Source organism: Variovorax sp. Soil_C_17, assembly GCF_057657265.1.
Window position 1 is genome coordinate 1 of record NZ_JBDGIT010000005.1, and the last position, 111,226, is coordinate 111,226.

Below are 111,226 nucleotides of genomic sequence, written 5' to 3' on the forward strand. Positions count from 1 at the left end.
TCGCTGGTGTCGCTCGGCGAGTTCAGCACCGTGGGCAACATGATGGGCGGGCTGATCGGCGGCAGCCTGATGATCGAAGGGCTGTTCGCCCGGCTCATGTACATGTCGCTCTACAAGATGCACGAGCTGGCGCTGCACGGGGTCGTCAAGGTCTCGCTCGACACGCTCGCCCGCCTGATCACGCGGCGCACCGAACCCCATGTCAAGCTGCATTGAGGCGTGCATGAGAGAGCCGAAGGCGCAGCGCGCCACTCGGTGGCCGGTTCGTGCGGCTGCGTGAACGGGTGGGGCAGGGCATCGCAGAAGAGACCCGCATGAAGATCCTCGTCGCGCAGGACGACCAGCTGCTGGCCGACGCGATCCTGTGCAGCCTGCGCGCGTCGCACGCCGTGGTCGATCACGTGGCCAACGGCTCGAAGGCCGATACGAGGCTCATCGCACATGGCGAGTTCGACCTGCTGATCCTCGATCTCGATCTGCCCGCCATGCACGGCCTCGAGATCCTCGAGCGCCTGCGTGCCCGCGGGTCACACCTGCCGGTGCTTGTACTCACCGGGGCCGACAGCGTGGAGGAGCGCGTGAAGAGCCTGGACCACGGCGCCGACGACTGCATGGCCAAGCCCTTCAGCCTGGAGGAGCTCCAGGCGCGCGTGCGCGCGCTCTCGCGGCGCGGCATGGGCAGCTCCGGCCATGCGATCCGGCTTGGCCCGCTGGTCTACGATCGGGCGAGCCGATCGACCACGCTCGACGGCAAGATGGTGGAGCTGTCGCCTCGGGAGCTCAGCCTGCTGGAGATGCTGCTGCAGCGCGCCGGTCGGCCGGTCAGCAAGTACCAGCTGGTGGAGCGCCTGCGCGAATGGGGCGAGGAGGTGAGCCTCAATGCGATCGAGGTGTACATCCACCGCCTGCGCAAGAAGATCGAAAAGGGACCGGTGCGCGTGGCGACGGTTCGCGGGCTCGGCAGCTATTGCCTGGAGAAGATCTCGGCCTGAGCTCGAAGTGCGCGCTCGGGGCCGACGAGGGTGCGAGGCCGAACTTGGCAGGAAAAGCGCCATGCCCCAAGTCCGCAGTGACCAGCGGCATGGCGGCCAGGGTGTCAGGCCGAGTCCCGCACCCGGGCGACCACCTCCTGCACCATCAGCTCCGGGCTCGCGAACACCGGCAGCCCCAGTTGGCCGGCGAGCGGTTCCGCCAGGTGCGCCAACGAGGCTTGCGCCAGCACGATGCGATCGACGCCTGGCGCCAACTTTGCCGCAGCCTCGCACACGAGGCGATCGTGCAAGTCACGCCGGCCACTGGCCAGGGCATCGAATGCCGCCGCACACAAGACGCTCTCTGCCGGGACATCCTGGCCGGCGCTCTGCGCGTGTGCCGCCAGCAGGGCCCGGCTGGGCGCGACCGTCGACCGGGTCGTGCAGATCAGACCGACGCGGCCCGGCGTGCTTGCCACGCGGGCGTAGAGGGGGTCGTCGATCTTGAGGATCGGCACACTCACCGTCTGGCGCGCGATATCGATGGCCGGCGATGTCGACGAGCAGGTGAAAACGATCAGCTCGGCACCCGCATCGGCCGCCATTTGTGACAGGGTGACGATGCGGCGCGTGATCCCGCTCGAAGGACCTTGCCGGATCAGGTCCTGCAGGACACTTTCGTCCAGCATGTGAAAGCAGTCTGCGTCCGGCAGTTCCGACTGGAAGCGCGGGCGGAAGCGTTCGACCAGCATCGCAACCGTATGGACGAAGGCAATGCGCCGGATCATGGAAACCTCTCGCGTGGTCAAGGGTTCAGACCGCGGCGGTGACCAGAATTTCCACCAGCAAGTCGGGGTGGGCCAGCTTGGATTCGCCGGTGGCGCGTGCCGGGCCGGCGTACTTGGGCACCCACGCGTCCCACACCTCGTTCATGCCCGCGAGGTCGCGTTCGATGCCGGCCTTGGCAAGGTGGCCGTCGACCAGACGGCTGAGGCGATGAGTGGATTCGATGCGGGTGATGTCGTTCATGGGTGCCGTCTCCAGGCGTTGAAAGGTGGAATCAAAGTTCGGCCAGCTCTGCGAGCGTGATCGGCTTGATGGGAGGGCGGATGCGGTAGTGGCCGACCTCGGCCGGAGAGACACCGCGTTCGTGCGCGATGACCTCGGTGACCGTGAGGCCGCAAAGGCGGCCCTGGCAGGGGCCCATGCCGCAGCGCGTGAAGGCCTTGCCCTGGCTCGGCCCCTGGCAGCCGAGGGCCACCGATCGGCGCAGTTCGCCGGCCGAGACTTCCTCGCAGCGACAGGCGATCACGTCGTCGGCCGGCACGCGATGCTGGATCTTCGGACGGTAGAGCGTGTCGAGGAAAGGCCGGATGTGCAGCTGGCGACGCAGCGCCGAGCGCAGCGGCGCCGCCTGGCGGTCGAATTCGCGTCGGGACACGCGCCCGGCATCGTGCGCCGCGGCCAGGCCGGCAAGCTGCCCTTGCAGGGCCGCTGCCGATCCGCCGGCGATGCCCCGCCCATCCCCGGCGATCAGGAAGCCTTCCAGCGCCAGGCGGCCCCAGGCATCGGCCGCCGGCACCCAGCACAGCTGCCGGTCGTCCCAACGGTGCGCCAGGCGCAGCGACGCCGTGATCTGGTTGTTCGGCACCACGCCCTGGTGCAGCAGCACGAGATCGGTCTGCACGCGGTGCGAGGTGGCGCCCACGCGAAAGCGCAGGCCCGTGGCCCGTTCGCCGCCTTCCACGGCGAGCTCGGTGGCGCCGCGGTAATGGGGAATGCCGGCGCTGCGGATGCTGCGGATCAGGCGCAGGCCTTTGCTCAGGTCGCGCCATCCGGCCAGTGCGCCGCCGAGATGGCGCAGGGCCTGCAGGTAGTCGCCGCGCTGCGTGGTGTCGACGATGGCGCCGATGCGCACACCGGCCCGCACGTACTGCCAGGCCAGCAGGTACAGCAACGGTCCGCAGCCGGCCAGCGCGACCGGCTGCGATGGCGCCACGCCGGCGCTCTTGAGAAGGATTTGCGCCGCCCCGGCCGTCATCACGCCGGGCAGCGTCCAGCCCGGAATCGGAAACGGCCGCTCCATGGCACCGGTGCACAGGATGACCTGGCCGGCCGTCATGGACCGGGATCGCCCATCCTTCAAGTAGTGAACGATGCGGTCGCGGGTGATGTTCCAGACGGCCGCGCCGCCCACGTGCCGCGCCGGCGATTGCACGAAGCGCTCCACCAGCGCCCGGCCCGCGGCGTAGTCGCCCCCGAGCACCTGCAGCCGATCGGTCCCGGCCTGCGTGACGTCACGGTAGATCTGGCCGCCCGGATGCGCCTGCTCGTCGAGCAACGCGACCGTCAGCCCCAACCCGGCCGCGGCGGCCGCCGCTGCGAGACCCGCCGGGCCCGCCCCCACGACGGCGACATCGACCGCGCCGTCCACCGCGTCAAGCTGCATGGCGGTCCTCAATGCTGTGCTCTGTAAAGTTCTCGCTGGTGTTCTCGTTGCTGCCGCCGCCGACCGTGCGGAGGACTTGCCAGCTGCGGGCACCTTCCTGCGAGCGGATCTTCATGCCCGGCTGGACCGCCACGAGACAGGCCTGGCGATTGGCCACGCCATCGATTTCCAGCAGGCATTCGAAGCAGACGCCCATCATGCAGTAGGGCGCGCGCGGCGCACCCGACACGGGCGTGGAGCGAAAGCGCGACACACCGGCCGCCAGCAAGGCGGCAGCCACCGAGCGCCGGCCGAGCACCGCAAGGCGGCGACCATCGAACTCGACGTCGATGAAGGGCTCGGTGGCGCCCGAGATCGGGCGAAAGAGCGGTTCAGTGGGCATGGTGGTGATCCAGGGGCTGGGTCGGATGGTCTGCGGCTGAAAAGCGGTCGCCCTGAAAGGCGTCCAGCTCCTCGGGTGCGGCGCCGCCATCGATCCACGGGGCGATGCGAAAGGCGTGGGCCGCGGCCAGGGTCACGCCGCTGTGGCACGTGACGACGTAGGCGCCTGGGCAGGAGCTCGATTCCTGGTAGATCGGATAGCCGTCGGGCGTCATCACCCGCAACGCCGCCCACACCCGAACCACATGGAGCTGGCCGAGCACGGGAAAACTGGCGACGGCGCGGCGCGCGAGCTCGGCCAGGGTGCTGCTCGTCGTGCTGTCGTCGAAGCCCGCATCTTCCATGGACTCCCCGATCTGGATGCCGCCCTCGTCGGTCTGGCGGATATGGCCGGTGGGATGGTCGAAGAGCTTTTCGGTGCGCTCGGTGACGATCACTTGCCCGCGATTCGGCCGCACCGGCGCATGAAGGCCGACCTGGCCGGCCAGGCGCGTGTTGCCCAGGCCCGCCGCCAAGACGAGCTTGGGCGCGCGAAACTGCTGGCCGCGCACGTGCGCCGTGAACAGGCCGTCCGCGTGCGTGATGCGCTCCACCCCGTGGCCTGTCTTCAGCATCACGCCTCGCTGCAGGCATGCGGTGTGCAGCGCGCGCAGCAGCTTGAGCGGATTGACATGTCCGTCCATCGGCGAGTAGCTGGCGCCGATCACGCTCGGTCCGATGTGGGGCAATCGCTGCAGCAGGGCCGCGCGGTCCAGGATTTCGAACGGGTAGTCGCCACCCACCTCATCGCGCACCGCGGCAAGCCGCTCGCTGCGGGCCTCGAGCTCGGCCTCGGAAAAGCACAGGTTGAAGGCGCCGTTCTGCCGGGCCTGGACGTCGATGCCGGTTTCGACTCGAAGTCGCGCCGCCAGCGTGGGCCACTGCCGGGCGGACTCCCGAGTCCAGCGGGCATAGTGGGGAACGCCGCGGCCCTTGCCGTGGACCCAGATCAAGCCGAAGTTTCCGCGCGAGGCGCGAAACGCATCGTCGCCCTCGTCCAGAACCGTGACCTTCTTGCCGAGCTGGCTCAGCCCATAGGCCACTGCCGTGCCGACCAGGCCGCCGCCAACCACGATCACATCGCTGGAAAACATGGATGCCTTTGGTGCCTGGCAGCGCGATGCTGCAGATGCAAGGTGCTCACCTAAAAATCAGCGACCTTGCCCCATGCCGAGCCGCTGAATCGCTCCGGCCGATAAGGGACCGGGTCGACGATGGGTTCGGCGCCGGTGACCAGGTCCGCAATGAGGTGGCCGGCGCCCGGGCCGATGCCGAAGCCGTGTCCGGAAAAGCCCGCGGCCAGGATGAAGCCCGGGATGGACGGCACTTCGCCGATGCCGGGAACGCCGTCCGGCGTGCTGTCGACGAAGCCGGCCCAGGCGTGCGTGATCCTGGCGTCGCGAAGCTGGGGCAGCAGTGCGACGGCGCGGCGCTGGGTCTCTTTGACCGTGGACAAGCAGGGCTTCGGGTCGAGGATGCGCACCCGCTCCATCGGCGTCGGCGCATCGAGCCGCCACCGCTTCAGCGTCTCGTGGCCACCATGAAGGCCTTGCAGGCCGCCCGGCAAGAGGTTGCGCCAGCGCTTGGCGAACATCGGCAGGAATTGCGGGGCGAAGCGCATGAACTGCGGCGTCACGTCCACGCGTGCGCGGCCGCTGATGGCCAGTGCATAGCGCCCGTCGTTGCGGCGCGTGGCGGACACGCCCGAGGTGAACAGCGCATCCGGCAGGCGATCGTCCACAGGCGCCACGCTCAGGATGGATTGGCGGATCGAGGCCTGGGGAAAGCGGATGCCGAGCTGGCGGCAGAACGAGGAGGCCCAGGCGCCGCCTGCGAGCACGGCCGTCCGGGTCTTGATGACCCCGGCTTCCGTGACGACGCCGCTGACCCGTCCGCCTTCCGTCTCGATGCCGCGGGCCGCGCAATTCTGGTGGACGCTGCCCCCGAGCTTGATGAGCGCAGCGGCCACGGCCGGCGCCGCCTTGCCGGGATCGGCGGTGCCATCGCTGGGCGAGAAGACGCCGCCTTTCCAGGCGCGGCCGGTCGCCTGCCCACGCTGCGCGGCTTCCCGGCTGCTCAGCACGTGGGTCGTCACGCCCGCGGTCCTGGCAAAGTCGCGCCAGCTAGCCCAGCGGGACAGTTCGGCGTCGTCGTTGCTGAGGTACAGCAGCCCGCAGCGGTGAAAACCGGTGTCTTCACCGCTGTCGGCGCCAAACTGCTCCCAGAGATCGAGGCTCTTGGTCGCCAAGGGCAGTTCGCGGGCGTCGCGGTTCTGCTGGCGGCACCAGCCCCAGTTGCGGCTGGACTGCTCGGCGCCGATCCTGCCCTTCTCGACCAAGGCGACCGAAAGGCCGCGCCGGGCCAGGTAGTAGGCGCTGAAGACACCGATGATGCCGCCGCCGATCACGACGACGTCGGCCGAGGCCGGTGGCTTGGGCGAAGTTTCGATAGGGTGCAGCGGAGGGGACATGATGAATCTCCCTCGTCGTCTCACGGCTGAACGCTTTGGACCACGTAGAACTTCGCCACGCGCTCGCTGCTTTCCCATCCGACCGGCGCGCCCTGTGGCACGAACAGCGCATCGCCGGTGCCTGCCGACAGCACGCTGCCATCAGGCGATGCGAATCGCACGTCGCCGGCCAGGAGATGCATGAACTCGTTCACGCGATGCGGACGGACGATCCGGTGGTAGGGCGTCGAGTCCCAGGTGCCGGCGCTGTACTGCGCGCCGTCGTCGATGAAGACCTTGTCGCTGCGGCACTCCGGCGAGGGGCCCAGCAGCACGTCCGCGGGCAGCGTGGCCGAGGGCTTGAAGTTGGCATCGGCGTGCAGGGGAAAGAGGCCGCGCTTCGTCGGCTTGTCGCAAGCGGCCGCGCAGAACACGAAACTGACGCGCGATCCGGCCTGGATGCGAAGCGAGGTACCGCATCCGATGACGGCACCTGCCTGGGGACCGACCACCAGCGGGGCCGCTCCGGCCGCGGTCAGGGTCAGCGCTCCCTCGAGCACGACGATGGTTTCGATGTGGGGGTAGCTTGCGACTTCGAGCTCGCCGATGAAGCTGATCCGACCCGCGCTCATCGAGCCCGGCCCTTCCCATGCGATCTCGCGCTGCCGTGCAAAAGGATCGCCCTTGCCGAACGCCGCCCTGCGGAAGGAAGTTGAAACGGGTGCGCCATCGGCGCGATGCAGCACGAGGGCCACGGTCATGATTGCTCCTGCGCGTTTGCGCGATGTCTTGGTGAAAAGCTGTCAGTCGTTGGTGGGTGCCGAGGCATCCTGGAAGCCGAGAATGGCCTTGGTTTCCAGATACTCCTCGAGACCCTCCATGCCGTATTCGCGGCCATTCCCCGAGCGCTTGTAGCCACCGAAGGGCGCTTGGGGATTCCACGCCGGATAGTTGATGTGCACCTGTCCGGCGCGGATGCGCGCCGCGACGGCGCGCGCCGCCCCGAGGTCCTGGCCTTGCACGTGAGCGCCCAGGCCGTAGACGGTGTCGTTGGCGATCTCCACGGCCTCGTCCACGCTGTCATAGGGAATGATCGCGAGCACCGGGCCGAAGATCTCCTCCTGTGCGATCTGCATGCGCGGATGGACCGCGCTGAAGATGGTCGGGCGGCAGTAGAAGCCGCGGCTCAAGCCTTCCGGCCGGCCGGGGCCGCCGCAAACGAGCCGCGCGCCTTCGGTGATGCCGATGCCGATCATTTCCTGCACCCGATTGAACTGCGCGCGATTCGCCACCGGGCCGTGCGTGGTCTGCGCCGAACGCGGGTCGCCCACGACGAGGCCGGCTGCCGCTTCGAGCGCAAGCCGTTCGACCTCCTGCAGGCGCGCGCGGGGCACGATCATGCGGGTCGGAGCGCTGCAGGACTGGCCGACATTGCGGAAGCCGCTCGCCACGCCCGGCGGTACGGCACGCGCCAGGTCCGCGTCCGGCAAGATCACGTTGGGCGACTTCCCGCCGAGTTCCTGGGCCACGCGCTTCACCGTCGGCGCCGCCGCTTGGGCCACCAGGACGCCGGCGCGGGTGGAACCGGTGATCGAGATCATGTCCACTTCCGGATGCGCCGACAGCGCGGCGCCGACCTCCGGCCCGCTGCCGTTCACCAGGTTGAACACGCCCGGCGGGATGCCGGCGTCCTGCACCACCTCGGCGAAAAGCAAGGCGCTCAGGGGCGACAGCTCGCTGGGCTTCAGGACCACCGTGCATCCCACCGCCAGGGCAGGTCCGACCTTGGCGGTGATCTGGTAGAGCGGCCAGTTCCAGGGCGTGATCAGGCCGCACACGCCGATGGCCTCGCGCATGATGGCCATGTTCCCGCGCTGCGTGACGAACGGGTAGTTGACCGCGTTGTCGCGGGCCACGCGGATGTGCTCGGCCGCAGAAGGCACCTGCGTGCTGCGTGCCATGCCGATGGCAGCGCCCATCTCCAGCGAGATCGCCTGGGCGAACAGTTCCGCGCGCTCCAGGACCAGGCGGTAAACGCGGTCGAGAAGCAGGGCCCTGCTCTGGACGGAGCTCACGGACCAGGTGGGGAAGACGCGGCGCGCCGCGGCCACCGCCGCATCGACGTCTTGCGCAGTTCCCAGCGCGATTTCCGCGACCGGCTCCTCGGTCGACGGGTCGATGACGGCGGCGCGCGCTTGCCCCTGCGGCACGACCCACTCGCCGTCGATGAACACGCGATCGAGGCGGCCGGCGCGCCTGAGGTGCTCGATGATGGAGGAGTTCATGGCGTCGGCCTTTCCGAAATGACTTGAAGGTTGTTCATGCCATCCGGACATGCATGGCCACGCAGGCTGGGCCATGCGGTGGGTGCGTCATGATGGGCAGAGCAGGGCTTTTGGATGTCCAAAAGTTTAGGCTGCACGCCGCACGCGACGATGCTTCAATGAGGGCCTTGCACAAAGCAGGCTGCGGTTGTGCGAGCCGCTACAGCAGATCCTGCCGTCGTGCATATGCCGGGTGCCGAGGTGCACCTGCCGGACCCCGGCCCCGGCATGCCGAGCCGTGCGGGGCGGGGCCTCGGCGGTCAGGCGCGAGGCAGCGTCGCGCTTCTGTCCAAGGCCCAGAGCTGCGCCAGCAGCGCCCGAGAGCGCTCGGCTCCAATCACGGGCGACGCCAACTCCAGATACTTTCCTTCGAGCTCGTCGTCGGTCAAAGCCTGCTCGGGGTCTCCCTTGCGGTTGGGCTGCAGGTGCTCGAGATGGCGCCCGTCGCGGGTCTCGATGACGATGCGTGCGGCGCGTTGCCCGGGAAAGGCCGCATCCAGTGCCGGATCGACCGCGACTTCGATGCGCTCCATCAGCGCGCGCGTGACCTGATCCTCCAGCCGCGCCGGCTCGTAGGCCGCCAGGTGTACGCTGCCGTGCGCCAATGCCGTTGCCACCACGTAAGTCAGGCTGAAGCGCGCTTCGTTGGCCGTGGTCGGATGCGTGTAGCAGGCGATGTCGAGCGCGGGCCGGTATGTCGCCACGTGAACGCGCTCGATGTTGCCGGCCTCGAGGCCGTGGCGCTGCTTCAGCTCGAGCGCACCGTCGATGGCGGCGAAGGTGTGACCGCAGCCGATGTGATTCTTGAAGGTCAGCCGGGTGATGTGGAAGTCCTGCCCCAGTGTCGCACCTGCCTGCGACCAGTCCGGGCCGTCGCTCATCGCCCGGCCCAGACCGATCTCGCCATCCAGCACGTCGAGCGAGCCGGTGACGCCGCGCCCCGCCAGCTGGGCCGCGAGGATGCCTGCTTCCGCGGCGCGGCCTGCATGCAGCGGCTTGGACATCGAGTCCATGCGAAACGCCTGCTGCAGCCCGGCCGTGAACGTGGCAGCGGTCGCCAAGGCATGGGCGAAGGCCGGCTCGTCCAGCGACATCAGGCAGGCAGCCGCGCTTGCGGCGCCGAAACTGCCGACCGTTCCCGTGCTGTGCCAGTACTTGTAGTGCGCTCGGCCCATGACGACGCCGATGCGCGTCGACACTTCGTACCCCAGAACGACACCCCGCAGGAACGCCGGCCCGTTGGCGCCGACGTCCTGGCCGGCGGCCAGCGCCGCGGCCACGGTCGCGGCACCGGGGTGGTACATGGCGTCCCGGAAACTGTCGTCCACTTCCGCGGCATGGGCCGCCGTGCCGTTGACGAGCGCTGCCGCGCGCGCCGTGGCCGCGCGGCCCCCTGCCAGAGAGGCTCGACCTCGGTCGAGGTCCTCGGCCAGGGCTTCTTCGAGCTGCCGCACGGGCGCGGCACCCAGGCCGGGAAACAGCGAGGCATACCAATCGATCACGGCGCGCTTGGCATGGTGAATGACCTCGGGCGGCAGCGGCTGCCGATGAAACTCGGCAGCGTAGCGGGCGAAGACTTCCGTTGCGTGCATGTCGACCTCCCGCTCAGGCCAGCACCACCACGCCGTCGGCAGCGCGCACGCCCTGGCCCTGCGGCAGCACGAAGACCGGGTTGATCTCGGCCTCGAGCAGGCGCTCGCCGAGCTGGGCCGCCATCGTCGAGAAGGCGACGATGGCATCGACCAGCGCCTCGACGTCGGCCTTGGGGCGGCCGCGGAAGCCGTCCAGCAAGGGCCAGGTCTTCAGCTCGCGCGCCATGGAGCGTGCGTCCTCGCGGCTCAGACCCCCCTGGGAGGGCAGCAGCCGCATCGTGGTGTCCTTGAACAGCTCGGCGGTGATGCCGCCCATGCCCAGAAGGATGGCCGTGCCCAGCACGTCGCGGTGCATGCCCAGGATCAGCTCGGTGCCGCCGCCCACCATCTCCTGCACCAGGAAGCGCTGGGGCCGAACGCCTGCCTTGCGCTCGACCTCGGCGGCCATCGCCTGCAGGCGCGCCCCCACGGTGTCTGCCGTCAGGTTCACGGCGACGCCGCCGACATCGCTCTTGTGCGTGATCTCGGCCGAGAGGATCTTGAGCACGATTCGACCGCCCAGCTCGCGCGCTGCAGCTTCGGCCTGGGCCGGGGTCGTCACGACCCTCTCACGCGCGCAGGGCACGCCGAAGCGGGTGAACAGCTGCTTGGCCTCGGCTTCATCCAGGGAGCCCCTGGGCAGCTCGTCGATGGCCACATCGGCCACCGGCGCGCCGGATGGCTGCGGCTCCTGCCAGCTGCCGACGTTAAGCATCGCGCTCAGCGCGGAGGTACAGCTTTCGGCCGCAGCAAAGGCAGGCACGCCGCGCTGCGTGAGCAAGGCCGCGACTTCGGGCGCGTGCGGGCTCACGTAGGCGATCACCGGCTTGTCCGAGCGGGGCAGGCAATCCTGGATGGCGCCTGCCATCAGCTCCGGCATGGCCAGGCTGGACGAGCCGACGATGATCGCCAGCGCATCGTAGCTGGGGCTCTCGAGGAGGATGTCGATGGCGCCGCGCAGCAGGTCCGGCTGCAGGCCGGCCAAGGTCACGTCGATGGGATTGCGGTCCAGCACCGCGTGATCGCCGCTCTGCAGCGCGCGCAAGGCCTCGGCCGTTGCAGGGTCCGGCGCCGGTGTCTCGAACCCTTGCATGCCCAGGTCGTCCGAAACCAAGGTTCCGGCGCCGCCCGTCGAGGTCAGGATGGCCACGCGCTTGCCGCGCAGCTTGCGGCCCGTGGCCAGCGCGACCGGGATGTCGAGGAGGTCCCCGAAGGTCTGGGCCCGGATCACGCCGACCTGCTTGAACAGCGCGTCGTACATGCTGTCGGCGCCCGCCAAGGCACCGGTGTGCGACACGGCGGCCTTGGCGCCGGCTTCGGAGCGTCCGATCTTGAAGGCGACCACCGGCTTGCCCGCGCGAGCCGCCTTCAGGGCAGCGGCGCGAAACTTCTCGGGATGGCGGACGCTCTCCACGTACAAGGCGATGACCTTGGTCGCGGCGTCGTCGGCCAGGTGATCGACAAAATCCGCCAGGTCCAGATCCACCTCGTTGCTGGTCGAGATCAATTTCGACAGGCCGATGCCGCGCGCCGCGGCACGCGACAGCAGCGCCCCGAGGATGCCGCCGCTTTGCGAGACCACGCCGATCCCGCCGGCGGGGAAGTGCTCCATCTCGAGCGCGCCACTGGCGGAGAGCACGATGTTGTCGGTCAGGTTGACCAGCCCGATCGTGTTGGGGCCGAGGATGCGCATGCTGCCGGCCGCCTCGATGAGCTGCTGCTGGCGACGCGCGCCTTCCTCGCCGGTCTCGGTGTAGCCGCTGGCGAGAACGATCGCGGCCGCGGTTCCCTTTGCCGCGAGTTCGCGGACGGCCTGGTGCGCGCGCTCCGCACCCAGCAGCACGATGCCGACGTCCGGTGTTCCGGGGATCGACGCGATGTCTGCGTAGCAAGTGAGGCCATCGATCGCATCGACACGCGGATTGACCGGGTAGATCTCGCCGGTGAAGCCGTGCTTGCGCAGGTAGGCCACCGGGCGGCCGGCGGTCTTGGCGGCGTCCGCCGAAGCGCCGATCACGGCGACGCTGCGCGGCGCGAGGAGCCTGGCGATGGCGTTCGCTTCGTTCATGGGTTCGTCTCCTTTTTTGCGCTGCTCTTCGCCAGGAAAGCCATCACCGATTCGCGGTGCTCGGTACTCGTGTAGCAGATCCCCTGCGCCTGGCTGCCCTGGGCGAACACCTGGTGCGCGGACATCTCGAAGCTCTGGTTGAGGATCGTCTTGCCCAGGGCCAGGGCGGTGGCCGACCCCTTGCTCATCTCTGCTGCCCAGCGCTGCGCATCGGGCACGAGGGTTTCGGCCTCCGACCGGCGATCCGCGATGCCGAGCCGCAAGGCTTCGTCGAGCTCGACCTTCCGGCCGCTGAAGATCAATTCCTTGGCCTTCGAGAGGCCGACCCGGCGCGGCAGGAAGTACATGCCCCCGCCATCGGGAACGATGCCGCGATGGATGTAGGACCAGGTGAAGCTCGCCGCATCCGAGGCGATGATGAAGTCGCATGCCAGCGCGGTGTCGGCACCGAGGCCGGAAGCAGCCCCGTTGACGGCTGCGATCGTCGGCTTGGGCATGGTGTGCAGCAGCGACTGGGCGTGGTGCACGCGTTGCTGGCGGCTCCACCCGTTGAAGCCGACCTCGCCCGCGGGCGCCTGCATCCGCCGCTCCATGCCGGCGACATCCCCGCCGGCGCAGAAGCCCTTGCCGCGCCCGGTGAGCACCAAGGCACGGATCGCCTTGTCGTGGCTCACTTGCTCCAGCGCCGCGATGAATTGCGTGCGCATGTCGTCGCTCATGGCGTTGCGCTTGTCGGGACGGTTCAACCACAGGGTGGCGACGCCGTCTGCAACTTCCAGCTCGATCATTCGTTCGGTCATCTCAGCGTCTCCGTCATTCGTTGGTGATGTTGTTTTCCTTGACGACCTTGCGCCAACGCGCTTCCTCGCCCTTGGCGTACTTGTCGAACTCCGCAGGCGCTCCGCCATGGATCACGAGGCCTTCCGCTTCGACGCGCTTGCGAAAGGCGTCCGTCTGGACGGCCTTCCTGGCGGCGGCGTTCAAGCGGGCGATGACGTCTGCCGGCGTGCCTGCAGGCACATACAGGCCATACCAGCTGTCGGCCACATAGCCGGGCACACCGCTTTCCGCGATCGTGGGAACCTTGGCCAATGCGTGGGAGGAGGATCGCGTGGCCGTGGTCACTGCCAGTGCACGCAGCTTGCCGCTTTCGACGAAGCTGCCCACTGCAGCCGCGGTCGCGAACATGACATCGACCTGGCCGCCCAGCAGATCGGTGATGGCCGGACCCGCGCCCCGGTAGGGGATGTGGGTGATGTTCGTCTTGGTCAGGTTCTTGAAGAGCTCACCCGCGAGGTGCGCCGACGTGCCCGCGCCCTGCGAGGCGAACGACAGCTTGCCCGGATTCGCCTTGGCTGCGTCGATGAGGTCCTTGACCGACTTGAGAGGGCTCTCGGCGCGCACCACCAGCACGTTCGGAGAAACGCCGATCAGCATGACCGGCGCGAAGGCCTTCTCGTGGTTGTAGGGGAGCTTGCTCTGGATGCTGGGGTTGACCACGTGGGCCACGGTGGCCATCACCATCGTGTAGCCGTCGGGTGCGGACTTCGCCACCGCGTCCGTCCCGATGATGGTGCCCGCACCGGGCTTGTTGTCGATGATGACCGGCTGGCCCAACTCCTGGCCCATGGCGATGCCCATGGTTCGGGCGACCAGGTCGGTGCCGCCGCCCGGTGCAAACGGCACGACGATCTTGACGGGCTTGTCGGGGAAGGCGGCAAGCGCCGGCGGCGTGAGGGCGGCGGTCGCCGCGGCGATCGAAAAAAGTACCGAGGCGATCCTGCGGCGTGCCGTGGGTAAGCGTTGTTGCAAGGTTTGTCTCCAAGTGGAAGAAGAAGGGGCGAAGGCGGAATCGATGGCGGCTGGGTCTTCTCATCGAGTGCCGCCAGCTTAGGTCTGCGGAGTGCCTTGCGCACCCCCCTATTTCCAAGCAGTGGAATTACACTGGGGCATTCTTCGGCCGCGAAACCCCTGCCCATGCCAGCCCGACGCCAACATTTCGAAGAGCCCACGCTCAACCGGTCGCTCGAGCGTGGCATCGAGATCCTGCGGGCGTTCAGGCCGGGCGCTGACTTGCTGGGAAACGGCGAGATCTCGGAGCGCACCGGGCTGTCGCGCGCTACCGTCAGTCGCCTGACCCAGACGCTGGTCGAAGTCGGAATGCTCGAGCACGATCGGAGCCTTCGGGCCTACCGGCTTGCCGCGCCCGTGCTGAGCTTTGCCCACGCGATGCGGGCCGGCTCCCCGGTGTTGAACGCGGTTGCGCCGCTGATGCAGAGCTTGGCGGAAAAGCTTCGCATCAATGTGGGCTTGGCAGTGCCGGACCGGGACGAAATGGTCTACCTGGAATCAGTCCGCTACAACCGCAGGGTTTCGCTGCGCAACGTCGTTGCGGGGCAGCGAATACCGATGGAGCTCACGTCCCTGGGCCGGGCCTACCTGGCGGTCGCCGACGAGCCCAGGCGGCGCGCTCTCATGGCGCAGTTTCGCGAACGACGCGGGAGCGGCTGGAACCCGATTCGCGACGAGATCAAGAGCGCGGCCCGGAGCGTGGCCGAGCGCGGCTTCTGTTCGGCCTCGTGGCAACCGGAGGTGGTTGCCCTCGCGACGCCAATGGTGCTGGAAGGCCGGCCGGTCTATGTGCTCAACGTGAGCGTCACGACGAAGGGCAGCGTTGCGCAAGCCGAGTCGATGCTTGCAGGCCCGCTGCTCGAACTCGCGGAGAAGGTGAAATCCACCCTCGCCGCGCTGGAGCTCAATCGATCTTGATGTTGGCTTCCTTGACCGCCTGGCCGATCTTCGTCAGGTCCTCGCGGATCAACTTCTTGAACTGTTCGGGCGTCGACTTCGAGGGAACGAAGGACAGCTCGGCAAACTTGGCCTTGAGCGCCGGCGTGTCGACCGCCTTGGCGATCTCGGCATTGAGCCGGTTCGTCACCGCCAGGGGCATGTCTGCCGGTCCCCAGATGCCATACCAGGAGAGAAGCTCAAAACCTGGAATGCCGCTTTCGGCGACCGTCGGCACGTCCGGCATATTGGCCACGCGGGTCTTGCTCGTGACGGCAAGTGCGCGCAACCGTCCTGCCTGGACGAAGGAGCGAACGCCGGGCATGGGCGAAACCGCGGCTGACACGTGGCCGCCGACGACATCCGTCAGTTGCGGCACCGCACCCTTGTACGCAATGATTTCCATGTCGAGCTTCAGTGCCCGATTGATCATTTCCTCGCTCAGGTGGCTGGTCGTGCCCAGGCCGGACGTCGCCCAGGTGTACTTGCCGGGATTCGCCCGGGCCAAGGTGGCGAATTCGCGCAGGCTTTTTGCCGGCACATCGTTGTTCACCGCGACCACCAGCGGCACGTAGCCGATCTGCCCGACAGGCGTGAAGTCCTGCTCTGCGTCGTAGGTCTTCTTCGCGACGACCAGCGGCATATAGACCTGGCTCGAGGCATTGAACAGCAAGGTGTAGCCGTCGGCCTTCGCCTTCTTGACGTTCAGCGATCCCAGCACGCCCGAAGCACCGGGCAGGTTCTCGATGACGATGGGCTGGCCCAACTGCCTCTGCAACTGGTCGGCGACCATGCGCCCGACCGTGTCGATCGATCCGCCCGGGGTGTACGGGATGATCATCTTGATGGGCTTGTCCGGATACTCGCTCGCCATGCATGCCTGGGCGCTTGCAAGGCTGATGCCCAGCAGGGCGAATCTCGCCAGCGAAATGGTTTTCTTCAACACGCGATGTCTCCTTGGGTAGTTGGAAAAGGCAGGGGCTGGAGAAGGCCTGGCCGGCGGCCAACAGCCACCTGGCACCAGCCGGATAGGGGGAAGTGGGAAGCGGGAAGCGGGAAGCGCTACTTGGGGTACACCGCGCGCGCAAAGTCGGCGATGGCATCGCTCATCGCCTGCGGTTGCTCGGGCGCCATCGCGTGGCCTGCGTCACGAATCACCCGGACGGTGACCCGATCGCCCAGGTACGGCTTCATGACGTCGGGAATGACGACTGCGTCGTGCTCAGCCTGCAGGTCGAGAATGGGCACGCTGTCGCCGCCGGAGAAGTAGTCATCGACGGGCGTCATCTCGCGCGCCCGACCTTGCGCCTCGTGTGCCGCCGGGAACCAGCCGTCGAGCCAGACGCTCGGGTCATGACCTGGTGCGAAGAAGGCCTTGCGGAGGCATTCCAGTCGTCGGCTGGTCGGAAGGGTCAGGTCGCCGGCGCCGTCGATCGCATCGCGCAGCCGGCTGTAGGGCTTCTCGGTCGACCCCGGAGGAAGCTTTCCTGCAGAAGCCGCGGCCATGACGATGCCGCACACCAGGTCGGGTCGATCCGCAGCCAGCGTAGGCGCCGGCTGACTGCCCCATGCATGCCCGACGACCACGATCGGACCCGTCGCCTCATGGTCGAGCACTGCGGCCACATCGCGAGCAAAGTCGTGCAGATCCAGATTCTCCATGGGGCCGCGGCTCAAGCCCACGCCCCGCGGCTCGGGGCGCAGGACCCGAAATCCGGCGGCTGTCAGCTTGGCAGCGACTTCGTCGTAGTCACGTCCCGAGCGAGCCAGCGACGGCAAGATGCAAATGACGGGACCTGTCCCTTGATCGTTGAACTCGATGCTGATGGCTTCGACCGAGTGCTCGGGACGGTATGAAATGAGCTTGCTCGACGCGTGCAGCTGCCGAGCGGGGTTTGTGTGGGCTTCGGTACGCATGGCCGCAAGTTTCGTCAGCACTGCGGTCGGCGGTAAGGACACGCGCCTTATATCAGCTATGCCTGTCGGCTATGTCGCCGGCGTCCCTCCCGATCAGCTAGCGACCTCGAAAGTCCAGTTCTTGCAGCAACTGCGCCGTCCCTCGCGTGAGACGGGTTCCCGGGCGCGCCTTCGGGGTCGCCAGGACCAACGCGTTCCAGATGCTCGGTGGCCCGATCGGTGCGCGAGGCAGCAATTCATCGCCGCTGGCGCCCAAGGCGCTCTCCGGAAGCACCGTGCAGCCCACGCCGGTCTGCACGAGCGCAACCGCCGTTCGGACCGCGCCCACCTCGGCGAGCACCCTCAACTGAATGCCGCGCGATTCGAGCACGGAATCGAGCAGATGCCGAATGGCATTGGGCGCGCTCGGCAGCACCATCGGATAGTTGGCCAGCGCGGCCAGGCCGACGCGCGGCGGTAGCTTGCTTTTCGGAGGCGCGACCAACAGGAGCTTCTCGCGCATCAGCGGCTGGAACGCAAGCTGCGGGGAGGCTGCGGGATCGAAGAGAAGCGCCAGGTCGAGCTTGCCCGCGATAAGCGACTCCCGCAGCGCGACGCTCAAGCCCTCCAGAACGGTGATCACCGCACGCGGAAACCGCTCCCGAAACCTCTGGACAAGTGGCGTGCTCAAGCCCAGCGCCACGCGCGGGGGCATCCCCACCACGATTCGACCCCCAGGGCTTTCATCCATCTCCCCGAGCTCGTCCCGTGCGCGGCGTGAGATGTCCAGCATGGTGCGCGCATGGACAAGCAAGGCATCGCCCGCTTCAGTAGGAGCCACGCCGCGTCCCGTTCTCACAAGCAGGCGCTGCCCGAGATCGGCCTCCAGCAGGGCGATCTGCCTGCTCAGGCTGGGCTGCGCCAGATTCAGCACCGCCGCCCCGCGACTGAAACTGCCTGCGTCGACCACCGTCACGAAATACTGCAACTGACGAAGCTCCATAGCTGACGAGCATAGCTGAAATAGCAGGAATGTCCTTACGCACACCCGCGTGCATCGCGACACTGACGCCATGACTTCTGCTCTTCCTGCCGGCGCCTGCAATGCCCACTGCCATGTCTTCGGACCCGGCGCGCGCTTTCCCTACGCTGCCGATGCCAGCTTCCTCCCGAAGGAGGATGCGCCGAAAGAGGCGCTGTACGCGCTGAACGACGGACTCGGCTTCGAGCGCTGCGTGGTCGTGCAGTCGGCCTGCCACGGGTTCGACAACCGCGCCACCGAGGATGCTGTGGCCTCGCGTCCATCGAGTTACCGCGGCATCGCGCTGCTGCCGACCGATGTCGAGGACACCGAATTGAAGAGGCTCGACACGGCAGGTTTTCGCGGCGTGCGATTCAACTTCATGGGGCATCTCGGCCGGCCCACCCCGATCGACGAGGTGCTTTCGCTGGCAGCTCGCTTTGCGCCGCTCGGATGGCATCTGCAGATTCACGGTGACCCGGCCTTGCTGACCGAACTCGCGCCGGCGTTGCGGCACTGCCCGACGCCCGTGGTCATCGACCACATCGGCCGTATCGATGCGGCGCTCGGGACGAATCAGCAGGACTTCCAGGCCCTGCTGAAGCTGATGACCGATGAGCGCTTCTGGGTCAAGGTCAGCGGCATGGACCGGATCACGCGGCTCGGCCCTCCCTACGAGGATGCGCAGCCGTTCGCCAGGATGCTGGTCGCGGAGTTCGGCGATCGCGTGGTGTGGGGCAACGACTGGCCGCATCCCAATCACGCGGGGCCGATGCCCGACGAACAACAGCTGGTCGATCTGATCGCCGAGATCGCACCGACGGAGTCTGCGCGCCAGGCGCTGCTGGTGCGCAATCCGGAACGCCTTTATCAATTTGGAGACAACACATGAGGCTTCGCTTCGAGAACAAGGTCGCGATCGTCACCGGCGCCGGGTGCGTCGGTGCCGGCTGGGGAAACGGCCGGGCCATCGCGGTCCGCCTGGCAGAGGAAGGTGCCAAGGTCCTGGCCGTCGACCGCGACCGCGCCCGGCTCGACGAGACCCTCGACCTGGCCGGCGACGCGCGCGCGTCGATCACGCCCTGGGTCTGCGACGTCACGAGCAGCGAGAGCGTCGCCGCCATGGCCGCCGCGTGCGTGCAGACCCATGGCAGGGTCGACATCCTGGTCAACAACGTCGGTGGTTCCGCCGCCGGCGGTCCGGTCGAGTTGTCCGAAGAGGTGTGGAACTCGCAGATCGACATCAACCTCAAAAGCGTCTTCCTGACCTGCAAGCACGTGCTGCCCACCCTGCTCGCGCAGGGCACCGGTTCGATCGTCAACATCGCATCCACCTCGGGTCTGCGGTGGACCGGCAGCGCGCAGGTCGCCTACGCCGCCACCAAGGCCGGCGTGATTCATCTCTCCCGCGTGGTGGCCGTGCAGCATGCCGCCCAGGGCGTGCGCGTCAATTGCGTCGTTCCCGGCCAATTGCACACGCCGATGGTTGAAACCCGCCTGGCCAAGCAGCGCGCCGGCGGTGATGTCGACGCTCTCCTGGCCCAGCGCCAGAAGCGCATTCCGATCGGCTTCATGGGCGACGGACGCGACACCGCCAGCGCGGTGCTGTTCCTTGCCAGCGACGAGGCCAGATTCATCACGGGCACCGAGCTGGTGGTGGACGGCGGCATGACCGCACGCTGCGACTGAACGTTCACGCCACGCAATCGAAGAGAGACATTCATGATCAAACGCTATCTGCTCACGATGGCCGTCGCCGCAAGCATGGCGGCCGCCGCCCAGGCTCAGCCGAAGACGACCCGGATCGTGGTTTCGTTCACCTCCGGCGGTCCGGTCGACGCGGTTGCGCGCGCCCTCTCCGAGCAATTGGGCAAGGAGCTGGGACGCCCGGTCATCATCGACAACAAGCCGGGCGCCAATGGCGCCATCGGTGCCGTCGACGTCATGAAGTCGGCACCCGACGGCGGCACTCTCTGGTTCACCAGCGTGGGCGCGGCGGCGATCAACGCTTCGCTCTATGAGAAGCTTCCGTACGACATGCAGCGCGACTTTGCGCCGGTGTCGCTGGTGGTGAACAATGTCGAGCTCTTGGTGACTCAGCAGAGCAACCCGGTCAAGGACGCGGCCGAATTCGTCGCCGCGACGAAGAAGAAGGAGGAGCCGACACCGATGGGCTCCTCGGGCACCGGCAGCATTCCCCATCTGGCCATCGAGCAGCTGGCCGACTCGACCGGCGCCAAGCTGCTTCACATTCCCTACAAGGGCGCTGCGCCCGCGATCACGGACCTCATGGGTGGCCAGATCAGCGGCTTTTTCGGCGACGTGCCGGGCCTGCTCGGACATCTTCAGGGCGGGCGGCTCAAGGCCCTCGGCGTCGCCTCGAGCAAGCGCCACCCCTCTTTGCCCGATGTCAAGACACTGGAGGAGCAAGGCATCCCGGGCGTCGACACGAACAACTGGTACGCCCTTTTCGCGCCGGCCAAGACGCCGCCGGAAGTCATTGCGGTGCTCAACAAGGCGGTGCGCAGCACCTTGGCCAACCCGGCCGTGCGGGAGAAATTGCTCAAGACAGGCACCGAGCCTGCCGGATCGACGCCACAGGAGCTGGCGGCGATCCAGAAGCAGGACTCCGCCAAATGGGCGAAGCTGGTTCGCGCCAAGAACATCAAGGCCGAGTGATGACGAACACCCACATTCGCGTCCCTCTCGTCGAGCCGGGCACTCGGCCCGAGCTGGCTGAGGTCGAGGCCCGCATCATGGCCGAGCGTGGCCGCGTGTCCCTGCTCTACCAGGTGCTTCTCAACAGCGGGCCGATCGCGTCGGGCTGGGAACGCATGCTCACCGCCGTGCGCAACCAGACCGGTGTGCCCGCGGCTCTGCGCGAGCTCATGATCCTTCGCGTCGCGGTACTCAATGGCGCCAGCTTCGAGTTCGACGCCCATGTGCCGCATGCGCAAAAGGCGGGGCTCGGCATGGAGAAGATCGATGCGGTGCGCGACACCTCGATTGCCGACGTATTCAAACCCCTCGAGCGCCTCGTCCTCGAACTGACCGATGCCATGACCCGCGATGTCAAGGTGCCGGACGCGCTCATGGCCAGGATTGCGCAGCACTTCGATCCGAAGGGCGTGGTCGAGATCGTGGCGACGGTCGCGGCGTACAACATGGTGTCTCGCCTGCTCGTGGCGCTCAATGTCGTTCACTGAAGAGGGCGGAACATGAAGGATTTGTGGCTTCTCAAGCACGACCGATCGGTCGCGCCCGACGCAGTTCCTGAAGCCCTGCGCGGTGCCGCAGGCATCCAATCGATGCGCGCCATGGAAGGGCCCTGGACCTACATCTATGCGCCGGGCGAGCTGGCCTTTGCAGCGCATGGCACGGGGCCGGGAATTTCCTGGCATCGATTGAAGTGCCTTCAGAGGCTCGATGGTGCGTCCGCCGGCGAGCTCGCTTGCTGCCACTACGTCGTCGAAACCGACGTATTGGCCGAGCACGAAGACGATCTCAACGCCTGGTACGAACAGGAGCACCTGCCCGGCCTGGCTTGCGTTCCCGGCACGGTGCGCGCAGCGCGTTACCTGGATGCAGGGGGCGCCCCGCGCTACTACGCCTGCTACGACCTCGCGAGTCCTGACGTCCTGGGGAATCCCGCCTGGCTGGCGGTTCGAGGCACGGCCTGGAGCGCACGTGTCCGCCCGGCCTTCCGGAACACGCGTCGGACGATGTTCCGTCGAGAGTAGCGGCAAGGATGCGCTGCGTGCCAGCCGTTCGCGCGCAATTTCACTCGAACACCCGGCCAAGCTTGCCGCAAGTATTTCCGCTCGGCCTGACCGAGCGGAGTCACCTCGGATGTCGCCTTCAGGTCACGCAGCGCGATTGCCTGCGCCGCCCCCGTCCCCTGCATCACCGTCGTGCAGCAGCAGCGTCACCAGAACGGCCGAATCGACTCGCGCGGAAAGAGAATGGCGCTGCGCGGCTGGAAGCACCACCAGTTGCCCCGGCGCAAGCCGGCGGATACCTCCCGGCGTTCTCACCTCCACATCGCCTTCGAGGCAATGAATGGTGCACTCGTCGGCCACGTGATGCTCCGGCTGATCCCGGCGTGCCGGCAGGATGAGGTGCAGCAATTGCAGGCGCTTGGTCTTGAGCAGGCTGGTGCTGACGGCGTCGTGCACGGCTGCGCCGAGCGGGCCTGTGTCGATGACGTCGAGCAGGTGGGCGTGGGGCAGGGCCATGGTCGTCTCGCGGAAGAACGAGAACGATATTCGAAGGGTCGGAATTTTTCCAGGACATGAACGCCGAGGTGCGAAAACGCACAGACGCGAGGCGCCTGGCGGCGCAGACTTCATCCCACACCACCCACCCGACTTGAAGGAGTCCGACGATGAACACCGCTTCCAAGTTCCTCTCCGGCCTTGCGTTCGCGATCCTCGCTGCCGCAGGCGTCCAGGCAGAAACCTATCACGGCGTGGCCAAGATCACATCGACCCAGAGCCGCGCCGCCGTCCGTGCTGAAGGCGTCGTGGCGGCACGCAGCGGCGACCGCTTCAGCGAGGTGGCCGGGCAGGGCGTCACTCGTATCGCCAGCTCGGTCGAGCGCGCTTCGGTTCGTTCGCAAGGAATTCTGGCCGCTCGCAGTGCGAACCCCTATGCCGAAGGCTACGGCCAGGGCGTGATGCGGGTCGAATCGCATGTCGACCGCGCCGGCATGCGCATCCAGGCCCGCGCAGCGGCGCGCGGCGATCGCCTCGCGATCTGAAGCGCAGCGCCCTGCCGTCAGGGCGCGTTCGAACTGTGTACCGCGAACGGCCTGAACGGCAGGCTCAGGCTCCCGGCGTACTCGCCATTCGGCGTCAGCGTCGGGCAGCCGGGACCGTCCGACGGGCAGAAGTCGGTCTGGCTGGACGGCAGGGAGTAGCGCACGATCCCGCAGCGGTACTGCTTGATCGAGGCGCCCGAATAATCCGCCACGGCCACCATGCAACCGCTGGTCGAATACTGGTCGAGCTCGACCACGGCGACAGGGTCGACACGCGAATCGGCCATCCGGCGGATCACGCTGCCCGTGCCGTCGTTGCGAAAGCCGACCCAGCCCCATTGGCGCTCGGCGCGCCGGTAGAACAGCACCGCGGTATTCAAGGCATCCGGGCGCTGATCCAGGCCCTTCGACTCCGACAGCCCGGTAACGCCGGCGCCCAGGCCGGTGACGCGGCCCACTTCGGCGATGTCCGCGGGATCAGGCGTCGTCGGCTTGGGCCCGGCCGCATAGCGCCCGAGCGAGTAGATGCGCAGCGTGCCGTCCTGCGTGGCGATCCACGCGCTGGGTTGGCGGGGCGTGGCTCGCCAGTAGGGCGTGCCGGGAACGCGCTCGCGATCATCCTTGTTCCAGTACGAGCGCACGGTCGTCGCAACCCCCGTGGGCTTGGCGTCGAGGTGGACGATCTTCACCAGCACGGGCGCCGATTGCGGGTGCGCCGCAATCGGGTAGGGCCACTGGTCGGGCCCCATGCCGATGTTCCGGGTCTTGGCGTTGCTCTCGTCGCTGTTCAGGAACATGCCGTTCGTGAACCGGAGGTAGGGGCCGAGATCGATGAAGGCGGCCTTCTTCTCCGAGTTCGAAATGACCACGGCCACCCCGCCCTTGGCATAGGTGGCATGGAACTCGCCGCCGGGCAGGAACTTCGAGCGGTTCTGCGCGAGCGGCGAGGCGAGCAGGCCGATGCTCGAGACTTCTTTTCCCGCCGGATGCACGACCGCGTCGAAGGGCGTCATGCCCGTGGTGACCTTGATGCCGGTCGGCGCCTTCATGGTGTCGGGCAAGTCGACATAGCCGACGATCTTCATGAAGATGAAGTTGCCTTGGTCCCAGAAGCCGACGTGCACGGAATCGATGAACCCGTGCCACCAGTCGTAGCGGGGACCTTTCAGGGTGCAGCCCTCGCAGGTGGCGCCCAGCGAGACGATGGCGACCTTCCCTTTCACGTTGACCGTGTCCCACAGGGACACCACGGCCAGTTCGCCGCCGGCCGTCGAGCTGATGCCGGTCGGCACGAGGCCGATCGGAAACTGCACCGACGCGCGGTTCGAGGCCGTCGTGTTGCCGATCGTGAAGAGCGTGGCTCCTTTCGTCGCGCTGCCCTGCGTGCCGATGATCGAGACCCGGCAGGAGCTGTCCGCCGCGTTGGCGCAGCGGTCGGCGACGATCGGGAGATCGGCCGCCTCGTTCGGCGACAGCACGCCGTCGCGGTAGTAGCCGTCCATCGCGGACGGCAGCAACTTGCCCGCTTGCCACAAGATCTGCGGGCGCTGCATCCACGTGTTGCGATCCACGGCAGAGGCCTGGAACCACGCCACCGAATCGGAGACCGACGAGCCGGCGAGCGGCACGCCGATCGCAGCGCCGTGCGTGCTGACATAGTTGTTCGACATGGCCGTCGATTCCTTGCCGAGCTGGTACGCGATCTTGCAGCTGCCGCCGCAATGGCTGATCTGCCCGATATCGGCGCGCAGCGGAAATGTCTGCACATCCGTGCGGGTCGGCGGCTCGCCGAATCGGTAGGTGATCGCGGCCGGCGAGCTGTAGGCGTTGCCGATGGCTTTGTAGGCCGCAGGGTTCACCACGCCGGACGCGTTCACGATGTCGTGGGGCAGCGCGCCGGCGAAAGGCTCTCCGCCGCTGCCGGCGACCTTGGCCCGTGTCGTCTTGTCGACCGTCTGCGCATGCGCTGCGCCGGCGAGGAACAGAAGGATGAGGAAGAGGTGTTTCACCGCTCGGCAATGTAGTGCTGTGTCGTGACCGCTTCGCCCTCGCGCAGGAACATCCTTACACGCGCCTCCGTCTCCTGGTCCGCCAGCGTGGCCCGGGCACGCTGGTGCAGGTAGTCGGCCCAGGAGGCGACGATGAATCGCTCGACGTAGCGCGACGGATCGCCGAGGTCGCGATAGACGCGCCACAGCGTGGCGCCGTCGCGCCGCCGCGAGGCGCGCAGCCGGGTCACGGCGTTCAGGAACTCCTCGGCTTCGCCGGCGCGGATGCGGTAGCCGATCTCCACGGACACCGGTCCATCGTCCGGAAGCGGCTGGTCCTTGATGAAAAGATCTTCCCACAGCGCGACGGGCGTGACCTCGGGCGAAGCACCCATGCGCAGCGGCAGCCAGCGGGCGAGAAAGATGCCTCCCGTCATCGCGAGGGCCGCGATGCTGAGCGCAACGGCCAGCCCGGTGAGGCCGGAAACGGCGCCCCAGAATGCCGAGCCGATGGCGAAGGAGCCCAGCGCGCTGACCGTGTGCAGCGCCACGGCGCGCGAACGGACCCATGGCGGCGCGCTGGACTGCGTGGCGGTGTTGAAGGTGGCCATCACGGCCATCCAGGCGGCGCCGCCGATGGCAAGTGCCAGGAAGACCACCGTGGGAATGCGCACGAACGCAGCGATGAGCATCACGGCAGCGAAGACCAGGCACCCCAGCGCGACGAGGCGCTCGAGCCCCAAGCGCGCGCGCAACTTGCCCAGCACCAGGCCCGCAGCGACTGCACCTGTGCCCAGGCATCCCATGAGAAAGCCGAATCCCGCGGCGCCCAGGTCGAGTCGTTGCGCCGCGATCGCCGGCAACAGTGCCCAGAGCGCCGCGCCCGTGCCGCTGTAGGCCACCGTGCGCAGCAGCTGGGCCAGGATCATCGGCGAGTGCCGTGCATAGCGCAGGCCCGCGACAGTGCCGCTCCAGAGGCGCTCCGCCGGCAGGGGCGACTGCGCATGCGGGGCAGGGGGCCAGCGTCGCACCGCTTGCATCATCACCAGTGCGCTCGCCACCGCGAGCAGGAATACCCAGCCTGCACCCAGCCATGCGAACACGAAGCCCGCGACGGAGGGACCCAATGCCCGCGCACTGTTCCAGGCGATCGACATTGCCGTGATGGCCTGTGGCATGTCCTCGCGCGGCACCGTGTCGGCCACGCTGGTGTTCCAGGCCGGCGACAGCAGCGCCGTGCAGCAGCCGGCGGCGAAGGTGAACAGCAGCAAGGTTGCCGGCCCCGCCCAGCCGCCCAGTGCGAGCAGGGACAGGACGACGACGATGCCGACCTGAACGGCCAGCGCATTCAGGATCAGCCGCCGCCGGTCGGTGGTGTCGGCCAGCACGCCGGCCGGCAGTGCCAAAAGGAACATCGGCAGGAACACGGCGGTCTGCACCAGGGCCGCCAGGAAAGAGGAGCCCGTGAGCTCCACCATGAGCCACGAGGCCGCCATGACCTGCATGGCATTGCCGGTGAAGTAGATGGCGCTGCCGGTCCACAGCCCACGGAACGCGGGCAGGCGCAAAGGCGACCAGAGGGAATGGGATGCGGAGGACATCGACCGGCGCAGCGTCCCTTGCTCCTTCGCTACTCTGCCACGCACTCGAGCGAGAACAGCGGCACATCCGATTGCCGGCTGAGCCACACGCCGCCGCCAATCTCCTTGAACTGCCGCGACAGGCCGCGGCGGTACAGCTCGGCGCGGTGGCGAAAGAGCTGCGGGTCGGTCAGGTTTTCGTCGACGATGTCGCGCTCGTAGTCTTCGCGCACCACGGCCTCCACGTAGAGCGCGCCCTGGGTCAGGGTGCCGAGGTTGCTCAGCGCGCGTTTCAGATCGGGCGGGCTCAGATAAGCGAGCACGCCCTGGCAAATGAGAAGGTCGAACGGCTCGCGGGCGCTGTAGTCCACGACCGAACCACGCTCCCACCCGTAGCGCTCGCAAAGATATTCGCTGAACTCCACGCCGTGATAGCTGGCCCGCGGGAAATGCTGCGCCACGATGTCGCGCCAGAGGCCGACGCCGCAGCCGATGTCCAGCACCCGGTGCACGGGCACGCGCAGGTATTTCAGATAGGCGCAGACAAAGGCGCCCAGGCGCTCGATGTGCTGCGGGTCCGCCACCTTGGTCTTCTTGTCGAAGTAATAGCGCTGATAGTAGGACTCGTCGAAGGCGGCGGCACGGACTGATTCCATGTGGAGATCCCTTTTTCAACTCCGCATTCTGGCTCAGCGCGTCGGCATGCGCCCCGGCCTATCACACCTAAGGCTTCGTTCGCCGGCGCGGGTCAGAAAAAAAAACTCGAGTCGCGCACGGGCTGCTCGTTCGATGAGCACCGCAATGGAGGCCAAGCAGGATGCGGCTCCGGCGAGATGCTCAGGTAGTTATCCACAGAGTCATGCACCGCCCGAGGGGAAAACAAGGGCTTGACTTCTGCGTTTTGGTGCACTGCAGCATGCCATTTCCTCATTGGCGGCCGCACGTTCGATGTGCGCGGAGGCGATGCATTGGAGCACGCCACCTTGGTGCGCATGCCCGCCATCTTTTCCACAGCAGGGTGCGGCTCACTTGCCGTGACGTCGGCCAGCGGCGCCTGCTTCTAGGCGATCAGGGCATGCAGGGCGGCGAGCCCGATGGCGATGGCAAAGCAGAGAAAGCCGAACGCCGCGGGCGTTCGCGAGGCAGGCTGGAAGGCCAGCGCGACGACGCATGCCACGAAGAGGAAGGGGAGGGGGACGAGAACGGGAAGCGCCAGCAGCAGGGCGTCTTCGATGGCGTGCCAACTGGCCATGCCCTCCCCGATGGTCCAGCGCGTGCCGATCAGCGGCAATGCGGCCACCGCCATGCACAAGAAGAAGCTCGAAAAGAGCCAGTCTCCGGGTGTCGGCTGAGCGCTCTTCCCGGGCTGCCTCACGGGCCAGTCAGGTTCGTCGCCTTGGTCGCCGTGCCGATGGGCCGGGTGCGTGGAGGTGTGCGTTGGCATGCGGCGCAATGTACGAGCGGCCGCCTTGAAGTCCATCGACGCATCGGGGCAGTATCGGGTCGTGCTACCCGCCGTGGCAGTTCATGCATCCGGGGCCTTCAAAAATAAACGACGCCGGCACATGTCGTGATCGGCCCACGGATGTCGAAGTTCCTGGGAAAGCCGGAAGCTTTTCGCGCCCCTGCAGGCGGTGAGGCCGGCAGAATCGTCCGGATGACGAAGCCAGGCGACCTTCCCGATGACCAGCTGATGGAGCGCGCGCGCCTGTGGCGCCTCCTGGCGCTGCGCGGAGAGAGGCACGCCCACCTTCCCGCGCACGAGCACGAGACCGAGCTGCGTCGGCGCCAGCGTGCGGCGAACCCTGCGCCCTCGCAGGCGCACCCCGAGCCGCAGCCTGAGCGGCGGCTCTGGCGGTTCTGGTAGCGACTCGTCTCCTGTGCCCCTGACTGGCTGCCCGCTCGACTTCAGAATGCGTGACGCAGCCCGAAGTCGTAGCCCGTGGCGCTGCGCGGTGCCAAACCCGCCACCCCGGAACCCGTGGACAAGAAGGCCGGGCCTCCGAGCGCGACGCCCATGATGGCGGGATTGTTCTGCCCGTTCTTGATCCGGGCGCGAGCCACCGTTGCGTACAGCGCGGTCCGCTTCGAGAGGTTGTGCACGTAGCCGAGCGCGAGCTTGTTCACCGACGCGTCGCGATCCAGGCCCAGCAAGGCCGGCGTGGTGAAACCCAGATCGTTCTTGAACTTGACGCGAGCGTATGAGGCCTTGAATACGCCAACGCCGACCGGGACCGTCATGCCGATCATGGCGCCGTTGTACTCGTCGTTGTCCGTCAAGGTGCGTCTGCCGGCGGTCGCGGGAGCGGTGGTGGTCTCTGCCTTGTCCTTGACCTGCGACAACTCGCCCATCAGCTTGAGCACACCGAAATCGTAGGACGCTCCAAGGTTGACGGTGCGAATCTTTTCGGAAAGCCGGGTCCCGGCCACGACGCCGGCCTCGCTGATCACCAAGGTGTCCGCGGCTGTACTCTGTCCATAGGCGAGCGCTACATCGAGCGGACCGTTGGCATAGCCGAACCGGCCGCCGTAGTAGCGTCCGCGCTGGGAACTGTCGGACAGGTAACTGTGCTTCACGTTCTCAGGCAGGGCGTACATGACCTGACCGTAGAAGCCGCCCAGATTGCGGGGCAGAAAGTAACCCACGCTGTTGGATGCCCGGATCGCGTTGTCGTTGGCGGCAATGGCGGAGCCGGGGCCGCGCGCCGTGGCAATGTTGCCGCTGATGCTCTTGATGAGGTTTTCCCCGACGCCCACGGCACCCATCGGGTCGAACACGCTCTCGTTCCAGTAGCTCGGAACATAGTCTCGGCCGAGTCGGATTTCGCCGAATCCGCCCGACAGGCTCACCGTCGAGCGGCGGCTGAAGGAGGTCAAAGCGGTTGCGCCGCTGTCCTGGGTAAAGCCCGACTCGAGCCAGAAGCCGGCTGCCAGACCGCCGCCCAGATCTTCGGTGCCGCGGAAGCCGACCCGGCTCGACGAGTTGGCGCCGCTCGACAGGGCAGTCTGCGAGCGCGTGACCTCCTGGAAGGCCAGCGTCGACGCCGGCGGGAGCGCCAGCGTGTTGTTGTAGAAGGCGCTTTTGACGCTGTAGTGACTCACGGCGGTATCCGCGACGCCGAAGAGCGTCACGGACGACTGCGCCGAAGCAGCGCCCGTCGCGGCCAGCGCCGCAAAGGTGATCAAGGACTTACGCATAGCAAATGTCTCCGAGGGTCGAGCGAGGAGGACCGGCGCCTTGCGACGCCGGCAGTGAAGGCGGCAACATGCCGCCAGAGGGTTCGGCAACGCGCGCCGGTCTGGATGATTCGGCGGCTCAATCTGCCGCAAGCAGGCGGATGTCTTGCGGCGCCAGGCCGCCCTCGGCGACCACGTCCTGCCAACGATCGAACTCGTGCCGAACGCGATCCCGCAGCGCAGCGGGAGGACCGGCCTCGACGCTCGCACCTTGGCGTTCGAATCGAGCGACCACTTGCGGAAGGGCAAGAACCTCGTTCAGGGCGCGGTTGATCTGTGCGATCACTGCGGGCGAGGTGCGTGCCGGGGCAAACAGGCCGTACCACTGCGAGACATCGACCCCTTCGATGCCTGCTTCCGACAGCGTGGGCACGGAAGGCAGTGCTTCGAGGCGCGCCGGGGCCGCGACCGCGAGGGCACGCAGCCGGCCGTCGAGGATGAAGGGGTGTGCAGTGAACAGGCTCGGAAACATGACTTGCGCGCGACCGTGGAGCGTGTCCACGATGGCAGGCGCCGCACCCTCGTAGCTTCTGCCTTCCATCTTCGTGCCGGTGTTGAGTTGAAACAACTCCGCCGCGAAGTGTGGCGGCGTACCGTCGCCGGCCGACGCGTAGGTGACGGTGCCCGGCCCGTTGCGCAGGCGCTGCAGGAGGTCGGGAACGTCGTCGAAGCCGGCGTGCCGGTTGGCCACCATCAGGGTCGGCGACGATCCGACCAAGCCGACCGGCTCGAAGTCCTTGACGGGGTGGTAGCCCAGCTTCTGGAGTGCGGGGTTCATGGCATGGGTACCCACGTAGCCGAACATGAGGGTGTGGCCGTCCGGTTCCGCCCTGGCCACGAACTCGCTCGCGATGGCACCATTTGCGCCGGCCCGGTTGTCCACGAGGACTTCCTGGCCGAGCAAGGGCTTCAGTTCGGCCGCGATGATCCTGGCCATCGTGTCGTTGCCGCCGCCCGCACGCGTCGGCACGATGATCGTGATGGGTTTGCGCGGGAACGTGGCCGATGGACGTGCAACGGCTTCGGGCCGCGTGAAGACATAGTCGGGCAACTCCATCTCGCCCTGCATGATCTTTCTGGCGGTACGCACCAGCGCCGCCGCCTTGACCGTCGCTTCCTCAGCTCGGCCTTCAAGCTCGACCTCCACGTCGATCTGGCCTGCCGGGTGCAGGAGAACCAGGTTGTGACGACCCGGCTCGCGGGCAGCGGTGCTTGCGACCGTGCCAGGCAGCGCGAAGGCGCTGAGAACGCCGATGGCACCCGTGACCGCATGCGAAGCATGGCAGCGCAGCGGGGTGAAGTAGCGCGAGGTGATGCTGTCCGGCGAGTCTCCCGCGCTGACCAGCACCGGCTTGGGAATGACGCTGCCCGACACATCCCCGAGCCCCATAAGCTGGCCGGCCTGAAGACGAAGGTTTTCCAGCCGCTCCAGCAATGCCGCATTCGAATCGAGCGCTGCTGGCTTTTCGCCGCCGCTGACGCCCAGGTCACGCGCGCGCACGATCATGAGCGGCATCGCCGCATCGATGCACGTCACCTCGATGCCGTCGATCGTGTCGATGCGCCGACCGGTCGGGAAGACCTTGCCCGTCACCGCGCCCCACGCGTCCAGGAAGTTGAGGAGGATCGGTGCAGCCGTACCGGCCACGCCGTCGATTCGCGCGTCTCCCTCGTAAGTGACGCGCTTTCCCGGCGTTCTGACGGTGACGTCGATGCGCGATCGTGTGTTGACGTTGAAGACGCGCACCTGCGTGATTCCGTCCTGCGCCTCGATCAGCCCCTGCTCGATCGCGAAGGGCGCGACGCCCGACAGCATGTTGCCGCAGTTCGGCCGGGTGTCGACGGAACGGTGTCCGACCCCCACCTGCGCGAACAGGTAGTCCAGATCGCAGCCCGGTTCTTTCGAACGGGAAACGATGGCGACCTTGCTGTTGAGGGTGCTGCCGCCGCCCACGCCGTCGAGCTGCAGCGGATCGGAGGCACCAATGGCGCCGATCAGTGCCTGGTCGCGCTCCTCGTCGCCTTCAGGCAGCCACTCCCGCAGGAAGAAGGGGCCGCGCGAGGTACCCGCACGCATCAGCACGCAGGGAATGGTCCTGCTCATCTCAGTCGGCCGAAAGCTTTGCAGCCTGGACCACCTTCTTCCACTTGACCTGCTCCTGCTGCACATAGGTGCGCATCTGCTCGGATGTCATCGCTTCCACCTCGGCGCCGTGGTCCTCCAGCTTCTTGACCACCGCCTTGTCGGCCAATGCCGCATTGAGCACCTTGTTGAGTTGCTCGATCACCGCCTTCGGGGTCTTGGCCGGCGCGAAAATGCCGTACCACTGCGAGACATCCACGTTGTCGACGCCCTGCTCCTTGAGCGTCGGCACGTCCGGCATCTGCGGCGAACGCTTGGTGCCTGCCACGCCGATCGCCTTCAGCTTGCCGGCCTTCACGTAGGGCATGGCGGTGAAGAGGCTGGGGAACATCACCTGCGTCTGACCGCCGATGGTGTCGGTGATCGCAGGCGCCGACCCCTTGTACGGCACGTGGAGCATGCTGGTGCCGGTCGAGAGCTTGAACATCTCGGCGGCGAAATGCGGTGCGGTCCCGTTGCCGGCAGACGCGTAGCTCGTCTTGTCGGGTGCGGCCTTCAGCTCGGCGACCAGTTCCTTTGCGTTGTTCGCCTTGACGGCGGGAGTCACGACCATCAGCGTCGCGGACGTGCCCACCATGCCCACGGGTTCGAAGTCCTTCACCGGGTCGTAGCGCAGCTTCTGCAATGCGGGATTCATCGCATGCGTGGCGACATAGCCGAGCATCAGCGTGTAGCCGTCCGGCGCGGCACGCATCACGAACTCGCTGGCGATCGCGCCATTGGCGCCCGCCTTGTTGTCGACGACGACCGGCTGCTTGAGCGCAGCCGACATGGCTTGGCCGATGACCCGTGCCATGGCGTCGTTGGCACCGCCGGCAGCGGTCGGAACGACGATGGTGATCGATTTTTCGGGATAGGCGGCGAGCGCGCTGCTGCACAAGAGCGCCGCAGCCGAGGCCAGGGCGCACAGGACGGGTGCGTTACGAAATTGCATTCATGTCTCCGATGGTTGAAAGTGGCTCAAGGTCGCTTCCTTGACCGTGGCGCTATGGTCTTCGCTTCGATGGTTGCTGTGAATTGCATAGTTAGGATCGATTGATGCACACTGTCGATCAGTCAAGCAGTTCGCGGGAGCCAGACCGATGGCGATCAACTTCAACCTCAACGACCTCCAGGCTTTCCGTGCCGTCGCGGAGCTGAGCAGCTTCCGCAAGGCCGCCGATGCGCTGCACGTTTCGCAGCCCGCGTTCAGCAGGCGCATCGAGAAGCTGGAAGAAGCGCTCGGCGTACGGCTGCTGGAGCGGACCACGCGGCGGGTGAGCCTGACGGCGGTCGGGCGAGACTTCGACCGGAAGGTGCAGCAGTTGCTGGACGACCTGGATCTCACGCTGCTGGGCATCCGCGGCGTGGCGGCAACGCGCATGGGCGAGGTCACCATCGCCTGCGTGCCGTCGACGGTCTACTACTTCGTGTCGCAGGTGATCTCGCGCTATCACGAGCGCTATCCGAAGGTCCGGGTCAAGGTCTTCGATGCGAGCGCCAACGAGGTGCTGGCCGCCGTGTCGCGCGGCGAGGCGGATTTCGGGTTGAACTTCATCGGAGGCCAGGAACCCGACATCGAGTTCAGGCCGCTGCTGGAGGAGCGCTTCGTCGCCGCTTGCCGGCGCGACCATGCGCTCGCAGGCAAGCGCAGGGTGAGCTGGACGGAACTGGCGCAGTACGACTACATCTCGGTGAGCAAGGCGTCCGGAAACCGCCTGCTGCTGGACCAGGCGCTCTCGGGTTTGCCGGGGCGCCCGCAAGCCATCTACGAGGCGCAGCACGTCACGACGATGCTGGGGTTGGTCGAAGCCGGGCTCGGCGTCGCGGCAGTTCCGTCGATCGCCATGCCGGGCGCCGATCACCCGCTTCTGGTCAGCGTGCCGTTGGTCGAGCCCGTCGTCAGTCGCAAGGTCGGGCTGATCCGGCGAAAGGGCCGCACCCTTTCTCCGGCCGCCCTGCAGTTCTTCGAATTCTTCGCCGACATGAAGGGCCGGCGCATCCAGCCCGGGAGAAAGCGCGCTTCGGCTTGAAGGCTCAGCGGCGTGCCGCCAGGACCCGATCGACCATCGCGCCGGCCTGGCCGAGGTTGTTGACCGGGTCGCACATGGCTTCGAGTTGGGCGCGCGTGACGTGCTTGCCGATCTCCGGGTGCTCGGACAGGATTTCGATCAGCGGACGATTCTTGCCGATCGCTTCGCGGCAGAGGTCATAGACGAGGTCGTGCGCGTACTCGCGGCCGATGTAGGGGCCCAGTCCCATCATCACCGCTTCGGACATCACCAGGCCGTTCGTGAGATCGATGTTGGCGCGCATGCGTGCGGCATCGACCTCCAAACCCTCGAGGATGAACCTGGTCTGCTTCAGCGCCCCGGACATCAGGCAGAAGATCTCCGGCAGGGACACCCATTCGATCTCCCAAGGGCCGGTCGAGCGCTCGTGGTCGGCCACCATCGCGTCCATCAGCGCTGCGACATGCTGGCGTGCCACGGAAATGTTGGCATGGATGTACAGGCAGGAGATCGGGTTGCGCTTCTGCGGCATGGTCGAGGACGAACCGCGGCCGGGTGCAAAAGGCTCGAACACCTCGGCCACTTCGGTCTGCATCATCAGCTTGACGTCCATGGCGATCTTGCCGAGCGAGCCGCCCACCAGCCCAAGGAAGGCGCCCACCTCCGCGATGGTGTCGCGCACCGTGTGCCAGGAGATCAGCGGCTGGGCCAGGCCGAGTTCCTTCATCAGGCCGGCCTGGGTTTCCATCGCACCCTTCTCCAGCGACGAGAGCGTGCCGGACGCGCCCCCGAACTCTCCCATCAGCACCCGCGGCTTGAGCTGCTGCAGGCGCTCGCGGTGGCGGTCGATGCCGGCCAGGATGCTCGCCATCTTGTAGCCGAAGGTGATCGGTGTGGCCTGCTGCAGATTGGAGCGGCCGATCACCGGCGTGTCGCGGTACTTCTTTGCCAGCCTGGCCAGTGCGCCGCCGATCTCGTCCAGATCCTGCTCGACCAGGGCGAGGCCTTCGCGCATCTGCAGCACCGCGGCCGTGTCGGTGATGTCCTGGGTGGTGGCGCCCCAATGGCAATACTCGCCCAGCTTGTCGCGGCAGTTGGCGTTGATCTGGTTGACGACCGCGATGATCGGGTAGCCGATCTGCTCGGTCTTGGCCTTGAGCTTCGCCCAGTCGATCTGGGACAGCTCGCAGTTGCGGACGATCTCGTCCGCTGCCTCCTTGGGGATGATGCCGAGCTCGCCCTGGACCTTGGCCAGCGCGCGTTCGATGTCGAGGTACTTGGCGGTCCGGTTCTCGTCGGACCACACGTCGCGCATGCGCGCGTCGCTGAACATGTCGCCGAAGATGCGCGAGTCGATGATGGTGGAGGCCATGGTGTGGGTCTTTCCGGGCAGGTTATTAGGGTAGGTTTCAGTCGCGGGCCATGGCCAGCGTGCGTTGTGCCTGCAGCACCACAGGGCGGTCGACCATGCGGCCATCGAGGCGCGCAGCGCCCGGGGACGCGGCATCGGCTGCCAGCACTCGCTGCGCCCACGCCAATGCTTCTGCCGTGGGCCTCAGCGCGCTGTGAATGGGCTCCACCTGGCTCGGATGGATGCACAGCTTGGCGCCGAAGCCAAGAGCTCGCGCAGAGGCCAGGTCGGCCAGGAGGCGCTTGCGATCCTCCAGCTGGGGCGTGACTCCGGCGACCGGCGCGGGCAGGCCGGCCGCGCGCGAGGCAAGCGCGATGCGGCTGGCCGCGTAGGCGAGACCCGTGGCGTCGCTTTCGATCTCGATGCCCAGGTCCAATGCAAAGTCCAAGGTGCCGAACACCAGGCGCGACACGCCCGCGGCGGCGACCGTGCCGACGCCGGCCACTCCGCGCGCACTTTCGATCAGTGCGAGAACGCTGGCCCCGGGCAGCGCGGCCAGCGTGGCCTCGACCTGCTGTGCAGACTCGGCCTTGGGCAGCAGAAGTCTGCCGGCCCCGACCTTGCGCAGCGCCGCCAGGTCGTCGTCGAACCACGGCGACGCGGCATCGTTGATGCGCACCACTGTGCGCGACCGATCGTCCGCGGAGGCGGTGCGCAACCAGTCTGCGATCGCGTGGCGAGCGAGCGCCTTGTCGTCCGCTGCGACCGCGTCTTCAAGGTCCAGGATGACGGCATCCGCGCCGCTCGCCAGCGCCTTGCCGAAGCGTTCCGGCCGGGTGCCGGGAACGAAGAGGTACGTGCGAGGGATGTCGGAAGGAAGGGACATGTCGCTCACCTCAGACGGCCCTGGAAGCGCGCAACGCATCGATCTCGGCTGCACCGTAGCCCAGCTCGGCCAGGATCGCGTCGGTATGCTGGCCGAGCGCCGGCACGGGGTCCATGCGCGGGCCCACATCCCAGGTGCCGGGCGGCAGCATGGCGGGCAGCGGGCCATTCGGCGAGCCGACTTCGGTCCAACGCCCGCGCGCCTTCAATTGCGGGTGGGCCCAGACGTCGTTCATGGTGTTGACCTGGGCATTGGCGATTTGCGCGAGCTCGAGCCGCTCCACCACCTGCGCTCTGCTCAGGGACGAGAAGGCGTCCACGATGATCCCGCGCAGCGCCTCGCGCTCGGCCACCCGCTTGAAGTTCGCGGTGAAGCGAGGGTCGGTCGTCAGCGCCGGTTGCTGCAGCACCTTCTCGCAGAAGCTGGCCCACTCGCGTTCATTCTGGAGGCCCAGCATCACCATGTTGCCGTCGCCCGTGGGAAATGGCCCGTAGGGATAGATCGTTGCATGACTGGCGCCGGTTCGCGGAGGAGGCGCCGCACCTTCGAAGGCGTAGTAGAGCGGATAGCTGGTCCATTCAACGAGCGACTCCAGCATCGAGATGTCGATGCGCTGGCCCTTGCCGGTCTGGCCGCGCTGCAGCAGCGCCGCGAGGATGCTGCTGTACGCGTACATGCCTGCGGCGATGTCGGCGATCGACGGACCGGCCTTGCACGGTTCGTCGGGCGTGCCCGTGACCGAGACGAACCCCGCCTCGCTCTGAATGAGAAGGTCGTAGGCCTTCTTGTCGCGGTACGGCCCGGGGTTGATCGGGTCGTCGCCATAGCCCGAGATGTCGCACACGATCAACCCCGGCTTTGCGGCGGACAGCTTTTCATAACCGAGGCCAAGGCGCGCAGCGGCGCCGGGCGCGAGATTCTGTACGACGACATCTGCCTTCTCCATCACCAGGCGTTCCAGAATCGTGGCCGCCTCGGGATGCTTGACGTCGAGCGTCAGGCTTTCCTTGGAGCGGTTGGTCCAGACAAAATGGGACGCCAATCCGTGCACGCGCTCGTCATAGCCTCGGGCGAAATCGCCCGAACCTGGTCGTTCGATCTTGATGACGCGTGCGCCGAGGTCAGCGAGCTGGCGCGTGGCGAAAGGCGCCGCGATCGCGTGCTCGAGCGTGACGACCGTCAGGCCTTTGAGTGGCTGCATGTGTTGCTCTGTCCGAGTGTGGGTGGTTCGATGGAGATCAGCGCAGGACCGCAGTGGCGTCCATCGTGAGCCAGCCTTCGTGGTCGGAGGCCCAGAGCCGGATGGTCTTGCCGTCGGCCTGAGGCTGCCCCTGGAGCTGGAAAGGATGAAGGTCGAAGGTCGGACGCACCGCCTTGAATCGAAAGCTGGCCACATCGGCTTGCGGCATATGGCGCCGAAGGAGATCCATCAGCAGCGTTGCGATCAACGGTCCATGCACGATCAGGCCCGGATAGCCCTCGACCTTGGTGACGTACTGCCTGTCGTAGTGGATGCGGTGGCCATTGAAGGTTAGCGCCGAGTAGCGAAACAGCAGCACGTCGTCCGGCACGATGGAGCGCTTCCATGGGGCTTCCGCGGGCGCGGCTTGTGGCGGCGGGGCGACATCGTTCGGCCCCTGCGCCTCGCGGTAGACGATGTCGTGGAATTCGACGAGCGCCGGGTCGCTGCTGGCGTTGCAGCGCACCTCGTGCCTCACCTTCACGAAAACCAGCGTGCCGGTGCGGCCCTCCTTGACGGTCACGTCGTCGATGGTCGAGGTTCGCGCAACCCGGTCACCGACTCGTATCGGCGAGCGGAACTCGAACTGGCTGCCCGCCCACATGCGGCGAGGCAACGGCACCGGAGGAAGAAAGCCGCCGCGCTTGGCGTGCCCGTCGGCGCCGATTTCGGACTGTCGATGCATCGGCAGGAAATACAGCCAGTGCCAAAGGTACGGCAAGGTGGTGCCGGTCTCGACGGGCGTCGAAGGGTGGTCCAGCGTGGCGGTCAACGCGACTACCGGCGTCGGGTTGATGACGTCCTGGATGGTCTCGCTGCGCCCGATCCAGGCGCGAAGTTCTTCAGCTTGCAAGGTCACTCACTTGTCTCCGGTTGGGCTCCTGCTTCTGAGGACCCCTTGCGAACGAGTCTCGCGCGCAGGCCGGACAAAGTGAATTGCAAGATTCAGAACAATTGATGCATCGCACGTATCAATGGCATCGGAGCCCGCGGTAGGGGGCCGGATCGGTTCAGGATGCGTCGATCTCGATGGTCTGGCGCAACAACCCGGCTTGCTCGGCACTCGGTCCGACGAAGATGTCGACCTCGCCCGCTTCGAACAAGGGCTGCAGGTCCGGCCCGAGGTAGCCCAGCTCGGCCGCCGGCAGCTCCAGCGTCACCGAGCCGGCTTCGCCAGGCCTCAATCGCAGTTTGGCGTAGCCTTTGAGCTCCAGCAGCGGCCGGGTGACCCGGTTCCGCTTGCCGCGGATGAACAGGAAGACCGTCTCTTCGGCCTCGCGTGCGCCAAGGTTTCGCAGGCTGACGCTGACCGTCAGCAGGTCCTGCTCGCGCACGCGCGGCGGCTCGACCCGGAGCGCGTCATAGCTGAACCGGCCGTAGGTCAAGCCGTGGCCGAAGGCATACAGCGGCGTGTTGTCCACATCGTGGTACTTGCTCGTGTAATAGTCGGCAGGATTCATCGGCCTGCCGGTGGGGCGCTGGCCGAAGTAGATCGGCACCTGTCCGACGACGCGCGGCCAGCTCATGGGCGTGCGCCCGCTGGGCGATGCCCGGCCCGTGACCACGTCGGCGATCGAGTGGCCGGCCTCGACGCCGAGGAACCACGCAGCCAGGAGCGCATCGGCGTGCTCGGCCAGCCAAGGGATGACGAGCGGACGGCCCGAAAACAGGATCGCGACAACCGGGATGCCGAGCGAACGGGCCCGGGCCACCACGGCTTCTGCCAGCGCCTGCTGCTGCCCGGGAAGCGCGGGCGTGGCGCGGCTCGCCGCTTCGCCGCTCATCGAGGCGCGCTCGCCCAGGCACAGCAGGACCGCGTCGGCGCCGTCGCACAGCTGGGCGGCGGCTTCGATGCCGCTGTCATCGGCGCTGTCGATGGCGACGCCGGGGGCATGGCGTATGTCGGTCTGCGGCAGCGCCGCGCGCAAGCCGGCCAGCACGCTGACGGCGGGCTCGTGTTCGCCGGCGCCCCACCACGGGCCTTTCATCTCGGTGCTTGCGTCGGCCAGCGGCCCGACCACGCACAGCGCCTTCGCCGCCGCGGGCAAGGGCAGGATGTCGCGCTCGTTCTTCAGCAGGACGACGGCCTTGCGCCCGACGTCGCGCGCCAGCGCGCGGCGCTCGGCGACGGCCGCGGCCGGCTCCGGCGTCGCGCCGCGGCGGTACGGGTCGTCGAACAGGCCGAGCTGCTCCTTGAGCCGCAACACGCGCCGCACCGACGCGTCGATCTCTTCGATCGTCACCCGGCCCTGCTCGAGGGCGATCGGCAGGCCCTTGCGGTAAGCGTCGGCCATCATGTCGACGTCGACGCCGGCCTTCAGCGCCAGCACCGCGGCATCGGCGAGGTCGGCGGCAACGCCGTGCTTGATCAGCTCCGCGATCGCGTTGTAGTCGCTGACGATGACGCCGTCGAAGCCCATCTCCCCGCGCAGCCAGTCGCGCAGCAGGGGGATGTGCGCCGTCATCGGCACGCCGTTGAGATCGGTGAAGGCCGGCATGAGCGTCGCGACGCCGGCGCGCACGGCCGCTGCGAAGCCCGGCAGATGCACTTCGCGCAGGGTGCGCTCGGAGATGTCCACCTCGGCGTACTCCCGCCCCGCGTTGACGCCGCCGTAGGCAACGAAGTGCTTCGCACAGGCGGCCAGCGAGTCGGCCGACGACAGGTCTTGCCCCTGGAAGCCGCGCACCTTGGCCCGCGCGATGCGCGCATTGAGCCACGGGTCTTCGCCCGGGCCTTCCGCGGTGCGGCCCCAGCGAGGATCGCGCGACACGTCGAGCATGGGGGCGAAGGTCATCGCCAGGCCTTCGGCCGCGCCTTCGCGCGCTGCCTCGCGCGCCGTGCGCTCCCAGAGCGTTTCGTCGAAGACGCCCGCTTCGGCAAGGGGGATCGGAAAGAGCGTGCGATGCCCGTGGATGATGTCCAGGCCGATCAGCAGCGGAATGCGCAGCCGTGACTTCTCGACCGCCAGCCGCTGCATCTCGTGCGTGGGTCCGGCACCGACCATGTTCAACAGGTTGCCGACCGTGCCGTCGATGATCGACTGCGTGGAGTCTCCCGCGAGCACCGGCCCGGTGACCGTATAACTGGAGGCGGTCATCGTGAGCTGGCCGAGCTTTTCGGCCAGCGTCATGCGGGCCATGAGGGTGTCGATGCGACTCATCGGAGACTTCCAAGCGTTACCCAAGGGGCGTCAATGATGGCATGCTGCGGGGGGCCATCGGCCGCGTGGGGCGGACGACGCGATGAAACCAAAAGTGACACACCCCCAAGACAAGGAGCCATTCGTGCTGAAGGATGACAGGAACCCCAGGGCACTGGCCGCCCTGCCCGACGAAGCCTTGCTCGATGCCGTGCAGCGCCAGACCTTCCGCTATTTCTGGGACGGCGCGGATGCTGCCAGCGGCCTGGCGCTCGACCGCCGTACGCTCGTCGGGCCCACGGGCGAAGATCTGGCCGACGACAGGGTCGCGATCGGCGGCTCTGGCTTCGGCATCATGGCCTTGATCGTCGCCGTGGAGCGCGGCTGGGTGACGCGGGACGAAGCCCTCGATCGCCTGGCGCGCATGCGCGACGCCCTGTTCCGCGCCAAGCGCTACCACGGCGCCTTCCCTCACTTCATGGACGGGGCGAGCGGCGCGACGATCCCGATGAGCCCCAAGGACGACGCAGGCGATCTGGTCGAGACCTCGTTCCTCTTCATGGGCCTGCTGTGCGCGCGCCAGTATTTCAGCGAGGACACGGCCGCGGAGCGCCGGCTGCGCGACGACATCGACACGCTGTGGCACGAGGTCGAATGGGACTGGTTCACCCAGGGCGGGCGGGATGTTCTTTACTGGCACTGGAGCCCGAACCACGGCTGGGCGATGAACCACGAAGTGCACGGCTGGAACGAGTGCCTCATCACCTACTTCCTGGCCGCGGCCGCGCCTCGCCATGCGATCGATCCGCGGGTCTACCACCGCGGCTACGCTTCCGGGCCCGACTTCCTCAACGGCCGACAGTACTACGGCATCGAAATGCCGCTGGGCCACCCTTACGGCGGGCCGCTGTTCTTCACGCACTACTCGTTCTGCGGCCTCGACCCGCGCGGCCTGAAGGATCGCTACGCCGACTACTGGGATCTCAACAGCCGCCACGTGCGGATCAACCGCGCGCACTGCATCGCCAACCCGAAGGGCTTCAAAGGGTACGGCGAATCGTGCTGGGGCCTGACCGCCAGCGACGACCCCGACGGCTATCTCGCGCACGACCCCCACAACGACAACGGCACCATCTCGCCCACGGCCGCGCTGGCCAGCCTGCCGTATGCGCCCGCCGAGGTCATGCGGGTGCTGCGGCACTTCCTGACCGTGCATGGCACGCAGGTGTGGAAGGACTACGGCTTCGTCGATGCGTTCTGCGAACAGCGCGGCTGGTTCGCGAAGACCTTTCTCGCCATCGACCAGGGGCCGATCGTCGTGATGATGGAGAACCATCGGACCGGCCTTCTGTGGAAGCTGTTCATGAGCGTGCCCGAGGTGCAGGCGGGGCTGCGGCGCCTGGACTTCAGCAGCCCGCATCTGGCGCCACCGCAAGCATGAGCGCCAGCGTGACGAGCCCGCAAGACCCGGTGTTCGAGTCCTGGCTCGATACACAGCTGGGCCATTCGGCGAAGGCGATGCTGACCAGCATCTCGCCGCTGTCGATCGTCAAGCAGCGCCCGGGCTTCGGCCAGACGGTGCGGCCGATCGCCGGTGCCATCATCGCCTCGCCCGTGCTCGGCAGCTACGACCCGGACCCGGACTATTTCTTTCACTGGTTCCGCGACTCCGCCGTGGTCATCGACGCGTTGCGCCTGCTCTACCTCGACGGACGCATCGGCGACGAGGCCCTGCAGCATCTGAGAGACTTCACCCGCTTCAGCCTGGCCTTGAACCGGCTCGACGGCCGCGAGCTTGCCGCGGTGCCGGGCCGCAGGGAGCGCGTGGCCCCCGAGTTGCTGCAGTACCTGCGCGAGGACCATGAGCTCGAAAGCGTCCACGGCGATGCCGTCGCCGCCGAGACGCGGGTGAACCCCGACGGCACGCTCGACATCCTGCAATGGGCGCGCCCCCAGCACGACGGGCCGCCGCTGCGCGCGCTGGCGCTGCTGCGCTGGGCGGCCGGCGGGCACCTCGACGCGCCCCTGCTGGCGGAGCTCACCGCCCTGATCCGCTTCGATCTCGGCTTCACGCTGCGCCACTGGCGCGAGCCGTCCTACGACATCTGGGAGGAAGAAAGCGGCCATCACTACTACACGCTGCGCGTCTCGGCGGCCGCGCTGGCCGAAGGCGCGGCGTGGCTGCAGGGCTTGGGCGACACGGCGCAGGCGCAGCGCTGCCGCGAGGCGTCGCAGGCGGTGCTCGGCGTGCTCGACGGCTACTGGGTGGACGAAGGCGCAGCCGATCGCGATGCGGCGCACGGCTACTACCGTTCACGCGTGCTGGCGCACGACCGGCCCAGCTCGAAGGCGCTGGACATTGCGGTGATCCTCTCGGCGATCCATGGCCTGGGCACCGAGGCCAGGCATGATCCGGCCGACCCCCGCATGCAGGCCACCCTGGCGCGGCTCGAGGCGCTGTTCGACGCGGCCTATCCGATCAACCAAGGCCGCGCCGCAGGCCGCGGCCCGGCGATGGGCCGGTACGCCGGCGACGTGTACTGCTCGGGCGGCGCGTACTACTTCTCGACGCTCGGCGCTGCCGAGTTCTGCTTCCGCGCCGCGGCGGCGCCGGGCGGCGATGCAGGCCTTCGGCGCCATTGGACGGCCCGTGGCGACGCCTACCTCGCCACCGTGCGCGCCTACACGCCGCCCGGCGGCGATCTGTCGGAGCAGTTCGATCAGCGCAGCGGCGCGCAGACCTCGGCGAAGCAACTCGCCTGGAGCCACGCCGCGTTCATCTCGTGCGTCTTCGCGCGCCGCCTCGCGATCGCATGCCGGGAGTCGCGGCCTCGATGAGCGCGGCGTTGCAGACCCCTGCCGAGCCGGCTTCCAAGACCGGTGTCGTCCGTCAGGTCCGCGAGCTGCTCGGCGCCTTGCGCGTGTCCGCGGTCAGGAGAACGCTGGCCGCGCTGGCGGGCGGGATCGTCGTGGTCATCGCCATCACGGCGTATGGACAGATCGAGCTCAACAGCTGGAACAAGCCGTTCTACGACGCGATCTCGCGCCGCGACGTGGGCGACTTCATCCTGCAGGTCGGCATCTTCGCGGTGATTGCGGGCGGGCTGCTGGTCTTGAACGTCGCACAGCGATGGCTGGTCGAAACCTTGCAGCTGAAGATGCGCGAGGCCCTGGTGACCGACCTCGTGGGCCTGTGGCTGCAGCCGCGCCGCGCGTTCTGGCTGCAGGGCAGCGGCCCCATGGGCGCCCATCCGGACCAGCGCATGCACGACGACACGCTGAAGCTGTGCGACCTGTCGGTCGGCCTCGGCGTGGGTCTGCTGCAGGCGGCGATGCTGTTCGGCAGCTTCGCGAGCGTGCTGTGGGTCCTCTCGAAGGACTTCAGCATCTTCTTCGACGGCCGGGACCATGCCCTGCCGGGCTTCATGCTGTGGGCCGCGATTGTCTATGCGGTCGGCGGCTCGCTGATGACCTACTGGGTCGGCAAGGGCCTGGTCTCGCGCAACGCCGAGCGCTACGCCCGCGAGGGCGAACTGCGCTTCTCGCTGACCCGCATCAACGAACATCTCGACGGCATTTCGCTGGCCGACGGCGAGGCCGACGAGAAGCGCCGCGTCGCCCTGCATCTCGGCGACGTCCTGCAGGCCACCTCGCGCGTGGTGCTCGGGCTGACCAACCTGACCTGGGTCACCTCGGGCTTCGGCTGGGTCACCGTCATCGCGCCGACGCTGGTGGCCGCACCGCTGTATTTTTCGGGGAAGGTTTCGTTCGGCGGCCTGATGATGGCCGCCGCTGCCTTCACGCAGGCGCAGTCCTCGCTGCGCTGGTTCGTCGACAACTTCAGCCTCATTGCCGACTGGCGCGCCACGCTGCTGCGCGTGGCCGGCCTGCGCCAGGTGCTGGCGTCCGACCTGGAGGCACTGCCGGACGGCAAGCGCATCGCCTACGCGGAGAGCGAGGCCGGAACCCTCGAGATCGAGGAGCTCGAAGTCCGCGCCTGGAACGGCCACGACCGGCTCGACGCTGGAGCTCTGGTCATGCACCCCGGCCAGCGCGTGCTGATTCTCGGCACGCCGGGCACCGAGAAGACCTTGCTGTTCCGGGCGCTCGCGGGCCTGTGGCCCTGGGGCACCGGCACCGTGCGCCGGCCCCGCGGCGAGACGATCCACTTCATGCCGCGCGGCACGCCCTACCTTCCCCGCGGCACGCTGGCCGAAGTGCTGTCGTATGCGATGGAGCCGTCCCGCTATCCGAGGGAAGCCATGGTGGCCGCGCTGGCGAGCGTGGGCCTGCAGCGGCTGGCACCCTTGCTGGAAACGACCGGCCGCTGGGAGCGCGAGCTCAGCATGGACGAGCAGCTGCGGCTGGGCTTCGCCCGCGTGGTGCTGCAGGCGCCGCCCTGGCTGGTGATGGACGAAGCCTTCGGCGCGTTCGACGACGACACGCTCGAGCTCATCATCGACGTGCTCACGGCCAAGCTCGCGCACACGGGCATCGTCCACATCGGCTCGGCCGGAGAAGCGCACGACCGGCTGTTCACGCGGGTGGTGCGCCTGGTCAAGGTGCCGGACCCGGTGCCCGAGGAGCTTGCCGCATGAGCGCCGCCCGGCCGCCCGAAGGCGCTCGCACCCCGGCGCGAAGCTTGGAGGTCGTCCCATGAACCTTCTTGCGCGCCGTGCCCTCGTGCTGCTCGGGCTTTCGCTGCCGGCCTGGGCCTGGGCGCTGGATTTCGGCTTCCGGCCACCGCGCGACCCCGACGACCCCGCTGCGGTGGAACTGATGCGGGATCTCGCGCAGCGCATCGTGCCGGTCTACCAGGAGGCCGACACCGATGCCTTCCTGGCCAACATGACCGCGCTGCAGATCGTCAGCGGCACCTACCGTGCGGCCTCCGACAGCAACAGGTCCTTGCGCAGCCGCCAGCAGGGCAAGCCCTTCGACGGCCTGGCCGAGCGCGCGATCGTCGACGGCATCTATGCGCGTGCGCGCGCGCTCGAAGCGAACGAGCGCCTCGACTTCGCCAAGGCTTTCGCGCGCGCGTTCCAGGAGCTGGTCTCGCCGCTCGACAACGCGCAAGCCGCAGCCATCATGGCGCGGCTCGAAGCCCCGCTGGCGATGTACAGGGAGCCGGTGCGGCAGGCCTTCGATCGCTGGCGCTCGAAGGGCAGCCTTCCGCAGGCCGATGCCGTGGCGCTCGTGCGCACCTGGCTTGCGTACGAGTCGCGTCGCAGCTTCAATGCGCTCCTGCCCGAGCTGATCGCGGCGGAAAACCGCAGCCGCTACCTGGCGGAGGCCGGCGTCCGGATTCCCGTGCGCGCGGGTGTCGTCATCCATGCCAATGTGGTCCGGCCCGGCGGCGCGAAGGGTGCCTTGCCGACGCTGCTGCGCTTCACGCTCGATCCCGCCGAGGACGACGCGCAGCGCAGTGCCGTCAGAGGCTACGTCGGCGTCACGGCGTACGTGCGAGGGCGCACGCCCGACGGCAAGGGCGCCGTGTGGCCCTTCGTTCGCGACGGCGAAGACGCCGCGGCGGTCATCGACTGGATCGCCCGGCAGCCGTGGAGCGACGGCCGTGTCGGCATGCTCGGCGACGGCTACTCCGGCTATGCCGCCTGGGCCGCGGCGCGCCGCAGGCCGGCGGCACTCAAGGCCATCGCCACGATCGCGCCCATGGCGCCGGGCATCGACTTTCCGATGGCCGGGCAGATCTACCGCAACGCCATGGTCCGCTGGGCACAGGAGCACGCGATGGCCGAGCCGCTGCGCGCCGGCGCCGACGCCGACGCCGGCCCGGACGCGGTCTGGCAGGAACTCTACGCGCGCTGGTATCGCGGCCATCGCCCTTATTGGGACGTGGACCGCGTCCTGCTGGGCAGGCGCAGCAGGCTGATCCGAACCTGGCTGACGCACCCCAGCCACGATCTCTACTGGCGCAAGTTCCTGCCGAGCCCGGAGCAGTTTGCGCAGATCGACATCCCGGTGCTCGGCATCGCCGGCTACTACGGCGCCGAGGCCGGCGCACTGTACTTTCACAACGAGCATCGCCGCAACCGGCCGCAGGCCGACACGACGCTGTTGCTCGGCCCCTATGACGCGGCCTCGATCCGGCACGGCACGGCGGCGCAGCTGCGCGGCTACACGCTCGACCCCATCGCACGCGTCGATCTGCCGGAGCTGCGCTACCAATGGCTCGACCACGTCTTCAAGGGCGCGAAGAAGCCCCCGCTGCTGCAAGGCCGCATCAACTACCAGGTGATGGGTGCCGATGAGTGGCGCCATGAGCCGACGCTGGACTCGCCGGTGCGCACCCGGCTGCGCCTGTACCTCGACACCCGCGAGCGCGACGGCCCGCATCGTCTGCTGCCGTCGCCGTCCGAAGCCGGCGGCAAGACGCGACTCACGGTCGATCTCGCCGATCGCCGCGACGCGCGCGTCCCGTGGCCGGATGCGCTGCGTCTGAAGCAACTGCCGATGCGCAACAGCATCAGCTTCGTCAGCGATCCGCTGCCGAAGGACACCGAGATCGACGGCAGCCTGCGCGGCGAGTTCGACATCACGCCCTCGCGGCAGGACGTGGACCTCGTCGTCTCGCTGTACGAGCAGACGGCGAACGGCGAATACCAACTGTTGTTCGAGCCCTACGACTTCCGCGCCAGCTATGCCGGCCATCGCGTGTACCGCCGGCTTCTCCGGGCCGGCGAGCGCCAGTTGCTGGCGTTCACCGCCGAGCGCGTGACCGCTCGCAGGCTGGCGGCGGGCAGCCGCATCGTGCTGGTGATCGGCATCAACAAGCGCCCCGACCGGCAGATCAACTACGGCAGCGGCAAGGACGTGAACTCGGAGTTCATCGTCGATGCGAAGCGGCCTGTGCGCGTGCGCTGGCATGCGGGCAGCTACGTCGAGATCCAGAACGGCAAGCCCTGAGCGCGGTCAAGGAGGAGGCCGGCGCATTGCTGACAGCCTCGAATGCCCTGGCTCCGCGCCAATCACCCGGGCACCAGAACAAACCTCCCATTGCAATTCGTATTGCAGTTTGTCCTCTGGAATGCGGCAGCGGAGCAAACGTTGCGCCTCGCGCGAGCGGCAACTTCAGCGCTCACCAATTGATCGGCCAGGCGCTCTTGACCTGGCTGCCATGCACGCTGCCGTTCGCCTTCACGATCTGCTGGCTGGTTTCGTTCTTCACGAAATCGTGAGAGATCACGTTGACTGGCACGGATGCGTTGAACAGGTTGGTGCGGCTACCGCGCGCCGACAGGTTCATGAGATCGGCCATCAGGTCACCGGTGTTCGCGTGCGTGCCGCCTCCCTGGTTCGCCGTCGTCTTGGGCGCGGTGGTGTTTGCATGAATGTTGCCGCCTCCGGTGAACTGCTGCTTGAGACTTCGCTGCGTGAGTTGCCAATACACGAAGCACAGGTGGCCATTGTTGTTGCCATGACCCAGATGCAGCGTCGCCGCCTGTACAGCCGCGTTCTTCACGACCTGCGTATCCGGACTGTCCGCGAACTGGCCGCAGCAGCATGCATCCGATTTGCTCGCGATGTTCTTGCTGTAGGTGAATAGCCAGGCGCTGTAGTTCGTGTCTGCGCAGTACTTCTGAAAACTCTCGTCGAAGATCAAAGCAACCTTGCTTCTCAGCGCGGACATCGGTGTGTTTCCAAGTGACGAGCCAACGCCAGGCGAGATATGTTGGAGGATGTTGCCTCTGTTGGCCTTCGACCTGTCATCGAGGTAGTACTTGATCTCCTTCAAGACCTTTTTCGGCTCGGGGCAGTGCGAAAACCGAATCACGAGAAATTCGGTTCGGGTTGCAGGCAGGGTCACGAAACTGATCGCCTGGTCCAGGATCTGCTCGATGCTTGCACCATAGCCGCCGAGCCCGGGCGATTGCAGAATCCCCTTGGAGATGGCGCCTTCCTGAAATGCCGGCACATGCGCAGCGCGAAGCTTCATCTTGTGGCCGTCCAGCTTGTCGGGTCTCAGGCTCTTTTCCCACGGCATCCATCGGGTCGGGGTCTTGTACATGCGGATGTCGAACCATCTCGCCCCAGCCTCGGCTTGCGCTCTGATGTCTCCAAGCTGCGCCGCGATGCTCGCGACAGGCATGAATGCATTCGTCACGAGCACGTTCCCGGTACTCCCCGGGCTGGCCCAGACGCCCGCGTCGTGAGAACCAGGCATGACGATGTCTTTCAGGAGGGTAGCGTCCTCGATATTGGACATCCAGTTCTTGATAGCGACCATCTGTCAGCCCCTCGGTTCATGGACGGACCGCATTGTGGAGCGATGCGCTTGCGTTCGTCCACCCAAACTCCATACCCCCGAGGGGCCACGGTGACGCCTGCTCAGCCGAGGTCGAAGCGATCGAGATTCATCACCTTGGTCCATGCGGCCACGAAGTCGTCCACGAACTTCTTCTTTGCGTCCGAGCTCCCGTAGACCTCCGCGATGGCACGCAGCTGCGCATTCGAGCCGAAGACCAGATCGACGCGCGTGGCGGTCCACTTCAGCTCCCCCGACTTGCGATCCCGCCCTTCGAACTCCTCCTTGGCATTCGATGTGGCCTTCCACTCGGTGCCCATGTCGAGCAGGTTGACGAAGAAGTCGTTGCTCAGCGTCCCTGGCCTGTGCGTGAAGACGCCGTGCCGGGCCCGGCCCGCGTTGGCACCCAGCACGCGCAAGCCGCCGATGAGCACCGCCATCTCCGGCGCGGTGAGCGTCAACAGTTGCGCCTTGTCGATCAGCAATGCTTCGGCCGGCACGCTGTAGCGTCCCTTCAGGTAGTTGCGGAAGCCGTCCGCCACCGGCTCCAGCGGCGCAAAGGACGCAACCTCGGTCTGCTCCTGCGATGCATCCGTGCGCCCCGGCGAGAAGGGCACGGTGAGCGCCTGGCCCGCGTCCTTCGCGGCCTGCTCCACGCCGGCACTGCCGGCCAGCACGATCAGGTCGGCAAGCGAAATTCTCTTGCCGCCGCTCTGTGCGCCATTGAACTTCTCGCGAATGCCGTCCAGCACCTGGAGCACCCGGGCCAGTTGCTCCGGTTCGTTCACGGCCCAGTCTCTCTGCGGCGCGAGACGAATGCGCGCGCCGTTCGCGCCGCCGCGCTTGTCGGAGCCCCGGAACGTGGAGGCCGAGGCCCATGCGGTCGACACGAGCTGCGCGACGCCCAGGCCCGACGCCAGCACCTCGGTCTTGAGGGCCGCGACATCCTGCGCATCGACCAGCGGGTGGTCGACTTCGGGAACCGGGTCTTGCCAGATCAAGGCTTCGGCCGGCACCTCGGGCCCGAGGTAGCGGGCCCGCGGCCCCATGTCGCGGTGCGTGAGCTTGAACCAGGCCCGCGCGAAGGCATCGGCGAACTGGTCAGGGTTCTCCATGAAGCGCCGCGAGATCTTCTCGTAGGCGGGGTCGAAGCGCAGCGAAAGGTCGGTGGTCAGCATGGTCGGCACCAGCTTCTTCGACGGGTCATGGGCGTGGGGAATGGTCGCGCCGGCGCCCTTCGCGACCCATTGATGCGCGCCGGCGGGGCTCTTGGTCAGCTCCCACTCGTGGCCGAACAGGTTCTCGAAGAAGTTGCCGCTCCACCGGGTCGGCGTGGTGGTCCAGGTGACTTCCAGGCCGCTGGTGATCGTGTCGCCCCCCTTGCCGGTGCCGAAGCCGTTCCTCCAGCCGAAGCCCTGTTCCTCGAGGTCCGCCGCTTCGGGCTCGACCGCGACGTGGGAAGCCGCGGCAGCGCCATGCGTCTTGCCGAAGGTGTGGCCGCCGGCGATCAAGGCCACCGTTTCCTCGTCGTCCATGGCCATGCGGCCGAAGGTGTCGCGGATGTCGCGGGCGGCGGCCAACGGGTCGGGATTGCCGTCCGGGCCTTCGGGGTTGACGTAGATCAGCCCCATCTGCACGGCGGCAAGCGGGTTCTCGAGATGGCGCGAGTGGATGTCGCCGTCCGCGGGCTCGTCGGCCGAGAGCACGCCGCCATTCTTCTCCACGCCTTCCGAGCCCTGGGCGTAGCGCACGTCGCCGCCCAGCCAGGTCGTCTCGCGGCCCCAGTACACGTCCTGGTCCGGCTCCCACACATCCGGGCGGCCGCCCCCGAAGCCGAAGGTCTTGAAGCCCATGGTTTCCAGGGCCACGTTGCCCGCGAGGATCATCAGGTCGGCCCACGAGATGTTCAGTCCGTACTTCTGCTTGATCGGCCACAGCAGCCGACGCGCCTTGTCCAGGCTGGCGTTGTCCGGCCAGCTGTTGAGCGGCGCGAAGCGCTGCTGGCCGCGGCCGGCGCCGCCACGGCCATCGCCGATGCGGTAGGTGCCGGCGCTGTGCCAGGCCATGCGAACGAACAGCGGACCGTAGTGCCCGAAATCGGCGGGCCACCAATCCTGCGAGTCCGTCATCAAGGCGGCCAGGTCCTTCTTCACTGCCGCGAAGTCGAGGCTCTCGAAGGCCTTCGCATAGTCGAAGTCATTGCCCATCGGGTCGGACTTCGAGGAATGCTGGTGGAGCAGGTCCAGGCGCAGTTGCTTCGGCCACCAGTCGCGGTTGGCAGTGCCGCCGCCTGCGGCCTGGCTGAACGGGCACTTCGGTGCGGTCTTTTCGTTGCTCATTGGAAGCACTCCTGAATCGTTGTGGGAAAGGCATTCTGTGTCGGAAGCCGCGAGGGCGCGGCCCAAAAAAGCCTATGGCTGCAATAGCGCCAACGGCCCGGTCGTGCGCAGTAAGATGACTTCGGCGTGCGCGCTGCCGCGCCGCCGTTCACCATGCCGCGCAGAGATCCGAAAGCGGCGGCCCGCTGCGAAGCCGGCGCAATGGAGCTGATGGGCAAGCCGGACGCTCAGGCTCCCGACGCATTGGGCAGAGGCCGCGAGCACTACCGGCAACGCGCGTGGGCCGATGCTTATCGCATGCTCACGATCGCCGACCAGACGCTGCAGCTGAGCGGCGAGGATCTCGAATGCCTGGCGACGTCGGCGTACCTCGTCGGCCGCGACGACGAATACCTGTCGGTGCTCGACCGCGCGTACGCCGCGCATCTGGAGGCCGGCGCCAGCGCACGCGCCGCGGGCTGTGCGGCTTGGTTGTCGCTTCGCCTGCTGTTGCGGGGCGAGACCGGCCACGCCACCGGATGGCTGGCGCGTACGCGGCGGCTGCTCGAGGGCGAGAAGCGCGAAGGCGCCGCACACGGCTATGTCCTGCTGCCGCTCGCGCAGCAGCAGATCGACGCCGGGGACTGGAACACTGCCTACGCCACCGCTGCGCGCGCGGCCAGCATCGGCGAGCGTTTCAACGATCGCGATCTGAGCGTGTGTGCGAAACACCTTCAAGGCCGCATCCGCATCGGGCAGGGGCGGGCTGCCGAGGGGCTGGCGCTGCTCGACGCGGCGATGCTCGCGGTTGTCGCCGGCACGCTGTCGCCACTGGTCACGGGCCTGGTCTACTGCAGCGCGATCGCAGGCTGCGAGCAGGTCTACGCGCTGGGCCGTGTCCGCGAGTGGACGGGCGCGCTGGCGCGCTGGTGCGCCGAGCAACCCGACATGGTCGCCTTCAGCGGCGTCTGCATGGTGCACCGGGCCGGCATCCTGCAGTGGCTGGGCGCCTGGACCGATGCGATCGACGAAGCCCGGCGCGCGAGCGAGTGTTGTCTGCGGGCTTCGAACCGTCGAGCCGCCGCGGCCGCTTTCTACCGGCAAGCCGAACTGCATCGGCTGCGCGGCGACCTTGCAGCGGCCGAGGCCGCCTATCGCAGCGCGAGCGAGGGCGGGTGGGATCCGCAGCCGGGGCTGGCGCTGTTGCGGGTCGCGCAAGGCCGTCTCGCCGCAGCGCTCGCAGCGAGCCGCCGCGCGCTCGAGGCCACCTGCGACGCGCTCGCGCGAACCCGCCTGCTGCCGGCCCACATCGAGATCCTGCTCGATGCGGGCGAGATCCAGGAAGCACGCGAGGCCTGCCGCGAACTGGAACGGATCGCGCAGGACGTCGGCACGCCGGTGCTCGGCGCGCTGTCGGCGCAGGCGCGAGGTGCGATCGATCTGGCCGCAGGCGACGCTGCGGCCGCACTCGGCGCGCTGCGAAGCGCATGGCAGGTGTGGGAAGCGGTCGACGCACCGTACCTGCGCGCGCGCGTCGCGGAGTCGATGGCGCAGGCCTGCGCGGCATTGGGCGACTACGACGGCCACGAGCTCCAGCGGGCCGCCGCCAGGACGGTGTTCGAGGCCCTCGGGGCGGCGCCGGACCTCGCGCGTCTCGACGCGCCTTCGCGGGACGAATCGTCGGGCGCGCACGGGCTGACACGGCGCGAGCTGCAGGTGCTCCGCCTCGTTGCCGCCGGCAAGACCAACAAGGCGATCGCCGCCGAGCTGCTCCTGAGCGGCAAGACCGTCGATCGCCACGTCAGCCACATCCTGACCAAGCTGGACCTGCCCTCGCGGCTTGCGGCCACGGCCTACGCGTACCGGCATCAGATGGTCTGAGGCCGGCACCCGGGGCGGTCTGCCTTTCGACTGCCTTTCAGCGACGAGGCGGGCAAGTCCCGGTCCGGAGTCAGGACGAGCGATGGCACCATGCGGGGCATGAAGCTGCTGCTGGTGGAAGACGATTTCGACCTCTCGGGGGTGCTGTCCCGCAGCTTGTCCTCGCGCGGCTTCGAACTCCTGTGCTGCGCCGACGGCATCGAGGCGCTGGCGGCGGCGCGCAAGAAGCGCTTCGACGTCATCGTGCTCGACCTCTCGCTGCCGGGGCTGGACGGCCTCGAGCTGCTGCAGCGCCTGCGCGGCGACGGCAACCTCACGCCGGTGCTGGTGCTGACCGCACGCGGCGCGGTCGGCGAACGCATCGCCGGCCTGAATGCCGGCGCCGACGACTACCTGGCCAAGCCCTTCGACCTGGACGAGCTGATCGCGCGACTCGGCGCCCTGACGCGCCGGCTCGGGCGCGACGGCGAACTGCGCTGCGGCCAGCTGCGCTACGAGGCGGCATCGAACGCCTTCTACCGCGACCAGAGTCCGCTCGATCTCTCGCCGCGCGAGGCCGAGCTCCTGAAGAGCCTGATGTCGCGCGTCGATCACGTCGTTTCCAAGGAGGCGCTGCGCAGGGCGGTCTTCGATGACGCGACCCACGTGGATGCGGTGGAGGTGCTGGTGCACCGGTTGCGCAAGAAGCTGCAGGGCGCCAGCGTCGAGATTCTCACGCTGCGCGGTGTCGGCTACCTGCTGTGCGACGACGCGAGCACGGCCGCACAGAAGGCATGACATGGTCGCAACGCCTGCTCCCCGCGGCCTCGCTGCGCCGCTTCCTGCTGGCCTGGCTGCTGGGCGGCCTGTGGCTGACCGTCGCATTGATCACGCTGTGGCACTGCGCCGCGGCCTTCGCGCGGGTCGCACAGGCGCAGGACGAGCGGCTCGGCGTGGCCTTGGCGCAGGTCGTGCAGGCGGCGGCGCAGGGCGAAGGGCCGGCCTCGGCACCGCGCTTCGCCGAGCCGCTGTCGTACCGGGTGAGCACCATGCAGGGTGAATGGCTGGCCGGCGACCGCACGCTCGTGGCCTATCCGTGGCGCAGCGCGCTGCCCGAATCGGGCCTGGCGCGGCTCTACATCACGCAATGGGGCGGGGTGCCGGCGCGCGCGGCCGCGGCGCTGCGGCACCTGCCCGGCGCGGCAGCGGGCGAGGCGGTGGTCGTGCAGGCAGCCGAGCCGCTGCGCGAGCGCATCGCGCTCTGGCAGGAAATGCCCAAGGCGCTGCTCGGCTGGATCTACGGGGCCGCGGCGGCGATGACGCTGGTGATCTGGAGCGGCGTTTCGCTCGCCTCGCGCTGGCTGGCGCGCGCGAGCCGGGCGCTCGAATCGTCGCAGGTGGACGCCGCCGCCTACGACGGGCCGTCGGAGCTGCGGCCCGTGGTCGAGCGCATCCATGGCCTTCACCGCCGCCAGCGCGAATGGGTGGGACAGCAGCGCCGCTTTTTGGCCGATGCCTCGCACCAGCTGCGCACGCCGATGTCGGTGCTGCGCACCCAGCTGCAGTCGGCCATCGCGGGCGACGTGCCGGCCTCCGAGGTGCTGCCGCAGATGCTGCACACCGTCGACCGCGCGACCGGCATGGCCAACCAGTTGCTGAGCCTCACCAAGCTCGAGCAGATCAAGCAGGCCGGCGAGCTCCAGCCGATCGACCTGCGCGCCGTCGCGCACGACGCGGTGGTCGAGCTGGCACCGCTGATCGCCGCCAAGCGCCTCGAGTTCGCGCTGGACGGCGAGGCGCTCTGCGCGCCGGCCGATGCGCTCATGCTGGGCGAGCTGCTGTGCAACCTGCTGGCCAATGCCATCCACCACACGCCGCCGGCGGGGCGGCTGGGCATCCTGCTGCGCGCCTACGACGGCACCACCGAGCTCGTGGTGTGGGACGAAGGCCAGGGCCTGGACGATGCGCTGCGGCCGCGGCTCTTCCAGGCCTTCACCGCCGCCAAGGGCGGCGTGGGCCTGGGTCTGTCGATATGCCGCCAGATCGCGGATGCGATGGGCGCGACCATGGCGCTCTACAACCGCGTCGAGAACGGCCGCGTGATCGGCGTCGATGCGGTCGTGACCTGGAGCCAGGGCCCCTGATGCTGCGCGCCGGCGCACGCAGCCGGCGCTTCTTTTCCCGCCCTGGCCTCGTCGGCGCCCATGCAGCCGCGGGGGCAGTGCATGCCGAAGAAATCCCGAACAACGACCGGAGACGATGATGAAGAAGACCCACCGTTCCCTTGCCGCGCTGGCGCTCGCCGCCGGTGCATCCCTTGCGCAGGCGCAGTCCGCCGGCCAGCTCAACGTCGTGTGCTCCGTGCAGGACGAGTGGTGCTCCCTGATGAGCACCACCTTCACGCGCAGCTCCGGCATCAAGGTCAACGTGCTGAAGCGCGGCAGCGGCGAGGCGCTGGCCCAGCTGATCGCGGAGCGCACCAATCCCAAGACCGACGTCTGGTTCGGCGGCACCGGCGATCCGCACCTCCAGGCCGCGGAGCAGGACCTCACGCTCGCCTACAAGTCGCCTTCGCTCCCGCAGCTCCATCCGTGGGCCCAGGCGCAGGCCGAGCAGTCCGGCTGGCGCACCGTGGGCGTTTACTCGGGGCCGCTCGGCTTCGCCTTCAACACCGAGCTGCTGGCCAAGAAGAAGCTTGCGCCGCCGAAGTGCTGGAAAGACCTGCTGGCGCCGGCGCTCAAGGGCGAGGTGCAGGTCGCCAATCCGGCCAGCTCGGGCACCGCCTACACCATGATCGCCACCATCGTGCAGCTGATGGGCGAGGACAAGGCCTACGACTACCTCAAGGGGCTGCACGCCAACGTCAGCCAGTACACGCGATCCGGCACCGGCCCCATCAAGGCCGTGGCGCGCGGCGAGACCACGGTGTCGATCAGCTTCGTGCACGACGCGCCGGGCGAGCAGATGCAGGGCTTCCCGATCGCCACCGAAACCCCCTGCGAAGGCACGGGTGCCGAGATCGGCTCCATGTCGATCGTGAAGGGCGCGCGCAACCTCGACAACGCGAAGAAGTTCTACGAATGGGCCCTCACGCCGGGGGCGCAGCAGCTCGGCGTTGCGGCCAAGCAGTTCCAGCTGCCCTCCAACAAGGCCACGCCGCTGGACAGCCGCATCCCGGACTTCCGCAAGATCAAGTTCATCTCCTACGACTACGCGAAGTATGGACAGTCGGCCGAGCGCAAGCGGCTCATCGAGCGCTGGGAGCGCGAAGTCAACTCGCTGCCCCGCTGAGACGCCATGAACTTCCACGGGAACAACCGCGCGATCGCGCTCTGGTCGGCGCTGGGGCTGGTTGCCTTCGCGCTTCTGCCCTGGTACAGCCTGCCCGACGGCATCCTCGGCCTGCAGGGCCTCGGCGAGCTGATGGCCGGACACGACAGCTCGTCGGCCCTGGCGCAGGTGCTGCTGCACCGGCGGCCCTGGCTGCTGCTCGGTGCGTGGCCGCTGATCGCCGCACTCGCCGTGCTCGGCATGGCGCCCGCACGGGCACAGGGGCGTGTGCTTGCATGGAGCGGCGCGCTCGGCGTGGCCGGCTTGCTCGCGCAGGGATTTCTGGTCGGCCTGCCGGACGCGGCCTCCGGCACCGGACAGCCGGGCTTCGGATGGGGTGCCACGCTGGTGCTGGCGGCGCTCATGATGCTGTGCGCCTTCGGCATCGCACGCTGCGGCGCCTTCAAGGGCGACCTGTTCGTCGCCGCGGCGGTGGTCGGCTGCGCAGGGCTGTTGATGGTGTTCGTCGCCTTCCCCGTGTTGCGCGCGCTGTCGGGCGCCTTCCTCGACGAGGCGGGCCGGCCCAGCCTCGCGGCCTGGCTGGGGCGCATCGGCAGCGAGCGCGTCTGGGGACTGGGCTGCGTGCATTCCGGCAAGAGCTGCGGCGTGGCCTGGAACACGCTCTCGCTGGCCGTGCTCACCGGCCTGAGCACGACGGTGCTCGGCACGCTGCTGGCGCTGATCGAGGACCGCAGCGACTCCCGCGTGCGCCGCGCGCTGCGCCTGCTGGCGCCGCTGCCCATCGTCACGCCGCCCTTCGTCGTCGGGCTGGGCCTGGTGCTGCTCTTCGGCCGCGCCGGCCTGGTCAACCAGTTCCTCGAATGGGCCTTCGGCATCGAGCCGGGCCGCTGGTTCTACGGCTGGTTCGGGGTCTGGCTGGCGCAACTCTTCGCCTTCACGCCGATCGCCTTCCTGATCGTGCGCGGCGTGGTGCAGGGCATCAGCCCCTCGCTGGAGGAGGCTTCGCAGTCGCTGCGCGCCGACGCTTCGAAGACCTTCCGGCACGTGACCCTGCCGCTGATGCTGCCCGGACTGGCCAATGCCTTCCTGGTGGGTTTCATCGAGAGCATCGCCGACTTCGGCAACCCGATCGTGGCAGGCGGCCAGTTCTCGGTGCTGTCGACCGAGATCTTCTTCGCCATCGTCGGTGCACAGTTCGACCAGGGGCGGGCGGCGGCGCTGGCCTGGATCCTCACGCTGTTCGCGCTCGGCGTGTTTGCGCTGCAGTGCGGCGTGCTGGGGCGCAGGAACTTCACCACCGTCTCCGGCAAGGGCGACGCCGGCATACCGATGCGCCTGCCCGACGGCCTGCGCCGCGTGGCGCTGGCGGTGGCGGTGCCGTGGCTGCTGTTCACGCTGGTGGTTTATGTGTTCGCCTTCAGCGGCGGCTTCGTCCAGACCTGGGGCCGCAACTACACGCCCACGCTGGCTCACTTCCGCACCGCCTTCGCCGTCGGCTTCGAGAACGGCGGGCTGCAGTGGGCGGGCCTGGCGTGGGACTCGCTCTTCACGACCGTGCAGCTCGCCGCCACGGCGGCGCCGATCACGGCCGGCCTGGGCCTGCTGATCGCCTGGCTGCTGGCGCGCGTGCAGTTCCGCGGCCAGGGCCTGTTCGAGTTCTCGGCGCTGATGGCCTTCGCGATTCCAGGCACGGTGCTGGGCGTGAGCTACGTGCTGGCCTTCAACGTGCCGCCCTTCGAGATGACGGGCAGCGGGCTGATCATCGTGATGTGCTTCATCTTCCGCAACCTGCCGGTCGGCGTGCGCGCGGGGTCGGCCGCCTTCCGGCAGCTCGACAGGTCGCTCGACGAAGCTTCGCTGATGCTGCGCGCATCGACCGCCCGCACGCTGTGGTCGATCGTGCTGCCCCTGCTCAAGCCGGCGCTCGCGGCTTCGCTCATCTACAGCTTCGTGCGTGCGATGACCACGGTGTCGGCCGTGATCTTCCTCGTGACCGCGCAGACCGAGCTGGCGACCACCTTCATCATCGGCCGCGTGGGGCAGGGCGACTACGGCGTCGCGCTGGCCTACAGCACCGCGCTGATCGTGCTCATGGCGCTGGCCACGGCCTGCATCCACTGGCTGGTCGGCGAGCGAAGGCTGGGCCGGCGGCGCTCGCCGAAGCTGGCCCAACCCGTCGACACCGGGCGCGCCGCGCCGATGGCCGCACCGCTCTGAACCACAAGGACATCCTCATGTACGGCTTCGAATTCCAGAACGTCTCCAAGCGCTATGGCGCCGCTTCCGATGCGCCGCTGGCGGTGAAGAACATCAGCTTCGGCGTCCCGAAGGGCACGCTGACCACGATCCTCGGGCCCTCGGGCTGCGGCAAGACCACCACGCTGCGCATGATCGCGGGCCTCGAGAGTCCCACGTCGGGACGCATCCTGATCGACGGCGAGGACGTCACCGCGCTGGGCGCCGCGCAGCGCAACGTGAGCCTGGTGTTCCAGAGCTACGCGCTGTTCCCGCACATGACCGTGATCGAGAACGTCTGCTATGGCCTGCGCATGTCCGGGATGCCGCTGCGCGAGGCGCGTGACAAGGCGCGGCAGATGCTCGAGACCGTCGGCCTGCGCGGGCTGGACGAACGCATGCCCAGCGAGCTCTCGGGCGGCCAGCAGCAGCGCGTGGCGGTGGCGCGGGCGCTGGCGCTGGAGCCGGCGGTGCTGCTCTTCGACGAGCCGCTGTCCAACCTCGACGCGCGGCTGCGCCGCTCGATGCGCGAGGAGATCCGCGCCCTGCAGCAGCGGCTGGCGCTGACGGTGGCCTACGTCACGCACGACCAGAGCGAGGCACTGGCCGTCAGCGACCACATCATCGTGATGGACCAGGGCGTGATCGCGCAGCAGGGCACGCCGCACGAGCTCTACGAGGCGCCGCAGTCGGAGTTCGTGGCGGGCTTCATGGGCGAGGCCATGCTGTTCGACGGCGTTTGCGGCGAGGATGGCCGCGTGCCGCTCGGGGCGCTGACGGTGGTCGCCGCGCCGGAGGTGCGGCCGGGCCCGGTGAAGGTCGCGGTGCGGCCGGAGGCCTGGGTGATCCGGCCGGTGGCGAACGACGGGCTCGCTGCCCGCGTCGTCAAGCGGACCTACGTGGGCAGCATCGTGGAGTACACCTTCCGCAGCCCGCTGGGCGACATCTTCGTGGTGTCGCCCGAAGTCAGGCAGCCGCTCAACCCCGGCGCGCCGGTGAGCCTGTACCTGGCCGATCACGGTGTGTCCGTGGTCGCCGCGCAGGCCGGCCAGCCGCTGGCTTGAATCCCTGTGGGGCCGGGAGCTGGTCGAGGGCAGCTGAAGAAAAAATGCCGCAGCCCCTGGGAACTGAAAGAACTCTTGAAAAGGTGAAAGAAAAGTCTCGGCGTAGGCCCCATCCAGTGCCAAGCGGGTGGGAAAAACTGAAAGAAAAATAAGAGAAAGGCTATAAACTGAAAAATAATCGGGAAAACTGAAAGAAAAAATGGCCTACGCAGGGTATGAGCTGGTCAGAAACTCGCTGAAGCTCCCCGCCATTGCGCCTGCACGGCCGGCGATCGTGCGGCCCATCACGCGGATCGAGGCCATCGAGGGGCACCTGGCGATCCCGCCGCACGTGGTGCCGCAAACGGAAGACCCCCTGACCCACCTGCTGTTCGCGCTGAAGCACGAGGGGGTCAACATGCAGATCCTTGCGCAGGCCTTGCCGAAGATCCCGGCCGAGCGAATGCTGAAGGAGCTCAAGGACTCGCCCAACGGGCAGTATGTTCGCGCGGCCTGCTACTTGTGGGAACTGCACACGGGCGCAGTCCTCGAGGGCAAGCCGGACATCGCCGGCCGCTACGTGAACCTTTTCGACCCGGGGCGGTACGTAACCGGTCCGGACCGGCGCAACAGCAGATGGCGCCTGAACTTCAACGGCCTCGGCTCGCCGAGCTACTGCGTGACCGTCGAACGCACGCCGGCTGTCCAGGCCGGCATCAAGTCCGATGTCCTGGGGCGCACCAAGGCGTTCATCGACAGCCTCGGCAAGGAGATGATGGATCGCGCGCTCTCATGGGCCTACCTGCACGAGACCGAAGACAGCTACGCCATCGAGCGCGAAGCGCCGTCGGAGGACAAGGCCCGCAAGTTCATCGCTCTGCTGAAACAGGCCCACGAAGGCAGGCCGCTTTCGGAGGAGTACCTGGTCGAGCTTCAGTCTTCGACCGTCAGCGGTGCCTTCGAGAAGGCCGTGCAGTTTCGCAACGAGCAGAACTGGCTGCGCAGCGGCGGGAACAGGGAGGGGACCTCGAGCGTCTCGTATGTGCCGCCGCCGCCGGACGCAGTGCCCCGCCTCATGGACGAGTGGATGGCCTTCGCGAACAGCGCGCCGAGGCAGATCGATCCGATCGTTGCCGCGAGCATCGCGTCCTTCGGCTTCGTCTACATCCATCCCTTCATGGACGGGAACGGCCGCCTGTCGCGATTTCTCTTCCACAAGGCGCTGTGCACCTCGGGGCGGCTCGAGAAGGGCGCGCTGTTGCCGGTGTCGGTGGCGATGAAGCGCCACGAGCGGCAGTATCTCGAGGCGCTCCAGGCCTTCTCGGTTCCCGCGCGCGAGCTGGTCCAGGTGACGTCTGCCGGCGAAGGCCGGTTCTACTTCGACTTCAAGGCCGACGACACGCTCTATCGGTATTGGGACGCCACTGCGGCGGTCGAGTTCGGGTTTGCGATGGCCGAGCAGGCCCTCGATGTGGAGCTGCGCCAGGAGACGCAGTACCTTGCGCACTTCGATGCGATACGGCGCGCGATCGACGAACGCTACGACGTTCGGGGCTCCCTGCTTGCAACCCTGATCTCGGTCGCGCTGGACGGCGGGGGAACGATCTCGAACAGCAAGCGCAAGCGCTTCGCTGCGAATCTCCCTGCGGAAGTATTCGATGCCATCGAGGCGGAAACGCGCGCCGTGCTGGCGGAGCCGCCGGATTCGGGAGACTCGGCCACCGAGCCCCCGCGTCGCTGATCGCGCGGCGATGCGGCGAGGTCACCGAACGGGATGGACCTGCCCGTCACGCCGTCTGCTTGCGTCCCTCGAAATAAGCAGCCAGCCGCATCCGTTCCTGCTCGAACGCCGGCATGCCGCCGAGCACCGCCTTCCAGTCGCCGTTGCGGCTGGCGCGCTCGATGTTCTCGCACGCGGCCGCGAACGCGAGCGCGCCCACCATCTTGCTGGCACCCGCCATGCGGTGGGCGAACTGCGTGACCTGGGCGACGTCGTCGGTGGCCACCGCCTGCCGGAGTCCGCCCGAGTCGTCCTCGCAGGTTCGCTGGAAGGCGGCGAGGACCTCGCCCACCATCGACACGTCGCCGCCGCAGGTGGCCGTGAGGAGCGCCTGGTCGACCGGGCCGGCGGAAGTGGCAGCGGCCGGGGTCGATGCGGCGGGCGCGGCCAGCGGCGACGCGGGCCGAGGCAGCGGCAACCATCGATCGAGCTTGTCGATCAGCTGCGCCAGCTCCACCGGCTTGACCAGGAAGGCGTCCATGCCGGCGGCCAGGCACGCCTCGGCCTCTCCCTGCAGCGCGTTGGCGGTGCAGGCAATGATCGGCACGCGCTCGCGCTTCTCGTCGGCCTCCACCCGCCGGATGCTGCGCGCCAGTTCGTAGCCGTCCATGTGGGGCATGTGGCAGTCGGTGATGACCAGCCCGAAGCGGCCCGACTTCCACATCTGCAGGGCCTGGACGCCATCGTCGGCGGTCTGGGCGGCATAGCCCAGGGTCCGCACCTGGCGCAGCAGCAACATGCGGTTGACGGGATGGTCGTCCACCAGCAGCACCAGCGTTCCTTCCTTCTCGGCCTGCGCGATGCCGGGCGCCATGCGGCGCACCGCCGAGCCCGCCGGAAGCGCGCGCGCACCATCGGCGCCGCTGCCCGGTGGGGGCTCGGCGACGGGCAGCGACAGTTCCAGGCTGATCGTCGAGCCCTTCCCCGGCGCGCTGTCCAGGTTGATCGTGCCCCCCATCATCTGCGCCAACTGCCGGGAGATGACCAGCCCCAGGCCGGTGCCGCTCGGGCGCTTGCGCGCATCCTCGCCCTCCGCCTGGCTGAAGGGCTGGAACAGGCGCTGCTGGTCCTCGGGCGAGATGCCGATGCCGGTGTCCTTCACCTCGAAGCGCAGACTTTCCTGTCCATCCGAGCGCCCCAGCCACTGCACGTTGATGTCGATCCAGCCCTCGGAGGTGAACTTGATCGCGTTGCTCACGAAGTTGTTGAGGATCTGGCGCAGGCGCACCGGATCGACCCGCAGCGCCGGACTGACGCGCGGGTCGACCATCCGCCGCACGATCAGGCCCTTGCTGCTGGCATTGCCCAGGTAGATGCTCTGCACCTCCTCGATCACGCGCTTGATCGACACCACCTCGGGGCGCACCTCCAGCTTGCCGGCCTCGATCTTCGAGAAGTCGAGGATGTCGTCGATGATGCGCAGCAGCGAGCGGCTCGATTCCCGCACCAGCCCGAGCGTCTCGCGCTGCTCGGCGTCCAGCTCGGTCAGGCTCAGGAGCTCCAGCATGCCCAGCATGCCGTTCATGGGCGTGCGGATCTCGTGGCTCATGGTGGCCAGGAAGGTGCTCTTGGCGCGGTTGGCGGCTTCCACCTCGGCGCTGCGCTGGGCCAGGGTCGCGTTCAGCCGCTCGATCTCGCGCTCCTTCTTCGTTCTTTCGGTGACGTCTTCCGACATGGTCAGCACGTAGCGCGGCTGGCCGGCCTCGTCGAGGATCGGGATCTTCTTGGCGTGCAGGACGCGCACGCTGCCATCGCGGGTATGCAGTTCCTCCGCGGGGATGTCCACTTCCCGGCCCAACGCCAGCGCTTCCCTGTCCTTGGCCGTGAAGAAGTCGGCCTCCGCTTTGGAATTGACGAATTCGTAGGCCGTCTTGCCCAGCAACTCCTCCTGCCGGCGCCCCGTCAGCGTCTCCATGGCGCGGTTGACGCGGACGACCTTCAGGTCCTTGGCGTCCTTGACGATGACCTGGTAGGGAATGTGATGGATCACCGAGTTCAGGAACGCATTGGCGGTTTCCAGTTCGGCGGTGCGCAGGTGAACGCGCGCCTCCAAGTCGGCGTTCAGGGCACGCAAGTCGTCTTCCACCTGGCGCAGCGCCGCCAGATGCTGCCGTTCGGCGATCGCTCGCCGCACCGAGTAACCGAGCCGGCGCAGGCGCCGCTTGATGACATAGTCCGTGGCGCCGGCCTCCAGGCATTCGACGCCTTCCTCCTCGGACATCAACTCGGCGGTCACCACGATCATGAGAATGCCCGGGTGCTCCTGCAGCACCTGCCGCAGCAACGCCATGCCGCCGGCTTCGTAGTCGCACAGCACCAGGTCGAAGGCCTCGCGCTCCAAGGCGGCGATGAGGTCTTCCCGGGTCTGCACCCAGGTGATGTCGCAGTTCAGGTCCTCGGCCCGCAGCCCTGCCGCGATGCGCTGCGCATCGGCCGCGTCGTCCTCGAAATGCAGCACGCGGATGGCGGTGGTCATCGGGGCGGACTCCTCTGGAAGACGGGCGGGGCTCATTTCGGCCCGTCCTGCTCGCTGCGCAGCGACTCGACGACGTCCTTGAACTCCTCGCGGTTGCGTTCGCTCAGCGCGGAGAGGGCCTCGTGCGCCTTGAGGATGCGCTTCTGCACGCCCGCCTGCTCGCCTCCTGCGCCCAGCGTGTAGAGCTCGGGCGCGGCCGGGACGTCGTCGCGGATCGCGGCCAGCACCTGCTCCATGCTCAGCTCCTCGAACAGGGCGCGCACGGCCGGCGTCACCCCGGCGACCACCACGCCGCCGCGGGCGACCAGCTCGTGCACCGTGCCCAGGCAAGTGCTGTCCATGTACTCGCAGCCCGACAGCTCCAGCACCAGAGGCCGCCCGCCGTGCAGCACCGCCAGCGCCGTTTCGTGGAAGGCATCGCAATGCATCCAATTGGCCCGGCCGCGCAGCGCCAGGTAGGAGGAGCTTGCGGTTTCGCCATAGAACACCGCCTCGCCCTCGGCCCGCGGCGCGCCGGATGCCGCAGCCGCGGGAAGCTCGGCGCCGTTGTCGAACCAGGAAGCGCCGGCGTGCGCGTCGATGAGCAGGATGGTCACGTCGTCCCGGTCCGCAGCCGCCGGGGCGTCGCCGTGAAGCAGCGTCATCGCTTCCTGCGCACTGGAGAGCGGCTTGGCAAGCACCTGCTGCAGCAGCTCCAGCTCGTGTTCCGAGCCGGAGGGCAGGAGTCCGTCGGTGTAGAGGAGGATGCGATCGCCCGCGAGGAGCTGAAGGCGCTCCTGTCCGAAGTGCGCGTCCGGCGCCAGCCCGAGCGCGGGTCCGGTGCGGCGGATCAGGCGCGTGTCGCGGCCTTCGCGTGCGTGCAGCACGGGCGGATGGCCCGCGGACGCCAGCGTCAGGCTCGCGTCCGAGGTGTCCAGCAGGCCGAAGACGGCCGTGAGGAACAGCCCGGGCGCGGCGTGCGTCTCGCAGATCGAGCGGTTCACTGCGGCCAGGACCTCTGCCGGCGCCAGCGCCAGACCCGTCGCCGGGTCCACCAGGACCAGCCGCTGCTTGAACAGCACCGAGAGCATGGCCGAGGTCACGCCGTGGCCGGTGGCGTCGGCCAGGTAGAAGGCAAGGTGCTGCTCGCCCAGCCGGATCACGTCGTACAGGTCGCCGCCCACATGCTGCCCGGGGCGATAGACCGCCTGGATGCAATAGCCCTCCATGGGGGGCGGGCTGCGCGGCAGCAGGGCGCGCTGGATCACCTCCGCCCGCTCGAGGTCGCGGCGCAGCACTTCGGAGGTCTCCTCGAGCTCGCGGACCTTGCGCTGCAGCTCCCGGTGCAGCCGCTCGCGTTCGGCCAGCAGTTGCCGCCGCTCGAGCGCATTGCGCACCGCGACCGCCATCTCTTCCGAGCGCGGCGACTTGGGCAGGAAGTCGAAGGCCCCCAGCCGGATCGCGGCCACCGCCGAGTCGAAGGTCTCCAGGCCCGAAAGGACGATCCACATGGCCTCCGGCACGGCCTGGCGTCCCCAGCGCAGCAGCTCCAGGCCATCCATGCGCGGCATCATGATGTCGGTCAGCACCAGGGCGACCTCCGGGTGCTCGCGCAGGACCTCCTGCGCCGCGATCCCGTCGGCCGCCTCCAGCACCGGTGCGCAGCCCAGGCTTTGCAGCGCAACCTTCACCATCAGGCGGGCCACCGGCTCGTCGTCCACCACCAGCGCGACGGGAGGGACAGGGTCGAGGTTCAAGAGCGTCCTCTGACGTGCAATAAGGAATTCTCGGAGCCGGCGCACGCGATGGCAAGCGGCTTGGGCAGTCCTGCAACGGACGGCGCCTTCCCCCTCCAATGTAAGGACGTCAGCCGGGAAAACGACGAACACGCGGAGGAGGGACTTCGCTAACATGTGCTGTCACATTGGCTGACAACCGGATTCATCGGTCGCCAGTGGCCAGCGGAGGAACGTCTTGCGGCTCACCAAGAAATCGTTCGGGTCTTTGCTGCTGTGCGTCGCGAGCCTGTTCGCGTCGCCGCCGGCCTGGGCGCAGGCTGCCGGCACCAGCATCGTCGGCATCGTCGAGGGCAATGCCACGCTGATTCGCCAGACCACCCGCCACACGCTCGCCGAGGGCGTGGTCTTGAAAGAGCAGGACATCGTCGAGACGGCACCCGGTGCCTTTGTCCAGATCGAGCTCCCCGGGGACGTCCTCGTCGGCATCGGCGAATCGACCAAGCTGATGCTGCGGCCGCGCGTCGGCAAGGGGCTCGCGGCGCCGACGCTGTACCTGCTCCAGGGCTGGCTCAAGACCAGCACCGGCGGGGCCTTCGCCTATACCAGCCCGGCCTTCGAGCTCGCGACCCAGGCCGCCAGCACCGTGGTCTACACGACGAGCACGGCGTACGAGGTGTTCGTCGAAAGCGGCACCGCCAGGCTGACGCCGCGCGAAGGTCCCCAGACGGTTTCGCAGCTGGCCAGCGGCGACTTCGCGCAGCGGCGCGAGGGCGCCTCGCCGACGTTCGCGCGGCGTGCCGCGCCCGAGTTCCTGGCCAAGGTGCCGCGCCAGTTCCGCGACCGGCTGCCCGCACGCGGCGAGCAGTTCGCCAGGCGCCCCGTCGCGCCCAAGGCGCTCGGCGAAATCACCTACCTCGACGTGGCTGCCTGGCTGCGCACCGAGCCTGGGCTGCGTCTGCCGCTGTTGCCGCTGTGGAAGGCGCGCGCGAGCGCCGACCCGGGCTTCCGCGCCGCGGCCAAGGCCGAACTGCCGCGGCACCCCGAATGGGAACCCTATGCGGACCCCGAGGGCTATGCGCGCCGCATGGCCGAAGAGGCCGAGCGCCGGCGCGCCCGGGAGGCCGCGCGCCGGGCCGCCGCGGCGGCCGCTGCTGCGGCAGCCCAGGGCACCGGCGCGGGTAAACCATAGTGAACCGTCGCGAGTCTTGCCGCAACTAAGCGACCACCGACAGCAGGACTGGAGTACCTCATGCGCCTTCTTTTCAAGTTCAACCTCATCTTCCTGGTTGTCTTCGTCGCGGGAGTGCTCGCCGCCGGCAAGGTGTCCCATGACCTGCTTCAAAGAAACGCCAAGGAGGAAGTGCTCAACCATGCGCGCCTCACGATGGAAAAGGCGGTGGCGGTACGCAGCTACACCAACGACCAGATCCGGCCGCTGCTCGAAACGCAGATGAAGTACACCTTCCTGCCGCAGACGGTCCCGGCCTATTCCGCCACCGAAGTGCTGGCGACGCTGGCCAAGAATTTCCCCGACTACACCTACAAGGAAGCGACCCTGAATCCGACCAACCCGCGGGATCGCGCGGTCGACTGGGAAGCCGACATCGTGAATCGCTTCCGCACCCAGGCCGACAAGAAGGAATTCGTCGGCGAGCGGGAGTCGGGCACCGGGCGCTCCCTCTACATCGCGCGCCCGCTGCGCATCACCAATGCCGCCTGCCTGGCCTGCCACAGCACCGTCGAAGCCGCGCCGCGCACGCTGATCGACAAGTACGGCCCGGCCAACGGCTTCGGCTGGCAGCTGAACGAGGTGATCGGCGCGCAGGTGGTGTCGGTCCCCATGGCGGTGCCGCTGGCGCGCGCCGAGCAGGTGTTCAAGGTCTTCATGGCGTCGCTCATCGGCATCTTCGTGGCGATCGGCATCGTGCTGAACCTGCTGCTCTACCTGCTGGTCATCCGGCCGGTGACGACGCTGTCGAAGCTGGCCAACCGCGTCAGCCTGGGCGAGCCCGATGTCCCGGAATTCAAGACGCATGGGCATGACGAGATCGGAACGCTCGCCCAATCGTTCGCGCGCATGCGCCACAGCCTCGACCACGCGATCAAAATGCTGGAGACCTGAGGTCCTCCCCCACGGTATGTCCGCACCCATCCCCTCCTATGTCGGTCCATACCCGATCCGTGGCGTGGTCGGCTCGGGCGCGATGGGCATGGTGTACCTGGCACACGACCCGGCCATCGACCGGCCGGTGGCCATCAAGACGATCCATCGCCGCCTGATCGAATCGAGCGAGGACGACCCGAGCGTGGCGGCGCGCTTTCGGGTGGAAGCCAAGGCGGCAGGGCGGCTGACCCACCGCAACATCGTCTCGGTCTACCAGTTCGGCGAGGACGACGACTGCGCCTACATCGTCATGGAGTACGTCGCCGGGCGGAACCTGCGCGACTACATCCACGCGCCGCGCAAGCTCGAGGTGTCGCAGGTGCTGTGCCTGATGGGGCAGCTGCTCGACGGCCTGCATTACGCCCACGAGCGCGGCATCGTGCATCGCGACATCAAGCCGGCGAACCTGCTGATCGCCGACGACGGGCGGCTCAAGATCACCGACTTCGGCATTGCGCGCACCGAATCGTCGAACCTCACCCGCGGCACTTCCGTCATCGGATCGCCCGGCTACATTGCGCCCGAGCAGTACACCAACAGCGACGTCGACCGGCGCGTCGACGTGTTCTCGGCAGGCGTGCTCCTCTACCAGATGCTCAGCGGGACGACCCCCTTCGTCGGCACCGACGACGCGATCATGTACAAGATCGTCTACGAGCCGCACAAGCCCTTGAGCGAGGTCACCGGGGATCCCGCGCTCGAGCCCTTCGACGCGGTGCTCGACCGGGCGCTGGCCAAGGACCCGGCGCAGCGCTACGCAAGCGCCATGGAAATGCGGACGGCGCTGCTGGCGCTGGCCACGGAAGCGGTGCCCGACGTGCTCCCGGCCGGCATCCTGCTCGCGCCCCGGCTCAAGAGCCCCGAAGTGAAGCCCGCCGCGGCGAAGGAGCGCGATCCCACCGTGCCTTCCAGGCCGGGCGCGACATCGGCGCCACCGATCAACGACTCGCCGACGACGCCCCTGAGCCCGTCGAGGCCGCTGCCCGTCACCAGCCCGTCCTCGGTCCCGGTGCCCACCGGATGGGACACCGCCGCGCTTGCCGGGGTCGAGCGCGAGCTGGCCGAGCATGTCGGCCCGGTGGCGCGCGTGCTGGTGCGCCGCGCTGCGCGCGGCCTGACCTCGCTGGTGGCGGTGCGCCAGGCCGTCGCCGGCGCGATCGTCGACTTCGAGGCGCGCGAGCGCTTCCTGGCCAAGGGCAGCGCGCCGTCCACCCGCATCGGCACCGGCACCGGCACCATGGTCCCGACCTCGACCACCCAACTGCGGCCCACGCAGGGCGCGGGCGATGCGGCGGCCGGCATGCCGATGCGCGAGGGCGATGTCGACAAGGCCGCCGCCGCACTGCTTTCCTCGCTGGGTCCGATTGCGCGAGTCGTCGCCAAGCGCTGCGCCGCGAAGTCGCAGACCCGCGAGCAGTTCGTCGCCTACGTGATCGAACAGCTCACACCGAGCATGGATGCTCGCCGCGTGCAGGCCGACCTGTGGCGTGCCCTCGGCTGACGATCGAACATGCCGTGATTGCGCTGCGTGTCACGCGCCGACCCGGCGGCACCGAACCCGATGCGACGGCGCTTCCGATGCCGCCCGAGGGCCTCACGATCGGCCGCTCCGTCGATTGCTCCCTGGTGCTGACGGACCCGCTGCGCCTGGTGTCGCGCCAGCACGCGCAGATCGTCGCAGCCGGCCAGGCCGCACGGGTGCGCTGCATCAGCACCAAGACCCCTTTGTGGGTGAACGGCGTGCAGCTCGACCCGGGTGGCGAACGGGCCCTGACGGTGGGCGACCGCCTGCGCATCGGCGGCTTCGAGCTCGCCGTCGAGCCCGTGGCGACGGCTGCGCAGCGCTCGCGCCTGGACCGCTGGTTCGACCTGGAGGACGCGCCCGATCCGCTCGCCGCCGGATCGCCGCTGCCCGGCCTTGCACGTTCGCCCGAGGAGGCGGCGACCAGCGCCGTGGTGTCATGGCAGACCAGCCGGCATGTGGTGCGCACCGGCACGCCGATGGTGCCCAGTGCTGCAGCAGCGTCGATGCCGCTGCCGGCGGCACCGCCGACACCGTCCAGTGCATCCGACGCATTCGCCGATTCGACATCGCCGGCGCCGCTTTCGGAGGCTGTTGCGCCGGCTGCCGCGCGAAGAGTCGATCGCCGGGCTGGAAACGTGCCGCCCGAATTGCACGAGCTCGCAGCGGCTTTCAGCCGCGGCGCCGGCCTGGACGCCGAGGTCGCGCCGCTCACGCCGGAGTGGATGGAGCACCTCGGCGCGCTGCTGCGGGCCACGGCCGAGGGCACGCTGGCGCTGCTGCAAAGCCGCGCGGTCACGAAGCGGCAGATGCGCGCCGAGGGCACGCACATCACGCCGCGCCAGAACAACCCGCTGAAGTTCTCGCCGGATGCGACCGAGGCGCTGACGCGCATGCTGCAGCGCCAGGCCAGCCCCGGCTTCCTCGACCCGGTGGCTGCCTTGCACGATGCGCACCACGACCTCCTGGTGCACCAGGTGGCGATGGTGGCCGGCATGCGCGCGGCGGTGTTCGAGCTCTTCTCGCGCCTGGGCCCCGAGGCGGCCGAGGCCGGGGAAGGGCCGGCGCACGGCCTTTCGCGCCTGCCCGTGCTGCGCGCCGCGGCGCTCTGGAATCGCCACCGCATGCAGCACGCCCAGTTGCTCGAGCACCTGGACGACGACTTCCAGACCATCTTCGGACGCGAATTCCTGCGCGCCTACGAAGCCCAGTCGCGCGGCAACGCCGCCCCCGGCCCCGACGCCGGTTCCCCATCGCCGGAGGCGCCATGGCCGGGCGCGCGTTGACCGTCTCGCTCGCCGCGCTGTCGCAGACCGGGCGGCGCGAGTGCAACGAAGATGCCTTCGGCTACTGGGAGGGCGCGGGTTCCCTGGTCGCCGTGCTGTGCGACGGTGCGGGCGGACATGGCGGCGGCCAGACGGCATCGCGCGCCGCCGTGACGCATGTGCTGGAAGCCTTCGCACTTCATCCGGAGGTGAGCCTGGATGCGCTGCAGTGGCTGGTCCAGGGGGCCAACGAGGCCGTGGTCGCGCAACAGGTGGCCGGCACCCTGACGGCCGACATGCGCACCACCATCGTGGTGCTGCTGCTGGATCTGTTCAGCGGCGCGGCGCTCTGGGCCCATGCCGGCGACTCGCGCCTGTACCGCTGGCATGGCAGCCGCCTGCTCGGGCGCACGCGCGACCAGAGCCTCGAAGAGCGCCTGCGCGACGCCGGCCTGAGCGCGAGTGCCGCCGCCTCGGGGCAGCTGACCTCGGCGCTCGGTTCGCCCGAGGGCTTCGACTTCGAGGCCCTGGAAGCGCCGCAGATGCTCGCTTCCGGCGATGCGCTGCTGCTGTGCAGCGACGGCTTGTGGTCGGCCCTGGACGACGTGGCAATGGCGCGCAGCGTGGTCGGCTGCAGCGATGCCCAGGCCTGGCTCGATCGCCTCGAAGCGGGTGTGCGGCAAGCCGGGCGCAGCGACCAGGACAACTATTCGGCACTCGCGGTGTGGTGCACGGCGGGTTGAGCCCTTCAAGGAGCCTGTCGGATCACACCGCTCGTCGGCTCCTGTGCGTCGCGCCCGGGTCGCCCTTTCCATCCAAACACATTTTCACGATCGCACGAACCGGGCCAGGGTTGTGGTCATATATACATAGATCTTGTGCTGCGCACCGTGTGAGGCGGTCGACGCAAAACCCGGTTCGGGTGGCTGTGCAGGACAGTCGATCAGCACACTGCGCGCGCCAACAAGGAGAAAGATGATGAACATCGAGAGTGCCCGCACCGCCCGGCTGTTCACCAATGGCGGCAGCCAAGCGGTTCGCCTGCCGGCCGAATACCGTTTCGAGGGCAGCGAGGTTTACATCCGGCGCGATGCGCGCTCGGGGGAGGTCGTGTTGTCGCCCAAGACACGCAAGAGCTGGGCGAGCTTCGTCGCCCTGCGCGAGCGAATGCGCGCGGAGCTGGCCAACGAAGGACTGGACAGCTTCATGCAAGACCGTCCTCAGCCCAGCGGCGAGCCGCAGCGCAATCCCTTCGAGGGTTGGCGCGAATGAGCCTGGTCTACATGCTCGACACCAACATCACCAGCGCGGCGATCCGTGGCGCGCCGGCCATCGAGGCCAAGCTCAATCCGCTCCCGCAGGAGGTCTGGTGCATCTCGGCAGTCACGCTTCGGAGCACATCCATGGCCTGGCCTGGCGCCCCGAGGCGCGGCGCCTGGCCACCTTGGTACAGGAGTTCCTGCAGGTGGCCGAGGTGCTGCCATGGGACCGTCTTGCCGCCGACGCGCATGGCAAGCTGCGCGCCGAGCTCGAGCGCGCCGGCCTGCCCATCGACCACTACGACGCGATGATCGCAGCGCATGCGTGTGCGCACGGGCTCATCATCGTGACGGACAACGAACGACACTTCCGCAGGGTGCCGGGCCTCACCGTCGAGAACTGGCTCAGGGCGTGAGGAAAGGGGCCTATCACCCCTCACGGCTTCACCCATCGAGCTTGGGAAAGATTCAATTCAGCAGCTCCAGCAACAACCCCGGCTCCGGCGGCCAGGCCGCCAACCGGGGCACCACATCCTGCCCCGCGGCCAGCGGCCACCAGAGGCTGGCCGGCTGCGGCGGCCAGGCCTCGGCAGGCTGGAAGCCCTGCCCGGAATGCGGCGGCAGGACGGCGATCGCCGCTTCCAGCGCTTCCGGTCCCTCGGCCGCCGCGTCCAGCAGCGACGCGAGCCGTGCAGCACTCTCGCCTGGTGAGGCCGGCACGGCGAGGCGCTCCACCAGCGTCAGCGGAAAGGCGCGCCCCACACGATCGTGCGACGCCACCATGATCCCGCACCACATCTCGCCGGGCGCAGGCAGCGCCACATAGCGCCATGGCGCGAAGTCGCGAAGCCGCTCGCGCAGCGTGGCGCCGTCCAGCGTGGTGGCGGCGAGGGCCAGGCCGCGCTGCAGCCAGCCATCCCAGTCGCTGCGCCAGCGCGGCGGGAGGCCTTTGCCGACGAAGTCTCCGCGCGCGGGGAGCTTGCCGTACCAGCACACGCGACGCGACGGCAGCTTCACCATCTTCCTTGCGGACAGCGGAAGCTCGCCAGCTCCCGGAGCGTCCAGATATCGGCCTCGGGCGCGCCGGCCGCGCTCGCGTCCACCTCGAGCGTGCGCGAGTCGACGACGAAGGACAGCCGCGCGGGCGCGCCGCGCTCGCCCTTCCAATCGCCACGCAACAGCACCCGCAGCCAGGCGAACGCGCCCTCATGCACTTCGGCGCCGACCCCCGCGGGGCCGGGCGGCAGGATGCGCATCAGCACTTTCTGGGTCGAAGCCGGTCCCGGCCAGACCAGTTCCTTGGGGCGCGGCGGGCCGTTCTCGAAGCGCAGCAGCTGGCCGTCGACATCGATGCTGAACTGCAGCAGCGCGGCATCCATGCGCTGCGGCGTGAGGCGCAGCTTGAGCTCGGGCATCGGTGCCCCGGCGGGGAAGAACAGGGCGCCGATCGCCGCCGCCCGCTCGAAGGCGCCCGGCATGCCGGCATCGGCGGGTGCGCTGCGCGCCTTCCACGGCCGGCCCGAGGTGTCGACGCGTTCGCTCAGCTGGTTGCGCCTGAACTCGTCGAACAGCCCGCCAGGCCCGAACAGGCGCGCGAAATCCGCAGGCGCCATGTCGCGCGATGCGGCGGCGCCGAAGGGGAAGCGGTCGCGCGTCAAGGTTTCGCAGGTCTGCGCGAGCTCGGCCAGCGCGGCATCGAAACCGGGCTTGGCACCGCCGCGCGAGCGAATCAGGGTCCCGAGGCCGGTGTAGACCTTGCGCAGCGCGGCCGGCGCACGGGCGGCCTCGGCGCGCAAGGTCGCGTCGAGCTCGGCATGGGCGGCAGCGCCGCGCCGGGCCGTGGCCAGGGCATGAAGACGGTCGAGCGCCTGCGGCCCGGGGCCGGCCGCGTAGTCGCCGAGCTCGCCGAAGCGGGCGCGCAACGCGGTGTCGAAGGCGGCCTCGGCCGTGCTGCCGCCCTGGGCCGTCGCGCTGAACTCGTCGGCCAGGCGCGTCAGGAGGCGGCGCAGCGGCGAATCGGGCACGGTGAGTTCCGTGGCCTGGCGCGAGGCGCCCTCCGCATCGCTGCCGGGCGCCAGCGCCAGGGCATCGAGCTGGCGCGACCAGGCGGCGATCACGCGCTGGGCATGGCGCTTGCCGACCTGCGTGCCGATCTCGTCGCGCCAGGCGCGGTCGTTCTTCAGGCGCCGCACGTCGCCGCCGGTGTCGCCGAGCACCCAGTCGGCCTCGTTCGCGAGCTCGTCGAGCATCGCCTCGAGGGCCGGCGAGAGCTTGCGCCGCCAGTCGGCGGCGCTCGAATGCGCCGGCATCGGCCCGGCGCCGGCTGCTGCGAACACCAGCGGACCGGCCGCGCCGAGGCGCGTGGGCAGGTCCTGCGGCGGCTCGGGGTCGACCACGCGCCGCAGCAGGCGCTCGTGCACCCGCTGGGCCAGCGGCAACGCCGCGAGCGCGCTGCGCGCCGCGCGCACCCCGGCCTCGTCGGAGCGCATCGCCTCGGGCAGCCCGCTGCGCTCCAGCAGGGCATCGACATGCCGCGCCCATTCGGCGCGTTCGCCCGCGCCGCCCGCCTGCACCAGCGTCTGCTCGGCCCAGGGCCGCAACTCGCCGCGGACCAGCCGCTCCGGGCTGGCGAGCATCAGCGAAGCGCGCAAGGCCTCGTAGCGCGTGGCGCTGTCCTCGGCCTCGCGCAGGTCGCGGCGCAGGCGCTCGACGAGCAGCGGCGCCAGGCTGCGATCGAGCATCTCGCGGTAGGCCTGCTCCGCCGAGCGTGCCAGCCGCGGCCCCTGGAACAGCCCGAATCCGAAGCCGGCGGGCGGCTCATTCGGATCGATGCCGTCGTTCGCGGCCAGGCGCTCCAGCAACGCATAGAGCGGCAGCACCTGCTCGAGCCTGGCTGATTCGAGCGAGCCGATGCGCTGGGTCAGCTGCTCGACGCGCGTGCGCACGGTGTCGACGTAGTCGAGGTTGCGGCGGTAGCTCTGCCACCACAGGGCAGAGGCGGCGAGCAGCGCGGCCCCGGCCAGGCCGGCGCCGGCCATGACGGCGCGCCGGCGCATGCGCAGCCGTTGCAGCCGCTGGCCCGCCAGCGGCGCTTCGGCGATCACCAAGCGCTTGAGCAGCGAGCTCAGGAAGAAGGACTTGCCGCCGGCATCGGGCCGCGGCAGCGGCTTGAGCGCGAGGCCGTGGCTGCGCGCCAGCTCGCCGATCACGCGGTCGATGGGATTGCCCTCCTGGGTGCCGCTGGTCAGCGCGATCGAGCGCAGGCGCTGCGCCGGTTCGGCGGCAATGCCGGCGAAGGCCTTGCGCACGAAGCTTTCGAGGGGCGCGAGCAGCGCTTCGAACTGGGCCGCGAAGGCATAGAGCGGCAGGCGGCGCTGCGGCGTGTGCTCATGCTGCAGCAGCTCGGGGCTGCGCTGCGCCAGGCGCTGCGCGAGCTCGGCCAGGCGCGGCCCGAGGTCGGCCGGAATGCCGGCGGCATCGGGGTCGAACACCAGGCCCCAGAGCTGCTCGCGCTGCGCGGCGTCGAGGTCGCCGAAGGTTTCGACGAAGCCGGCCAGCAGGTCGGCCTTGGTCACCAGCAGATAGACTGGAAAGGCGAGATCGAGCTCGCGGCGCAGTTCGTCCAGCCGCGCCGCGACAGCGGCCGCCTGGCGCGCGAGCTCCGCGCCGCCCTGCAGCAGGTCGGGCACGCTGACGCTGACGAGCACGCCGTTGATCGGCTGCACCGGCCGGTGCCGGCGCAGCAGCGCGAGGAACTGCTGCCATTCCCGCGCGTCGGCCGCGGCATCGCTGTCCTGCGTGGTGTAGCGGCCCGCCGTGTCGATGAACACGGCGTCCTGGCTGAACCACCAGTCGCAGTGGCGCGTGCCGCCGGCGCCGGCGAGCGGGTCGCGCCCGAGTTTCTCGGCAAGCGGAAAGCGCAGGCCCGAATGCAGCAGCGCCGTGGTCTTGCCGCCGCCGGGCGCGCCGATGATCAGGTACCAGGGCAGCTGCTGCACTTGCCGCCGTCCCTGCCACCAGCGCCGCGCGCCTTTCGCTTCGATGCCCTGGCGCAGCATCGCGAGCGCCTGGCGGAAACGCTGGCCCAGCTCGGGGCCGGCATCGCCGGATTCGAGGCTCTTCAGCAGACGCTCGTTGCGTCGCCGCGCCAGCAGCAGCCGCAGCCCGCGCAGGCCGAGCAGCAGCAGCGCGACCAGCACCAGCAAGGCGACACGGGCGCGCACGTCGTCGAAGGGATGCCAGCTGCCGAAGGCGAGGAGCGGCGCCGCGAACCACAAGAGGACGCCTGCCGCGCCGAGGTTCACGGCAGCTTGCGCGAAGCGGGTCGGCGCCTTCATTCCGGGAACAGGACGATCTCGACCCGGCGCAGCGGCTTGCCGCCCGCGGCGTCGACGCGGGCCTCGACGGCGACGCGCGCATCGCCGAGCTGGGGCCGCAGGAGGTCGGCGGTGCCGCGCGCCCATTCCATCGCCTGGTGCCAGGCGGAGGGCGTTCGGGCCGTCGGGGGATCGCTGCCGTCGGTGTAGCCGACGACGAGCACCTTGCCGGGCTGCCTGGCGAGCGTTGCGCCGACGCGCTTCAAAGGGGCGGCGGCGTCGTCCAGCGCGTCCGCGCCGATGACGACCACGCTGCGCAGGGCCTCGTCGCGCACCGACAGGCGGCCGGCGTCGATGTCCTCGCGCAGATTCGAGGCGAGCCGCGGCGGCGCCGGCTTGCCCGCTGCGGGAACGGCGGTGGCGGTGCCGGCAGGCACGAGCTTCTGCAAGGAGGCCAGCACGCCGTCGACGCGCGCCGCCAGTTGCAGCTGGCTGGCGCTGTAGATGCCCAGGGCCAGCACGCCGAGCAGCAGGACTGCGGGCAGCGCGACGCGCGGCGCCCGGGGCGGGCTGGCGGCCGCCGCCGCGCAGTGCCAGGGCGGCACCAGTGCCGGCGCCGGCGCCGCCTGCTGCAGCGCGAGGTGCACGCGCGAGCGCAGGTTCTCGTGGTCGCGGTTGTCGAGGACCCTGCGCGCGCGCAGCCCCAGGCTCAGGCAGGTGTGGAAGAGCTCGAGCAGCGCGCGGTGCTCGCGCGGCTTCTCGGCCAGCCGCGCCAGCAGGCGCAGCAGCTTGTCGCCGCCGTGGGCCTCGCCGTGAAAGCGCTGCAGCAGTCCGGCGCCTTCCGCGCCCCAGGGGGCCGCCTCGAACTGCTCGTCGCCCCAGGCACACAGCACGTAGCTCGCCGCGGCGACGGTGGGCTCGTCGACGCCCGCCGCACGTGCGTCCGCTTCGAAGCGGTTCACGGCTGCAGCCAGCGTGCGGCGCAGTGCAGCCGGATCGGCGGGCGTGGCGTCCCGCAGGCCGGCCAGCAAGGCGATCAAGGGCATTGCCTGGGCGCGCAGGGCGCGCGCGGCGGCGGGCTCGTCGACGCTCTCCGCCTGGCCGGCAACCGGCGCTGCGGGGGCGGCGACGGGCCGCTTCACTTGGTCCACCCCAGCTGCAGCTGGCGCGCCTGCGCGTCGACGCGCACGCGCGCCAGCGCCCCGACGGGCAAGGGCAGGATGGCACGCCACTGCGCGCGCTCGATCTCCCGGAACGCACCGAACACCGCGAGGGCGCGCGCATCGCCGCTCAGCTCCAGGGCCAGCTCGCGCGCCTCGCCGGGGCGCAGGTGCAGGCTCTCGCGCACGAGCACATTCGAGCCGAGGGTCGCCTCGTCGTCGTCGTAGAGGCTGTCGAAGCTCGCCTTCTCGAATCCGCTCGCATCGCGCAGCACATAGACCCGCAGCGCGAGCGAGGCCGAGGTGTTGCGGGCATCGGTGTTCAGGCTGCGCTGCGCCTGCACGAGCAGCTGCAGATTGCGCTTGGAGCCGGCCACTGCCGGCGCCGCCCCGGGGTTGAACATGAAGTTCACGACCATCGAGGTGTTGACCCAGGGGATCTGGCGCTGGGCGGTGTCGCGCAGCACCTTGACGCGCACCGCCTTCATCATGTCCTCGACTTCGACGCCCAGGGAGCGCAGCTCGGTGGCGAGGTGACGCGTGTAGATGCTGTTGCCGCCGATCGGGCCGTCCTCGGCGACCCCGCCCGGGGCTGCGGAGAAGGCGATGAGCGCACCCGGCGCCGCCATCTCGGCCAGGCCGTTGGCATTGCGCGAGCGCCCGCGCGCCGCGAAGGGGTCGTTGCGGCAGGCGTCGATGATGAAGATGCGCGCGCGTGGGCGCACCCGGTCGACGTGCGCGAGCAGCGCCTCCTGCAGGTCGATGGCCTCGTCGCGCACCTCGGCCTCGTCGCGCAGCGCGATGTCGACCGGCAGCAGGTAGTTGCGCCCGCCGATCTGGACGCCATGGCCTGCGTAGTAGAAGACCGAGGCGACCTGATCGTCGTCCATGCGGCGCGCGAACTCCCGCAGCACGCGCTTGAAGTCGCGGGCATTCAGGTTGAGGTACTCGCCCACCTCGAAGCCGAGGGACTTCAGCGTCTGCGCGACCAGGCGGGCGTCGTGCTCGGGGTTGTTCAGCGGAATCTCGGGGTATCGGCCGTTGCCGATGACGAGGGCGATCCGGCGTTGCCGGGTGGCTTCGACCTTGGCCTGCGGCTGGGCCTGGGCCTGGGCCTGGCAGAGCCCGCTCCACAGAACAGGCATGAGGCCGAGGAAGGGGAGCAGGTGGCGGCGGCTCAGTTCACCGAATGCCTGGACTTCGAGAAGCCTCATGCTGGTCTTGCCCCCTCGGGTATTGCTCCTTCTCCCCCTGGGAGAGGGAGCCTGTCGCGTCCCATTCTCGGCGCTGCGCAGCGGCGGCACAAGTGGAGGGCGCGGCACGCGCGGCAGGGCGATGGCACGGCCCCGGCACCGCCCGTTCAGCTGCCGCGGAACTGCACGCGGCGGTTCACCGCGGCGGTGGGATCGGCGGGCTCGACCAGCCGGGCTTCGCCGTAGCCGACCGTCTTCAGGCGCGCGGCGTCGATGCCGTGGCGCTGCACCAGGTAGTCGCGCACGGCGCGGGCGCGGTTGCGCGACAGATCGAGGTTGTAGGCATCGGTGCCGACGGCGTCGGTGTGGCCTTCGACCATGACGATGCTGCTCGGCGCCAGCAGCTTGATGCCTTCGGCCAGTGCGTCGAGCTGGGTCCGTGCGGCCGGAACGATTTCGGCGGAGTCGAAGGCAAAGCGCACCGGCAGGGACAGCGCGGAGGCGTCGCCGTCCGCGTCGTCCGGCGCGGCGGGCGCACGGGCCGGGGCACGCGCCGAGGTCTTCGCCAGGGCGACCGCCGCTGCCGCGACGTACTTGGTCGGGGTCGGCGCTGCGGGCGCATCGTCGAGCAGGCGGATCGAGCGGGTGCCGTTGCCGAGCACGGCCGCCACGTCGTGCGGGTTCACGAGCTGGCCTTCACGGTACATGATCACCTTCTCGGCCTTCACCTGCGGGGTGAGGAAGGCGGCAGCGAGGGCGAGGGCGAGGGTGCTGAGGTAGCGGGTCATGGCGGGCTCCTTGGGCGTGGCGTTGAATTTCTCGATGCCCATGGGTTGCGCGCGCCGCCTGCGCGGTTCAATCTTTCTCGATGGTGCCGATGCCGCGGATGGAGCGCGTCACGGCCGGGTCGCCGTGGTAGCGCACGTGGCCCACGCCCCCGATGCGCACGGCCAGCGTGTTGCTGGCGGCCAGGCGCACCTCGCCGTTGCCGTCGATCGCCACCTCGGCGCGCTCGCTGGCGAGCCTGGGCGCGGTGTAGCTGCCCATGCCGGTGATGGCCAGTTGCTGGGCCGTCACCTTGCCGCCCCCGACGGCGACGTCGCCGGCGCCCGTGATGCGCACGTCGAGGCTGCGCGCGTTGTCCAGCCGATCGAGGCGGATCGAGCCGCCGCCCGCCAGCACCAGCGCGAGCGCGTCGCTGCGCAGTGGCCCGATGCGGATCGCGCCGGCTGTGCGCGACTCGAAGGCGCGCAGCGTCCGCACGCCGAGCTTCATCCGGATCGGCTGCTGGGTCTCGATCCGGCCGGGCACCAGGCCGATGAGCAGCCGCCGGTCGCTGATCTCGGTCGTGATCTTGCGCAGCACCGCGGGCTCGGCCTCCAGCGTCAGCGTCTCGCTGGCGCCCTGTTCGATGCTGACTTCGCCGGCGACGGCGAACACGACCTGGTCGAAGTCGGCGACGCTGCGGGTCTCGGTGGCGGCCCGGGCCGGCCCGGCCAGCGCCGCGGCAAGTGCCGCGGCCGAGCCGGCGGCCAGGGCGGCAGCCCGTCGCGAGCCGCGTGCCGGGAACACACGGGTGAACCAGTTCATGGTGCGGTCTCCCTGTTGCGGCGGGCGCTGGCCTCAGCGCGGCAGCGCGAGGTTGGGCTCCGGGGGGAAGGGGCGCGCCTGGCAGGTGGTCCAGCCGGAGTCGGTGACGATCACCGAGCCGCCGTTGCGGTCGGTCGCCACCAGCTTCGCGCCCTGCCGGGCCTCGGGGCCCAGGGTGACCGGCCCTTCGTCGAACAGCAGGCGGCCGTACTGCCAGCAGCGCAGCCGATAGGTGCCTTGCCCCTTCTGCCTCGACACCGGGGTCGAGGCCGGGGACGGAGGCGCCGGCGGGAGGGCGGTCACCACTCGGTCGTCGGTGGCCGCGGTGGCGGTGGCGGTCGCGACGCCTGCCGTCGCACCGAAGGGCAGCTGCAGGAGACCGACGACGGCGGCCAGGGCGACCCCGCTCACGGCGGCCAGGCGGATGCCGAGCCACTTCGCACGGCCAGGAAGGGATTCATTTGGCTTGGACACGGAAGTTCTCCTGGGCGAGCGTGCCGCCGCTGGCTTTGAGGAAGGCGCCGCGGATCAGTTCGAGCGTGGCGCCGGGCAGGGGCTCGAAGTCGGTGCCGACCAGGGCCTGCGGCAGCGAAGCCATCACGTCGCGCTGCGTTGCGAAGCAGGAGATGGTCTCGGGCACGCCCTTCGTATTCATCGTGAGCTGGAAGCGCATGGCGCCGGGCAGCGTGAGCGGCTGGTCCGCGGCGATGCGCGAGTCCCGGGCGAAGCGGTTCGGGAAGAAGCGTATGACCTTGGACTCCTCGTCCTGCAGGTAGCAGTAGACATGCGCATCCTGCGAGGGCGCGAGCGAGAGGCTGATCGACTCCCCGCGGGCGAATCGGGTCTGCTGCCTGGGTGCCGTCACCGACAGCTTCAGCGGCGCCGCGGGTGATGCAGCCGCTGCTGCCGCCGCCGCGGGCTTGGCGGAGGCTGCGCTTGCCGCCACCGGGATCGATGCCGGCGCCCCGGCCACCGAGGTCGGCGCGACGTAGCGTGCGGGCTGGTCCGGGCGCTTGATCTTGGTGTGGTCGGCCGCGAGGAAGGCGTAGAAGAACTCCTCGTTGAGCACGGCCTCGCGGCTGAGCCCCAGCGCGGCACGGTAGTTCGCGATCGCCTCGTCGATGGCCGGGTTGAATTCGCCGTCGATCGGACCGTCGTAGAACGCGCGCCGGCGCAGCTGGTTCTGGAAGTAGGCGATCAGCTCGATACGGGTCGAGGCCATCGCGTGGTACCAGTCGAACATCTCGAGGCGCGTCTCGTCGTTCTTCTTCGGGTCGGTCACGCCCAGGCAGCTCCAGTAGGGCGTCTTGGTGAGCTTGCCGATGAGTTCGACCGCCGCCAGCTCGACCAGCCCGCGCAGCGCCTGCGTCTGGCCTTCGGCCTTGGCCAGGTTCATGCTGTAGTTGATGCCGAACTTGTGGTACGCGGCGTCGCCGTCGATGCCGCTGCCCTGCTTCAGGATCATGACCGAGTTGCGCGAGGTGACGCCGGCGAGCACCGCCATGTCGCTGGTGGTCAGCACGCTGAGGTCGAGCGCCAGCATGCTGGAGCCCGCATCCTTTGCCGCGCCGATGTTGATGAAGGGTGCAAAGCCGATGCCGAGGTCCTTCTGGTTCTTGACCAGGTTCTCGTCGAACTGCGAGACGGAGCCCTTGATGTCGTAGAGCGGGATCGCCTGGTAGGCCGCCGCGCTCTGCGCCGAAGCGAGATAGCTGATGACGTTCGCCGTGTCCTTGCCGAAGGCGACCAGGCGCACCGCACGGCTGCGTCGCGACATGTCCGACACCGACGAGATCAGCATGTCGCGCGTGCCGGCGTTCAGCTTCTTCGTTTCGTCGGTGATTTCCTCGGTCAGCATCGTGATGTCGCGCACGCCGTAGTCGAGCAGCAGCGTGTCCATGCAGCGCAGCGCATGCGAGAAGCCGGTGATCGAGCGCTGGGGCCGATCCTCGGGACCCTTGCGGATCTCGTTGGTCTGGTCGATGGTGGGCTGCTTGACCTCGAGCGTCTGGCAACCGGCCAGGGCGGCGAGGGTGGCGGAAAGCGCGAGAAGGCGCGCGGCTTTGGGCGGTTTCATGTCATCTCCCTTGGACGGGACGTTGTGCTCAGCGGCACCCGCCGCGGCCGACGATGTTGATCGCGTTGGGGGCGAATACGAAGACCTCGCGCGGCCCGGCGCCGATGCGCCCGCCGGTGTCGATGTTGCCGATGTTCTGACTCCCGCAGGTGCTGGAGTCCGAGGAGTTTCCCTGTGACTTTCCCTGCTCGTCGGCCTTGCGCTCCTGGGCGGCGATGCGGATCTTTTCCTTGGCGATCTTGGCGCGGAAGCGCGTATCGACGCCCATCAGCTCCTGCCCTGCGAATGCGTGGGCGCCGGCGCCCAGCGTGACGGCGGCGAGGACGATGCGGGCGGTGAGGGCGAGGCTTGCATTCATGGTGGTCTCCTGGGTGGGAAAGCGCGCCGGCGGGGAGTCGCCGGCGCAGGGAAGGAAGAAGGACGAGGTCCTACTTCGCGACGCCGACGCTCTGGTCGGCGGTGGACAGGAAGCCCGCGGCGGTGTTGACTTGGGCGGTGGCGAGCACCGTCGAGTTCGTCAGCTTGCCGCTGCCTTGCGCGCCGCCGATCTGCTGGCGCGCCGTGGACAGGAAGCCGCCGGCCACGTTGCTCACGCCGGTGGCGCCGACGAAGCTGCTCTGCACCTTGCCGTCGTCCTTGGCGAAGCCCACTTCCTGGTTGGCGGTGCTCAGGAAGCCGGCGGCGCTGTTGTTCACGCCCTGGGCGACGATGGCGGTCTGGCTGATCTGGCCGTTCTGGGTGGCGCGGGCGATGCTCTGGTTGGCCGTCGACAGGAAGCCGGCCGAGGTGTTCACGGCGCCGTTGACGATCACGGCCGTGTTGCGGATCTTGCCGTTCTGCTCGGCCACGCCGACGTTCTGGCGCGCGGTGGACAGGAAGCCGGCCGAGGTGTTGACGGCGCCGGTGGAGAACACGCCGGAGTCGGTGATCTCGCCGGCCATGGCGGCACCGAAGACGAGGCCGAGCGCGGCGAGGACGGAAAGTTTGGGAGCGGCTTTCATGGTGATTCTCCTGAAGGGTTGCGGGGTTGGGGTGGTGGCTTGCCATTGCTTGCCATCCGCTCCATGGGTTGCGGCGGCCTCGCAATCGGTTCAAGCGAATTTGCGTTCGCAGCAAAGGGACGGCGCTCGGGCTGCCGCAAAGAAAAGACCCGCCGGCGCGGGCGCGCGGGCGGGTCGGGTCGAGGGCTGAAACCGGGCCTTGCCCGGCAGCGGCTTACTTGGCAACGCCGATGCTTTGGTCGGCGGTGGACAGGAAGCCGGCGGCGGTATTGACCGAGCCCGAGGCGATGACGGTCGAGTTCGTCAGCTTGCCGTTGCCTTGCGCGCCGCCGATCTGCTGGCGAGCCGTCGACAGGAAGCCGGCGGCCGTGTTGCTGGCGCCGTTGGCGATGACGGTCGAGTTCACGACCTCGCCGCTGTCCTTGGCGAAACCCACTTCCTGCGTGGCCGTGCTGAGGAAGCCGGCAGCCACGTTGTTCAGGCCGTTGCCGATGACCGTGCTGTTGGTGATCTTGCCGTTTTGCGTGGCACGGCCGACGCTTTGCGTCGCCGTCGACAGGAAGCCCGCGGCGGTGTTGTTGGCGCCGTTGACGATGACGGTGCTGTTGGTGATCTTGCCGTTCTGCTCGGCCACGCCGATGTTCTGGCGCGCCGTGGACAGGAAGCCGGCCGAAGTGTTGACGGCGCCGGTGGACAGCACGGTGGACCCCGTGATTTCGCCGGCCATGGCGCCACCGAAGACCAGACCGAGGGCGACAAGGACGGAAGCTTTGCGAACGATTTGCATGATGATCTCCTGAGAGTGAGGGACGAGGGTTTAGTGGTGGGGCTTGCCGATTTGCCTGCCTTCCCGCTCCATGGGTTGCGGCCGTTTCGGAAATGGTTCAAAGGATTTGCAGCGGCTTTTCCAAGAAGGGTTCGAGCCGATTTCGGGCCGGCTGCGCGCCAGCGTAGGATTGCCCGCCATGCTCGACGGCGCCCCGCCTGAACCGCCTCCCCATGCGCCACGCCTGACAGGCCTGCGCGGCACCTGGAACGCGCTGCGCAATCTCGGGCTGGTGAGCCTCGGCGCGCCCGCCACCGGCGACTACGACAGCTTCACTGCCGGCGATGGCCAGGTGGTGCCCGTGTACGTGCTCGGCAAAGGACCGCCGCTGGTGCTGGTGCACGGGGTGGGGTGCTCGCATCGCGACTGGATGCCGGTGGCGCGGCGGCTCGCGCGGCACCGTTGCGTGCTCGCCTGGGACGCGCGCGGCCATGGCAGCTGCAGGCCGGTGCGCGGCAGCATCACGCTGGCGCGGCTGGCGACCGACCTGGCCGAGATGCTCGATCACTTCGGGCTGCAGCGCTCGGCGATCGTCGGGCACTCCATGGGTGCGCTGGCGGTGATGCAGTACCTCCATTCGTACGGCACGCAGCGCGTCGCGGCGGTGGCGCTGGTCGACCAGTCGCCGCGCATCGTGACCGACGACGGCTGGCGCCTGGGGCTGTTCGGCGGCTGCAGCGCGACGATGCTCTCGGGGCTGATCGCCGGGGCGCGCCAGGATCTGGCCGAGACGCTGCTGAACGAGGTCGGTGCGATCGGCGGCGCCTGGCTGCGGCGCCAGCTGGGCGTGGAAGCGCCGCTCGGGCGCATGCTGCGCCGGCGCCTGGGGAGCATCGACATCCGGCCGCTGCTCGACCTCGCAGAGTCGATGGCGCAGGCGGACTTCCGCGCTTCGCTGTCGCGCCTCGATGCGCCGCTGCTGGTCGTGCTGGGGGCGCGCAGCCCGCATTACGCCGGCCTGCCGCTCGATGCGTGGTATCGCGACACGGTGAAGCATGCGCAGATCTCGGTGTACCCGCGGGCCGGCCATTCGCCGCATGTGAGCGAGCCGCTGCGCTTCGCGCGCGACCTGGCGCGCTTCCTGGACGACCACGCGTAGCGGGGCTTACCCGCAGCGGCCCTTGTCGTCCGATTTGAAGCAGAAGTCGGCCGTGAGGCTCGAGGACTCCCAGGGCACCTGCGCACGGCCGGTATCTTCGGCCACGCCGATGCGCACCCGCTTGAAGAGCTGCTCGATCTGCAGCCCCGGCGTCGGCAGGTTGGCCAGCAGATGGCGGGCATAGACGCTGTGCTTGCCGCTGGCGCCGTCCAGCGCCACGCCGTTGGGTGCGGTCGAGAAGGCGACCAGGGTGCCCACCGGCGCATCGAGCGTCGCCAGGCCGCCCGGCGTCGCCCCGCGGAATTTCAGGCGCCGTCCGTCGGGGCCGACGATGACGCCGCCGGCGAAGGGGTTCACGCGGCAGGCGTCGAGCACCACGATGTTGATGCCGGTGCGGATCGCGCTGAGCCGGTCGACGAACTCGCCGACGTCCGCGCTCTGGCGCTGGATTTCCTCTTCGGTCTGCGGGTCGGCGTCGATCGGCACCAGGTAGTTGCGGCCCTTCACCTGGACGCCGTGGCCGGCATAGAACAGCATCCGGACCGCGGCCTTGGGAGCGCGCAGCGAAAACTCGCGCAGGGACTCGATCAGTTCCGGCAGCCGCGTGTTCTGGCGCAGCGTCACGTCGTAGCCGAGGCCGCGCAGCGCCGCCGCGACGGCGGCGGCATCGCCGGTCGGGTTTTTCAGCGGGGCCGCGCGGTACGCGCCGTTGCCGATCACCAGGGCGATGCGCGACTCGGCGTTGCCGGCGTGGGCAGCGCCGCTCATGACGGGCGTCAAAGGCAGTGCCGCGGCGCCCAATGCGCAGCGCAGCAGCATACGGCGGGTGGGCAGCAGGGCCATGGCAGCTACTCCCGAGGCGGCACGCCGGGCGACAGCGAGGCGGTCTGGACGATGGGGGCGGCCTGCACCTTGGCGAGCGCCGCCGATTCGGTGCCGGCCGGCACCCGCAGGTAGTAGTCGCCGAGCTGGCCCGGGCCGCCGGCCAGCTCGCCCTGGATCTGGACCATCAGCAGGCGGATGTCGGCCTCCCTGGCGTCGGGCGCGAAGCTGATCTTCAGCATCGGCGCTTCGGTGACGCGGACGGCATTCAGCGCGCGGATCTCGTTCTCGCTCTCCCGCACGTTGCCCAGCAGGTTCAGGATCACGCCGCCCTGCACGGCCACGAGCGCCAGGCCGGCGATCGCGAAGCTCGGGCGCATGCCGAGGTTGCCGAAGAAGGCGCCGATGCGTTCGGCCAGCGTCGGACGGTCGCCCTGGATCAGTCGCATGGCGCGCGCCAGGCCGATCGTCGCCGGCACGGCCGGAGCGCTTTCCCGTACGCGCATCTGCAGGGAGCGGTACCAGTCCAGCTCGCTGCGGGCCTCGGGGTTCTGTGCCAGGTAGGCGTCGACCCAGGCCCGGTCTTCCGCCCCCAGCGAGCCATTGGCATACCAGGGGAGCAGTTCTTCGAAGCGCTTGTTGTTCATGATGCCTGTGCTCCCGCGGCAAAGGTCGCAGCCTTGCGGTGCGGCAACGATGAAATGATCTCGACCATGGTGACCACCAAGAATCCTTCGGCTCCCAGGAGCCCGTGAGTGACGCGATCGTCGTCCATGCCAGCGGCGACTGTGGCGAGAACACGCAATATAGTGCTCAACCCACCGCAACAAGACCCCGATCGACCTGCACGGGACTTTCCCGTGTGGCCTCTGGGTTGCACGGGCCCGGCGGATGGTTCAGATTATTTTTGCGCGCATGCCGGGGGCGCCGCAAGCTTCAGGAGGCGAGCGCGCCTTTGGCACTGGCGGCACCTCCTTCGCTGCGCAGCAGGGACTCCAGGCATTTCTTGATCTTCTGGCGGGCGTGGAAGAGGCGCGTCTTGACGGTGCCTTCCGGGCAGTTCTGGATTTCGGCCACTTCGGCCAGGCCCATGCCCTCGTAGAACACGAGGTGCATGCATTCGCGGTGCTCGTCCGAGAGCTTGCCCATGCAGTGCTGCACGCCTTCGCGCCGTTGCTTTTGCGCCAGCTCGGCGTAGCCGTCGGGCGTCTCGGAGGCGGTGGTTTCGGCGATGTCGTCGAGATCCGCGTGCACCTCGTCGGGCCGGCGCGCACGGTAGACCATCAACGCCTTTCGGCGCGCGATCCCGATGAGCCACGTGGAAAACTGCGAATCGCCCCGAAAGCGCTCGGGGTGGCGCCAGACCTCGTAGAGCGTGTCGACCAGGACCTCCTCGGCCCGCGCATGGTCGTTCAGCATGTTGAGGACGTAGGCGTAAACCCTTTGGCTGAACGCCTTGTACAGCTGGCGAAACGCCGCCTGGTCTTCGCGGCCGATGCGTACGAGCAGCTGTTTGACCTCGTCGTTGTCCATGCGGGCAGTGGCGGTGCGGTGGCAGTGACGGTAACGCAATATAACGTTTCTGTCCTGCTTGTCAGGAGCGCACGCCGCCGATGCGTCGCGCCTTCCGCGGAGGCGCGGCCGATGCTCAGACCCGGCGCCGTTTCCGCATGCGCAGGTAGACCAGGCCGAGCACGGCTGCCACGACCGCTGCCTTGCGCACCGCCCCCATCGGGTTGTGCTTGAGCTCCGCGGCGCCCCCCATCTCCGCGTACACATTGGGCACGTGGCCGCGCGCGAGATCCTCCACCAGGCCTTCGCCGACATCCACGCGGTCGGCCATCAAGAGCAGCAACCAGTGGCGAAGATCGTTCTCGCTGTAGCGGAAGGCGAGGCGGCGCAGCCTTCCGCTCAGCCAGCGCGGCGGGCAGGTGGAGCCGAAGACCGGCGTGATGCCCGGCCGCTCGGTGGAACAGAACACCTCCACCCGCTCGGCCTGCTGTTCCGGCTGGTCCCAGTGGACCCCTTCGAGGCGCGCCGGCACGCGCTCCTTGGGATAAGCGGGCCGGTCGGCGTGGTCGAGATCGGCACCCCAGCCGATGATGTGTGCGTACTTGTTCGGCGTGTCCATGGCAGCTCCAGCGATCGCTCAGGCCGGGACGCCCGGCGGGATCAGCACTGTCTTGATGCAGCCGTCGAGCTTGCTCGAGAACAGGTGGTAGGCGTCGGCCACCTCCTCCAGCGGCATGCGATGCGTGATGACGCGATGGGGCTCGATGCGGTGCGCCCGGATGTGCTCGATGAGCCGCGGCAGGTGGCGTTTGACGCTCGCCTGGTTCATGCGCAGGGTCAGCCCCTTGTTGACTGCGTTGCCGATGGGCACCGCGTTGAAGGTCGGCCCGTACACCCCCACGATGGAGACCACGCCGCCCTTGCGCACCGAGTTGATCGCCCAGTGCAGCACGGTGGCGGCACCCGCCTGCATCTTGAGCTTCACGCCCGTGAGATGCTGCAAGGCGCTGCCGGCCGCCTCGCAGCCCACGCAATCGATGCAGACGTCGGCACCCAGCCCGTCCGTCATCTTCTTGATGTGAATGGCCATGTCGTCGACCGTCTTGAAGTCGAGGGTTTCGCACTGGGCGAATTGCCTGGCGAAGTCCAGCCGGTACTCCAGCTGGTCCACCACGATCACCCGCCCCGCACCGAGCAGCCACGCCGACTTCGCCGCGAAGATGCCGATGGGCCCGGCACCGAAGATGACGACGGTGTCGCCCTGTTCGATCTCCCCCATCTCGGCCGCCTGGTAGCCGGTGGGGTAGGCGTCCGTCAGCATGACCGCGTCCTCCAGCAGCAGGTCGTCGGGGATGCGGGTCGGGCCGACGTCCGCCAGCGGCACGCGAACGTACTGTGCCTGGCCGCCGTCGTAGCCGCCCGCGTTGTGCGAATAGCCGAAGATGCCGCCCACGGCCGTGGCCTGCGGATTGGTGTTGTGACAGTTGCCGTACAGCTCCCGCTGGCAGAAGAAGCAGCTGCCGCAGAAGATGTTGAAGGGCACCAGCACGCGGTCGCCGACCTTGAGGTTCTGCACCGAGCTGCCGATGTCCACCACCGTGCCGACGAACTCATGGCCGAAGGTCGTGCCGACGCGGGTGTCCGGCACGAGGCCGTGGTAGAGGTGCAGGTCCGACCCGCAGATGCAGGATCGCAGGACCTGCACGATGGCATCGTTGGGATGCTCGATCGCGGGGTCCGGCTTGTAGGCGGCCCGCACGCGGTACGGGCCCCGGTAGTTCATGGCGAGCATCGTTCTTTTCCTTTCGCCTGGGTGGCGGCAGTTCCTGGTTTCCTGGAAGGGCGTCGAGCCGTGAGGGTGCAATCTCCATCGACGGCCGGCGCATGCGTGTAGGCACCCTCGGTGCGCTGCTGTCTCCTTTCATTGATGAGCCGGCGGTCGAGGCCGCGCGGCCGACGTGCCCGCTGAAGCTCTGCCGCGGCCGTCGCGCGACTCTCTGCCGTTCGTTTCGTGCGCCGCCGCCCTACACGGGATGCGGCCGAGCGCCGACGAGTGCCCCGGTGTGCGCTGTCGTATCAACGCTTGGCAGGTCGCAAGACTGTCGTGTCCCATCTATTTCATCTAAGGAGCTGCCATGGAGAACTCCCCTTTCGAATCCTCGACTACAGGTTCGGCGCAATCCGGTCAAAGCGCTGAAGAGAGAAAGGCCAATGCTTCAGAGCTTGCGAGTCAGGCAGCGCGCCAGGTGATCGACTCCGGGAAGGAGTACGCGCAAAACGCCGTCAATGCCGCCGGCAAGCGGTTGAGCGCAGCGAAGGAACAGGTGGGCAGGGTCGCCGACCAAGGCACCCAGTATGTGTCCGAGCAACCCGGCCGGGCCGTGGCGATTGCAGCCGCGGGCGGCGCGATCCTCGGCGCGCTCCTGGTCACGGCCATGCGCAGCCGCCGCTGATCCCAAACACACCTGGAGAGCAAGATGAACATCGTTGTCTGGCTGATCGTTGGCGGCCTCATCGGCTGGGTCGCAAGCATGATGATGAAGACGGATGCCCAGCAGGGCGTCATCCTCAATGTCGTGGTGGGCGTCGTCGGATCGGTGATCGGCGGCTGGCTCATCGCGCCACTTCTCGGCGCCGGAACCGTCAATCAGAACGACTTCAGCGTGCGAGGACTCATCGCCTCGCTGATCGGCGCGGTCATCTTGCTCGCGATCGTCAATCTCGTGCGGCGAGGGCGCGTGAGGTAATCCGCTCACTTGGCCGGCGCGCCCTTGCGCGAAGCTATTTTTCGACGAAGGCGCGTTCGATCACGTAGTCGCCGAGCTCGCCCTGGCGCGGGCTGATGCGGAATCCGCGCGCATCGAGCAGCTTGCAGCTGTCGGCCAGCATCGCGGCGCTGCCGCAGATCATGGCGCGGTCGAGTGCGGGGTCGAGCGGCGGCAGCCCGATGTCTTCGAACAGCCGGCCCGATTCGATGATCTCGGTGAGCCGGCCCTGGTGGCGGAAGGGCTCGCGCGTGACCGTGGGGTAGTAGACCAGCTTGTCGCGCACCATCTCGCCGATGTACTCGTTGTCCGGCAGCTCCTGCTCGATGAAGCGCGCGTAGGCCAGCTCGCTGACCTGCCGCACGCCGTGGATCAGCACCACCTTCTCGAAGCGCTCGTAGGTGTCGGGGTCCTGAATGATGCTGATGAACGGCGCCAGGCCGGTGCCCGTGGACAGCAGGTAGAGATGGCGGCCGGGCCGCAGGTCGTCCAGCACCAGGCTGCCGACGGGCTTGCGTCCGACGATCACCTCGTCGCCCGGTCGCAGGTGCTGCAGGCGCGAAGTCAGCGGGCCGTTCGACACCTTGATGCTGAAGAACTCGAGATGCTCGTCGTGGTTCGCGCTCGCGACGCTGTAGGCGCGCATCAGCGGCTTGCCTTCCACAGGCAGGCCGAGCATCACGAAATGTCCGTTGCGGAAACGCAATCCGGGATCGCGGGTGGTGCGAAACGAGAAGAGCGTGTCGTTCCAGTGGTGGACATGCAGCACGCGTTCGGTGGCGAGTTGGGACATCGGAAAGTGATCAGGAAGTTGCGGAAAGGCCGAGCTCGCGCAGATAGGCCCAGGGAAAGATGCCGCGCCTGTGCCCGTCGGAAAAGGCGAGGTTCAGGCCCTTGTCCGACACGGCGTGGATCGCCGCGAGGCGGATCGACGACGCGGCTTCGGGATGGCTGCCACGCTCGCGGTGCGCCTGTTCGCAAGCGGCGCAACGGCAGCGCGCGCGCAGCAGGCCGTGCGGCAGCCGGCTCGCGCTCCCGTCCTGCCAGCGCAGCTCGAGCACGCCGCTGGCCTGATGGTCGACGATCTCGATCGGAAATGCATGCGTCTCGAGTGGAGGTGGCGCTTCGCTCATGTCAGCGCCTTCATCCCGTCCCGGCCGAAGTGGTGGTCCATGCCCTGCAGCCCGCCGTTGCCGAGCTCGCCGCCCATGGCGGCCAGGCTCTCTTCGCGGATCAAGGCCTTGAGCTGCCGCACGAGCGCCTGGAAGGTGGGTGAAGCCGTCATCTCCGGTGTGCGCGGGCGCGGCAGCGGAATGGGGACCTCGGCCTTGATGCGTCCCGGACGCGCCGTCATCACATAGACCTTCTCGGAGAGAAAGATCGCTTCCTCGATGTCGTGCGTGATGAACAGCACCGACAACTGCAGCTGTTGCCACATGTTGGTGAGGATTTCCTGCATCACCGCGCGCGTTTGCGAATCGAGCGCGCCGAAAGGCTCGTCCATGAGCAGCACCTGCGGGCTGGTCGCCAGCGCGCGCACGATCCCCACGCGCTGCTTCATGCCGCCCGACAGCTGGTCCGGGTAGTGGTTCTCGAACGAGAGCAGGCCGGTCATGCCGAGCAGCGAGCGGGCCGCCGATTCTCGCTGGTTCCGGCCCAGGCCCTGCATCTTCAGCCCGAACTCGACGTTCTTGCGCACGGTCATCCAGGGGAACAGGGAATACTGCTGGAACACCACGCCGCGGTCCGCACCGGGCCCGCCGATGGGCTTGTCGTCGAGCAGGGCTTGGCCGTCGCTGGGCCGGATGAACCCGGCCACGATGTTCAGCAGCGTGGACTTGCCGCAGCCCGACGGGCCGATGACGCTGACGAACTCGCCGGGCTTGACTTCCAGCGACACGCGGCTCGCGGCTTCGATCATCCGACCCTGGGCGCCGAAGCGCACCGAGACGTCGCGAATCTGCACGTGCCCGTTGCGGGGGGTGTCGGCGGCGCTCATAAGAAAAGCTCCGCGCTGCGCGCTGCGGTGCGAGCGCCTTCGGGCGGCCGGGCGGCGCTCATTGAACGCTCCCTGTGCGCGCGCCGTAGCCGACCCAGGGCATCATCGACTTGCCGACGAAGCGGATCAGTCCGCTGCACAGCAGGCCCAGCACGCCGATGGTGATCATGCCCAGCACGATCTCGGGGTAGGAGATCAGCGAATAGGCTTCCCAGGTGAAGTAGCCGATGCCGAACTGGCCGGAGATCATCTCCGCGGCGATCAGCGAGACCCAGGCCACCCCCATGCCGACGGCCAGGCCGGTGAAGATCTGCGGCGCGGCGCCGGGAAGCACGACGTACCACATGATCTGGCGCTCCCGTGCGCCCAGGCATTGGCTCGCGCGCAGCAGCACGCCGTCCACCGCCTGCACGCCGCTGATGGTGTTGAGCAGGATCGGAAAGAACGCGCCGATGAAGGTGATGAAGACGATGCTCACCTCGTTGTCGGGCCACAGCATGATGGAGATCGGCACCCAGGCGATCGCCGGGATGGGGCGAAAGACTTCCATTGCCGGAAACAGGAAGCCGCGCGACAACCTGTAGCGGCCGATCAGCAGGCCCAGCGCCACGCCGAGCACCGTGGCGATCGCGAAGCCGAGAAAGATGCGTCGCAGGCTCACGCTCACGTTCCTGATGAACTTCGGCGAGCCGTTGACTTCGATCACTTTGGAAAGCACCTCCATCGGCGTCGGGATGTTGGTGAAGCGCACGTAGAAGTCCAGCCGGTAGGTGGTGGCGAGATGCCAGAAGAGCACGATGCCCAGGAGCGAGCAGGCACCCATCAGGTAGGCGGGCGCGTGCTGGCGAACGGCCTGCCAGCCGCGCTCGGCGGGGGTCGCCGCGGCCGGCGTCGCTGCAGGCAGCGGCGGGCGCAGGATCTCCTCGGGGCGGGCCAGGCCGCGTGCAGGCGCGGCTTGCGCGAGATCGCCGGGCACCGGCACGTCATGGCCCAGCCGTTCAGGGGCCGGCACTTCATGGAACAGGCGTTGCGTGGCAGTGGACATCGTGGGCCTTCCGATGTCAGAGACCGGCCGCCGCAAGCGCTTCGGTGTAGGTGGCGAGCTTGCCGCCGATGGCAGCGGCCTCCGCCTGCGCATCCTTGCGCAGCAGGAAGGGCACGATCTGCGGTTTGCGCGGATCGCTGGTGCTCACCGCGTAGAAGGCCTTGTCGGCAAACAGCTTGATGCCCAGCGTCTTGTCGTTGAGGTAGGCGACCCTGACTTTCCTGTTCTCGCCCTGGGCCTTGTTGATCGCGGCCAGGGTGCAGGCCGGCGAGGCGTGGGCGGCGATCGGTGCACCCTCGATCCAGACCTCGCCGGCTTCCTTCGGGCGCGTGACGGGGGTCTTGCACAGCGTGTCGGTGCCGCTGATGTCGTAGTTGGCGAGCGTCTGCTTCTGTGCGTCGTAGTCGAGCTTGAGCTCCTGGTAGGCCTGCCGCACGTAGCGCTCGTCGACCCAGGCGTTGATGTCCAGCGGCTTGACGCGGTTCAGGCGGGTGAGCACCTCGTGGCCGGTCTTGATGGTCTCCAGCCAACGCGGCTTGATCGTGGGGTCGAGCGTGTGGATGCCACCGGGGCCCAGGTAGAGGTAGGCCACTTCCTTTTCGATCCGGGTCCACTCCTCGATCTTCGCGGAGGCGGCCGTCGGGTTGCCGCGCACCCAGGTGTTGGCCTCGATCAGCGCCTTGATGTAGGCGACCACCACCTCGGGGTAGTCGGCCGCGAAGTCCTTGCGCACCACCACGCCGTGGAAGGTGGGCACCTTGGTCTCGGCGCCATCGAAGATCTTGCGGGCGAAGCCGCGGTAGGGCAGCAGGTCGGCGAAGGGAACGAAATCGGCGTGCGCCTCGATCTTCTTTTCCTGCAGGTTGGTCGTGCCGACCTCGGGGCTCTGGCTCACGAGGTTCCAGTAGTCGTCCTTCCAGCCGCGGGTCTGCATGGCTTGCAGCACCATGCCGTGGGCCGCGGAGCCGAAGGGCACCGAGATCAGCTTGCCCTTGAGATCGGCCAGCTCGTAGTAGGGCGAATCCTTGTGCACCACCACGCCGTTGCCCGAGCCGAAGGCGTTGTACGCAATGATGGCGACGAGCAGCGTTTCGTTGCCCGGCTGTGCCTGGCCGGTGGCGCCGTTCACGAGCAGCGGGTAGTCGCCCATCATGCCGATGTGCAGCTTCTTGGCCATCATGCCGTTGGTGATCGGCGGGCCGGAGGTGAAGTTCTGCCAGTCGAGCTTGAAGTCGATGTCCTTGTACTTGCCGGTCCTGGGCAGGTGCTTCTCGATGAGCTTCATTTCCTTGAGCACGACGCCGCCGGTGACGGTGTTCGTCGTGGTGTTCTGCGTGCCGATGCCGATGACCACTTCCTGCCGCGCCAGGGCCGGCAGGGCAATGGTCAGGGCGAGTGCCAGGACCGCGCCGATTCGCAAGATGAGGTGCTTCATGGACTGGTTCTCCGTGGGGGTTTGGAAGTGGTTCGAGGGGGCTCAGGCGGGCTCTGAAAGGTGATCGAGCTTGCTGCCGACGCAGGCCCAGTGCTCGGCGTCGGGCAAGGGCTCGCGCGTCTGGCTGATGACGGGCCATTGCGCGGCATAGCGGGCGTTCATCTCGACGAAGTGCTCCTGGCCCGCCGGAACGTCCGTGTCTGCAACGATCGCGTCGACCGGGCATTCGGGGGCGCAGACGGCGCAGTCGATGCATGCGTCCGGGTCGATGACCAGAAAGTTGGGGCCCTCATGGAAGCAGTCGACGGGACAGACGCTCACGCAGTCGGTGTACTTGCAGCGGATGCAGGCTTCGGTGACGACGAAGGTCATGACGAAGCTCCTTCGCGCCTGGCCTTCTGCGCCAGCCCGATGGCCGTCAACGCCAGGCGCGCCAGCTTGCGCACGTCCGGATCGGGGTCGGCGAGCGCGGCCTCCAGCGGTGCGATGGCACGCGTGTCGCCGATCTCGCCCAGGGCGATCACCGCCTCCTTGCGCAGGTTGCTGATGGTGTGCGCGAGCGAGGCCACCAGCGAAGGCAGGCCGGCCTCGGCCTTGAGCAGCCCCAGGCTGCGCGCGGCCTTGACGCGCACCTGCCAGTAGTCGTCCTGCATCGCATGCACCAGCTCGGGAATGGCCGGCGACAGGCGCAGCTTGCCGATGGTCTGCGCCGCTTCCTCGCGGACCATCCATCCGCCGTCGGCCAGGGCGCGGGTCAGGGCCGGCAGCACGCTGACGGTGCTGGCGTAGCCGAGGGCGCCGACGGCGATGCGGCGCACCTCGACGTCGGGGTCGTTGGCCGCGACTTCGGCGAGGTCGCCGATGGCCGCCGGGTCCTTCAGGTAGCCGAGCACGCCCACCGCTTCGCGGCGCACGGCCGCATCGGGGTCGCGCAGGGAGTGCATGGCCGGCTCGAAGGCCTGCGGCGCGCGCAGCGCACGAATGGCATGGAAGGCGAGGGCGCGCACTTCGGGGTCGGCGTCGAGCAGCAGCGGCAGCAGGGGCGCGGCCGACGCGCCCTCCTTCAGCTCGGCGAGCACGGCGCCAGCCGCCTTGCGCACCTCGGCATCGGCGTCGAGCAGCATCGGCGCCAGCGCCTGCACGACCTCGGGCTCCTCGAAGCCTTCGAGCGCCCGCACGGCCTCCGCGCGCACCAGCGCGTCGCTGTCGGCCAGGCACGGAAGCAGCAGGGGGACGATGTCGTCCTCGTCGCTGTAGGGCAGGTCGATCACGGCGAGGCGCCGCACGGTGGCGTCGCTATGGGTGAGTCTTTCGCCGAAGCTGTTGAGTCCGGTTTCCATGACGGTCCTTCAGCGCAGCAGGTAGGGGATGTCGACGCTGATCGCGCCCGTCGGGCAGTCCTGCTCGCAGGGCAGGCAGTACCAGCACTCGTCGAACTTCATGTAGGCCTTCTTCGTCAGCATGTCGATGGCCAGCACGTCGAGCGGGCAGACGTCGACGCAGACGGTGCATCCCTTCTCGGCGATGCATTTGGATTCGTCCACGCGGACGGGGACCTGGGTGAGGGTGGCGGCAGTGGTCATTCGTGGTGCTCCTGGTTCAGGCGGCCTCGGCGCTGCTCGCGACACGCAGGCGCTGGTAGGCGGTTCGTTCCTCGTCGTCGACCGGCACGATGTAGGGCTCGATCGCCTTCTTGCGCAGCGCCATCCGGCCCTGCGGGTCGCGGCTGAGCAGCGAATGGCAGAACCAGTTCTCGTCGTCGCGCTCCGGGTGGTCGACGTAGTTGTGGTACAGGCCCCAGCGGCTCTCGGTGCGGAACATCGAGGCGTGCGCGGCCATCTCCGCGCAGTCCAGGATGGAATGCGCCTCCATCGCCCGCATCAGCTCGTGGGCATCGCCGGCCGACATCGATTCCATGTCTTCGCGGATCTCCGCGAAGCGGCGCAGGCCGATCTCGTACTTGCTGGTGATCTTCGGCGGCTGCAGGTAGTCGTTGACCAGGCGGCGTGTCTTGAACTCGATCTGGTGCGGCGTGAGCCCGCCGCTGCGCTGCAGCGGCGCCAGGATTCGGGCGCTCTCGGCGGCCTGTGCACCGGCGTCCGGCGCCGCATGGCCGACCTCGGCACAATAGGCCGCGGCGTTCTCGCCGCACAGCTTGCCGTAGACGAAGGCCCCCAGCATGTAGTTGTGCGGCACGCTGGCGCAGTCGCCGGCCGCGTAGAGGCCCTTCACCGAGGTCTCGCCGCGGGCGTTGATGTGGATGCCCGAAGCGCTGTGCCCGCTGCAGAAGCCGATCTCCGAGATGTGCATCTCGACCATCTGCTTGCGGTAGTCGTTGCCGCGCTTCTCGTGGAAGCGTCCGCGGCTCGGGCGCTCGTTGCTGTGCAGGATGGTCTCGATCTCCTGGATCGTTTCCTCGGCCAGGTGATCGAGCTTCAGGAACACCGGCCCGTTGCCGCTCAGCAGCTCGTTGTAGAACTCCTGCATCATCGCGCCGCTCCAGTAGTCGCATTCGATGAAGCGCTCGCCCTTGGAGTTGGCCGTGTAGCCGCCGAGCGGGCCGGTGACGTAGGCGCAGGCGGGCCCGTTGTAGTCCTTGATCAGCGGGTTGATCTGGAAGCATTCCAGGTTGGCCAGGTCGGCGCCGGCGTGGTAGGCCATCGCATGGCCGTCGCCGCAGTTGGTCGGGTTCTCGTAGGTCCCCATGAGGTAGCCCGATGCCGGCAGGCCGAGGCGGCCGGCGGCGCCGGTACAGATCACGGCAGCCTTGGTGCGGATCACGTAGAGCTCGGCGGTGCGACAGTCGAAGCCCATCACCGCGGCGACCTCGCCGTCGGGGCCGGTCAGCACGCGGGTGACGACGACGCGGTTGGTGATCTCCACCCGCGCGCGCTTGAGCTGCCGATAGAGGATGCGCTTCATGTGGTGGCCCTCCGGCATCGGCAGCACGTAGGCGCCCAGGTGGTGGACCTTGCGCACCGAGTAGTCGCCGGTCTCGTCCTTCTCGAACTTGACGCCCCAGCGGTCCAGCTCCTGGATCATGTCGAAGCTGCCCGCGGCGTAGGCCATCACGGCCTCCTGGTCGACGATGCCGTCGTTGGCCACGGTGATCTCCTTGACGTACTGCTCGGGCGTCGCATGCCCCGGGATGACGGCGTTGTTCAGGCCGTCCATGCCCATCGAGATCGCACCGCTGCGCTTCACGTTGGCCTTGTCGATCAGCAGCACGCGCAGCTTCGGGTTGCGCTCCTTGGCCTTCACCGCGGCCATCGGCCCGCCGGTGCCGCCGCCGATGACGACGAGGTCGAATTCCATGTCGATAGTCTTCATGCTCAGCTCCTAGGTTCGATCGATGCGCAGGCGGTACTGGAAGGCATCGCCGCGGTAGTAGAGAAACTCGAAATCGATGGGGTGCTCGTCGGCATAGGTCAGCCGCTCGATGCGCAACAGCGGCGAGGCTTCCTCGATGCGCAACTGGCGTGCCAGGAAGGCGTCGGCCGAGATCGCCTCGATCTGCACGTCGGCATGGGTGAGGTGCTGTCCGAAGTCGTTCTCGAGGATCACGAAGATGTCGCGGGTCGCCAGGTCTTCCTGCACGAGGCGTTCGCCGAGCGCCAGCGGGAAGTAGCTCTGGTCGACCGAGATCGGTTCGCGGTTCAGGTAGCGCAGCCGCTGGATCTCGTAGACCGGCTCGCCGAGGCCGACCTGAAGCCGCCGCGCCACGATCTCGCTGGCGGCCACGCGCCGCGTGCTGAGCACCTGCGAAAAGGTCTCGTAGCCCGAAGGCCCCATGGCCTCGCCGAAGCCTTGCAGGCGCGACAGGTTCTGGAACGCCTTGGGCTTGGCGACGAAGCTGCCCTTGCCGGCGACCTTGAAGATCAGGCCCTCCTTCTGCAAGTCGCCCATGGCCTGGCGGATCGTGATGCGGCTGACCGAGAAGGCTTGCATCATCTGGCTCTCGGAAGGCATCTGGGAGTGCGGCGGGTAGGTGCCGTCGAGCACGCGCCGGCGAATGATTTCGCGGATCTGCGTGTGCATCGGGACGGACGACATCGGCACGACGCGCGCGTCGGCGCTCGTGGGCTGCCGTGACTTGCGGATGGCATTCATGGGGCGAGATCAACCTGTTATGACGGGTTATGCCTAGCAGGTCGCGTGCCAGCGAGCACGGGAGCTCGGAGGGTGGGGCGCTTTCAGAGGGAAAGCGGTTCTTCAGCCCCTGTGGATTCGCAAGGACCTGGAGCGCTCGAGGACGCACCGCGCCGAGGCCGACGCACCGGTCTCGATCGAGCTGTCACTGAGGCGGTGCACGGGACCGGCAAGCGCGTTGCTGAACCGGGTGACGCCGGTCAACGCGATCTCGAAGGCTGCTGCAACTCCCGGTCCGAGCGGCGGCGAGGCCCCTGGCTGCGGGCTCGATCAGGCCGGTCTGTCAGGGCGCGGGCGCTGGCCGGGGCAGGTACTCGGCCGCGTGGTCATGCAGGCCCACCAGCCAGAAGCGCGCGTCCGTCGCATCGCCGTGATAGGCGGCAGGCAGCCATGCGCCCAAGCGGCCGTACTCGGCCTGCAACTCGTCGAGCGGCGGACATGTCAGTTCACCGGCCCGCTCCTCCAGCGCCCGTGCCAGCACCGGCCGCCAGGTCGTGGGCAGCTCGATGCTGGGCAGATAGGTTGCCGCCATCCTTGCGGCTGCGCGCGGCAGGTGCTCGGCTTCGGCGCGCAGCACACGCAGGACGGCGAATTCGTGCAGGGTGGGGGGTCTGGGCGAAGTCATGGGCGTTTTCAACGGAACCTTCGGACTGTACGCAAGGGCAGGAGGCAGATCCATCTAAACCGCTGCGAAGCCTCGGCGCAGCACTTCCGACGACAGCATCGATCGAGCGCCCGCGGGGGTTCTTGAGGAGAATGGGCGCCCTCGAACGCGAAAGGATGCGAATGTCAGCAGACGACTGGTGGCGGCACGGAATCTTCTATCAGGTTTATCCGAGGTCGTTCCAGGACAGCAACGGCGATGGCATCGGCGACCTCGACGGCATCCGCGCGCGGCTCGACCATCTGGTCGCGCTCGGCATCGACGCGGTCTGGATCTCGCCGATCTATCCCTCGCCGATGGCGGATTTCGGGTACGACGTTTCGGATTATTGCGACATCGATCCGCGCTTCGGCACGCTGGCCGGCTTCGATGCGCTGGTCGGCGCGGCCCATGCGCGGGGGCTCAAGCTCGTCCTGGACTTCGTGCCCAACCATACGTCCGACCAACACCCTTGGTTCATGCAGAGCCGCAGCGCCCGCGGAAATCCACGGCGCGACTGGTACCTGTGGCGCGACCCGGCGCCCGACGGCGGGCCGCCCAACAACTGGCAGAGCAACTTCGGCGGCCCGGCCTGGACGCTCGATGCTGCCACCGGACAGTACTACTGCCATTCCTTCCTGAAGGAACAGCCCGACCTCAACTGGCGCAATCCCGAGGTGCGCGCCGCCATGTATGAAGTGCTGCGCTTCTGGTTGCGGCGCGGCGTGGACGGATTTCGCGTCGACGTGCTCTCCGACCTCATCAAGGACGCGGAGTATCGCGACAACCCGCTCAACCCGGACTTCGTCGCTGGCCAGTTCCCGTCGCTGCGCTGGATTCCGCTCTACTCCACGGACCGGCCCGAAATGCAGCAGATCGTGGCGGAGATGCGGCGCGTGGTCGACGCCTTCAGCGATGCGACATCATCGCGCGTATTGATCGGCGAGCTCTACTTGCCGCTGTCGCGCCTGGTCGCCTTTTACGGGCTGAACGCCGAGGGCGTGCTCGAAGGCGTGCAGCTGCCCTTCAACTTCCAACTGATCGGCGCGCCGTGGCAGGCCCGGCACATCGACAGCCTGGTGCGCGACTACGAAGCCGCCTTGCCCGCCGGCGCCGCGCCGAACTGGGTATTGGGCAACCATGACAAGCCCCGCATCGCGAGCCGCGTCGGCCCGCAGATGGCGCGGCTGGCGGCCATGCTGCTGCTCACGCTGCGCGGCACTCCCACGCTCTACTACGGCGACGAGATCGGCATGACCGATGTCGCGATCCCTCCGGAGGAAGTGCAGGACCCGTTCGAGAAGAACGCGCCGGGCCAGGGCCTGGGCCGCGATCCGCGGCGCACGCCGATGCAGTGGAGCAGCGCACCGCAGGCCGGCTTCACCACCGGCACGCCGTGGCTGCGCCTGGCGGACGACTGGGCCATGCGCAACGTCGAATCGCAGGCGTGCGACCCGGCATCCATGCTGACGCTCTATCGGCAGCTCATCGCCTTGCGCCGCGCGCAGCCGGCGCTGAATCGGGGCGACTACGAGGCGCTGGAAAGCGACGAGCAGGTGCTGGCGTACGCACGCAACTTCGAGGGACAGCGGGTGGTGGTGCTGTTGAACTTCGGCGCCGGCGCAGCCGCCTTGTCGCCCGCGCTGTGGCCGGCGCACTCGATCGTGCTGGCGTCGACGGACCCCACGCGCCAGGCGCCGATCGCAGAAGGGCTGTTGCTGGCGCCGGGCGAAGGCGTCGTGGTCGGCCCCGAACTCTGAAACAGCAGACCCGCGTGCCCTTCCTGGCTCGGCAGGCGGGTGCGTGGCGTTCGGTTGCGTGAGATCGAGGACAGGGCGCTCGCGAAGGCGGGCGGCGTAGCCTTCGATGAGCGAAGGGCACGGTCGAAGAACCCAGGCGCGCGGGCGGCGCTTCGCCGGCTCCGGCGGTCGCGGCCGAGCAGCAGCAGTGCAGCATTGCATCCCTCGGGATTAGTACTAAAATATTAGTTCCTGAGAGGCAGCTGATGGCCATGCAGAAAGGCTCCGTCCCCTCGCGCCGCACGCCTCCCGATGTCCTCGCGCAAGCGACGCGATCATCGGATGCCGAGCAATGCGAACGCGCAGTGCTGGCGATCTGGAGAAGCCTGGACGAGCATGGCCTCGCCAACCAAGAGGAACGAGACGAACTGGCTTCGCTCCTCGAGCCGCTGATGGCCCTTCCCTTGGGTGGCCGTCTGCAACTGCTGATCAAGAGGCTGAGATTGCCGGACCCGCTCGATGACTCGGATCTTTATTGGCTCACGCGTCGCCTCTTGACCCTCGTCCCCGAGTTGCAGGCCATCGCGGCCGCAGGCGGAGAACCTGGCGTCAACGCGGCAGCCTCGCTCGATTGGACGAAGTTCTTCAGGAAGCTGTAGCCCCTCATGCGACCGCGGCCCTGTGCGCCGCGTCCGTGCCGGCGCCGGAAATTGGCCTCAGTTCCTTCCGCAGGATCTTTCCCACTGCCGATTTAGGCAAGGACTCGAGAAATGTGATGTGGCGGGGCACCTTGTAAGCCGCAAGCAGCTTGCGGCAATGCGCTTCCAACTCTTCCGCCCGCAGCTCCGGTGCGCGCCGCACGACGAAGAGGTGGGGTGCCTCCGACGAGCGCTCGTCAGGCACCCCGATGCACGCGCATTCCAGCACGTCCGGGTGCATGGCGACCACGCCCTCGATTTCGTTCGGATAGACATTGAAGCCGGAGACCAGGATCATGTCCTTCTTGCGGTCGACGATGTACATCAGGCCCTGCTCGTCCATGGTGACGATGTCGCCGGTGCAGAACCAGCCGTCCTGCGTAAAGGATCTGCGCGTTTCGTCCTCGCGGTTCCAGTAACCCCCGAAGACCTGAGGCCCCTTGATCAGCAACTCTCCGGGCGTGCCGAGCGGCACCGGATCGCCCGCATCGTCCACGATGCGAACGTCGGTCGAGGGCACGGGTGCGCCGATCGTGCCGTTGCGTCCGGGCGCATTGAAGGTGACGCTGGGTGATGTTTCAGTGAGCCCATAGGCTTCGGTGATGGGGGGGCCGCCGGCCGCCACCCACCTGGCGGCAACGGCCGCCTGGATCGAGGCGCCGGCGCCGATGACCACGTTGCAGCGGGAGAAATCGACGGTAGGCAGGTCGGGCAATGTCACGAGGGCATTGAACATCGTGTTGACGCCGATCAGCATGTCGAAGGGCGCTCTTCGGAGTTCGGCGCAAAGCGCCTGGGTGTCGCGCGGGTTGACGACCAAGCGGTTGTGGGCGCCACTGGCAAGGGCCGTCAATGTCATGCCGAGCGGATAGATGTGATAGAGCGGCAGCGGTGTCACGATCTCGAAGTTGTCGATGTCGAGGGCCAGCCCGAGCCATGACCGCATCTGCAGGGAGCTGGCCAGCACGCTGCGGTGCGTCAGGCAAGCGCCTTTGGACACACCCGTTGTGCCGCCGGTGTACTGCAGAAGGGCCAGGTCGGAGGGGCGCACGTGCTCGCTGGTGAAGTCGGCGTCCGGTAGCGCGGAGCTTGCGTCTCGCAAACTCACGATCCGAGGGTCATCGTTCGCAACTGCTGCATTCGCCTCGTCGGCCACTGCGAACAATGCCTGCTTCACCTCTTGCATCGGTACGGTCATGACATACCGAATCTCTGTCTGGCCGAGAACCTCGTTGACGACACCCATGAACGGCTCCGCAGCCACCAGTGCGGAGGCGCCCGAATCGGCCAGCTGGTATGCCACCTCGCGCGCCGTGTACAGCGGATTCATGGTGACCCCCACCATGCCCGCGCGCAGGATGGCCGCCAATGCCACCGGGTAGATGAGGTTGTTGGGTAGCAGGAGGGCCACCCTGTCGCCGCGCTTGAGTCCGGCTGCCTGCAGGGATCGTGCGAGCAGCGCCGACGCATGTTCGACCTGGGCGAAGCTCAGCGATTCGCCCGCGCAGGTCACCGCCGTCCTGGCGGCATGCCTTTTGAAAGCGCGCTCCAGCAAGGTGACGAGGGTTTCACTGTCGTCGAGGAAGACGTCGTGGGGAAGCCCAGGAGGGTAGGAGGCATGCCAGAGTCGGTGTTCCATGTGGTTTCCTTCGTGCATTGCTGATGGCCGGGGCTCAGGACAGCGCTTCGCGGACGAAGTCCATCCGGTCCTGGCCGAAAAACATCTGGTCGCCGACGAAAAGCGTGGGCGCGCCGAACACGCCGCGCTCGACCGCTTCTTGCGTCGTGGCCTTCAGCGCGGCCTTGGTCTCGGCGTCCTGCGTCAGGCGTTCGATCTCGGCGGGATCGAAGCCTCCTTCGGTCAGGATGCGGGCGGTGAGTTGCGCATCATTCAGGTTGAGTGCATCGATCCAGAGTGCCTTGAACACGCAGCCCAGCAACTGCTGCAGCTGCTCGGGGCGGCGCAGCTGAATTCCGGTGACCGCGCGCATGAGGAACAGCGTGATGACGGGGAAGTGCGGATTGCCCTTGAACGGGACGCCGTACCGGCGCGCGTGGCGCTCGTAGTCCATTTGCGTATAGCGCCCCTTGACGGGAATGGTGGCCGGCGAGGCGTTGCCGGTGGCCTGGTAGACGCCGCCGAGCAGCATCGGCCGATAGACGAGGTCGGCGTCATGGCTGGCGCACAAGCCGGGCAGCTGCGTCCACGCCAGGTATGACGACGGGCTTCCGACATCGAAGAAGAAATCGACCGACTTGCGCATTGAAGAACTCCTTTGAAATAACGAACGTTTGGTGAACGGAAGCTATGTGATTAACGGACCCACGTCAACGGGGTTTGACTGGGTTCCTTCATGTTTGACAAACGCACGTTTAATGACTAACGTTGGCATGACCTAACGGACGTTTATTCAAAAGGAGAACGCATGAGCAAACCAGCCAGCCACCGCGGTGTGGCTCTCGTCGTCGGCGCGGGTGACGCCACCGGCAGCGCAATCGGCGCGCGCTTCGCCCGCGAGGGCTATGTCGCGTGCCTGACGCGGCGATCGGCCGACAAACTGGAGCCCGCCGTCGAGCGCATCCGTGCGGCCGGCGGCCAGGCATTCGGCTACGGCAGCGATGCGCGCAAGGAGGACGACGTTGTCGCCCTCATCGACCAGGTCGAGAAGGAGCGCGGCCCGATCGAGGTGATGGTGTTCAACATCGGCGCCAACGTGCCCAGCAGCATCCTGGAGGAGACCGGGCGCAAGTACATGAAGATCTGGGAGATGGCCGCCTTCAGCGCATTCCTGAATGCGCGGGAGGTCGCCCGCAGGATGGTCGTGCGTGGGCGCGGCACGATTCTCTTCACCGGTGCGACGGCAGGGATTCGCGGCTCGGCAAATTTTGCGGCCTTTGCCGGGGCCAAGCATTCCCTGCGCGCCTTGGCCCAGAGCATGGCGCGCGAGCTCGGCCCGCGCGGCATCCACGTGGCCCATGTCGTGGTCGATGGCGCGATCGACACGGAGTTCATCCGCAGCAATTTCCCCGAACGCTATGCGCTCAAGGAGCAGGACGGCATCCTGAACCCGGAGCACATCGCGGAGAACTACTGGTACCTGCACACCCAGCCTCGGGACGCATGGACGTTCGAGATGGACCTTCGGCCCTACATGGAAACCTGGTGAGAGACACATGAAAACACGCATCACTGAGCTCTTCGGCATCCGCCACCCGATCATCCAGGGCGGCATGCATTACGTCGGCTTCGCCGAACTCGCCGCCGCCGTCTCCAACGCCGGCGGGCTCGGGCTCATCACAGGCCTGACGCAGAGAACCCCCGAGCTCCTGGCCAAGGAGATCAGCCGCTGCCGCGACATGACGGACCAGCCTTTCGGCGTGAACCTCACGTTCCTGCCCACCTTGTCCTCGCCGCCCTATCCTGAGTACATCGCAGCGATTGCCGAAGGCGGGGTTCGCATTGTCGAGACAGCCGGACGCAGTCCCGAGGCCTACATGCCCGCGCTCAAGAAGGCCGGCATCAAGGTGATCCACAAGTGCACCTCCGTGCGCCACGCGCTCAAGGCCGAAGCAATCGGATGCGACGCCGTGAGCGTGGACGGTTTCGAGTGCGGCGGGCACCCGGGTGAGGACGACCTGCCGAACATGATCTTGCTGCCGCGGGCCGCGGAGGAGTTGAAGATTCCGTTCGTCGCCTCCGGCGGCATGGCCGACGCGCGGAGCCTGGTGGCGGCCCTCTCGCTCGGCGCGGAGGGCATGAACATGGGCACGCGCTTCGTGGCCACCCAGGAAGCGCCGGTTCACCAGAACGTGAAGGACGCCATCGTCGCGGCCACCGAGCTCGACACGCGGCTGGTGATGCGCGGCCTGCGCAACACCGAGCGCGTGCTGACCAATTCATCTGTCGAACAACTGATCAGGATCGAGAAGGAAAAGGGCGCCGACCTCAAGTTCGACGACATCATCGAGCAAGTCGCAGGCGTCTACCCGCGCGTGATGATGGAAGGCGATATGGACGCAGGTGCCTGGAGCTGCGGCATGGTGGTCGGCCTGATCAACGACATCCCGACGGTTCAGGAGCTGATCGATCGCATCATGGAAGAGGCCGAGCAGTTGATCGTGCGGCGCCTTACGGGGTTTCTGGAGCCTGTCGCGGCCTAGCGTCGGACATCGCCGCCTCGCACTGGAAAGCGAGGCGGCGACTCATGGCCTTTCGAGATCCGACAGCGATTGCGCAGCAACTGCTTGCGCATCGCCGGTCGCATGACCGTGGAAATCGAACTCGAGATCGATGCTTCAGGGCATCTTGCGTGGCCCGAGCAACTCGAGGCAGCAGGCAAGCGCGAAGCGGCTCAGGCGATGCATGCCGCGGTCAGAAGAGATCGACGGCTGGTTCCATCAATGCCGAAGACCCGGCCCGGATCTCGCCGCAGAGCGCTGCCGTCTGCGGCAGGAGGCGCTGGAAGTAGAAGCGGGCCGTTGCGATCTTCGATGCATAGATCGGGTCGGTCGACTCGGGGTGCTTGAAGGCGACCTCGGCCATCCGCGCCCAGCTCCACGCAAGGGCCAGGTGCCCGACCAGGCGCAGATAGGGCGCGGCGGCCGCGCCTGCGGCATGCGGATCCTCTGCCGACGCGACCAGCAGCTCGCGCGTGAGCTGTCTGATGTCGGTGGCCAGATCGACGAGCGGCTTCGCGAACTCATGCATCGCATCGCGCGGGCTGCAGGTTTCGGCGAACTCGACGGCCATGTCCAGGAAGGTGTCCATCTGGCGGCCCTGATCGGCGAGCACCTTGCGCCCGAGCAGGTCCATCGCCTGCACGCCGTTCGTGCCCTCGTAGAGTCCCACGATGCGCACGTCCCGCAGGTGCTGCTCGACGCCGTTCTCACGGATGTAGCCGTGCCCTCCGAACACCTGCATGGCGAGCAGGGTGCACTCGACCGCGAGGTCGCTGGACAACGCTTTCACGAGCGGGGTCAGCAATCCGAGCAGTTCGGCCGTTGCCTTTCGTTGGGCGGGGTCGGGATGAAGCCGCTGAAGATCGCTGAGCTGCGCCGTCCACAGCGCCAATGCGCGCGCGCCCTCGATGTTCGCCTTCTGCACGAGCAGCATGCGGCGCACGTCGGCATGCCCGATGATCGGGTCGGCCGCCTCGCCCGACGATCTCACGCCGCTGGCGCGACCCTGCAGGCGCTCTTTCGCATAGGCCAAGGCCTTCTGGTAGGCCGCTTCCATCAGGCCGATGGCAATCATGCCAACGAGCACGCGCATGTGGTTCATCTGCACGAACATGCCCGCCAGTCCCTTGTTGGGCGCGCCCAGCAGCCAGCCGGTTGCACCGTCGAAGTTGATGGTGCAGGTCGAGTTGCCGTGGATGCCCAGCTTGTGCTCGATGGAGCCGCAGACCACCGCATTGCGGGCGCCGGTCGCGCCGCTTGGATCGGGCAGGAATTTGGGAACGATGAAGAGAGAGATGCCCTTCACGCCGGGCGGTGCGTCCGGCATGCGCGCCAACACCAGGTGCATGATGTTGCCGGTCAGGTCCTGCTCGCCGCCCGAGATGAAGATCTTGCTGCCGGTGATGCTGTAGCTGCCATCGGGCTGCGCCACGGCGCGCGTGCGCATGAGGCCCAGGTCGGTGCCCGCGTTGGGCTCGGTCAGGCACATGGTGCCGGCCCACTCGCCCGAGGCGATCTTCGGCAGGTAGAGCGCCTTCTGCTCGTCCGAGCCGTTGGCCGCCACGTTCACGTAGGTGGCATGCGACATGCCGGGGTAGGACGACCACGCCATGTTGGCGCCGCCCAAAACTTCATAGACCGCATTGGCCACGACCGAAGGAAAGCCCTGGCCACCGAACTCGGGGCTGCACGCCAGTCCGGCCCAGCCGTTCTTCGTGAATTCGTCGTAAGCCTTCTTGAAGCCAGGCGGCGTCCGTACCACTCCGGGAGAGGGCATGCTGCAACCGTGCTCGTCGCCCGGCGCGTTGAGCGGCGCGATCACCTCGCTGGCGAACTGGCCGGCCGCGGCGAGCACCTGGTCGATGGTCTCGGCGTCGAGTTCCGGCTGACCGCAGTCTTCCAGCATGGCCGGCACCTGGAGCAACTCGTGCAATACAAACTGGATATCGCGCAATGGGGTCTGGTATGTCATGGCGATGTTCCTTGCCTCAAGCCACTTCGAACAGGCCCGCGGCACCCATGCCGCCGCCGATGCACATCGTCACCACGACAAAACGCACGCCGCGCCGTTTGCCTTCGATCAGCGCATGCCCCACCAGCCGCGAGCCGGTCATGCCGTACGGGTGCCCGATGGTGATGCCGCCACCATTGACGTTCAGGGCTTCCGGGTCGATGCCGAGCCGGTCGCGCGAGTACAACACCTGGCAAGCAAAGGCTTCGTTCAGTTCCCAAAGGCCGATGTCGCTGACCCTGAGACCATGGGTTTTCAGCAGCTTCGGCACGGCCAGGACCGGGCCGATGCCCATTTCCTCGGGCGCGAGGCCAGCGACCGCGATACCGCGGTACGTGCCCAGCGCCTGGAGCCCGCGCCGCTCGGCCACCGCTCGCTCCACCAGCACGCAGGCCGATGCGCCATCCGAAAGCTGGCTCGAATTGCCCGCGGTAATGACGCCGCCTTCGATGACGGGCTTGAGCTTGGCAAGGCCCTCGACCGTGGTGTCCGGACGATTGCCTTCGTCGCGGTCGAGGCTGACTTCGCGGTAGCTGATCGCACCCGTCTCTTTGTCGGCCACGGCCATGCTGGCAGTGATGGGCACGATCTCGGTATCGAACAGACCGCGCTCCTGCGCCAGCGCGGTGCGGCGTTGGGCTTCGGCGGAATATTCATCCTGCGACTCGCGTGAGATGCCGTACTTCTTCGCCACGATCTCGGCCGTGTTCAGCATCGGGATGTAGGCGTGCTGCACGCGCGCGATGAGCAGCGGGTCGGCGTCCTCGCCCACCCATTTGACGAACGGGTTCTGCACCGCGGAAATGTTCTCCTGGCCGCCGCCCACGGTCACATCCATGCCGTCGACGATGATCTGCTTGGCAGCCGTCGCGATTGCCATCAGTCCCGAAGCGCATTGCCGGTCCATGGTCTGTCCCGGAACGGACTGCGGCAGACCTGCCGCGAGCGCTGCGAGACGCCCGATGTTCATGCCCGCGGTGCCGGCGGCCATCGCGGTGCCGATGACCACATCCTCCACTTCTTCGGGGTTGATGCCCGCTCGCTGGACGGCATGGTGGATCGCGTGGCCCGTCAGGGTGGGCGACTTGATGTTGTTCAATGCCCCGCGAAAGGCGCGGCCGATGCCCGTGCGCGCGGTGGAAACGATGACGGCTTCTCTCATGATCAGACTCCAAGGGGTTCGGTAAAAAGGTCTGCGTACCGGCTGGCGACGACCATGCGGTTCAGGCGCAGTGCGGGCGTGAGTTCTTCGTCGCCCTGATGCAATGAGCGCGGGATGATCCGTATGGTGCGCACGCGATGGTTCTCGGGCAGGCGGCCATTCGCGATCTCCACTTGCGCAGCGACGAGCGCGGTGATTTCGGGAAGGCCGAGCAGACTGAGGTAGTCGGTGAAGGGCAGGCGCTGCTGCTGCGCAAACTTCCTGATCCGTTCCTCGTCGAGAGAGAGAAGCGCCGCCGAACGTCCGCCTTGCGCCGGCACGACGATCGCATCGGCGATGTACGCACTGAGCCGGAACGCATCTTCCGCAATCTCCGGGCTGATGGATTCGCCGTGTGTTCCGGTCGCCCGCGCGCGCACGCGGCCGAACAGCTGCACGCGGCCGTGTTCGTCCACTCGCCCCAGGTCGCCGGTGCGCAGCCAACCGTCCGCCAGGGCCGGGACGGTGCTCAGGGTTCCGCGCACCCAGTAGCCGGGGCTTGGGATCGCACCGCGCACCAGCACTTCTCCATCGGGCGCCAGCTTCAGCTGGGTGCCTGTTTCGAACGGTGCGGATGCGGCCTCTATCGAGCGGCCGGCAGGAACAATCCTGCAGAAGCCGGCCTCGGCCATGCCGTAGCAGTCGAGCATGGGAACGCCGATGGCGTCGAACCAGTCGGCGACTTGCGCTGGGCTGGAAGCTCCACTCGCCAGCGCGAGGCGCACGTTCCGCAAACCCAAAGCCGAGCGTATGCGCTCCCGCGTCCTGCGCTGCAGCCAGCCGGGCCGGCGCGCCGCGAGGCACGAGGCATACGCAGTCCGGGCGACAGGCACGGCTTCCTGCATGAACAGCTCGGTCATTCCTTGCAATTTCTCGAAGAAGCGCGGGGCTGCGAACAGGAGGTGCGGCTCGACCTCGCCCATGTCGTTGAACACCGTGGCTGCGCTTTCCGGCAAGTGGAGCAAGGTTTCATGCATGAGCATCGCCTTCTGCGCCAGCATGCGTTCGCCGTAGTGCGCCAACGACATGATCGACAGTGCCCGATCGCCCGGACGCAGCTGCAGCCAATGGCGCATGGTGCGCACTTCGCGCAAGAAGTCATGCTGGCGCCGGGGCACCAGCCGCGCCGGTCCGGTGCTGCCCGCCGTGCCCGCCAGGAACGCAAACTGCTCGCCGGTGCCTGCGTCGATGCGGCCGTCGAACAGCGTTGGTTCCCTGGCCGCTGCTTGAGTGCCGCTCGCAAGCCATTCGTCGTACGTGCTGACCTGCGGGTCCGTGAAGCGCGCGAGTCCGCGTGCTTCCAGGACCACGATGTGACGCAGGTCGGGACAGGTGTCACGTACCGCGAGCACCTTGACCAGCTGGTCCGCGTTCTCGACGAAAACCGCCCGCGCGCCGGCTTCGGCCAGCGCATGCCCGACTTGCGCGGCGGTGCTGCAGGGATAAATGCCGTGGGAGACGTAGCCCATGGCCTGCGCCGCCACGTCGACGATCAGCCATCGGGGCCGGTTGTCCGAAAGGATCGAAACCACCTCGCCGGCCTGAAGCCCGGACTCGGCCATCGCGAGCCCGATGGCTCGAGCCTCGTTGAAATAGCCGCTCCAGGACAGGCCCTGCCAGATGCCGCGCTCCTTGTGTCGGAGCGCAGGCCGGTCGCCCCATTCGGCGCATCGGCGCCGCCACAACTGGGGCAGGGTCGCGATGCGCGCCTCGTCCGCGGCCAGGGCTGGCGACACGTGGATCACAGGGCGTTCTTGGCCGGGTCGACCACGCTCGACCGTGCGGTCCAGCGGCCCTGCACCACCTGTTCGACCCGGGTCCATTCCGGGTCGATGTGGTTGTTGGCAAAGCGCTGGGTGTCGTAAGAAGACACACCCTTGAAGGTGGACGCCTGCAGCGCCTTCACGAGCTTGTCGGTGGTCAGGTCGCGGCCCGCATTGCGCACTTCCTGCAGGAACCAGCTGGTGTAGTCGTAGAAGGCGGCGGCCACGTCGTCGGGCTCTGCCTTGAAACGCTTGCGATAGCCTTCGGCCCACGACTTCTCGGCAGCCGTGGCCTGGTCCGGCGTCGCGATGCGCCAGGTACCGACGCCATACACGCCCTCCATCGCGTCCTTGCCGAGGGCGATGGTGAGGCCGGCACGGCCCGGGCTGGCGGTCAGCACGTTGACACCGGTCAAGCCGAGCTTCTTCACTTCGGCCGCCACGGCGATGGTTTCGCGTGTGGTGGTTGCGCAGACGA

The 111,226-nt window shown here is 68.2% G+C and carries 101 protein-coding genes and 2 pseudogenes (1 of these 103 cut by a window edge); 37 read left to right on the forward strand and 66 right to left on the reverse strand.

What is annotated here, in order from left to right; genetic code table 11:
- Together AC3A6Y_RS22840 and AC3A6Y_RS22845 are read left to right on the forward strand one after the other, a co-directional pair.
- Window positions 1–216, forward strand: a pseudogene (locus AC3A6Y_RS22840) (NAD(P)/FAD-dependent oxidoreductase); the annotation flags it as partial.
- A gap of 98 nt (window positions 217–314) precedes the next feature.
- Window positions 315–992 (forward strand): response regulator, encoded by a 678-nt coding sequence (locus tag AC3A6Y_RS22845; RefSeq protein ID WP_487870528.1) that lies wholly within the window; start codon window positions 315–317, stop codon window positions 990–992.
- Window positions 993–1,096: 104 nt separating this feature from the next.
- On the opposite strand, the gene AC3A6Y_RS22850 is transcribed toward AC3A6Y_RS22845, so the two are convergent.
- From AC3A6Y_RS22850 to AC3A6Y_RS22905, 12 genes are all read right to left on the reverse strand, one after another.
- Window positions 1,097–1,759 carry an aspartate/glutamate racemase family protein gene (locus AC3A6Y_RS22850; RefSeq protein WP_487870529.1) on the reverse strand — a complete coding sequence of 221 codons (663 nt, stop codon included), beginning with the start codon at window positions 1,757–1,759 and terminating at the stop codon, window positions 1,097–1,099.
- 25 nt (window positions 1,760–1,784) lie between these two features.
- The gene (locus tag AC3A6Y_RS22855) at window positions 1,785–2,000 is read right to left on the reverse strand and encodes a RidA family protein (RefSeq protein ID WP_487870530.1); all 216 of its coding nucleotides are present in this window, start codon (window positions 1,998–2,000) and stop codon (window positions 1,785–1,787) included.
- A gap of 31 nt (window positions 2,001–2,031) precedes the next feature.
- Complete coding sequence (locus tag AC3A6Y_RS22860) at window positions 2,032–3,420, reverse strand: FAD/NAD(P)-dependent oxidoreductase (protein WP_487870531.1); 1,389 nt, start codon at window positions 3,418–3,420, stop codon at window positions 2,032–2,034.
- Entirely contained in the window at window positions 3,410–3,802 is a 393-nt protein-coding gene (locus AC3A6Y_RS22865; RefSeq protein ID WP_487870532.1) for a (2Fe-2S)-binding protein, read from the reverse strand. The genes AC3A6Y_RS22860 and AC3A6Y_RS22865 overlap by 11 nt, the downstream gene beginning before the upstream one ends.
- Complete coding sequence (locus AC3A6Y_RS22870) at window positions 3,792–4,934, reverse strand: NAD(P)/FAD-dependent oxidoreductase (RefSeq protein ID WP_487870533.1); 1,143 nt, start codon at window positions 4,932–4,934, stop codon at window positions 3,792–3,794. Before AC3A6Y_RS22870 ends, AC3A6Y_RS22865 begins: the two co-directional genes overlap by 11 nt.
- A gap of 50 nt (window positions 4,935–4,984) precedes the next feature.
- Window positions 4,985–6,310, reverse strand: coding sequence for an NAD(P)/FAD-dependent oxidoreductase (locus tag AC3A6Y_RS22875; protein ID WP_487870534.1), 1,326 nt, complete (start codon window positions 6,308–6,310; stop codon window positions 4,985–4,987).
- A 20-nt stretch (window positions 6,311–6,330) separates the two neighbouring features.
- On the reverse strand, window positions 6,331–7,050 hold the full coding sequence (locus AC3A6Y_RS22880; RefSeq protein WP_487870535.1) for a cupin domain-containing protein: 720 nt from the start codon (window positions 7,048–7,050) through the stop codon (window positions 6,331–6,333).
- A 42-nt stretch (window positions 7,051–7,092) separates the two neighbouring features.
- On the reverse strand, window positions 7,093–8,574 hold the full coding sequence (locus AC3A6Y_RS22885) for an aldehyde dehydrogenase family protein (protein WP_487870536.1): 1,482 nt from the start codon (window positions 8,572–8,574) through the stop codon (window positions 7,093–7,095).
- Window positions 8,575–8,873: 299 nt separating this feature from the next.
- Window positions 8,874–10,205, reverse strand: coding sequence for an MmgE/PrpD family protein (locus tag AC3A6Y_RS22890; RefSeq protein ID WP_487870537.1), 1,332 nt, complete (start codon window positions 10,203–10,205; stop codon window positions 8,874–8,876).
- A gap of 13 nt (window positions 10,206–10,218) precedes the next feature.
- The gene (locus AC3A6Y_RS22895; RefSeq protein ID WP_487870538.1) at window positions 10,219–12,312 is read right to left on the reverse strand and encodes an acetate--CoA ligase family protein; all 2,094 of its coding nucleotides are present in this window, start codon (window positions 12,310–12,312) and stop codon (window positions 10,219–10,221) included.
- Window positions 12,309–13,112, reverse strand: coding sequence for an enoyl-CoA hydratase/isomerase family protein (locus AC3A6Y_RS22900; protein WP_487870539.1), 804 nt, complete (start codon window positions 13,110–13,112; stop codon window positions 12,309–12,311). The genes AC3A6Y_RS22895 and AC3A6Y_RS22900 overlap by 4 nt, the downstream gene beginning before the upstream one ends.
- A 13-nt stretch (window positions 13,113–13,125) precedes the next feature.
- A complete protein-coding gene (locus AC3A6Y_RS22905; protein ID WP_487870540.1) occupies window positions 13,126–14,124 on the reverse strand; it encodes a tripartite tricarboxylate transporter substrate binding protein in 999 nt (332 codons plus the stop codon).
- Window positions 14,125–14,289: 165 nt separating this feature from the next.
- Between AC3A6Y_RS22905 and AC3A6Y_RS22910 the strand changes: the two genes are divergently transcribed.
- Complete coding sequence (locus tag AC3A6Y_RS22910) at window positions 14,290–15,081, forward strand: IclR family transcriptional regulator (protein WP_487870541.1); 792 nt, start codon at window positions 14,290–14,292, stop codon at window positions 15,079–15,081.
- Here the strand turns inward: AC3A6Y_RS22910 and AC3A6Y_RS22915 are convergent.
- From AC3A6Y_RS22915 to AC3A6Y_RS22925, 3 genes are all read right to left on the reverse strand, one after another.
- Window positions 15,068–16,045 carry a Bug family tripartite tricarboxylate transporter substrate binding protein gene (locus AC3A6Y_RS22915; RefSeq protein WP_487870542.1) on the reverse strand — a complete coding sequence of 326 codons (978 nt, stop codon included), beginning with the start codon at window positions 16,043–16,045 and terminating at the stop codon, window positions 15,068–15,070. The two genes, AC3A6Y_RS22910 and AC3A6Y_RS22915, sit on opposite strands and share 14 nt — an antisense overlap.
- A gap of 116 nt (window positions 16,046–16,161) precedes the next feature.
- Window positions 16,162–17,016 (reverse strand): alpha/beta fold hydrolase, encoded by an 855-nt coding sequence (locus tag AC3A6Y_RS22920; protein ID WP_487870543.1) that lies wholly within the window; start codon window positions 17,014–17,016, stop codon window positions 16,162–16,164.
- A 97-nt stretch (window positions 17,017–17,113) separates the two neighbouring features.
- Window positions 17,114–17,998 carry a LysR substrate-binding domain-containing protein gene (locus AC3A6Y_RS22925; protein WP_487870544.1) on the reverse strand — a complete coding sequence of 295 codons (885 nt, stop codon included), beginning with the start codon at window positions 17,996–17,998 and terminating at the stop codon, window positions 17,114–17,116.
- Between the two features lie 70 nt (window positions 17,999–18,068).
- On the opposite strand from AC3A6Y_RS22925, the gene AC3A6Y_RS22930 reads away from it, so the two are divergent.
- Genes AC3A6Y_RS22930 through AC3A6Y_RS22950 form a run of 5 tightly spaced genes read left to right on the forward strand, consistent with a single transcriptional unit; the run spans window position 18,069 to window position 21,756 of the window.
- Window positions 18,069–18,908: an amidohydrolase family protein gene (locus AC3A6Y_RS22930; protein ID WP_487870545.1), complete on the forward strand. Its 840-nt coding sequence runs from the start codon at window positions 18,069–18,071 to the stop codon at window positions 18,906–18,908.
- Entirely contained in the window at window positions 18,905–19,705 is an 801-nt protein-coding gene (locus AC3A6Y_RS22935) for an SDR family NAD(P)-dependent oxidoreductase (protein ID WP_487870546.1), read from the forward strand. Before AC3A6Y_RS22930 ends, AC3A6Y_RS22935 begins: the two co-directional genes overlap by 4 nt.
- A 33-nt stretch (window positions 19,706–19,738) precedes the next feature.
- Complete coding sequence (locus AC3A6Y_RS22940; RefSeq protein WP_487870547.1) at window positions 19,739–20,695, forward strand: Bug family tripartite tricarboxylate transporter substrate binding protein; 957 nt, start codon at window positions 19,739–19,741, stop codon at window positions 20,693–20,695.
- The gene (locus AC3A6Y_RS22945; RefSeq protein ID WP_487870548.1) at window positions 20,695–21,222 is read left to right on the forward strand and encodes a carboxymuconolactone decarboxylase family protein; all 528 of its coding nucleotides are present in this window, start codon (window positions 20,695–20,697) and stop codon (window positions 21,220–21,222) included. The genes AC3A6Y_RS22940 and AC3A6Y_RS22945 overlap by 1 nt, the downstream gene beginning before the upstream one ends.
- Before the next feature lie 12 nt (window positions 21,223–21,234).
- Complete coding sequence (locus AC3A6Y_RS22950) at window positions 21,235–21,756, forward strand: hypothetical protein (protein WP_487870549.1); 522 nt, start codon at window positions 21,235–21,237, stop codon at window positions 21,754–21,756.
- A 123-nt stretch (window positions 21,757–21,879) separates the two neighbouring features.
- Here the strand turns inward: AC3A6Y_RS22950 and AC3A6Y_RS22955 are convergent, their stop codons facing one another.
- Window positions 21,880–22,251 (reverse strand): cupin domain-containing protein, encoded by a 372-nt coding sequence (locus AC3A6Y_RS22955; RefSeq protein WP_487870550.1) that lies wholly within the window; start codon window positions 22,249–22,251, stop codon window positions 21,880–21,882.
- Between the two features lie 149 nt (window positions 22,252–22,400).
- Here AC3A6Y_RS22955 and AC3A6Y_RS22960 point away from each other — a divergent pair, with 149 nt between their 5' ends.
- A complete protein-coding gene (locus AC3A6Y_RS22960) occupies window positions 22,401–22,775 on the forward strand; it encodes a helicase SNF2 (protein WP_487870551.1) in 375 nt (124 codons plus the stop codon).
- Window positions 22,776–22,792: 17 nt separating this feature from the next.
- Here AC3A6Y_RS22960 and AC3A6Y_RS22965 read toward each other — a convergent pair whose 3' ends face one another.
- From AC3A6Y_RS22965 to AC3A6Y_RS22980, 4 genes are all read right to left on the reverse strand, one after another.
- Window positions 22,793–24,784 (reverse strand): hypothetical protein, encoded by a 1,992-nt coding sequence (locus AC3A6Y_RS22965; protein WP_487870552.1) that lies wholly within the window; start codon window positions 24,782–24,784, stop codon window positions 22,793–22,795.
- A complete protein-coding gene (locus tag AC3A6Y_RS22970) occupies window positions 24,781–26,364 on the reverse strand; it encodes an MFS transporter (protein WP_487870553.1) in 1,584 nt (527 codons plus the stop codon). Before AC3A6Y_RS22970 ends, AC3A6Y_RS22965 begins: the two co-directional genes overlap by 4 nt.
- Window positions 26,365–26,393: 29 nt before the next feature.
- The gene (locus AC3A6Y_RS22975; RefSeq protein WP_487870554.1) at window positions 26,394–26,999 is read right to left on the reverse strand and encodes a class I SAM-dependent methyltransferase; all 606 of its coding nucleotides are present in this window, start codon (window positions 26,997–26,999) and stop codon (window positions 26,394–26,396) included.
- A gap of 404 nt (window positions 27,000–27,403) precedes the next feature.
- Window positions 27,404–27,823, reverse strand: coding sequence for a hypothetical protein (locus tag AC3A6Y_RS22980; RefSeq protein ID WP_487870555.1), 420 nt, complete (start codon window positions 27,821–27,823; stop codon window positions 27,404–27,406).
- 177 nt (window positions 27,824–28,000) lie between these two features.
- Here AC3A6Y_RS22980 and AC3A6Y_RS22985 point away from each other — a divergent pair, with 177 nt between their 5' ends.
- Window positions 28,001–28,210, forward strand: a complete 210-nt coding sequence (locus AC3A6Y_RS22985; protein WP_487870556.1) for a hypothetical protein — start codon at window positions 28,001–28,003, stop codon at window positions 28,208–28,210.
- A 41-nt stretch (window positions 28,211–28,251) separates the two neighbouring features.
- On the opposite strand, the gene AC3A6Y_RS22990 is transcribed toward AC3A6Y_RS22985, so the two are convergent.
- From AC3A6Y_RS22990 to AC3A6Y_RS23000, 3 genes are all read right to left on the reverse strand, one after another.
- Window positions 28,252–29,541, reverse strand: a complete 1,290-nt coding sequence (locus tag AC3A6Y_RS22990; protein WP_487870557.1) for a porin — start codon at window positions 29,539–29,541, stop codon at window positions 28,252–28,254.
- Between the two features lie 118 nt (window positions 29,542–29,659).
- Complete coding sequence (locus tag AC3A6Y_RS22995; RefSeq protein ID WP_487870558.1) at window positions 29,660–31,684, reverse strand: 4-oxalomesaconate tautomerase; 2,025 nt, start codon at window positions 31,682–31,684, stop codon at window positions 29,660–29,662.
- A gap of 1 nt (window position 31,685) precedes the next feature.
- Entirely contained in the window at window positions 31,686–32,657 is a 972-nt protein-coding gene (locus tag AC3A6Y_RS23000; RefSeq protein WP_487870559.1) for a Bug family tripartite tricarboxylate transporter substrate binding protein, read from the reverse strand.
- 148 nt (window positions 32,658–32,805) lie between these two features.
- Between AC3A6Y_RS23000 and AC3A6Y_RS23005 the strand changes: the two genes are divergently transcribed.
- Entirely contained in the window at window positions 32,806–33,735 is a 930-nt protein-coding gene (locus AC3A6Y_RS23005; protein WP_487870560.1) for a LysR family transcriptional regulator, read from the forward strand.
- Window positions 33,736–33,739: 4 nt separating this feature from the next.
- Here AC3A6Y_RS23005 and AC3A6Y_RS23010 read toward each other — a convergent pair whose 3' ends face one another.
- The 5 genes from AC3A6Y_RS23010 to AC3A6Y_RS23030 all read right to left on the reverse strand — a co-directional run bounded on the left by AC3A6Y_RS23010 (window position 33,740) and on the right by AC3A6Y_RS23030 (window position 40,352).
- Window positions 33,740–35,086, reverse strand: coding sequence for a class-II fumarase/aspartase family protein (locus AC3A6Y_RS23010; RefSeq protein WP_487870561.1), 1,347 nt, complete (start codon window positions 35,084–35,086; stop codon window positions 33,740–33,742).
- Window positions 35,087–35,123: 37 nt separating this feature from the next.
- Complete coding sequence (locus AC3A6Y_RS23015) at window positions 35,124–35,951, reverse strand: HpcH/HpaI aldolase/citrate lyase family protein (protein ID WP_487870562.1); 828 nt, start codon at window positions 35,949–35,951, stop codon at window positions 35,124–35,126.
- Window positions 35,952–35,961: 10 nt separating this feature from the next.
- Complete coding sequence (locus AC3A6Y_RS23020; protein WP_487870563.1) at window positions 35,962–37,152, reverse strand: CaiB/BaiF CoA transferase family protein; 1,191 nt, start codon at window positions 37,150–37,152, stop codon at window positions 35,962–35,964.
- Between the two features lie 37 nt (window positions 37,153–37,189).
- Window positions 37,190–38,050: an HTD2 family dehydratase gene (locus AC3A6Y_RS23025; protein ID WP_487870564.1), complete on the reverse strand. Its 861-nt coding sequence runs from the start codon at window positions 38,048–38,050 to the stop codon at window positions 37,190–37,192.
- Between the two features lie 151 nt (window positions 38,051–38,201).
- Window positions 38,202–40,352, reverse strand: coding sequence for a glycoside hydrolase family 3 N-terminal domain-containing protein (locus AC3A6Y_RS23030; RefSeq protein ID WP_487870565.1), 2,151 nt, complete (start codon window positions 40,350–40,352; stop codon window positions 38,202–38,204).
- A 124-nt stretch (window positions 40,353–40,476) separates the two neighbouring features.
- Here AC3A6Y_RS23030 and AC3A6Y_RS23035 point away from each other — a divergent pair, with 124 nt between their 5' ends.
- Genes AC3A6Y_RS23035 through AC3A6Y_RS23050 form a run of 4 tightly spaced genes read left to right on the forward strand, consistent with a single transcriptional unit; the run spans window position 40,477 to window position 47,255 of the window.
- A complete protein-coding gene (locus AC3A6Y_RS23035) occupies window positions 40,477–41,772 on the forward strand; it encodes a glucoamylase family protein (protein WP_487870566.1) in 1,296 nt (431 codons plus the stop codon).
- An 8-nt stretch (window positions 41,773–41,780) separates the two neighbouring features.
- Window positions 41,781–43,169 (forward strand): glycoside hydrolase family 15 protein, encoded by a 1,389-nt coding sequence (locus AC3A6Y_RS23040; protein WP_487870567.1) that lies wholly within the window; start codon window positions 41,781–41,783, stop codon window positions 43,167–43,169.
- Window positions 43,166–44,929 (forward strand): ABC transporter ATP-binding protein/permease, encoded by a 1,764-nt coding sequence (locus tag AC3A6Y_RS23045; protein WP_487870568.1) that lies wholly within the window; start codon window positions 43,166–43,168, stop codon window positions 44,927–44,929. The genes AC3A6Y_RS23040 and AC3A6Y_RS23045 overlap by 4 nt, the downstream gene beginning before the upstream one ends.
- 58 nt (window positions 44,930–44,987) lie before the next feature.
- Window positions 44,988–47,255: a CocE/NonD family hydrolase gene (locus tag AC3A6Y_RS23050; protein ID WP_487870569.1), complete on the forward strand. Its 2,268-nt coding sequence runs from the start codon at window positions 44,988–44,990 to the stop codon at window positions 47,253–47,255.
- Between the two features lie 172 nt (window positions 47,256–47,427).
- Here AC3A6Y_RS23050 and AC3A6Y_RS23055 read toward each other — a convergent pair whose 3' ends face one another.
- Together AC3A6Y_RS23055 and katG are read right to left on the reverse strand one after the other, a co-directional pair.
- Window positions 47,428–48,555, reverse strand: coding sequence for a PI-PLC domain-containing protein (locus AC3A6Y_RS23055; RefSeq protein ID WP_487870570.1), 1,128 nt, complete (start codon window positions 48,553–48,555; stop codon window positions 47,428–47,430).
- Between the two features lie 122 nt (window positions 48,556–48,677).
- Window positions 48,678–50,933, reverse strand: a complete 2,256-nt coding sequence (gene katG / locus AC3A6Y_RS23060; RefSeq protein ID WP_487870571.1) for a catalase/peroxidase HPI — start codon at window positions 50,931–50,933, stop codon at window positions 48,678–48,680.
- 297 nt (window positions 50,934–51,230) lie between these two features.
- Here katG and AC3A6Y_RS23065 point away from each other — a divergent pair, with 297 nt between their 5' ends.
- The 7 genes from AC3A6Y_RS23065 to AC3A6Y_RS23095 all read left to right on the forward strand — a co-directional run bounded on the left by AC3A6Y_RS23065 (window position 51,231) and on the right by AC3A6Y_RS23095 (window position 61,082).
- On the forward strand, window positions 51,231–52,793 hold the full coding sequence (locus tag AC3A6Y_RS23065; RefSeq protein WP_487870572.1) for a response regulator transcription factor: 1,563 nt from the start codon (window positions 51,231–51,233) through the stop codon (window positions 52,791–52,793).
- Window positions 52,794–52,892: 99 nt separating this feature from the next.
- Entirely contained in the window at window positions 52,893–53,570 is a 678-nt protein-coding gene (locus AC3A6Y_RS23070; RefSeq protein WP_487870573.1) for a response regulator transcription factor, read from the forward strand.
- Complete coding sequence (locus tag AC3A6Y_RS23075; protein ID WP_487870574.1) at window positions 53,567–54,916, forward strand: sensor histidine kinase; 1,350 nt, start codon at window positions 53,567–53,569, stop codon at window positions 54,914–54,916. The genes AC3A6Y_RS23070 and AC3A6Y_RS23075 overlap by 4 nt, the downstream gene beginning before the upstream one ends.
- Before the next feature lie 118 nt (window positions 54,917–55,034).
- The gene (locus AC3A6Y_RS23080; protein ID WP_487870575.1) at window positions 55,035–56,063 is read left to right on the forward strand and encodes an ABC transporter substrate-binding protein; all 1,029 of its coding nucleotides are present in this window, start codon (window positions 55,035–55,037) and stop codon (window positions 56,061–56,063) included.
- A gap of 6 nt (window positions 56,064–56,069) precedes the next feature.
- Window positions 56,070–58,280, forward strand: coding sequence for an ABC transporter permease (locus tag AC3A6Y_RS23085; protein ID WP_487870576.1), 2,211 nt, complete (start codon window positions 56,070–56,072; stop codon window positions 58,278–58,280).
- 17 nt (window positions 58,281–58,297) lie between these two features.
- The gene (locus tag AC3A6Y_RS23090; RefSeq protein ID WP_487870577.1) at window positions 58,298–59,362 is read left to right on the forward strand and encodes an ABC transporter ATP-binding protein; all 1,065 of its coding nucleotides are present in this window, start codon (window positions 58,298–58,300) and stop codon (window positions 59,360–59,362) included.
- Between the two features lie 199 nt (window positions 59,363–59,561).
- Window positions 59,562–61,082: a Fic family protein gene (locus AC3A6Y_RS23095; RefSeq protein ID WP_487870578.1), complete on the forward strand. Its 1,521-nt coding sequence runs from the start codon at window positions 59,562–59,564 to the stop codon at window positions 61,080–61,082.
- A gap of 46 nt (window positions 61,083–61,128) precedes the next feature.
- On the opposite strand, the gene AC3A6Y_RS23100 is transcribed toward AC3A6Y_RS23095, so the two are convergent.
- Window positions 61,129–63,597 carry a response regulator gene (locus AC3A6Y_RS23100; RefSeq protein ID WP_487870579.1) on the reverse strand — a complete coding sequence of 823 codons (2,469 nt, stop codon included), beginning with the start codon at window positions 63,595–63,597 and terminating at the stop codon, window positions 61,129–61,131.
- A gap of 32 nt (window positions 63,598–63,629) precedes the next feature.
- Window positions 63,630–65,333 (reverse strand): SpoIIE family protein phosphatase, encoded by a 1,704-nt coding sequence (locus AC3A6Y_RS23105; protein WP_487870580.1) that lies wholly within the window; start codon window positions 65,331–65,333, stop codon window positions 63,630–63,632.
- Window positions 65,334–65,550: 217 nt separating this feature from the next.
- Between AC3A6Y_RS23105 and AC3A6Y_RS23110 the strand changes: the two genes are divergently transcribed.
- From AC3A6Y_RS23110 to AC3A6Y_RS23140, 7 genes are all read left to right on the forward strand, one after another.
- A complete protein-coding gene (locus tag AC3A6Y_RS23110) occupies window positions 65,551–66,504 on the forward strand; it encodes a FecR family protein (RefSeq protein WP_487870581.1) in 954 nt (317 codons plus the stop codon).
- Window positions 66,505–66,564: 60 nt separating this feature from the next.
- Window positions 66,565–67,437: a c-type heme family protein gene (locus AC3A6Y_RS23115; protein WP_487870582.1), complete on the forward strand. Its 873-nt coding sequence runs from the start codon at window positions 66,565–66,567 to the stop codon at window positions 67,435–67,437.
- Window positions 67,438–67,453: 16 nt separating this feature from the next.
- Complete coding sequence (locus AC3A6Y_RS23120; RefSeq protein WP_487870583.1) at window positions 67,454–68,980, forward strand: serine/threonine-protein kinase; 1,527 nt, start codon at window positions 67,454–67,456, stop codon at window positions 68,978–68,980.
- A 14-nt stretch (window positions 68,981–68,994) separates the two neighbouring features.
- Entirely contained in the window at window positions 68,995–70,287 is a 1,293-nt protein-coding gene (gene tagH, locus AC3A6Y_RS23125) for a type VI secretion system-associated FHA domain protein TagH (protein ID WP_487870584.1), read from the forward strand.
- Window positions 70,269–71,009 (forward strand): PP2C family protein-serine/threonine phosphatase, encoded by a 741-nt coding sequence (locus AC3A6Y_RS23130; RefSeq protein ID WP_487870585.1) that lies wholly within the window; start codon window positions 70,269–70,271, stop codon window positions 71,007–71,009. The genes tagH and AC3A6Y_RS23130 overlap by 19 nt, the downstream gene beginning before the upstream one ends.
- A 235-nt stretch (window positions 71,010–71,244) precedes the next feature.
- Window positions 71,245–71,538, forward strand: a complete 294-nt coding sequence (locus AC3A6Y_RS23135; protein WP_487870586.1) for an antitoxin — start codon at window positions 71,245–71,247, stop codon at window positions 71,536–71,538.
- A 97-nt stretch (window positions 71,539–71,635) separates the two neighbouring features.
- The gene (locus AC3A6Y_RS23140; RefSeq protein WP_487870587.1) at window positions 71,636–71,941 is read left to right on the forward strand and encodes a type II toxin-antitoxin system VapC family toxin; all 306 of its coding nucleotides are present in this window, start codon (window positions 71,636–71,638) and stop codon (window positions 71,939–71,941) included.
- Between the two features lie 52 nt (window positions 71,942–71,993).
- Here AC3A6Y_RS23140 and tagF read toward each other — a convergent pair whose 3' ends face one another.
- The 11 genes from tagF to AC3A6Y_RS23195 all read right to left on the reverse strand — a co-directional run bounded on the left by tagF (window position 71,994) and on the right by AC3A6Y_RS23195 (window position 83,649).
- On the reverse strand, window positions 71,994–72,542 hold the full coding sequence (gene tagF / locus AC3A6Y_RS23145; RefSeq protein WP_487870588.1) for a type VI secretion system-associated protein TagF: 549 nt from the start codon (window positions 72,540–72,542) through the stop codon (window positions 71,994–71,996).
- Window positions 72,539–75,862, reverse strand: coding sequence for a type VI secretion system membrane subunit TssM (gene tssM, locus AC3A6Y_RS23150; RefSeq protein WP_487870589.1), 3,324 nt, complete (start codon window positions 75,860–75,862; stop codon window positions 72,539–72,541). The genes tagF and tssM overlap by 4 nt, the downstream gene beginning before the upstream one ends.
- A complete protein-coding gene (icmH, locus tag AC3A6Y_RS23155) occupies window positions 75,859–76,983 on the reverse strand; it encodes a type IVB secretion system protein IcmH/DotU (protein WP_487870590.1) in 1,125 nt (374 codons plus the stop codon). Before icmH ends, tssM begins: the two co-directional genes overlap by 4 nt.
- A complete protein-coding gene (gene tssJ, locus AC3A6Y_RS23160) occupies window positions 76,980–78,215 on the reverse strand; it encodes a type VI secretion system lipoprotein TssJ (RefSeq protein ID WP_487870591.1) in 1,236 nt (411 codons plus the stop codon). Before tssJ ends, icmH begins: the two co-directional genes overlap by 4 nt.
- A gap of 146 nt (window positions 78,216–78,361) precedes the next feature.
- Window positions 78,362–78,982, reverse strand: coding sequence for an OmpA family protein (locus AC3A6Y_RS23165; RefSeq protein ID WP_487870592.1), 621 nt, complete (start codon window positions 78,980–78,982; stop codon window positions 78,362–78,364).
- A gap of 67 nt (window positions 78,983–79,049) precedes the next feature.
- A complete protein-coding gene (locus AC3A6Y_RS23170) occupies window positions 79,050–79,784 on the reverse strand; it encodes a GIN domain-containing protein (protein WP_487870593.1) in 735 nt (244 codons plus the stop codon).
- 33 nt (window positions 79,785–79,817) lie between these two features.
- Window positions 79,818–80,258: a hypothetical protein gene (locus AC3A6Y_RS23175; protein WP_487870594.1), complete on the reverse strand. Its 441-nt coding sequence runs from the start codon at window positions 80,256–80,258 to the stop codon at window positions 79,818–79,820.
- Window positions 80,242–81,861 (reverse strand): DUF4384 domain-containing protein, encoded by a 1,620-nt coding sequence (locus tag AC3A6Y_RS23180; RefSeq protein WP_487870595.1) that lies wholly within the window; start codon window positions 81,859–81,861, stop codon window positions 80,242–80,244. Before AC3A6Y_RS23180 ends, AC3A6Y_RS23175 begins: the two co-directional genes overlap by 17 nt.
- A 28-nt stretch (window positions 81,862–81,889) precedes the next feature.
- Window positions 81,890–82,219, reverse strand: coding sequence for a hypothetical protein (locus AC3A6Y_RS23185; protein WP_487870596.1), 330 nt, complete (start codon window positions 82,217–82,219; stop codon window positions 81,890–81,892).
- Between the two features lie 70 nt (window positions 82,220–82,289).
- Window positions 82,290–82,862: a hypothetical protein gene (locus tag AC3A6Y_RS23190; protein ID WP_487870597.1), complete on the reverse strand. Its 573-nt coding sequence runs from the start codon at window positions 82,860–82,862 to the stop codon at window positions 82,290–82,292.
- A gap of 214 nt (window positions 82,863–83,076) precedes the next feature.
- Window positions 83,077–83,649, reverse strand: coding sequence for a hypothetical protein (locus AC3A6Y_RS23195; protein ID WP_487870598.1), 573 nt, complete (start codon window positions 83,647–83,649; stop codon window positions 83,077–83,079).
- Between the two features lie 178 nt (window positions 83,650–83,827).
- Between AC3A6Y_RS23195 and AC3A6Y_RS23200 the strand changes: the two genes are divergently transcribed.
- Window positions 83,828–84,787 carry an alpha/beta fold hydrolase gene (locus AC3A6Y_RS23200; protein WP_487870599.1) on the forward strand — a complete coding sequence of 320 codons (960 nt, stop codon included), beginning with the start codon at window positions 83,828–83,830 and terminating at the stop codon, window positions 84,785–84,787.
- Window positions 84,788–84,793: 6 nt separating this feature from the next.
- On the opposite strand, the gene AC3A6Y_RS23205 is transcribed toward AC3A6Y_RS23200, so the two are convergent.
- The 6 genes from AC3A6Y_RS23205 to AC3A6Y_RS23230 form a co-directional block, all read right to left on the reverse strand.
- On the reverse strand, window positions 84,794–85,630 hold the full coding sequence (locus AC3A6Y_RS23205) for a caspase family protein (RefSeq protein ID WP_487870600.1): 837 nt from the start codon (window positions 85,628–85,630) through the stop codon (window positions 84,794–84,796).
- 5 nt (window positions 85,631–85,635) lie between these two features.
- The gene (locus AC3A6Y_RS23210) at window positions 85,636–86,256 is read right to left on the reverse strand and encodes an anti-sigma factor (RefSeq protein WP_487870601.1); all 621 of its coding nucleotides are present in this window, start codon (window positions 86,254–86,256) and stop codon (window positions 85,636–85,638) included.
- Window positions 86,253–86,384 (reverse strand): hypothetical protein, encoded by a 132-nt coding sequence (locus tag AC3A6Y_RS23215; protein ID WP_487870602.1) that lies wholly within the window; start codon window positions 86,382–86,384, stop codon window positions 86,253–86,255. The genes AC3A6Y_RS23210 and AC3A6Y_RS23215 overlap by 4 nt, the downstream gene beginning before the upstream one ends.
- Window positions 86,385–86,545: 161 nt before the next feature.
- Window positions 86,546–87,142 carry an RNA polymerase sigma factor gene (locus tag AC3A6Y_RS23220; RefSeq protein WP_487870603.1) on the reverse strand — a complete coding sequence of 199 codons (597 nt, stop codon included), beginning with the start codon at window positions 87,140–87,142 and terminating at the stop codon, window positions 86,546–86,548.
- Between the two features lie 115 nt (window positions 87,143–87,257).
- A complete protein-coding gene (locus tag AC3A6Y_RS23225; protein WP_487870604.1) occupies window positions 87,258–87,740 on the reverse strand; it encodes a hypothetical protein in 483 nt (160 codons plus the stop codon).
- Between the two features lie 18 nt (window positions 87,741–87,758).
- On the reverse strand, window positions 87,759–88,913 hold the full coding sequence (locus tag AC3A6Y_RS23230; protein ID WP_487870605.1) for a zinc-dependent alcohol dehydrogenase: 1,155 nt from the start codon (window positions 88,911–88,913) through the stop codon (window positions 87,759–87,761).
- Between the two features lie 343 nt (window positions 88,914–89,256).
- Here AC3A6Y_RS23230 and AC3A6Y_RS23235 point away from each other — a divergent pair, with 343 nt between their 5' ends.
- Both AC3A6Y_RS23235 and AC3A6Y_RS23240 read left to right on the forward strand, forming a co-directional pair.
- A complete protein-coding gene (locus tag AC3A6Y_RS23235) occupies window positions 89,257–89,574 on the forward strand; it encodes a hypothetical protein (RefSeq protein WP_487870606.1) in 318 nt (105 codons plus the stop codon).
- 24 nt (window positions 89,575–89,598) lie between these two features.
- A complete protein-coding gene (locus tag AC3A6Y_RS23240) occupies window positions 89,599–89,868 on the forward strand; it encodes a GlsB/YeaQ/YmgE family stress response membrane protein (protein ID WP_487870607.1) in 270 nt (89 codons plus the stop codon).
- 34 nt (window positions 89,869–89,902) lie between these two features.
- On the opposite strand, the gene AC3A6Y_RS23245 is transcribed toward AC3A6Y_RS23240, so the two are convergent.
- The 11 genes from AC3A6Y_RS23245 to AC3A6Y_RS23295 all read right to left on the reverse strand — a co-directional run bounded on the left by AC3A6Y_RS23245 (window position 89,903) and on the right by AC3A6Y_RS23295 (window position 99,139).
- Window positions 89,903–90,679 carry a ferredoxin--NADP reductase gene (locus AC3A6Y_RS23245; RefSeq protein WP_487870608.1) on the reverse strand — a complete coding sequence of 259 codons (777 nt, stop codon included), beginning with the start codon at window positions 90,677–90,679 and terminating at the stop codon, window positions 89,903–89,905.
- A 10-nt stretch (window positions 90,680–90,689) separates the two neighbouring features.
- Window positions 90,690–91,019: a DUF971 domain-containing protein gene (locus tag AC3A6Y_RS23250; protein WP_487870609.1), complete on the reverse strand. Its 330-nt coding sequence runs from the start codon at window positions 91,017–91,019 to the stop codon at window positions 90,690–90,692.
- Complete coding sequence (locus AC3A6Y_RS23255; RefSeq protein ID WP_487870610.1) at window positions 91,016–91,885, reverse strand: ABC transporter ATP-binding protein; 870 nt, start codon at window positions 91,883–91,885, stop codon at window positions 91,016–91,018. Before AC3A6Y_RS23255 ends, AC3A6Y_RS23250 begins: the two co-directional genes overlap by 4 nt.
- A gap of 58 nt (window positions 91,886–91,943) precedes the next feature.
- Window positions 91,944–92,930, reverse strand: a complete 987-nt coding sequence (locus tag AC3A6Y_RS23260; protein ID WP_487870611.1) for an ABC transporter permease — start codon at window positions 92,928–92,930, stop codon at window positions 91,944–91,946.
- Between the two features lie 16 nt (window positions 92,931–92,946).
- Window positions 92,947–94,365, reverse strand: a complete 1,419-nt coding sequence (locus AC3A6Y_RS23265) for an ABC transporter substrate-binding protein (RefSeq protein ID WP_487870612.1) — start codon at window positions 94,363–94,365, stop codon at window positions 92,947–92,949.
- A gap of 42 nt (window positions 94,366–94,407) precedes the next feature.
- On the reverse strand, window positions 94,408–94,737 hold the full coding sequence (gene fdxA / locus AC3A6Y_RS23270) for a ferredoxin FdxA (protein ID WP_487870613.1): 330 nt from the start codon (window positions 94,735–94,737) through the stop codon (window positions 94,408–94,410).
- Window positions 94,734–95,705 (reverse strand): HEAT repeat domain-containing protein, encoded by a 972-nt coding sequence (locus AC3A6Y_RS23275; protein WP_487870614.1) that lies wholly within the window; start codon window positions 95,703–95,705, stop codon window positions 94,734–94,736. Before AC3A6Y_RS23275 ends, fdxA begins: the two co-directional genes overlap by 4 nt.
- A 9-nt stretch (window positions 95,706–95,714) precedes the next feature.
- Window positions 95,715–95,948, reverse strand: a complete 234-nt coding sequence (locus tag AC3A6Y_RS23280) for a 4Fe-4S dicluster domain-containing protein (RefSeq protein ID WP_106555556.1) — start codon at window positions 95,946–95,948, stop codon at window positions 95,715–95,717.
- A 16-nt stretch (window positions 95,949–95,964) separates the two neighbouring features.
- Window positions 95,965–97,695, reverse strand: a complete 1,731-nt coding sequence (locus AC3A6Y_RS23285; protein WP_487870615.1) for a fumarate reductase/succinate dehydrogenase flavoprotein subunit — start codon at window positions 97,693–97,695, stop codon at window positions 95,965–95,967.
- 9 nt (window positions 97,696–97,704) lie between these two features.
- Window positions 97,705–98,475, reverse strand: coding sequence for a GntR family transcriptional regulator (locus AC3A6Y_RS23290; protein ID WP_487870616.1), 771 nt, complete (start codon window positions 98,473–98,475; stop codon window positions 97,705–97,707).
- A 322-nt stretch (window positions 98,476–98,797) separates the two neighbouring features.
- On the reverse strand, window positions 98,798–99,139 hold the full coding sequence (locus AC3A6Y_RS23295) for a hypothetical protein (protein WP_487870617.1): 342 nt from the start codon (window positions 99,137–99,139) through the stop codon (window positions 98,798–98,800).
- A 161-nt stretch (window positions 99,140–99,300) separates the two neighbouring features.
- Between AC3A6Y_RS23295 and AC3A6Y_RS23300 the strand changes: the two genes are divergently transcribed.
- Window positions 99,301–100,917, forward strand: a complete 1,617-nt coding sequence (locus AC3A6Y_RS23300) for an alpha-amylase family glycosyl hydrolase (RefSeq protein WP_487870618.1) — start codon at window positions 99,301–99,303, stop codon at window positions 100,915–100,917.
- 245 nt (window positions 100,918–101,162) lie between these two features.
- Window positions 101,163–101,555: a hypothetical protein gene (locus AC3A6Y_RS23305; protein ID WP_487870619.1), complete on the forward strand. Its 393-nt coding sequence runs from the start codon at window positions 101,163–101,165 to the stop codon at window positions 101,553–101,555.
- A gap of 4 nt (window positions 101,556–101,559) precedes the next feature.
- On the opposite strand, the gene AC3A6Y_RS23310 is transcribed toward AC3A6Y_RS23305, so the two are convergent.
- The gene (locus AC3A6Y_RS23310) at window positions 101,560–103,233 is read right to left on the reverse strand and encodes an AMP-binding protein (RefSeq protein WP_487870620.1); all 1,674 of its coding nucleotides are present in this window, start codon (window positions 103,231–103,233) and stop codon (window positions 101,560–101,562) included.
- A gap of 34 nt (window positions 103,234–103,267) precedes the next feature.
- On the reverse strand, window positions 103,268–103,858 hold the full coding sequence (locus AC3A6Y_RS23315; protein ID WP_487870621.1) for a 2-hydroxychromene-2-carboxylate isomerase: 591 nt from the start codon (window positions 103,856–103,858) through the stop codon (window positions 103,268–103,270).
- 162 nt (window positions 103,859–104,020) lie between these two features.
- On the opposite strand from AC3A6Y_RS23315, the gene AC3A6Y_RS23320 reads away from it, so the two are divergent.
- The 3 genes and pseudogenes from AC3A6Y_RS23320 to AC3A6Y_RS23330 form a co-directional block, all read left to right on the forward strand.
- The gene (locus AC3A6Y_RS23320; RefSeq protein ID WP_487870622.1) at window positions 104,021–104,761 is read left to right on the forward strand and encodes an SDR family oxidoreductase; all 741 of its coding nucleotides are present in this window, start codon (window positions 104,021–104,023) and stop codon (window positions 104,759–104,761) included.
- A gap of 7 nt (window positions 104,762–104,768) precedes the next feature.
- Window positions 104,769–105,755 carry an NAD(P)H-dependent flavin oxidoreductase gene (locus tag AC3A6Y_RS23325; RefSeq protein ID WP_487870623.1) on the forward strand — a complete coding sequence of 329 codons (987 nt, stop codon included), beginning with the start codon at window positions 104,769–104,771 and terminating at the stop codon, window positions 105,753–105,755.
- 84 nt (window positions 105,756–105,839) lie between these two features.
- Window positions 105,840–105,941, forward strand: a pseudogene (locus tag AC3A6Y_RS23330) (hypothetical protein); the annotation flags it as partial.
- Window positions 105,942–105,966: 25 nt separating this feature from the next.
- Here the strand turns inward: AC3A6Y_RS23330 and AC3A6Y_RS23335 are convergent.
- The 4 genes in view from AC3A6Y_RS23335 to AC3A6Y_RS23350 are tightly spaced (at most 16 nt apart) and all read right to left on the reverse strand, a layout consistent with a single transcriptional unit that may run on beyond the window.
- Window positions 105,967–107,745, reverse strand: coding sequence for an acyl-CoA dehydrogenase C-terminal domain-containing protein (locus tag AC3A6Y_RS23335; RefSeq protein WP_487870624.1), 1,779 nt, complete (start codon window positions 107,743–107,745; stop codon window positions 105,967–105,969).
- A gap of 16 nt (window positions 107,746–107,761) precedes the next feature.
- A complete protein-coding gene (locus AC3A6Y_RS23340; RefSeq protein WP_487870625.1) occupies window positions 107,762–108,946 on the reverse strand; it encodes an acetyl-CoA C-acyltransferase in 1,185 nt (394 codons plus the stop codon).
- Window positions 108,947–108,948: 2 nt separating this feature from the next.
- Window positions 108,949–110,808: an AMP-dependent synthetase/ligase gene (locus AC3A6Y_RS23345; RefSeq protein ID WP_487870626.1), complete on the reverse strand. Its 1,860-nt coding sequence runs from the start codon at window positions 110,806–110,808 to the stop codon at window positions 108,949–108,951.
- Window positions 110,727–111,226, reverse strand: the final stretch of a protein-coding gene (locus AC3A6Y_RS23350; protein WP_487870627.1) for an ABC transporter substrate-binding protein. 697 nt of this gene lie beyond the right edge of the window; 500 of the gene's 1,197 nt are visible here — the last part of the coding sequence; its start codon lies off the right edge, out of view; its stop codon occupies window positions 110,727–110,729. The genes AC3A6Y_RS23345 and AC3A6Y_RS23350 overlap by 82 nt, the downstream gene beginning before the upstream one ends.

What these genes read in the sequence shown, in the direction of transcription:
- AC3A6Y_RS23005 (WP_487870560.1), top strand. Translation starts at nt 32,806, where the DNA reads ATGGCGATCAACTTCAACCTCAACGACCTCCAGGCTTTCCGTGCCGTC.
- AC3A6Y_RS22855 (WP_487870530.1), bottom strand. Translation starts at nt 2,000, where the DNA reads ATGAACGACATCACCCGCATCGAATCCACTCATCGCCTCAGCCGTCTG.
- AC3A6Y_RS22870 (WP_487870533.1), bottom strand. Translation starts at nt 4,934, where the DNA reads ATGTTTTCCAGCGATGTGATCGTGGTTGGCGGCGGCCTGGTCGGCACG.
- AC3A6Y_RS22910 (WP_487870541.1), top strand. Translation starts at nt 14,290, where the DNA reads ATGCCAGCCCGACGCCAACATTTCGAAGAGCCCACGCTCAACCGGTCG.
- AC3A6Y_RS23230 (WP_487870605.1), bottom strand. Translation starts at nt 88,913, where the DNA reads ATGCTCGCCATGAACTACCGGGGCCCGTACCGCGTGCGGGCCGCCTAC.
- AC3A6Y_RS22940 (WP_487870547.1), top strand. Translation starts at nt 19,739, where the DNA reads ATGATCAAACGCTATCTGCTCACGATGGCCGTCGCCGCAAGCATGGCG.
- AC3A6Y_RS23070 (WP_487870573.1), top strand. Translation starts at nt 52,893, where the DNA reads ATGAAGCTGCTGCTGGTGGAAGACGATTTCGACCTCTCGGGGGTGCTG.
- AC3A6Y_RS23085 (WP_487870576.1), top strand. Translation starts at nt 56,070, where the DNA reads ATGAACTTCCACGGGAACAACCGCGCGATCGCGCTCTGGTCGGCGCTG.
- AC3A6Y_RS22945 (WP_487870548.1), top strand. Translation starts at nt 20,695, where the DNA reads ATGACGAACACCCACATTCGCGTCCCTCTCGTCGAGCCGGGCACTCGG.
- AC3A6Y_RS23215 (WP_487870602.1), bottom strand. Translation starts at nt 86,384, where the DNA reads ATGGACGACGATCGCGTCACTCACGGGCTCCTGGGAGCCGAAGGATTC.
- AC3A6Y_RS23185 (WP_487870596.1), bottom strand. Translation starts at nt 82,219, where the DNA reads ATGAATGCAAGCCTCGCCCTCACCGCCCGCATCGTCCTCGCCGCCGTC.
- AC3A6Y_RS22875 (WP_487870534.1), bottom strand. Translation starts at nt 6,310, where the DNA reads ATGTCCCCTCCGCTGCACCCTATCGAAACTTCGCCCAAGCCACCGGCC.
- AC3A6Y_RS22850 (WP_487870529.1), bottom strand. Translation starts at nt 1,759, where the DNA reads ATGATCCGGCGCATTGCCTTCGTCCATACGGTTGCGATGCTGGTCGAA.
- AC3A6Y_RS22845 (WP_487870528.1), top strand. Translation starts at nt 315, where the DNA reads ATGAAGATCCTCGTCGCGCAGGACGACCAGCTGCTGGCCGACGCGATC.
- AC3A6Y_RS23010 (WP_487870561.1), bottom strand. Translation starts at nt 35,086, where the DNA reads ATGGCCTCCACCATCATCGACTCGCGCATCTTCGGCGACATGTTCAGC.
- AC3A6Y_RS22895 (WP_487870538.1), bottom strand. Translation starts at nt 12,312, where the DNA reads ATGAACGAAGCGAACGCCATCGCCAGGCTCCTCGCGCCGCGCAGCGTC.
- AC3A6Y_RS23250 (WP_487870609.1), bottom strand. Translation starts at nt 91,019, where the DNA reads ATGAGCGAAGCGCCACCTCCACTCGAGACGCATGCATTTCCGATCGAG.
- AC3A6Y_RS22960 (WP_487870551.1), top strand. Translation starts at nt 22,401, where the DNA reads ATGAACACCGCTTCCAAGTTCCTCTCCGGCCTTGCGTTCGCGATCCTC.
- AC3A6Y_RS23280 (WP_106555556.1), bottom strand. Translation starts at nt 95,948, where the DNA reads ATGACCACTGCCGCCACCCTCACCCAGGTCCCCGTCCGCGTGGACGAA.
- AC3A6Y_RS23320 (WP_487870622.1), top strand. Translation starts at nt 104,021, where the DNA reads ATGAGCAAACCAGCCAGCCACCGCGGTGTGGCTCTCGTCGTCGGCGCG.
- AC3A6Y_RS22925 (WP_487870544.1), bottom strand. Translation starts at nt 17,998, where the DNA reads ATGGAGCTTCGTCAGTTGCAGTATTTCGTGACGGTGGTCGACGCAGGC.
- AC3A6Y_RS22885 (WP_487870536.1), bottom strand. Translation starts at nt 8,574, where the DNA reads ATGAACTCCTCCATCATCGAGCACCTCAGGCGCGCCGGCCGCCTCGAT.
- AC3A6Y_RS22880 (WP_487870535.1), bottom strand. Translation starts at nt 7,050, where the DNA reads ATGACCGTGGCCCTCGTGCTGCATCGCGCCGATGGCGCACCCGTTTCA.
- AC3A6Y_RS23200 (WP_487870599.1), top strand. Translation starts at nt 83,828, where the DNA reads ATGCTCGACGGCGCCCCGCCTGAACCGCCTCCCCATGCGCCACGCCTG.
- AC3A6Y_RS23290 (WP_487870616.1), bottom strand. Translation starts at nt 98,475, where the DNA reads ATGAATGCCATCCGCAAGTCACGGCAGCCCACGAGCGCCGACGCGCGC.
- AC3A6Y_RS23225 (WP_487870604.1), bottom strand. Translation starts at nt 87,740, where the DNA reads ATGGACACGCCGAACAAGTACGCACACATCATCGGCTGGGGTGCCGAT.
- AC3A6Y_RS23210 (WP_487870601.1), bottom strand. Translation starts at nt 86,256, where the DNA reads ATGAACAACAAGCGCTTCGAAGAACTGCTCCCCTGGTATGCCAATGGC.
- AC3A6Y_RS23115 (WP_487870582.1), top strand. Translation starts at nt 66,565, where the DNA reads ATGCGCCTTCTTTTCAAGTTCAACCTCATCTTCCTGGTTGTCTTCGTC.
- AC3A6Y_RS23015 (WP_487870562.1), bottom strand. Translation starts at nt 35,951, where the DNA reads ATGTCCCTTCCTTCCGACATCCCTCGCACGTACCTCTTCGTTCCCGGC.
- AC3A6Y_RS23300 (WP_487870618.1), top strand. Translation starts at nt 99,301, where the DNA reads ATGTCAGCAGACGACTGGTGGCGGCACGGAATCTTCTATCAGGTTTAT.
- AC3A6Y_RS23120 (WP_487870583.1), top strand. Translation starts at nt 67,454, where the DNA reads ATGTCCGCACCCATCCCCTCCTATGTCGGTCCATACCCGATCCGTGGC.
- AC3A6Y_RS23335 (WP_487870624.1), bottom strand. Translation starts at nt 107,745, where the DNA reads ATGACATACCAGACCCCATTGCGCGATATCCAGTTTGTATTGCACGAG.
- AC3A6Y_RS23275 (WP_487870614.1), bottom strand. Translation starts at nt 95,705, where the DNA reads ATGGAAACCGGACTCAACAGCTTCGGCGAAAGACTCACCCATAGCGAC.
- AC3A6Y_RS22900 (WP_487870539.1), bottom strand. Translation starts at nt 13,112, where the DNA reads ATGACCGAACGAATGATCGAGCTGGAAGTTGCAGACGGCGTCGCCACC.
- AC3A6Y_RS23045 (WP_487870568.1), top strand. Translation starts at nt 43,166, where the DNA reads ATGAGCGCGGCGTTGCAGACCCCTGCCGAGCCGGCTTCCAAGACCGGT.
- AC3A6Y_RS23020 (WP_487870563.1), bottom strand. Translation starts at nt 37,152, where the DNA reads ATGCAGCCACTCAAAGGCCTGACGGTCGTCACGCTCGAGCACGCGATC.
- AC3A6Y_RS22920 (WP_487870543.1), bottom strand. Translation starts at nt 17,016, where the DNA reads ATGCGTACCGAAGCCCACACAAACCCCGCTCGGCAGCTGCACGCGTCG.
- AC3A6Y_RS23245 (WP_487870608.1), bottom strand. Translation starts at nt 90,679, where the DNA reads ATGTCCCAACTCGCCACCGAACGCGTGCTGCATGTCCACCACTGGAAC.
- AC3A6Y_RS23100 (WP_487870579.1), bottom strand. Translation starts at nt 63,597, where the DNA reads ATGACCACCGCCATCCGCGTGCTGCATTTCGAGGACGACGCGGCCGAT.
- AC3A6Y_RS23075 (WP_487870574.1), top strand. Translation starts at nt 53,567, where the DNA reads ATGACATGGTCGCAACGCCTGCTCCCCGCGGCCTCGCTGCGCCGCTTC.
- AC3A6Y_RS23305 (WP_487870619.1), top strand. Translation starts at nt 101,163, where the DNA reads ATGGCCATGCAGAAAGGCTCCGTCCCCTCGCGCCGCACGCCTCCCGAT.
- AC3A6Y_RS23325 (WP_487870623.1), top strand. Translation starts at nt 104,769, where the DNA reads ATGAAAACACGCATCACTGAGCTCTTCGGCATCCGCCACCCGATCATC.
- AC3A6Y_RS23000 (WP_487870559.1), bottom strand. Translation starts at nt 32,657, where the DNA reads ATGCAATTTCGTAACGCACCCGTCCTGTGCGCCCTGGCCTCGGCTGCG.
- AC3A6Y_RS23180 (WP_487870595.1), bottom strand. Translation starts at nt 81,861, where the DNA reads ATGAAACCGCCCAAAGCCGCGCGCCTTCTCGCGCTTTCCGCCACCCTC.
- AC3A6Y_RS23080 (WP_487870575.1), top strand. Translation starts at nt 55,035, where the DNA reads ATGAAGAAGACCCACCGTTCCCTTGCCGCGCTGGCGCTCGCCGCCGGT.
- AC3A6Y_RS22935 (WP_487870546.1), top strand. Translation starts at nt 18,905, where the DNA reads ATGAGGCTTCGCTTCGAGAACAAGGTCGCGATCGTCACCGGCGCCGGG.
- AC3A6Y_RS22865 (WP_487870532.1), bottom strand. Translation starts at nt 3,802, where the DNA reads ATGCCCACTGAACCGCTCTTTCGCCCGATCTCGGGCGCCACCGAGCCC.
- AC3A6Y_RS23345 (WP_487870626.1), bottom strand. Translation starts at nt 110,808, where the DNA reads ATGGACCCGGGTCGAACAGGTGGTGCAGGGCCGCTGGACCGCACGGTC.
- AC3A6Y_RS23095 (WP_487870578.1), top strand. Translation starts at nt 59,562, where the DNA reads ATGGCCTACGCAGGGTATGAGCTGGTCAGAAACTCGCTGAAGCTCCCC.
- AC3A6Y_RS23135 (WP_487870586.1), top strand. Translation starts at nt 71,245, where the DNA reads ATGAACATCGAGAGTGCCCGCACCGCCCGGCTGTTCACCAATGGCGGC.
- AC3A6Y_RS22995 (WP_487870558.1), bottom strand. Translation starts at nt 31,684, where the DNA reads ATGAGCAGGACCATTCCCTGCGTGCTGATGCGTGCGGGTACCTCGCGC.
- AC3A6Y_RS23315 (WP_487870621.1), bottom strand. Translation starts at nt 103,858, where the DNA reads ATGCGCAAGTCGGTCGATTTCTTCTTCGATGTCGGAAGCCCGTCGTCA.
- AC3A6Y_RS23190 (WP_487870597.1), bottom strand. Translation starts at nt 82,862, where the DNA reads ATGAAAGCCGCTCCCAAACTTTCCGTCCTCGCCGCGCTCGGCCTCGTC.
- AC3A6Y_RS23220 (WP_487870603.1), bottom strand. Translation starts at nt 87,142, where the DNA reads ATGGACAACGACGAGGTCAAACAGCTGCTCGTACGCATCGGCCGCGAA.
- AC3A6Y_RS22955 (WP_487870550.1), bottom strand. Translation starts at nt 22,251, where the DNA reads ATGGCCCTGCCCCACGCCCACCTGCTCGACGTCATCGACACAGGCCCG.
- AC3A6Y_RS23165 (WP_487870592.1), bottom strand. Translation starts at nt 78,982, where the DNA reads ATGACCCGCTACCTCAGCACCCTCGCCCTCGCCCTCGCTGCCGCCTTC.
- AC3A6Y_RS23235 (WP_487870606.1), top strand. Translation starts at nt 89,257, where the DNA reads ATGGAGAACTCCCCTTTCGAATCCTCGACTACAGGTTCGGCGCAATCC.
- katG (WP_487870571.1), bottom strand. Translation starts at nt 50,933, where the DNA reads ATGAGCAACGAAAAGACCGCACCGAAGTGCCCGTTCAGCCAGGCCGCA.
- AC3A6Y_RS22950 (WP_487870549.1), top strand. Translation starts at nt 21,235, where the DNA reads ATGAAGGATTTGTGGCTTCTCAAGCACGACCGATCGGTCGCGCCCGAC.
- AC3A6Y_RS23295 (WP_487870617.1), bottom strand. Translation starts at nt 99,139, where the DNA reads ATGACTTCGCCCAGACCCCCCACCCTGCACGAATTCGCCGTCCTGCGT.
- AC3A6Y_RS22985 (WP_487870556.1), top strand. Translation starts at nt 28,001, where the DNA reads ATGACGAAGCCAGGCGACCTTCCCGATGACCAGCTGATGGAGCGCGCG.
- AC3A6Y_RS23090 (WP_487870577.1), top strand. Translation starts at nt 58,298, where the DNA reads ATGTACGGCTTCGAATTCCAGAACGTCTCCAAGCGCTATGGCGCCGCT.
- tssJ (WP_487870591.1), bottom strand. Translation starts at nt 78,215, where the DNA reads ATGAGGCTTCTCGAAGTCCAGGCATTCGGTGAACTGAGCCGCCGCCAC.
- AC3A6Y_RS22975 (WP_487870554.1), bottom strand. Translation starts at nt 26,999, where the DNA reads ATGGAATCAGTCCGTGCCGCCGCCTTCGACGAGTCCTACTATCAGCGC.
- AC3A6Y_RS23055 (WP_487870570.1), bottom strand. Translation starts at nt 48,555, where the DNA reads ATGTCCAATATCGAGGACGCTACCCTCCTGAAAGACATCGTCATGCCT.
- AC3A6Y_RS22980 (WP_487870555.1), bottom strand. Translation starts at nt 27,823, where the DNA reads ATGGACTTCAAGGCGGCCGCTCGTACATTGCGCCGCATGCCAACGCAC.
- AC3A6Y_RS23195 (WP_487870598.1), bottom strand. Translation starts at nt 83,649, where the DNA reads ATGCAAATCGTTCGCAAAGCTTCCGTCCTTGTCGCCCTCGGTCTGGTC.
- tssM (WP_487870589.1), bottom strand. Translation starts at nt 75,862, where the DNA reads ATGAAGGCGCCGACCCGCTTCGCGCAAGCTGCCGTGAACCTCGGCGCG.
- AC3A6Y_RS23310 (WP_487870620.1), bottom strand. Translation starts at nt 103,233, where the DNA reads ATGGAACACCGACTCTGGCATGCCTCCTACCCTCCTGGGCTTCCCCAC.
- AC3A6Y_RS23260 (WP_487870611.1), bottom strand. Translation starts at nt 92,930, where the DNA reads ATGTCCACTGCCACGCAACGCCTGTTCCATGAAGTGCCGGCCCCTGAA.
- AC3A6Y_RS23340 (WP_487870625.1), bottom strand. Translation starts at nt 108,946, where the DNA reads ATGAGAGAAGCCGTCATCGTTTCCACCGCGCGCACGGGCATCGGCCGC.
- AC3A6Y_RS23285 (WP_487870615.1), bottom strand. Translation starts at nt 97,695, where the DNA reads ATGAAGACTATCGACATGGAATTCGACCTCGTCGTCATCGGCGGCGGC.
- AC3A6Y_RS22860 (WP_487870531.1), bottom strand. Translation starts at nt 3,420, where the DNA reads ATGCAGCTTGACGCGGTGGACGGCGCGGTCGATGTCGCCGTCGTGGGG.
- AC3A6Y_RS23240 (WP_487870607.1), top strand. Translation starts at nt 89,599, where the DNA reads ATGAACATCGTTGTCTGGCTGATCGTTGGCGGCCTCATCGGCTGGGTC.
- AC3A6Y_RS23130 (WP_487870585.1), top strand. Translation starts at nt 70,269, where the DNA reads ATGGCCGGGCGCGCGTTGACCGTCTCGCTCGCCGCGCTGTCGCAGACC.
- AC3A6Y_RS23265 (WP_487870612.1), bottom strand. Translation starts at nt 94,365, where the DNA reads ATGAAGCACCTCATCTTGCGAATCGGCGCGGTCCTGGCACTCGCCCTG.
- fdxA (WP_487870613.1), bottom strand. Translation starts at nt 94,737, where the DNA reads ATGACCTTCGTCGTCACCGAAGCCTGCATCCGCTGCAAGTACACCGAC.
- AC3A6Y_RS23255 (WP_487870610.1), bottom strand. Translation starts at nt 91,885, where the DNA reads ATGAGCGCCGCCGACACCCCCCGCAACGGGCACGTGCAGATTCGCGAC.
- AC3A6Y_RS23205 (WP_487870600.1), bottom strand. Translation starts at nt 85,630, where the DNA reads ATGGCCCTGCTGCCCACCCGCCGTATGCTGCTGCGCTGCGCATTGGGC.
- AC3A6Y_RS23030 (WP_487870565.1), bottom strand. Translation starts at nt 40,352, where the DNA reads ATGAGTCGCATCGACACCCTCATGGCCCGCATGACGCTGGCCGAAAAG.
- AC3A6Y_RS23050 (WP_487870569.1), top strand. Translation starts at nt 44,988, where the DNA reads ATGAACCTTCTTGCGCGCCGTGCCCTCGTGCTGCTCGGGCTTTCGCTG.
- AC3A6Y_RS22990 (WP_487870557.1), bottom strand. Translation starts at nt 29,541, where the DNA reads ATGCGTAAGTCCTTGATCACCTTTGCGGCGCTGGCCGCGACGGGCGCT.
- AC3A6Y_RS22890 (WP_487870537.1), bottom strand. Translation starts at nt 10,205, where the DNA reads ATGCACGCAACGGAAGTCTTCGCCCGCTACGCTGCCGAGTTTCATCGG.
- AC3A6Y_RS23170 (WP_487870593.1), bottom strand. Translation starts at nt 79,784, where the DNA reads ATGAACTGGTTCACCCGTGTGTTCCCGGCACGCGGCTCGCGACGGGCT.
- AC3A6Y_RS23065 (WP_487870572.1), top strand. Translation starts at nt 51,231, where the DNA reads ATGCTCACGATCGCCGACCAGACGCTGCAGCTGAGCGGCGAGGATCTC.
- AC3A6Y_RS22930 (WP_487870545.1), top strand. Translation starts at nt 18,069, where the DNA reads ATGACTTCTGCTCTTCCTGCCGGCGCCTGCAATGCCCACTGCCATGTC.
- AC3A6Y_RS22970 (WP_487870553.1), bottom strand. Translation starts at nt 26,364, where the DNA reads ATGTCCTCCGCATCCCATTCCCTCTGGTCGCCTTTGCGCCTGCCCGCG.